The following is a 112,160-nucleotide window of genomic DNA, read 5'->3' on the forward strand; positions in this document are numbered from 1 at the left end:
TCACTGATAAAATCTTTTGACTGTATCATTGTCGAGTGCCCACACAGATTGCATGGTCAAATTGTTAAAGAACTTTGTTTCTCGCTGAGTCTTGTGACTCAACTCTCGAAACGGGCGGCCATTCTATCGAATCAAAAGTCAGTGTCAAACACTTTTTTCAATTTAATTTCTTGCCGCTTACCTTTCCGTACCGAACCGCTTTGCTGCCGTTCCTCCGTGTCGGTGAGGCGGCATTATAGAGAGTTCGAGCGTCCTGACAAGCAGAAAAACACAAAAAAATATCGAGCGCGTGAAAAACAAACAAATATTAGATAAGTAGAATAAAGATAAAGCGCCGCTCCCTTTCTCTCAGAGAAGATCAAAGGAATTTCATTCTGTTTACACTTCCCGAAATTGTTCTTGAAGCGTCAATACAGCACCAGAACTGTCTAAAGGCAACACAATCTATAACTTCAATTAAAAAAACATGTGTCGACGAAGCCCATGCGCTTTTTCATTGAGAGAGCAAACTCAACAGATATATAAGGAGAGAAGAGAAGTACTGAAACCTTGTTTTTATCCCAAGTAAAGCAATTCTTAAATTTCAGATATAAAAAAGCCGGGTCATTCAACCCGGCTCTTTCTATAACGCGCTATTGCTTATTCAGCAGCAGCTTCTTCCTGTGCTTCAGGACGGTCTACCAGCTCAATGTAAGCCATAGGGGCTTTATCACCAGCACGGAAACCGCATTTCATGATGCGAGTGTAACCGCCTGGACGCTGAGCGAAACGTGGACCTAATTCGTTAAACAGTTTCGCAACGACTTCGTTATCACGAGTACGTGCGAATGCCAGACGACGGTTAGCTACACTGTCAGTCTTAGCTAGGGTAATCAAAGGCTCAATTACGCGACGCAGCTCTTTTGCCTTAGGCAGGGTAGTCTTGATAAGCTCGTGACGTACCAGAGAGCTAGCCATGTTGCTGAACATCGCTTTGCGATGACTGCTGTTGCGGTTGAGTTGACGACCACTCTTACGATGGCGCATGACCTAATCCTTCTAACTAGATATCAGTAACTATTAATCTTCAGCGATAGAGGCTGGCGGCCAGTTTTCCAGGCGCATGCCCAGAGACAGACCACGTGAAGCCAGCACGTCTTTGATTTCTGTCAAAGACTTCTTACCCAGGTTTGGCGTTTTCAGTAGCTCAACCTCGGTACGCTGAACAAGATCACCGATGTAGTGGATCGCTTCTGCTTTCAAACAGTTAGCAGAGCGAACAGTTAGTTCAAGATCGTCTACAGGACGCAGTAGGATCGGATCGAACTCCGGCTTCTCTTCTTTCTCTTCAGGAACTCGTACATCACGCAGATCTACGAATGCATCCAGTTGTTCAGCCAGAATAGTGGCTGCACGACGAATGGCTTCCTCAGGGTCAAGAGTACCATTGGTTTCCATATCGATAACCAGTTTATCAAGGTCAGTGCGCTGTTCAACACGCGCTGCTTCAACTGAGTAAGCGATACGGTCAACTGGGCTGAAAGTTGCATCAACTAACAGACGGCCAATTGGACGCTCATCTTCATCACTGTGAATACGAGCAGAAGCTGGTACATAGCCGCGACCACGTTCTACCTTGATGCGCATGCTGATGTCAGCATTGTCATCAGTCAAATGGCAGATCACGTGCTCTGGGTTCGCAATCTCAACATCACCATCATGGGTGATGTCACCTGCAACAACAGGGCCTGCACCAGATTTGCTGAGAGTCAGGATAACTTCGTCTTTTCCTTCAACCTTAACGGCCAGGCCTTTCAGGTTTAATAGGATTTCAAGAACGTCCTCCTGGACTCCCTCTTTGGTGCTGTACTCGTGTAACACACCGTCGATTTCTACTTCTGTCACTGCGCAACCAGGCATAGATGACAGAAGAATACGACGTAGAGCATTGCCCAGAGTGTGGCCAAAACCACGCTCCAGAGGCTCAAGAGTTACTTTTGCGTGCGTCGTGTTAACTTGTTCAATATCAACAAGACGCGGCTTAAGAAATTCTGTTACAGAACCCTGCATTGTGTCCTCTCTTAACTATAGCCTTACTTAGAGTAAAGCTCGACGATCAGGTGTTCGTTGATGTCGGCAGACAAATCAGAACGTTCTGGAAGACGCTTGAAGGTACCTTCCATTTTGTTGCTGTCTACTTCGACCCAAGTCGGCAGTTCACGCTGAGTAGCAACTTCAAGAGCTGCTTTGATGCGTGCTTGGTTCTTAGCTTTCTCACGAATGCTAACAACGTCGTTTGCAGCCACCTGGAAAGATGGGATGTTTACGACTTTGCCGTTAACCAGGATCGCTTTGTGGCTTACCAGCTGACGTGCTTCAGCGCGAGTTGCACCAAAACCCATACGGTAAACAACATTGTCCAGACGACCTTCCAGAAGTTGCAGCAGGTTTTCACCTGTGTTGCCTTTCAGGCGAGCAGCTTCTTTGTAGTAGTTACGGAATTGCTTTTCCAGTACGCCATAAGTACGACGAACTTTCTGCTTCTCACGAAGCTGAACGCCATAGTCAGACAGGCGGCCACGACGAGCACCATGTTGGCCCGGCGCGTTATCAATTTTACACTTGGTATCAATCGCGCGAACACCAGACTTGAGGAACAAGTCAGTGCCTTCACGACGGCTAAGCTTCAGCTTAGGACCCAAATATCTTGCCATGTTCTTTCTCCAATATTCCTAGAAACGAAACGTTATACGCGACGTTTCTTAGGTGGACGACAACCGTTATGAGGGATCGGAGTCGCATCAACAATGTTAGTGATACGGAAACCCGCTGCATTCAGAGCACGGATTGTTGACTCACGACCAGGACCTGGGCCCTTAACCATAACTTCCAGGTTCTTAACGCCATATTCTTTGGCCATTTCACCACAACGCTCAGCAGCAACCTGTGCAGCGAACGGAGTAGATTTACGAGAACCACGGAAACCAGAACCACCGGCAGTTGCCCAAGCCAGAGCATTACCTTGACGGTCAGTAATGGTAACGATTGTGTTGTTGAAAGAAGCGTGGATGTGCGCTACGCCATCAGCAACTTGCTTGCGTACGCGCTTACGAGCGCGAGTTGGTTGTTTTGCCATTGTACTCTACCTTATCCGATTATTTTTTGATCGGCTTGCGCGGACCCTTACGGGTACGAGCGTTGGTTTTAGTACGCTGTCCACGTAGTGGTAGACTGCGACGATGACGAAGACCACGGTAACAACCAAGATCCATTAGGCGCTTGATGTTCATGGAAACTTCACGACGTAGATCACCTTCTACAGTGTACTTAGCTACACCATCACGCAGTTGATCGATCTGCTCTTCAGTCAGTTCACTGATCTTAACATCTTCAGCAATACCCACATCAGCCAGAATGGCTTTTGAGCGAGTTTTGCCGATGCCGTAGATCGCAGTCAGTGCGATTACAGCATGCTTTTGATCAGGAATGTTAATGCCTGCAATACGGGCCACTATTCACTCCTAGTACTTATCAAGAATAACCGCTGTAAAGCCCGTTTAGGATACACAGCGGTGTTACAATTCTTTTGCACACACAAAAGATGGTTGGCTAATGTAGCCAACCTACCTTCAATTTGCAAGAAATATTTCTGCTGATTAGCCTTGGCGCTGCTTGTGCTTTGGCTCGCTGCAAATTACGCGCACAACACCGTTGCGCTTGATAACTTTACAGTTACGGCAGATTTTCTTAACGGAAGCACGAACTTTCATTGCTAAACTCCGTAAATGGATAACCAAACTTATCGGCCGTAGCCTTTAAGATTAGCCTTTTTCAAAACCGACTCATACTGTTGAGACATCAGGTGTGTCTGAACTTGAGCCATGAAGTCCATAATAACCACAACTACGATTAGTAGTGACGTACCGCCAAAGTAGAAGCGAACGTTCCAAGCAATCATCATGAACTCGGGGATCAGACAGATAAAGGTGATGTACAGTGCACCTGCCAATGTCAGGCGTGTCATTACTTTATCAATGTATTTCGCAGTCTGCTCGCCCGGACGAATACCAGGTATGAACGCACCGGATTTCTTCAAGTTATCTGCTGTTTCACGTGGGTTAAACACCAACGCCGTATAGAAGAAACAGAAGAAGATAATCGCAGTCGCATAAAGCATCACGTACAGTGGCTGACCTGGGCTCAGTGCCAGAGACACATCCGTCAGGAAACCAAAAGTACCTTCTCCGTTACCACCGAACCACTGAGCCAGTGTGCCAGGGAACAAAATGATACTAGATGCAAAAATTGCTGGAATCACGCCTGCCATGTTGATTTTCAACGGCAGATGAGTGCTCTGGCCTGCATAGACACGACGGCCTTGCTGGCGTTTAGCGTAGTTAACAACGATACGACGCTGACCACGCTCCATGAACACTACAAAGTAAATTACAGCAAAAGAAATAACTGCAATTGCCAGTAGAAGAAGTACGTGCAATTCACCTTGACGCGCTTGCTCTACGGTCTGTCCAATAGCCGGTGGCAATCCTGCAACGATACCTGTGAAAATAATCAGAGATATACCGTTACCAATGCCACGTTCTGTAATTTGCTCACCTAACCACATCAGGAACATGGTACCGGTGACCAAACTTACGACCGCAACAAAGTAGAAACCCAGACCCGGATTATGTACCAGACCAGGAATCATACTCGGTAACCCCGTCGCAATACCAATTGCTTGGAAGGTTGCCAACACAAGCGTGCCATAGCGAGTATACTGGCTGATCTTACGGCGACCAGACTCACCTTCTTTCTTCAACTCGGCTAAAGCCGGATGAACAACCGTTAGCAACTGGACAATAATTGAAGCCGAAATATACGGCATAATGCCCAGTGCCAAAATGGAAGCACGCTCAAGTGCACCACCAGAGAACATGTTAAATAGTTCAATGATGGTGCCCTTTTGCTGTTCGAACAGATCGGCTAGTACAGCAGCGTCAATACCAGGAATCGGCACAAAAGAGCCAGCTCGGAAAATTAAGATAGCTCCTATTACGAATAACAGGCGAGTCTTAAGCTCTGCTAGGCCACCTTTTGCGCTACTAAAATCTTGTCCTGGTTGTTTAGCCATCTGTACCTCATCCTCGAGTTAATTATTCCTCGATTTTACCGCCTGCAGCTTCGATTGCAGCTTTAGCGCCTTTAGTCACGCGTACGCCTTTCACTGTAACAGCGCGGCTGATCTCACCAGACAGAACAACTTTTACAGTTTCGATGTTCTTAGTGATCACGTTTGCAGCTTTCAGTGTTTCCAGGCTTACTACGTCACCTTCAACTTTCGCCAGTTCAGACAGACGAACTTCAGCTGTTACCAGGCTCTTGCGAGAAGTAAAACCGAATTTTGGTAGACGCTGTTTCAGAGGCATTTGACCGCCTTCGAAACCTGGGCGAACAGAACCACCTGAACGTGATTTCTGACCTTTGTGACCACGGCCACAAGTTTTACCCAGACCTGAACCGATACCACGGCCTACGCGCTTCGCAGAAGGCTTAGAACCCGCAGCCGGAGACAGAGTATTCAAACGCATTCTGATTACTCCTCTACTTTAACCATGTACTGAACTTGGTTGATCATACCACGTACACATGGTGTATCTTCCAGTTCAACAGTGTGGTTGATGCGACGTAGGCCCAAGCCACGCAGGGTAGCTTTATGTTTCGGCAGACGGCCGATTGAGCTACGAGTCTGAGTTACTTTGATTGTTTTAGCCATGTCGATTACTCCAGAATTTCTTTAACAGAAAGACCACGCTTAGCAGCGATCATTTCTGGAGAGTTCATACCACTCAAACCGTCAATAGTCGCGCGAACGATATTGATTGGGTTTGTAGAACCATATGCTTTTGCCAGAACGTTGTGAACGCCAGCAACTTCCAGCACTGCACGCATTGCACCACCGGCGATGATACCTGTACCTTCTGATGCAGGCTGCATGTACACTTTAGAACCAGTGTGGCGACCTTTAACAGCGTGGTGCAGAGTACCCTCGTTCAGGGCAACAGTAACCATGTTACGACGTGCTTTTTCCATTGCTTTCTGGATTGCAGCAGGCACTTCACGTGCTTTGCCGTAACCGAAACCAACGCGACCATTACCGTCGCCAACAACAGTCAGGGCAGTAAAGCTGAAAATACGACCACCTTTAACCGTCTTAGATACACGGTTAACAGCGATCAGCTTTTCTTGCAGATCTGATTGAGTTTTTTCGTTAGCCATCTTCCGCCTACCTTAGAATTTCAGACCAGCTTCACGGGCAGCTTCTGCCAGTGCAGCCACTCGGCCGTGGTATTGGAAACCGGAACGATCGAATGCAACGTTAGAGATGCCTTTTTCAATCGCGCGCTCAGCAATGATTTTACCCACTACTGCAGCAGCGTCTTTATTACCGGTGCTCTTCACTTGCTCACGGATCGCTTTTTCTACGGTAGAAGCGGCAGCGATAACCTCGGAGCCATTTGGTGCGATTACCTGAGCGTACACATGGCGTGGAGTACGGTGTACTACCAGGCGAGTTGCACCCAGTTCAGCAATCTTACGACGTGCTCTGGTCGCACGACGGATACGAGATGCTTTCTTATCCATAGTGTTACCTTACTTCTTCTTAGCTTCTTTAATACGCACGACTTCGTCGGCGTAACGAACACCTTTACCTTTGTAAGGCTCAGGGCTACGGTAAGCGCGAATGTCTGCAGCAACTTGGCCAACCAACTGCTTATCGGTACCAGTCAGTACGATTTCAGTTTGAGAAGGACACTCAGCTTTAATACCTGCAGGCAGTTCATGCTCAACTGGGTGTGAGAAGCCCAGAGTCAGGCTAACTGCGTTGCCTTTGATAGCAGCACGGTAACCTACACCCTTCAGGGTCAGCTTCTTAGTGAAGCCTTCAGTAACACCAACAACCATGTTGTTAACCAGCGCACGAGCTGTACCAGCTTGTGCCCAGGCATCGTTGAAGCCGTCGCGAGGACCGAACTTAATGGTGTTCTCTTCCTGGGTTAGTTCAACTGCTTCGTTGATTACACGAACCAGTTCACCCTTACCACCTTTAACAGTGATTTCCTGACCGTTGAGTTTAACTTCTACGCCGGCAGGAACAACTACAGGTGCTTTTGCAACACGTGACATTTTCCTACTCCTATTAAGCTACGTAGCAGATAATCTCACCACCAAGACCTGCTTTACGAGCAGCACGGTCAGTCATCAGACCCTTGGAAGTGGACACAACGGCAATACCCAGACCACCCATCACAGTTGGCAGCGCATCTTTCTTCTTATAGATACGCAGGCCAGGACGAGATACGCGCTGGATTTGCTCGATAACAGGTTTAGCTTCGAAGTACTTCAGAGTAACTTCGAGTTCAGGCTTAACTTCGCCAGAAACGGCGTAGTCAGCAACATAACCTTCTTCTTTCAGCAGAGCTGCGATTGCAACTTTCAGCTTAGAAGATGGCATTTTAACAGCAACTTTCTTCGCTGCCTGACCGTTACGAATGCGGGTCAGCATATCCGAAATCGGATCTTGCATGCTCATAAGTCAATACTCCGTGATTCTTAATTGGTAATGAATTACCAGCTAGCCTTACGCAGACCCGGAATCTCGCCTTTCATGCAAGCTTCACGAACCTTGATACGGCACAGACCAAACTTACGTAGGTAGCCGTGTGGGCGTCCAGTCTGGTTACAGCGGTTACGCTGACGAGATGGACTTGAATCACGTGGCAGAGACTGAAGCTTGAGCACTGCATTCCAGCGGTCTTCTTCAGACGCATTCACGTCGCTAATTAGAGCTTTAAGCGCAGCACGCTTTTCAGCGAACTTAGCTACCAGCTTGGCACGTTTTGCTTCGCGTGCCTTCATAGATTCTTTAGCCATTAGTAACCCTTACTTTTACTTACGGAATGGGAAGTTAAAAGCAGACAGCAGAGCACGAGCTTCTTCGTCAGAGTTTGCAGTAGTTGTGATAGTGATATCCAGACCACGTACACGATCTACTTTATCGAAATCGATTTCTGGGAAGATAATCTGCTCACGAACGCCCATGCTGTAGTTACCACGACCGTCGAATGATTTCGGGTTCAGACCACGAAAATCACGGATACGAGGAACAGCAATTGAGATCAGACGCTCGAAAAAGTCCCACATACGTTCGCCACGCAGGGTTACTTTACAGCCGATCGGGTAGCCCTCACGGATCTTAAAGCCAGCAACAGACTTACGAGCTTTGGTAATCAGCGGCTTTTGACCTGTAATTGCGGCCATATCAGCAGCTGCGTTTTCCAACAGCTTCTTGTCGTTCAAGGCTTCACCGACACCCATGTTCAGGGTGATCTTTTCGATCCTTGGGACTTGCATGATGCTCTTGTACTGGAACTTGTCAGCAAGTTCTTTTACAACAGTCTCTTTGTAGTAATCATGCAGTTTCGCCATAGTACTACTCCAAAATTACTTGATAGTTTCGCTATTAGATTTGAAGAAACGAACTTTTTTGCCGTCTTCAAATCGGAAGCCTACACGGTCTGCTTTACCAGTTGCCGCGTTGAAGATTGCAACGTTAGAAGCGTCAATTGCTGCTTCTTTTTCAACGATGCCACCCTGGATGCCCATAGCCGGAACAGGCTTCTGGTGCTTTTTAACCAGGTTGATGCCTTCAACAACGATTTTACCAGTTGTCAGGACCTTAGTTACTTTACCTTTCTTACCTTTATCTTTACCGGCAAGAACGATAACTTCGTCGTTACGACGGATTTTAGCTGCCATTTTCGTCACTCCTTACAGTACTTCTGGCGCTAGTGATACAATCTTCATGAATTTCGCAGAGCGAAGTTCACGAGTCACCGGGCCAAAGATACGAGTACCGATTGGTTGCTCACTGGTGTTGTTCAACAGCACGCAAGCATTACGGTCGAAGCGAATGACAGAGCCGTCTGGACGACGAACGCCTTTACGGGTGCGCACAACCACCGCTTTCAGTACATCACCTTTTTTCACTTTACCGCGAGGAATTGCTTCCTTAACAGTAACTTTGATGATGTCACCGATATGTGCATAGCGACGGTGAGAACCACCCAGAACCTTAATACACATTACGCTACGAGCGCCGGAGTTATCGGCTGCATCTAGCATACTTTGCATTTGGATCATGTTAGTGCTCCGCTTATCAAAAACATCTAGACCCATCTCGGGTCGAATTCGCCTTTTTTACAAGGGCGGCGAATAATAACACCATTTTTTGAGAATGGGTAGATAAAAAATAAACGGCCCCATTTTTAAGGGGGGCCGCTCAGTTATGTCATTGCAAAAGTTCGCTTAGATGCGCGCTTTCTCAACAACGCGTACCAGAGTCCAAGATTTGTTCTTAGACAGTGGACGGCACTCACGAATTTCAACTGTGTCGCCGATGCCACACTCGTTGTTTTCGTCGTGAACGTGCAGTTTAGTCGTACGCTTGATGAACTTACCATAGATTGGGTGCTTCACGAAACGCTCGATAGCAACCACAATAGACTTGTCCATCTTGTCGCTAACTACACGACCCTGCTGAGTACGAATTTTCTCGCTCATTATGCGCCAGCCTTCTCATTCAGAACGGTTTTAACACGTGCGATATCGCGACGTACTGCTTTCAGAGTGTGCGTCTGTTGCAGTTGACCAGTCGCAGCCTGCATACGCAGGTTGAACTGCTCACGCAGCAGGTTCACAAGCTCAGCATTCAGTTCTTCAACGCTTTTAGCGCGCAGATCTTGTGCATTCATCACATCACCGCCTTAGTTACGAAAGTGGTTTTAACAGGAAGCTTACGTGCGGCCAGTTTAAAGGCTTCGCGTGCAAGATCTTCTGAAACACCATCCATTTCATAAAGAACTTTACCTGGTTGGATTTGGGCTACCCAGTACTCAACGTTACCTTTACCCTTACCCTGACGAACTTCCAACGGCTTGCTTGTAATAGGCTTGTCCGGGAAGATACGAATCCAGATTTGGCCCTGACGTTTGATATGACGAGTCATAGCACGACGAGCAGCCTCGATCTGACGAGCAGTGATACGGCCACGGCCAACTGCTTTCAGACCGAAAGTACCGAAGCTTACGTCAGTACCGTTCGCCAGACCGCGGTTACGACCCTTATGAGTCTTGCGGAATTTAGTGCGTTTAGGTTGCAGCATCGATAAACTCCTTATTTACGGCCTTTGCGTTGCTTCTTAGGCTTGTTATCAGCCTTAGGCTCAGCAACTGGCATGCCACCCAGAACTTCGCCTTTGAAGATCCAAGTTTTGATACCAATTACACCGTATTGGGTGTGAGCCGAAGAAGTCGCGTAATCAATGTCAGCACGCAGAGTGTGCAGAGGCACACGGCCTTCACGGTACCACTCAGTACGTGCAATTTCAGCGCCGCCCAGACGGCCACTTACTTCAACTTTGATACCCTTGGCACCCAGACGCATTGCGTTCTGTACCGCACGCTTCATCGCGCGACGGAACATAACACGACGCTCCAGCTGAGAAGCGATGCTGTCACCAACAAGCTGTGCATCCAGCTCTGGCTTACGTACTTCAGCGATGTTGATCTGCGCTGGAACACCAGCGATCTTAGCAACGCGAGCGCGCAGTTTTTCTACGTCTTCGCCTTTCTTACCGATAACAACGCCTGGACGAGCAGTGTGAATAGTCACACGGATGCTCTTCGCCGGACGCTCGATAACGATGCGAGACAGAGACGCTTTTGCTAATTCCTTAGTCAGGAATTGACGTACCTTGAAGTCGCCGTCTAGGTTGTCAGCGAATTCGTTGCTGTTAGCATACCAAGTGGTATTCCAAGGCTTCACGATGCCAAGACGAATACCATTAGGATGTACTTTTTGACCCATTGCTTTGTCTCCTACTCTCTTAGCGATCCGCTACAACAACAGTGATGTGGCTAGAACGCTTCAAGATGCGATCGGCACGGCCTTTAGCACGAGGCATAATACGCTTCATGGTTGGGCCTTCATCAACGAAGATTTTCGCAACATTCAGATCATCGATGTCTGCGCCTTCGTTGTGCTCAGCATTAGCGATAGCAGATTCCAGAACCTTCTTAACCAGGTCAGCAGCTTTCTTGTTGCTGAAAGTCAGAATTTCCAGTGCTTGTGCTACGGTTTTACCGCGCACTTGATCTGCAACCAAACGAGCTTTCTGCGGTGAGATGCGAGCAAAGCGATGTTTAGCGATAGCTTCCATTACCTATACTCCTCTTAGCGCTTCTTAGCTTTCTTATCTGCAGCGTGGCCGCGATAAGTACGTGTTGGTGCAAACTCGCCCAGCTTGTGACCGATCATTTCTTCAGAAACGAAAACTGGTACGTGCTGACGACCATTATGGACAGCGATGGTCAAACCGATCATCTGAGGGATGATCATTGAGCGACGGGACCAAGTCTTAACAGGCTTCTTGTCACCGCTTTCCACCGCTTTCTCTACCTTCTTCAGCAAGTGCAGGTCAATAAAAGGACCTTTCTTGAGAGAACGTGGCATGGCTTATCCTCTGATATAAATTACTTATTACGACGACGTACGATGTACTTGTCGGTACGTTTGTTCTTACGAGTTTTGTAACCCTTAGTCGGTACACCCCATGGCGTCACTGGGTGACGACCACCAGAAGTACGACCTTCACCACCACCGTGTGGGTGGTCGATTGGGTTCATTACAACACCACGTACGGTTGGACGAACACCGCGCCAACGTGAAGCACCGGCTTTACCCAGTTCACGCAGCATGTGCTCACCGTTACCAACCTCACCCAGAGTCGCACGACCTTCGGCAAGAACTTTACGCATTTCGCCAGAACGCAGACGAATAGTTACGTATGCGCCAGCACGAGCTACGATTTGTGCGTAAGTACCAGCTGAACGAGCCAGCTGAGCACCTTTACCAGGCTTCAGTTCAACACAGTGTACAGTTGAACCTACTGGGATGTTGCGCATTGGCAGGGTGTTACCTACCTTGATCGCAGCATCTGCGCCAGACTGGATAGTATCACCAGCTTGGATGCCTTTTGGTGCAATGATGTAACGACGCTCACCGTCTGCGTACAGAACCAGCGCGATGTTTGCGCTACGGTTTGGATCGTATTCCAGACGCTCAACTTTCGCTGGGATACCATCTTTATTACGCTTAAAGTCGATCAGACGGTAATGTTGTTTGTTACCACCACCGATGTGACGAACAGTGATACGACCGTTATTGTTACGACCACCAGTCTTAGAGTTTTTCTCCAGCAGTGGTGCGTACGGCTTACCCTTATGCAGGTCAGAGTTAACCACTTTAACTACGTGGCGACGACCTGGGGAAGTCGGCTTACATTTTACAATAGCCATTCTTCTTTGCTCCTAGCCTTACTCTGCACTACCAGCGAAGTCGATGTCTTGACCTTCTTTCAGGGTCACGTACGCTTTTTTCCAGTCGCTACGACGGCCTTGGCGCATACCTTGACGCTTAGTTTTACCTTTAGCAATCAGAGTATTTACAGACTTAACTTCAACTTCAAACAGTTTCTCAACTGCCGCTTTGATCTCACGCTTAGTTGCGGTCATCGCTACTTTGAAAACGATAGTGTTACCGTTCTCAGCAGCCATGGTCGCTTTTTCAGAGATGTGCGGAGCACGTAGAACTTTCAGGATACGCTCTTCGGTGATCATGCCAGCATCTCCTCAACTTGCTTAACTGCCGCAGCAGTCATCACTACTTTGTCGAATGCGATCAAGCTTACTGGGTCGATTGCAGCTGCATCACGTACGTCAACCTTGTACAGGTTACGTGCTGCCAGGAACAGATTCTCGTCCAGCTCGCCAGTGACGATCAGAACATCATTCAGTTCCAGCTCTTTCAGCTTGGCAACCAGCTCTTTAGTTTTTGGCGCTTCTACAGAGAAGTTATCAACAACGATCAGACGCTCTTGACGAACCAGCTCAGACAGAATGCACTTCATCGCACCGCGGTACATTTTCTTGTTAACTTTCTGGCTGTGGTCCTGAGGACGCGCAGCGAAAGTTACACCACCTGTACGCCACAGTGGGCTACGGATAGTACCGGCACGGGCACGACCAGTACCCTTTTGACGCCATGGCTTAGCACCGCCACCAGATACGTCAGAACGGGTCTTTTGTGCACGAGTACCTTGACGGGCACCTGCTGCGTAAGCAACAACTACTTGGTGTACCAGCGCTTCGTTGAACTCACGCCCAAAAGTAGCTTCGGAGACAGTTAGCGCATCAGCGCCTTTGACTACCAATTCCATTACTAACTCCTCGACGTTACGCTTTAACAGCTGGTTTTACGATCACGTTGCCGCCAGTTGCGCCTGGTACTGCACCTTTGATCAGAAGCAGGTTGCGCTCAGCGTCAACACGTACGATCTCAAGGTTTTGAGTCGTTACACGCTCAGCACCCATGTGACCAGCCATTTTCTTGCCTTTAAATACGCGACCTGGAGTCTGACATTGACCGATAGAACCAGGGGCACGGTGAGACAAGGAGTTACCGTGGCTCATATCTTGAGTACGGAAGTTCCAACGCTTAACAGCGCCTTGGAAACCTTTACCCTTAGAAGTGCCAGTAACGTCTACTTTCTTAATTTCGTTGAACAGTTCAACTTTCAGCTCAGCGCCTACTGCGAACTCTTCACCATTGTCCAGGCGGAATTCCCACAGACCGCGGCCAGCTTCAACACCTGCTTTCGCATAGTGACCAGCTTCAGCTTTGTTTACGCGGCTTGCTTTCTTAGAACCAGCAGTTACCTGGATAGCGTTATAACCATCAGTGTCTACAGTTTTAACCTGAGTAACACGGTTATTTTCAACTTCAACCACAGTAACTGGGATAGAAGCGCCATCTTCGGTAAAGATGCGGGTCATACCCACTTTACGACCGATTAGACCAATCATTCTCTTATCTCCCCTTAACCTAGGCTGATCTGAACGTCAACGCCAGCAGCTAGATCCAGACGCATCAGAGCATCAACAGTTTTATCTGTTGGCTCAACGATGTCGATAAGGCGCTTGTGAGTACGGATTTCGTACTGGTCACGGGCGTCCTTATTTACGTGTGGAGAAATAAGAACAGTGAAACGCTCTTTACGAGTAGGCAGTGGGATTGGACCACGAACCTGCGCGCCAGTACGCTTAGCTGTTTCAACGATTTCCGCGGTAGACTGATCGATCAGACGGTGATCGAACGCCTTCAGGCGGATACGAATACGTTGGTTCTGCATGAGACAGAGCTCCAATTATAAAAAATTTACACAAACAATATCGCCACTCAGACTCGCGAAGGCGAGAGAATGCCGATTGATTCATGTGAACGTAGCACCCCTTTTGGGCGCATTGTCAGCCAATTTAATGACTGCGAACATAAGTCAGAGTATACATTACCGAATCAGTTAAAGACCGATTCCTTCCTCAACGCTTATTGGTTCACAACCGTCTTCTCGAGACAGTGCGGGGGATTATACCGATCACAAAATGAAACGCAAGGGGGTGATGGGAAATTAAGCAATGAAATGAAAAAAGCCTTCAACCGAGTCTGTTGGCTGAAGGCCCGTACGTGTTTGTGTGGACTAGTCTTCGTGGATTAGTCTTCGTCTACAATCTGCGCCTGATTGTAATTGTTAATTCCCATTCGCTCGATCAAGCCAAGCTGGGTTTCAAGCCAGTCAACATGCTCCTCTTCATCTTCCAGGATGTCCTGGAATAAATCTCTGGAGACGTAATCTCTCACTTCTTCAGCATATTGAATGGCATCGCGTAAATCCGGAATCGCATCCATCTCCAGGGAAAGGTCACACTCAAGCATTTCCTTGGTATCTTCACCAATACGCAGCTTACCCAAATCCTGCAGATTGGGCACACCTTCTAAAAACAGAATCCGCTCGATCAGGTGATCTGCATGATTCATTTCATCGATTGATTCGTGGTATTCCTTGTCAGCAAGGTGCTTCAGGCCCCAATCTTTGTACATACGGGCATGGAGAAAATATTGATTGATGGCGACCAGTTCATTCCCCAATACCTTATTGAGGTGCTGAATGATTTTGGGATCGGCTTTCATTAGCGAACACTCCTCTCTCGGTTCCTATAAGCTTAGAACCGATCCGAAGTGTGTCAAAAGAGAGTGGAATCAGATTTTCCTAACTCGCTTTTTTGAGGGCAATCTCAGTGATATCAATGACTGATATATCCTGGGAGGTATCCCGCTCTAAGACGACATGCTGGATGATACTTTTTGCCTGGCGGATACATTTACCACATTGAGAACCAAGCGGGGTGATCGCTTTAATCCCACGGATATCCGAAACACCCTCTTCTTCAACGAGCTTGACAATTTTTTTGTCGGAAATTCCGTGGCACAGGCAAACGTACATAACAACTCTCTACATCTCAGTCTGCCTCAAATATAAACGAGAACTGTTAGCATTACCACTTCTAGCCCGTTGCTCCGCTAGATGAATTTGTTATCAAAGATGCACAAAAATGCTTGGAAAGAATAAGTATAAAAGTGAAGAAGTTAGGATATTACGATAAGACGGACTCTGTAAGACATGCCCGCAAGATACAAAAAAGGGAGCCGAAGCTCCCTTTTTATTGTTGATTCAATCTTTGCTAATTAAGCAACGATCTTAGCAACAACACCAGCACCAACGGTACGGCCACCTTCACGGATTGCGAAGCGCAGACCTTCGTCCATTGCGATAGGTGCGATCAGAGTAACAACCATCTTGATGTTGTCACCTGGCATAACCATCTCAACGCCTTCTGGCAGTTCGATAGTACCGGTCACGTCAGTTGTACGGAAGTAGAACTGTGGACGGTAACCTTTGAAGAACGGAGTATGACGGCCGCCTTCGTCTTTAGACAGAACGTATACTTCTGACTCGAAAGTTGTGTGTGGAGTGATTGAACCAGGCTTAGCCAGAACTTGACCACGCTCAACTTCGTCACGCTTAGTACCACGCAGCAGAACACCAACGTTCTCACCAGCACGGCCTTCGTCCAGAAGCTTACGGAACATCTCAACACCAGTACAAGTCGTAGTGACGGTGTCTTTGATACCTACGATAGCAACTTCGTCACCTACGCGAACGATACCTTGCTCAACACGACCAGTTACAACAGTACCACGGCCCTGGATTGAGAATACGTCTTCGATTGGCAGGATGAACGGCTTGTCGATAGCACGCTCTGGCTCTGGGATGTAAGAATCCAGTGCTTCAGCCAGCTCAACGATTTTCTCTTCCCACTGAGCTTCGCCATTCAGCGCGCCCAGAGCAGAACCCATGATTACTGGGCAGTCGTCACCTGGGAAGTCGTACTCAGACAGAAGTTCACGAACTTCCATCTCAACCAGCTCCAGCAGCTCTTCGTCATCAACCATGTCACACTTGTTCATGAAAACAAGAATGTAAGGGATACCAACCTGACGACCCAGCAGGATGTGCTCACGAGTCTGTGGCATTGGGCCATCAGTCGCAGCAACAACCAGGATACCACCGTCCATCTGAGCAGCACCGGTGATCATGTTTTTCACGTAGTCGGCGTGTCCTGGGCAGTCAACGTGCGCGTAGTGGCGAGTCGGAGTATCGTACTCTACGTGAGAAGTAGAGATTGTGATACCACGCTCACGCTCTTCTGGCGCGTTATCGATAGATGCGAAGTCACGCGCTGAACCGCCGTATTTTTTAGACAGTACAGTACAGATTGCAGCAGTCAGAGTAGTTTTACCGTGGTCAACGTGGCCGATAGTACCAACGTTAACGTGCGGTTTCGTACGTTCAAATTTTTCTTTAGACACGATCGTGTTCCTTCCTAGTTGTGATTCGCCCCGCTGACTGGCGGGACGCGTCAGAAGTTGTATTTTATGCGCCAACCGAAGCGGACGCAATATTTCTGCTGATGTTTAACCGCGCTCAGCGACGATACCGTCGGCGATATTCTTCGGAACTTCAGCATATTCGCTGAACTCCATCGAATAGGATGCGCGGCCTTGCGTAGCAGAACGAAGATCCGTTGCGTAACCAAACATTTCTGAAAGCGGAACTTGCGCACGGATAATCTTCAGTCCGGCCGGACCTTCATCCATACCACCGATGATGCCGCGACGACGGTTCAGGTCACCAACAACATCACCCATCCAGTCTTCCGGAGTGGTTACTTCAACTTTCATCATAGGTTCAAGAATGACAGGTTGAGCATCAAGTGCACCCTTCCTGAACGCCAAAGAACCGGCGATCTTAAACGCCATTTCGCTCGAGTCAACATCGTGGTATGAACCATCGAACAGCGTCGCTTTGACGTCCAGTACCGGATAACCGGCAAGCACACCATTTTTCATCTGCTCTTCGATACCTTTCGCCACGGCTCCGATATATTCTCTCGGAATCACACCGCCAACGACTTCGTCAACGAAGACAAAACCGGCATTCGGCTCAGAAGGTTCAATCTTCAGCCATACGTGACCGTACTGGCCGCGACCACCAGATTGACGTACGAACTTACCTTCAACTTCCGTCTTACCACGGATAGTTTCACGGTAAGCAACCTGAGGTTTACCAACGTTACATTCAACGCTGAACTCACGCTTCATACGGTCAACGATGATATCCAGATGAAGCTCGCCCATCCCTGAGATCAGGGTCTGGCCAGATTCTTCATCCGTTTCCACCCGGAAAGATGGGTCTTCTGCAGCCAGCTTACCCAGCGCAATACCCATTTTTTCCTGGTCAGCTTTCGACCTTGGTTCAACAGCAATCTGAATAACCGGCTCTGGGAAATCCATACGTTCCAGGACTACTTTATGATCCTGATCGCACAGGGTGTCACCCGTCGTCACATTTTTCAGACCGATTGCTGCCGCGATGTCGCCAGCTCGAACTTCTTTGATTTCTTCACGTTTATTCGAGTGCATCTGTACGATACGCCCGAAACGTTCACGCTTATCTTTTACCGTGTTGTAGACGGTATCGCCTGAATTCACAACACCAGAATAGACACGCATAAATGTCAGGGTGCCCACAAACGGGTCCGTTGCGATCTTGAATGCCAGCGCAGCAAACGGTTCTTCGTCGCTGGAATGGCGGATCACTTCGTTACCATCCATGTCTTCACCACGGATTGCTTTGACTTCCGTCGGTGATGGCAGGAATTCAACGACGGCATCCAGGACAGCCTGCACACCTTTGTTCTTGAATGCAGAACCACAGGTCGCCAGAACAATTTCATTATTCAGCGTACGCTGGCGCAAGCCGGCTTTGATGTCATCTTCTGACAGGTTCCCTTCTTCCAGGTACTTATCCATCAGCTCTTCAGACGCTTCAGCTGCCGCTTCAACCAGGTTTGTGTGCCATTCTTCGGCCAGTTCCTGCATATCGGCTGGAATGTCTTCATAAGAGAAGCTCATGCCCTGATCGGCTTCATTCCAGTTGATCGCTTTCATTTTAATCAGGTCGATCACACCTTTGAATTCTTCTTCCGCACCAATGTTCAATTGAATTGGTACCGGATTTGCGCCAAGACGGTGTTTGATTTGATCAATCACGCGCAGGAAGTCTGCACCTGCACGGTCCATCTTGTTCACGAAGACCATACGGGGTACTTCGTATTTATCAGCCTGACGCCATACGGTTTCAGACTGTGGTTCGACACCTGATGAACCACAGAAAACAACCACTGCACCATCAAGTACGCGCAGAGAACGCTCTACTTCGATAGTGAAATCAACGTGTCCTGGGGTGTCGATAATATTGATGCGGTGCTCTGGGAACTGAGCATCCATACCACGCCAGAAGGTTGTAGTGGCAGCAGAGGTGATGGTGATCCCACGCTCCTGCTCCTGCTCCATCCAGTCCATGGTAGCGGCACCGTCGTGTACTTCACCAATTTTGTGGGAAAGACCTGTATAGAACAGGATACGCTCGGTCGTGGTTGTTTTCCCGGCGTCTACGTGAGCACAGATACCGATGTTACGGTAACGCTCGATAGGAGTTTTGCGAGCCACGATTGAATCCTCTTACTAAGGTTATCCTTAGAAAATGGTATGGGCGCAGCAGGCCAAGCCTGCTGCGCCCAGTCGCTAATAACGAAATTACCAGCGGTAGTGTGCGAACGCTTTGTTCGCTTCTGCCATACGGTGAACGTCTTCACGTTTCTTAACAGCAGAACCTTTGTTGTCGGATGCGTCCAGCATTTCAGCAGCCAGACGAGCAGCCATAGATTTTTCACCACGCTTACGCGCAGCTTCAACCAACCAACGCATAGCCAGAGCATTACGACGTACTGGACGTACTTCTACTGGTACCTGGTAAGTTGAACCACCTACACGGCGAGATTTAACCTCTACCGCTGGGCGAACGTTTTCAAGAGCTTTTTCAAAAATAGCCAGGTGCTCTTCACCAGAGCGCTCAGCCATAGTATCCAGTGCAGTGTAAACAATTTTCTCTGCAGTAGATTTCTTACCGTCAACCATCAGGATGTTGACGAATTTTGCCAGCAATTCAGATTTGAATTTAGGATCTGGAAGGATCTTACGCTGACCAATTACGCGACGACGTGGCATGGAAATTCTCCGTTGTCTTCTTCAGGTTTTATCCAAAACTTTTCAGTTTTTTCAAAATTACAGTTAATTTAGTGTTTGGCCTTACTTAACGGATTCCATTAAGACTTAGGACGCTTCACACCGTACTTAGAACGACCTTGTTTACGGTCGTTAACGCCTGCACAGTCAAGTGCACCACGAACAGTGTGGTAACGCACACCCGGAAGGTCTTTAACACGACCACCACGGATCAGAACAACACTGTGCTCTTGCAGGTTGTGGCCTTCACCACCGATGTATGAAGTAACTTCAAAACCGTTGGTCAGACGTACACGACATACTTTACGCAGTGCGGAGTTTGGTTTTTTTGGAGTAGTAGTGTATACACGAGTACATACACCACGCTTTTGTGGACACGCTTCTAGCGCAGGCACGTTGCTTTTAACAACTTGCTTTGCACGTGGTTTGCGTACCAGCTGGTTAATAGTTGCCATTAAATAGCTCCTGATTATTTACTTTCGTAAAGGTGAAAAATCCGCCTCCCAACAACAGGAGGACGCGAAATTTTAGGCGTCGGACTATAAGGTGTCAAGATATATACAGCGATCACAGCAATGATCATTTCTTAATCACTGCTTTTCACCGGTCTGTTCTCTTTTTCATCACCCGTCACTATGCCCATTTCATGCTGTTCGGATGGCTGATCGTCAGCTCGACAAATTGATTGTGATCGATCACTTCAACTTCAGAGGACGTGCGCCCTGCCAGCCCCCGGGCCAGCAGATCCGCTTCCAGCACATACACTGACGCACCCTGACCCAGCACCTGATCCAGCTGACCCGGTGACACGGCAGCCACTGCCGCATCCTGCAACAACAAAACATCATCGCCCGGCAGGAGCTGTTCAGCACATTGCTGTAAAGCGCGATTTTGAAAAGGAGAGGAAAAGACCATGTGTAGCATAAATCGCCCCGTTGGCAGGTTGCGGGTTAATAACTCAGTATTTTCTGACAGCGATGCAATCTGTGACTGAATTCATCGCGGCCCAGAACTTCAGCGGCAATCAGCAAATCATCCGCCGACAGTCCGCGCTTTGACAGCGATTCGCCGCAAACCCAGATGTCTTCAATGTCATAGAGGGACAGCATCTTGAACGCGACACTGTATTCACGGCTCAGAACCTGGTCGCCCTGCTGCCCTTTTAATAATTGCCAGACCCCATCCCCGATAAAGAAGAGCTGGATTTCTTCACTGTAAGCAGAGGTTGCCAGCACAGCATCCAGCCCTTCCCGGCCGCTGTTACTGCCATGGGGGACGGAACGAAAAACGAACCCAATCGACATAAGGATTTCCGAATTGATTAAAACTGAATGACGCGATCAGCACTCAGCAGCACTTCTGCCAGGCCACCCAACCCCGCCTGTTCGAAGCCGTCGGCCAGATTATTGCCGGGCAGCGTGTTTTGACTGGCTTCCTGCTCACTGACAACGCCCCGCCGAAGTGCCGCAGCCACACAGGTTTGCAGTTCAACCCCATGTTCACGGCCCAGTTGCTGCCAGGCTGCCAGCAAATCAAACTCATCCGAAGCCGGTGAGACCAGAACAGAGCCGTTGTGAATCCCGTCCTGATAGAAAAACACCCGCTGTAACTGATGGCCGGCTGCAATCACTGCCTGTGCAAACTGCAATGCGCTTCTGGCGTTCTGTGTCCCGTAGGCCGGGCCATCCACCACCAGCGCAAAAGTCAGGCTCATTTTTCGCCATCCTCGGTTTTACGCTGCCGAATGTAGAGATACACGGTATGTTTGGAAATATTCAGACGATCGGCCACACGGTTAATCGCATCTTTAATATCAAAGATACCTTTATCGTACAGCTCCATCACGATCTGACGGTTTTTCGCATTGTTCGACACGTTCTTGTCTGCATTGATTTCTTCAATCGTGCGTTCAACCGTCTGATCCACCAGCTCATCCACATCACTGGCAAAATTCACACTGGATGCCGCCTGTTTAGCTTCATCGGTCGGCATGAAAGATTGCAGGATCTGAGAGAAAGGCGCATCCAGATTCACGTTAATACACAGCAGACCAATGATATTGTCATCGGCATTACGGATAGCGATGGTGATGGACTTCATCAGAGCCCCACCCTTGGCACGCGTAAAATAGGCACGGGAAAAATTACGTTCCGACCCTTCGATATCTCGCAACATTCGCAGGGCAAGATCCGTGATGGGCGATCCCACCTTACGGCCGGTGTTTTCACCATTGGCAATTTTGATCGCCGAAGTATTCAGGTCTGCCAGCGAGTGCAGCACAATTTCACAGAACGGGCCGATCAGTGCGGCCAGGCCATCAACGACGGCTTCATATGAACGTAAAATGGTAAAGTCATGTTCGGTAAACGTTCGGGTTTCAATTAAGTCACTTTCCACCATGACTTCAGTGCCAAAGTTATCTGCTGATACCACTTTCCTGTCTTCCTTGCTCATTCCCGTGACCCGGTTTTACAGGCAATCCTGCATTTCAACGAAACGGGGAAAAATTCAATTCTTGCTTGCAAGTTTATCAGAATATGAATACAGGTCTTCACAAAATGAAATTTGCAACGCACAAAACAGGACAGAAACCAGACTGAAGTAATAAAAAAGCCCGGCTTATAGCCGGGCTTTTGGAAATTGCAGACAATGAACGATTACTCGTCGTCAGCGTCTTTCTTGGCCTTCACGATATCCAGCAGTTCAACTTCAAATACCAACGTTGAGTTTGCAGGAATGCTTGGGTTAGCCTGAGAGCCGTATGCCAGCTCAGGCGGAATCACAAACTTGAACTTAGAACCGACAGGCATCAGCTGAACGCCTTCAGTCCAGCCCGGAATCACCTGATTCAGCGGGAAAGTTGCAGGCTGGTTACGCTTGTAAGAACTATCGAACTCAGTCCCGTCAACCAGCGTACCTTTATAGTGAACCTTCACAGTGTCGGTGGCTTTCGGCTTATCGCCCTGACCTTCAGTTTCGACTGCATACAGCAGACCTGACTCAGTTTTCTTCACGCCTTCCTGCTTCTCGAACTCAGCGCGGAAGTCATCGCCTGTTTTGGCATTTTCTTCAGCTTCTGCTTTGGCTTTCGTCGCCATCATATCAGAAACGCGCTTGTCCAGTTCCTGCAACGTCTGCTGAGTTTCTTCCTGGCTCAGACGGCTGTTGCCGGCGAATACATCACTGACACCAGCCAGGACATCTTCTTTTTTCAGTTCCAGGCCCAGCTCTTTTTGCTGTTCCAGGTTTGCAGACAAGTACTGTGCCAGCGAAGCACCAATTGCGTAAGCGGCTTTCTGATCTTCAGATTCAAACGCTTTTGTCGCTTCGGCTGCAGTCTGCTCAACCTGAGCAGCTGACTCTGCTTTTTCTGCAGGTGCCGAGGTTTTCTCATCCTGACAACCTACTGCCAGCAGAATGGTTGCTGCCAGTAAAGACACTTTCAGAACTGGTTTCATCTCTCTCTCCATTTTTCCAGAGGCTAAGCTCTTAACTTTATGCATAATTTTTCACAGTTGTGTTAAAACCATGCCATATCAATATACTAATACCAACTTTTTTCTTGCCGTTGGTGATAACACCCGGGTTTCAATGGGATCAACACCGGGCAAAAGCGGCCGAAACACGGAAAGTCAGCAAATGCGTCACATTTTTATAGCAGCCATTTTCATTCTGACCCTGATCTCTGTCTCAGGTTGCGATATTTCAGGTCCCGAACGTCAGCGCTGGGATCTGGCACCGCAAGGCGCAACCGCTTTCAGTCTGAGCAGGGATGGCCGCTTTGCCTTATTTTATTCAGCCCAACAAGGTATCGTGCTCTGGGATCTACAGCAAAACAAAAAGTTAGCGAGTTTAGGTTCTCAAGATCCACATCACACAACCGTGACAAATAGTGATATTTCTGACAATCACCGCTACGCAATCACCGCAACAGCACAGAACTTTGCAATCTGGGATCTGGCCTGGGGACAGGCTCAGGGACTCTGGTCGATATCCGACGGCATCATCCGGGATGCAACAATCGCCAATGACGGCAAGCAGGTGCTGCTGGCCCTGTCAAACGGCAAAGCACTGTACGTCGACTTGGGCAACGGAAGGCGGCTGGAGTTCCTCGCCCACCGGGAAAAAGTGAATTCTGTAGCCATTTCACCGAATGGCCACTACGCCCTCTCCGGCGGTGATGACAAACGTGCTTTTCTCTGGGATACCCAAACCGGTCAGATTTTATATCAGTTTGAACACACGATGCGGGTCAATCAGGTGAGCCTGCAGCGAGATGGCAAGCTGGCAATGACAGCCGACAGCGGCAACGAGGCGTTTATCTGGAATTTAACGAACGGGCAGAAACAATCTTCTCTGAACATTCGTCTGAGGCAGCAAAACTTCTCCAGTGCCCGCTTTTCTGATGATGGCTTGCAACTGGCTACCGGCACGCCCTCCCGCCGGGTTGAACTGTGGAACACCGTGACTGGCAACAGACAGGGCTACTGGCAAGCGGCCACACAAGAAAACGAGCGCCCGGGGTCAGCGGTGGTGTATGATGTGGCCATTACGCCACTCGGCGATGTCCGCTCAGGCAGCTCAGCCGGCATTGCTCAGGATTGGCACCGTCCCGAATGACCGATGATCATCAACCATGACAGACATTGAAAAAAAGCTACAGGCTCAGATAGATGAGCTGGAAATGAAACAGGCTTTTCAGGAGCAGACGATTGAAGAGCTCAATGACGCGCTGACGCAACAGCAGTTTCTGATCGATAAGATGCAGGTCCAGATGCGCTATCTGGTGGGCAAAGTGAAGTCAGGCCAGGTTTCCAATATCGCCAGTGAGAGCGAAGAAACACCACCCCCTCACTACTGAGGGAAAAACATTGATACAAAAACGGGAAGCCTGCGCTTCCCGTTTTGCCGTCATGACTTAGTGGTCATGTCCGCAACAACCACCTTCATGGTCGTGATCATGGTCGTGGTCGTGTCCACAACCGCCCGCCTGATGAATATGGCCGTGAGAAATTTCTTCTTCCGTTGCAGCACGAGTCGCAACAATTTCCACATCAAACGTCAGTGTCTGGCCCGCCAGCATGTGGTTGCCGTCAACAACAACTTCGTCGCCGTCAACTTCAGTCACTTCTACCGGGATTGGACCCTGATCGGTGTCTGCCAGGAAACGCATGCCAACAGTAATTTCGTCCACACCCTGGAACACTTCAGCCGGAACGCGCTGAACCATTTCTGCATGGTGCTCGCCGTATGCTTCTTCCGGTGCCACAGTCACTTCGAACTTATCGCCAACTGCACGGCCTTCCAGAGCTTTTTCCAGACCGATGATCAGGTTGTTGTGGCCGTGCAGGTAATCCAGCGGCGCATCTGTTGTTGACTGATCAACGACAATACCTTCTTCGGTTTTCACTTGGTAAGCCAGGCTTACTACGGTGTCTTTAGCGACTTTCATGTTTACTCCGAATTTGAGCAGGGGATTTAACCTGTAATCATACCGGATCTGCCCTGCCAGACGCCAATACTGATCGAAACATTCGGCCGGGATTCATTCCGGCTTAAAAATCCCGATCACTTGTTCCTGAGCCGTTCCGGCCACATGTTTACTGTCTTCAACAGATTTCGGCAGGCGGGTATCCGTGTGGTGACAAGCGACACATTCGACTTTCTCCACCTCATTTTCCAGCCACCAGCGTAACGTGTCCTGCTGCTGACAGGCCGGGCACACCGCACCGGCGATAAATCGTTTCTTGGTCATAGCTCCCTTCCTGTACTGCCTGGGATGGTCTCAATTTACGGCGGGTCAGTCCCAGCCGTTATGCCGCTCACGCTCACCGCGCATCTCGCGGTCAAAAATCTCTTCCAGCTCTTTGCGGGCTTCTTTTGCCCGGGTTGCCAGGTGCACATCTTCCGAATGCTGCGGCAACAAATCCCGTAAAGCGGTGGTATCCAGTTTCCGGAAATGTGCCTCAGCCCGCTTGGCCTTATATGGGTGCATTCCCAGTGCCACCAGTGCCTGACGACCTAAATCCAGCGCACCAGCAAAGGTTTCCCGGGAGAACATATCAACACCGTGGCTAAGCAGTTGGTGCGCTTCCACCCGACTGCGGGCCCGGGCCAGAATCTTCAGACGTGGAAAGTGCTGCTGGCAAATTGCCACCACCTGCATCACCTCCTCCGGACTGTCGGTGCAGATAATAATGGCTTCCGCTTTCTCGGCTCCGGCGGCACGCAGCAGGTCAAGCTGGCTGGCGTCGCCATAATACACCTTATAGCCGAACTTGCGCAGAAACTGGATCTGACCGGGATCCCGTTCCAGAATCGTCACCCGGATTTTATTGGCGAACAACAGCCGTCCTACCACCTGCCCGAAACGGCCAAACCCGGTAATGATCACCCTGGGTTCCCGATCAATCACATCCGATTCAGGTTCATCCCCCGCCTCAGCCTGAAAGGTCCGGACGAACCATTTGTCCTGTAAACGCAGCACCAGCGGCGTGGTCATCATCGACAGGCTGACCACCACCAGCAAAAAACCGGTCAGCTCTGCATTGAGCAATCCCTCACTTTGGGCCGCCGTGAACAGCACGAATGCAAACTCGCCTCCCTGACTGAGAATAGCCGCCATCTGGCTGCGGGATTTGGCCTGAATGCCAAACAAACGCGCAAGCAGATACAGCAGCAGTCCTTTTACCACTACCAGTGCGACAACCGCCGCCAGGATCTGCAGGGGGTAATCCAGCAACAGTCCCAGATTCACCGCCATGCCGACTGAGATAAAAAACAGGCCGAGCAGCAGTCCCTTAAACGGCTCTATGGCGATCTCCAGCTCATGGCGGTACTCGCTCTCAGCCAGCAGCACGCCCGCCAGAAAAGTTCCCAGTGCCATCGACAGACCCAGCGTTTCCATGCCCAGCGCGATCCCAATAACCAGCAGCAGCGCTGTCACGGTGAACAGTTCCCGAACCCCGGACATCACGACCCAGCGAAACAGCGGTCGTAACAGGAAATGGCCGCCCACCAGCAGCACAGCGATTCCCGCCACCATGGCGACCAGATCCAGCCAGTTGCCGCCCTCGCTTCCTGCCAGTAAGGGCAGAAAAGCCAGCATCGGGATCACGGCAATATCCTGAAAAAGCAGCACGGCAAAGCCGGACTGACCAGTATCCGAACGTCCGATCCCCTGCTCTTCTATCACCCGAAGGGCAATCGCCGTTGAAGACAGGGCCAAGCCCATCCCAATCACCAGCGCCACCCGCCAGTCCAGATTCCCGATGAACTGCTCACACAACAGCACAACCGTGGCAATGACCAGGCTGGTCAGTACGACCTGACTGCCGCCCAGACCAAGGATCGGCTGGCGCATCTGCCACAGTTTGCCGGGGTTCAGTTCCAGACCGATCAGAAACAGCAGCAAAACCACACCGAATTCTGAAAAATGCAGAACCGCCTCGACATCATTGATCAGTCCCAGCCCCCAGGGGCCGATGCCAATCCCGGCCAGCAGATACCCGAGCACCGACCCCAGCCCGAGTCGCTGGGCCACCGGAACTGCAACCACAGCCGCCGCCAAGAACACAACACTGCTGGTTAATACATCAGACGCCATGTTTCCCCTCCTGACTTGCTTCTGCCAGAGGTAACATCAGCCACTCCCGGTAGTATTGTGCATGCGCCCGACGCTCTGCATCCGGGATGCGCCGTGCCCAGTGGAGCACCAGAGGCGGGAGCCAGTGCATCTGGCACAGCTCAGCCGTCAGCTCAAAAGGCTTCAAAATCTCAGCCACGCTGCAGCGGTTATACCCATCCGGTGTGTAAGCTTCCGCAGCTCCGCCGGTGGTGATCACCGAGCGCCAGTACTTGCCTTTGGTCCCCGTCCCTTCTCCGTGGGCAAAGCCTTTACTCAGCACCACATCTATCCACTCTTTGAGCAAAGCCGGGCAGGAATACATATAAAGCGGGTGCTGAAAAACCAGCATGTCATGCTGACTGACTAATTCCCGTTCACAGGCCGCATCAATAAAAAAATCAGGGTACTTGCCGTAGAGGTCGTGAAAGGTCACGTGAGGCAGATTTGCCACGGCAGACAGCATGGCTTTGTTCGCCACGGAAGCATCCGGATCCGGATGCGCATAAATAAGAAGAATACGTGGTGGGGCTTGTTCCATAGGCCTTTTCCTCATTTCCCTGAGTCACCGCATGAGCCGGACTGACAGGACTCATCAAAGCATCATACCGAATTCTGCCGCCGTGTGGATCGCTTTGTTCCTGAGATTTCAACGGCAAAAATATGAATCCTTTCCCGGCGCCCCCTGCACCTGTTCGCAGTTCAACGCAGATTGTTATAGACTCCCGCACCAGTCACCTATTTGTTGTGGAGCGGCAACAGCCGGTAGTAACAGGCAATGATCACTTTTTCTGATATTCAATTGCTCCGGGGCGGCAACGTCCTGCTGGATCAAGCAACGGCCACCATTCATCCGGGCGATAAAGTCGGCCTGGTTGGCAAGAATGGCTGCGGTAAATCCACCCTGTTTGCCCTGATCAAAGGCGAACTGAGTGTAGATGCCGGTCAGCATTCCGTCCCGTCGCACTGGGAACTGGCCTGGGTGGCGCAGGAAACCCCGGCTCTGGAGCGGACCGCCCTGGACTATGTCATCGACGGCGATCGTGAATACCGTCAGCTGGAGCAAGCCTTACTGGCTGCCGAACAGGCCGATGACGGCAACAAAGTTGCCCTGCTGCACGACCAGCTGGATGCCATTGGCGGCTACAGTATTAAAGCCCGGGCCTCCGAACTGCTGGATGGCCTCGGATTCTCACAGGATCAGATGGGCTGGAATCTGACGCAGTTCTCCGGTGGCTGGCGGATGCGTCTCAACCTGGCTCAGGCCCTGCTGTGCCGCTCTGATCTGCTGCTGCTCGACGAACCGACCAACCACCTGGATCTGGATGCAGTTCTCTGGCTGGAAAAATGGCTCCAGAACTACCGGGGGACGCTGGTTTTGATTTCCCACGACCGCGATTTCCTCGATCCTGTGGTCGGACGGATCATCCATGTCGAAAACCAGCACCTGAACGAATACACGGGCAACTACTCGTCGTTTGAAAACCAGCGCGCCGAAAAGCTGATCCTGCAACAGTCGATGTTCCAGAAACAGCAGAAACAAATGGCGCACATGCAATCCTATATCGACCGCTTCCGGTATAAAGCCAGCAAAGCCCGCCAGGCTCAGAGCCGGATTAAGGCACTGGAGCGCATGGAAAAGGTACTGCCGGCTCAGTTTGATAACCCGTTCAACTTCGAATTCCGCGAGCCGGACAGCCTGCCCAATCCAATCATCATGATGGATCAGGTGGCCGCCGGTTACGGAGAAGTCCAAATCCTCGACAAAATTCGTCTCAATCTGGTGCCGGGCAGCCGGATTGGTCTGCTGGGCCGGAACGGTGCCGGTAAATCAACCCTGATCAAACTGCTGTCTGCCGAGCTGGCGCCTCAGGCCGGAGATCTGACCTACTCACAGGGCGTGAAAATTGGCTATTTTGCCCAGCATCAGCTGGAAACCCTGCGACTGGACGAAACGCCGCTGCAGCATATGAGTCGTCTGGCCCCGGAATCCACTGAGCAGCAACTGCGTGATTACCTCGGCAGCTTCGGTTTTAAAGGCGACAAAGCATTGGACCTGGTCGGCCCGTTTTCCGGCGGAGAGAAAGCCCGTCTGGTGCTGGCACTGATTGTCTGGCAGCGTCCGAACCTGCTGCTGCTTGACGAACCGACCAACCATCTGGATCTCGACATGCGTCAGGCACTGACACTGGCATTGCAGTCCTTCGAAGGTGCGATGGTAATCGTCAGTCACGATCGTTACCTGCTGCGGGCGACGACCGATGATTTGTATCTGGTCCATGACCGCCAGGTTGAGCCATTCGACGGCGACCTCAACGATTACCACAAATGGCTGACCGAACAGCAACGTAACGAGCGCCGGGAACAACAGGCCACCAAGCCGGAATCAGCCAGCAAGGACAACAGTGCTGCCTCCCGCAAAGAACAAAAACGTCTGGAAGCTGAATTCCGCAAACAGACCGCACCGCTGCGAAAACAGATTGAGAAACTGGATACTCAGATGGAGAAACTGAGCCAGACTCTGGCTCAGGCTGAAGCGGCACTCTCCGATGGCAGTATTTACGAAGCCGAAAACAAGGTGCGGCTGAATCAGGCACTGCAGACGCAGAGCCAGGCCAAAAGTGAGCTGGAAGACGTCGAAATGGCGTGGATGGAATTGCAGGAGCAACTTGAAAGCATGGAGCAGGAATTCAATGTCAGCAACTGATCACCCGAGGGGTCAAGGCTTTCAGGCCGATTTATTCTGGCGCTTCTGCCTCCAGCACTACAGCTTAGAAGGCGTCAGCCAGGCATGCCTGCAACTGCAGGACGAATTTCAGGGAAACGTCAATCTGGCGCTGCTGCTGCACTGGCTTGATACCCAGCAGTACGCCCTGTCGGCAACTGAAATCCGCCAGCTGGAACAGGCTCTGGCTGCAACCGAAACACAACTGACGGCTTATCGTCAGTTACGCCGCAATCTGAAACCCCAGCTGGACTCTGCGGGCTATCAGCAGATGATCGACTTTGAACTCATGCTGGAGCAGAACCAGCAGCAGGATCTGATTAGCTGCCTGAATCATCAGGCTCAGCAACCCAGAGCGGCTCTGCCGCCACCCGCCGATAACCTGGGTCAGTATTGTCAGCGGCTGGAAGCGGACAACCTGGCATTACAGATTCGGGGCTGACCGTGCTTCAATCAGGGTAAGGCAGGCATCTGCCTTACCAAATCATTGCCACACACCCCGCTGTCAGTGTCCCCATCGTCAGATTAAAACGCTGCCTTGCCTGAGGTTGATTCAGCCAGCGACCAATCAGCGTCCCGAATCCGGCCCAGAGCGACACACAGGGAAACCCAATCACATAAAAAACCGTCGCCACAGTCAGAGCTGAGGACCAGTAAGCCTCACCTGCAGAGGTGAAAGTGCTGATCGCAGTCACTGACATCATCCACGCCTTCGGATTCACATACTGAAACAACGCTGCGGCGACAAAAGACATCGGCCGGGCATCGTGGTCATCCACCTGAACTTGTCCGCCTGCCGTGGCGATTTTCCAGGCCAGATACAACAAATATGCGCTCCCCAACCAGCGCAGTGCCTCATGCAGAACCGGATAACGGACAAAAATCACCCCGAGCCCTGCGGCCACCAACAGAATCATACTGACCAGACCAAAACCGATCCCGAGGATGTGCGGGATCGTCCGCCAGTAGCCAAAATTCGCCCCTGAAGCGGTGACCATCATATTGTTCGGCCCCGGAGTCCCCGTCATCGTCGCAGCGAATGCCATCAGTGAAATCAAAAACTGCCATTCAATGTTCATGTTTTACTCCATGAAGATAATTCTTATTGTATCGATACAATTTAATATTGAGCTTGCATGTCAACCAAAATTAAGGTCAAAATGCAGCCTAACAAGGGGATAAATTGGAATCAAAGGATTTATTGTCACCATGACAATTGAGACAATTCAGCAAGCCTTTCTCCGGCAGAGCGAAGACGGGCGTCCGATTTACCGCCGGCTGGCCGAGGCTATCGCGCAGCAAATCGAATCCGGACAACTGGCTGCAGGCAGCAAACTGCCGACTCACCGCGCACTGGCCGATCGTCTCGGCGTGACGGTTGGCACCATCACCCGAGCGTACGCGGAAACCGAACGACGGGGGCTGGTTGAAGCCAGAGTCGGCGCCGGGACATATGTCTGCCCGCGCAACCGCCCGGACTGGGTGTTCAGCTATCCGAACCAGGCACCGGACGAATGTAATTTCGGTTATAATATTCCGCCTGCAATCGACAGATCTGCGATGATGGCCAGCGCCATGCAGACGCTGAGTCAGCATCCGGATCTGCTCAATCATCTGATGCTGTATCAGGACCCGCAAGGTCTGACGGCGCATCGTGAGGTCATCAGCCACTGGCTGAGTACACACGGCGTCCAGCTCGATCCCGCCCGGATGCATTTCACGTCCGGGGCGCAACATGCAATTCAGCTCGTTCTGTCTGTTTTTTGCCGCAGCGGCGATACCCTGCTGACCGAACAGGTGAGTTATCCCGGATTTCTCGGACTGGCCCGACAGATGCAGATGAATGTCAAAGCCGTGGAGATGGATGCAGAAGGCCTGCTCCCGGACAGTCTGGAGATAGCCTGCCGTCAGTACCAGCCGCGGATGCTGTACTGTACGCCCACCCTGCAAAACCCGACAGCGGCCACCATGAGCCGGGAACGGCGTGAAGCCATACTGGCAGTCTGCCGCCGTCATCAGGTGCTGATCATTGAAGACGATGTCAACGGCCTGTTACCGTCAGAGACACCGCCGCCTCTGGTCAATCTCGACAGCGAGCAGGTGATCCACTTCGGCAGCCTGTCCAAATGTCTGGCACCCGGCCTGCGGCTTGGCTACATCCAGGTGCCGTTAAAACATCAGACCCGACTGAACACGGCGCTACACCATCACTGCCTGATGATCAGTCCGCTGCTCAGTGCACTGGCCTGCGAATTGATCCGTCAGGGAGATGCCGACCGGACATTACAGCAGATCCGGCAAGACATGCAGCAGCGAGCCCGACTGCTCGAACGCTATCTGGAGCCGTTTCAGGTTCAGTATCAGTTACCGGGCTTCCACGCCTGGCTGACCTTGCCCGATCACTGGCGCCTGAGCGACTTCGTTGCTGCCGCTGAAGCCCGGGATGTGGTGGTCAAATCTGCTGAACTGTTCACGCCGCCGGGCAGCACAATTCAGCAGGCAGTGCGTCTGGCCATCAGTGCGCCGCACAGTCATGATAAACTTGAACAGGGTCTGGCGATTCTGGCTGAGCTGCTGACTCAGTCGCCTTACCCGGATTTCCCGCTCTGACGGTCAGAACAGCTGGAGAACACCATGAAGCACTTTCAGCCCGCAACCGGCCTGCGCAACGCACACCTGCAAACCATTCTGCCACGACTGTTCCGTCGTCAGGCCCTGTTCGAACCTCTGACGGAGCGGATTCAGACCCCGGACGATGATTTTCTCGACCTGGTCTGGACGGCCGCGCCCGAGCAGCACCCGGCACACATGCCAATCATGATCCTCTTTCACGGGCTGGAAGGCAGTTTCCACTGCCCTTATGCGCACAGTCTGCTTTTTGCGGCCAGACAGCAGGGCTGGCTGGGTGTGATGATGCATTTTCGCGGATGCAGCGGAGAAATTAACCGTCAGGCCCGGAGCTATCACTCCGGTGAAACCAGTGATGCACGTTACTTCATCGACCAGTTACGCGAACGTTTTCCGCATCATCCATTGCTGGCGGTGGGAGTTTCTCTGGGGGGTAATATGCTGGTGAACTATCTGGCTGAAACCGGCGAAGCATCCGGACTGACCGCAGCTCAGGTCATTTCTCCACCCTTGGATCTGTCAGCCTGCTCGTCCCGGATTGAACAGGGGTTTTCCCGGGTCTACCAGCGCTACCTGCTCGGTTCCATGAAGAAAAATATGCTGAAAAAAATGGCTGCGTTACCGGACCTGCTGCCCTTTCAGACCGAACAGATTGCTGGAATCGCATCGCTGCGACAGTTTGACGATACCGTCACAGCGCCACTGCATGGCTTTGCTGATGCGGCCGACTACTATCAACGTTGCAGCGGACTGGGAAAACTGGCGCAGGTACAGACCCCGTTGCGGGTGATTCATGCCGCTGACGATCCTTTCATGACGGCAGCAGTCATCCCGACACAGCCGCTGCCTGCCCATATCGAGTATCACCTGACCCAATACGGGGGCCATGTCGGTTTTATCAGCGGCAGCTGGCGCGAGCCGACTTTCTGGCTGGACCAGACCGTACCGGCCTGGTTTCAAAAAAAACTCAGGGATTAACCTGAAACAAAAAACGCCTGGCAAACCTGCACAGGCGTTTTTTCAATGAGGCCCGGTTATCCAATTTTCCCGGTATCGATCAGCTGCTGGATCAGCGGCCGCATGATCAGCTCCATCGCAAAGCTCATCTTCCCGCCCGGCACCACCAGCGTATTATGGCGCGACATAAATGAGCCCTGGATCATCGCCAGCAGATACGGGAAATCAACATTCTTGATGCCACGGAAACGGATCACCACAAAACTCTCATCCAGACTGGGGATGGCTTTCGCACTGACCGGGTTGGAGGTATCAACCGTCGGCACCCGCTGGAAGTTAATATGGGTCCGGGAAAACTGCGGAGTAATGTAATTGAGATAATCATCCATTGAACGGACGATGGACTCCATCACCGCTTCTCTGGAGTGGCCGCGATCGCGGGTATCCCGCACAATTTTCTGAATCCATTCCAGGTTCACAATCGGGACCATGCCAATCAGCAGGTCGACGTGCTGTGCAACATTAACATCGCCATCCACGACGCCGCCGTGCAGGCCTTCATAAAACAGCAGATCGGTATTTTCCGGCAGATCCTGCCAGGGTGTAAAAGTGCCCGGCATCTGGTTATAGGGCACGGCTTCATCAAACGTGTGCAGATAACGGCGGTATTTTCCGCTGCCGTCTTCACCGTACTGACGGAAAAAGTTTTCCAGCAGCGCAAAGTCATTGGCCTGCGGGCCAAAATAGCTGATGTGGCGCCCCTGCTCCTTGGCTTTGCGGATCTCCACATCCATTTCCGGACGGGTAAAACGGTGAAAACTGTCCCCTTCCAGCCATGCCGCATGGATATTCAGCATATTAAACATCTTGCGGAAAGCTTCCGAAGTGGTGGACGTTCCTGCTCCGGAGGAACCTGTTACTGCAATGATTGGGTGTTTTGCAGACATGACATACCTTGTCGTTTATCCAAACGGAATCAGTTATTAACAGGGCAAATGGATGCAGTCAAGCATCCGACCGCATCCGTCGGCGCCAGCTTCCGTTTTCTGCTGTCACCTCTGAGTATGGCAGCTTTATTCTGTGCGAAGCGAGCGACGTAGTTTGATATCCACCGTTTCGTGCAATTCGGAATACATAATCACGGCCTCTCCCGCCGCCAATTGCTGGCGCACCTTGTCCACTTTCTGCGCCAGGCTCAGCTCTTGCTCACCGTAGTCGGTGCCCTCGCGCAGGACAAAGTGTTCAATCAGGTTGGTCAGCGTTTCAGCATCGATATCTTGCCAGGGAATGATCATACAACTTACCTGATTAACCCAGATGACAACGGCTTATGCCGCGACAATCTGGTAAGAATGAGTCAGGGTCACGCCTTTGCCCAGCATCAGGCACACGGAGCAGTACTTTTCCAGTGAATCGCTGACAGCTTTGGCAACCTGAGCGTCATCGAGATGATGACCTGTGACGACAAAATGCAGATTGGCCGAGGTGAAATAACGCGGTGCCTGTTCGCGGCGCACGGAATCAATCTGTGCCTCACAGGCGGTGATCGCCTGACCGGCACTTTTCAGCGCATCGACCACGTCCACCGAGCTGCAGCCTCCGGCAGCCATCAGGACCAGTTCCATCGGGCTGGGCGCTTTACTGCCGCCGTTCCCGTCCATGACCACACTGTGGCCCGAGTTAGACTGGCCGATAAAAGTCAAATCTTCGACCCATTTCACACGTGATTGCATGCGTTACTCCTTACTACAAAAACCCGGATTTTATCACTAAGTCACAACGGTGTGATCATGTGCACAGTAAAGTGTCCAAAATGTTCATTTATCCCCGCGCAATATCAAGCAATGCATGACGAAAAAAGTTAAACTCTTGGTCTGAATGTTCACATGCGCTTGCAGCCCAGCCGTTGACTGAATATGCTAGTTGGCAAACAATAGTATTGTTCTACCCAACCCCAATGCAAGGAATGACGTTGTTGGGCAACACACTGCAGAGGAAGTTAGTAATATGGTTCCAGGTAAACCGCAAACAGATCCAACTTTGGAGTGGTTCCTTTCTCACTGCCACATTCATAAGTACCCGTCGAAGAGTACACTGATCCATGCTGGCGAGAAAGCAGAGACCCTCTACTACATTGTCAAAGGTTCCGTCGCCGTTCTGATCAAGGATGAAGAAGGTAAGGAAATGATCCTGTCTTACCTCAACCAGGGCGACTTCATTGGTGAACTGGGCCTGTTTGAAGAAGGCCAGGAGCGTACTGCCTGGGTTCGTGCGAAAACACCATGTGAAGTGGCTGAAATTTCCTTTAAGAAATTCCGTCAGCTGATCCAGGTTAATCCGGATATCCTGATGCGTCTGTCTGCACAGATGGCACGCCGTCTGCAAGTCACCAGCCAGAAAGTCGGTGACCTAGCATTCCTGGACGTGACTGGCCGTATTGCCCAGACCCTGCTGAATCTGGCAAAACAGCCGGATGCCATGACTCACCCGGACGGCATGCAGATCAAAATTACCCGTCAGGAAATCGGCCAGATTGTTGGCTGTTCCCGTGAAACCGTTGGCCGCATTCTGAAGATGCTGGAAGAGCAGAACCTGATTTCTGCCCACGGTAAAACCATCGTTGTGTACGGAACACGCTGATCACTCTCCGGTGATGCAGCCAATGTGAGTACAATAAAAAGCCGCAAGCGCGGCTTTTTTTATTTCTGCCGGGCATACCCTGTGATTACAGCTGTTTTCTCAGGACACTTCACATTTTTTCAGTTGCCTTCCATCCCTCTGTTGCTACATTTGGCGTATCAGTACTATGTGGATGTGCAGATATGGATATCGAACGTTTTGCCCCAAATGCCCAGCACAATCAGCTTCCCCCGCGCCCTGTCGTAACCAGAGGACGTTTCCTCTCTGCCTCGGTTGAAATGACAGGTTTTCAGTCTCCCCGGCAGCTCCTGGAGCAGGAAGCCTACCTGTGTCTGACCAGCCCCCCAAGTGAATCGGATGACTGGATGCAACCGCTGGATCAACAGCACTGACAAGCCCTCTCACAGCACGAGATATGGCATTCAGACACCCCAGATAAAAAAACAGCGGCCCAGAGGCCGCTGTTTAATGACAGAGCAAAGATACCTGTCTTACATATTCGTACTTTCGAAGATCTTGTCAGCCGACGCAGCCACAAAGCCCGGGTAGAGTTCCCCATTCTCCTGCAGATACCGCTTGGCAAACTCATAGAAACCGCCTGGAATTGAACGGATACCATCGGTAAAGCGGACTTCCACCCGATCAGCCATCGTTGATGACTGCTCCAGCAGCACTTCCGGACTACCTTTCACTTCACCACCCGATTCATTGATGGTGAAGCCGTTGTGGCGCAGCAGGCTGTTCACCTCTGCAACTTCCGCAAACTGCTCCAGCTGATTTACGCTGACAGTAAAATGGTTCGCACCATAACCGTGGGCAGCAACCCAACCCGCGTACTCACTTTCCTCGGCCAGCTTCTCATAGGTCGCGTAATCGAGATCCCATAAACGGCCACCGTACAGGAAAGCACCATCCTTCATTGCGCCTTCAGGAATCTGCTTCACCAGCTCACGCACGGTATTTTGCAGATCCGCCGAGCACTGTCCGACCAGCAGTTCACTGATAAAGACTTTCGGTGCAGCCGGGTTCGGATGCTCAAAGTGCTCCGCATACAGTTTCTTCTGCTCGAAATGATACGTTCCGCACGGCTTATAACCAATCGCAATGAATGGTGCAGCCAGCACATCCAGGCTCACACCCGGCAGATTGAACGTACGCAGGGCAATGTGATCGTTCAGCAAAGGCTCTTCCTCTGTCAGCAGATCGTGCACCTGAGCGGCCGAAGGGCAAAGACGGGTTGTGTAGTCCTGCCAAAGGGCATCAAACAGTTTTTCCACTCTTTCCATGTTGCGGTTCCCTCGTCAATACGGGTTAAGCAATAGTTACAGTTGGATCCCCGGAGACAGCTGAGCAGGCAGTTCGGTTGCCTCTCCTTCCATGGATGCCATTGGATACGCACAGTAGTCCGCGGCGTAGTAAGCGCTTGGGCGCAGGTTACCGGACGCACCCGGACCACCGAACGGTGCATCACCGCTGGCACCCGTCAGCTGACGGTTGCGGTTCACAACACCGGCGCGAATATGATCGATAAAGTACTGCCACTCGCTGTCGTCAGTCGAAACCAGACCGGCAGACAGGCCGTAGCGGGTGTCATTTGCCATTTCAACAGCCTGAGGCAGCTCCTGATAACGAGCCACCTGCAGCAACGGACCAAAATATTCTTCGTCCGGCAGCTCGGCAATCTTGCTCACTTCAACAATACCCGGAGTCACGATGGCGCCCTGACCACGCTCAGCTTTCAGCAGCGCTTCACCACCCATGCTCAGCAGACGTTCCTGCGCGGCAATAATGTTATCAGCCGCGACCACAGAGATTTGCGGCCCCATAAACGGCTGTGGCTCAGCAAACGGACCGTCAACTTTGATGGCCTTGGTTGCCGCAATCAGTTCAGCAATCAGCGCATCCCCTTCAGCACCTTCAGGTACATACAGGCGACGGGCACAGGTACAACGCTGACCGGCACTGATAAACGCCGACTGGATGATGGTGTAAACCGTCGATTTCAGATCGCCGTAAGCTTTGGAGATCACCATCGGGTTGTTCCCGCCCATTTCCAGTGCCAGCATCTTGCCAGGCTGACCGGCAAACTGGCGATGCAGAATGTGTCCGGTGTTCGCACTGCCGGTGAACAGCAGACCATCGATACCGGCAGATTGTGCCAGCGCTTCACCAGTGGCACGTGCGCCCTGAACCAGGTTGATCACACCAGCAGGCAGACCCGCCTGTTCCCACAGCTTGATCGTTTCTTCCGCAACTTTCGGCGTCAGATCAGACGGCTTGAAGACGACGGTGTTCCCGGCCAGCAGTGCAGGAACGATGTGACCGTTCGGCAGGTGTCCCGGGAAGTTGTATGGACCGAAAACAGCCATCACGCCCAGCGGACGGTGACGCAGCACGGCTTTGGTACCAGCCACGTCTTTTTCACGCTCGCCGGTCCGCTCGTTATATGCACGGACAGAAATCGCAATCTTGCCAACCATGGCACCGGCTTCAGTGCGGGTTTCCCACAGAGGTTTACCGGTCTCTTCCGAGATCGTGCGGGCAATGAGCTCGCTGTTGTCCTTGACCAGGGCAGCAAAGCGCTCAACAATGGCCTGACGCTCAGCCAGGCTGGTTTTGCGCCAGCTGGTCAGAGCCTCACGGGCGCTGGCAACAGCCTGCTCAACCTGCTCTGCGGTTGCGCTCTTGCCTTCCCAGATCACTTCACCACTGAATGGGTTCAGCGACTGCATCGCGTCACCCTGACCGGCTTGCCAGTTACCTGCAATCCATTGTGTCATCTTGTATTCCACCCTAGTTATTGGGCGATCAGGCGAACCTGATCCCCGTTTTTCACTTCTAACACCTTGGCCATTTCCGGAGAAATAATGGCCAGATTACGTTCACCATCCAGTGCAACTTTACCGACCGTGGCACGGAATCCGGCAAAACTGGTATTACTGATGATGTAGTTATGAGAGCTGTGGTGCTCACCAATTTCGACCGTACAACGCTGAGATGCACGGACAGATTCGATATGGCGCAGATCGCACTCAACCGTTGGGCCGGCATCAAAGAGATCCACATAGCCACGGTTGACGAAGCCTTCCGCTTCCAGCAGCTTCAGTGCCGGACGGGTGTTGTCGTGCACCTGACCGATCACCGCCTGCGCTTCTTTGCTCAGCAGGTTGACGTAAATCGGCAGTTTCGGCATCAGATCTGCAATGAACTCCTTCCGGCCAATCCCGGTCAGGTAGTCTGCTTCCGTAAACTCAATGGAGAAAAAGTGCTCTTTGAGCCACTCCCAGAACGGAGAGTTGCCATTTTCATCGGACACGCCACGCATTTCTGCAATCACAGTGTCTGCAAAGCGCTGGCGGTGCTCAGCCAGCATGAGGAAACGGCACTTGGACAGCAGTCTGCCATTCAGCCCCTGACGCCACTGCGGACGCAGGAACAGGGTGCACAGCTCACTCACACCGGTGTAATCATTACCAAATGTCAGAACCTTCAGCACTTTGTGCACGTCCAGATGTGGTGAGTTATGGACCAGTGTGCTGAGGTGATAAGTATAGAACGGGTTGTCCAGACCGACGGCCGCTTCCAGGGCTGTGGTACCGGCGATTTCACCTGTCTCAGTGTCTTCCGCCACCATGAGGTAGCCTTCCGGGCCAGGTTCAGTCACGTCTTTATGAAAGCTTTCGACTGAATGAGCGATCCGCTTACTGAGGATCTCCTCATTGACCGGCAGTGATGTGAAACCGTGGCCTGATTCTTCGGCGCACGTCATCAGTGCAGGTAAATCAGCTTTTGTAATGGGACGTATAACCAGCATCGAACTCCCTCCTGATGCAGGTAGCAACACAGGTTGCTAACTGTAAATCTGTCTTTCTCTTCTAAAAACAGCCCCGGTATTTCCGGGGCAGTTAAGCAGGGCCGGCAATCCAACCGGCCCTGATACATCTTATTTGTTGTAAAGCTTCGCGATTGCACGTTCCAGACGCGCCATCCCTTCTTCAACATCGGCTTTCTCAATCACCAGTGATGGTGTGAAACGCACAACGTTGGTGCCTGCAACCAGAACCATCAGGCCTTCTTCACCGGCAGCCAGCAGCACGTCACGTGCACGGCCCTGCCAGTCTTCGTTCAGCGCTGCACCCAGCAGCAGACCTTTACCACGCACTTCAGAGAAGATTGGGTATTGCGCATTGATTTTCTCAATGCCGTCACGGAACCACTGCTCACGCTCTTTCACGCCAGCCAGGACTTCTGGTTTGGTCACTTCTTCAACCACAGCTTCTGCTACTGCACATGCCAGCGGGTTACCGCCGTAAGTTGAACCGTGTGTACCAATTTTCAGGTGCTGTGCCAGTTCAGTGGTCGTCAGCATGGCACCAATCGGGAAACCACCGCCCAGAGACTTCGCCGTACTCAGGATATCTGGCGTAACGCCCAGACCCTGATACGCGTAGAACTCACCGGTACGACCGTTACCCGTCTGAACTTCATCAAAGATCAGCAGCGCGTTGTGCTTATCACACAGCTCGCGAACGCCCTGAATGAATTCATTCGTTGGAGAAACGATACCGCCTTCGCCCTGCAGCGGCTCCATCATGACAGCACAAGTGCGGTCAGAGATGTGCGCAGCCAGCGATTCCAGATCGTTGTAAGGCAGGTGAGTGACAGACTGAGGCTTAGGACCAAAGCCGTCAGAGTATGCCGCCTGACCACCGACAGTCACGGTGAAGAACGTACGGCCGTGGAAGCCTTGTTTGAAGGCAATGATTTCGTCTTTTTCAGGACCGAATTTGTCTGCCGCGTAACGACGCGCCAGTTTCAGTGCAGCTTCGTTCGCTTCTGCACCGGAGTTCGCAAAGAATACTTTTTCAGCAAAGCTGACTTCAGTCAGTTTTTTCGCCAGACGCAGTGCCGGCTCATTGGTCATGACGTTACTCAGGTGCCAAATCTTCTCAGACTGCTCTTTCAGCGCTGATACCATAGCCGGATGGCAATGGCCCAAGCAGCTCACCGCGATACCACCGGCGAAATCGATGTACTCACGATCATCCTGGTCCCACACACGGGCACCTTTCCCTTTCACCGGGATGATTTGCATTGGGGCATAACAAGGTACCATGACCTCATCAAAGGTTTGACGTCCTACTTTTTGTTCCGTCGCCATCATACTTTCCTTCTGTGTATATCGCTTTGCGCATAGTATTTACATAATTTTAACCGATTCCAATAGCAGAAAATGTTTTTTCCTGAGGCACAATGGCCAAAGATCCCCGCTACGGATACATATTTATGCGTGAAGTCGGAAAACTTATTAAGCCGATTTTGAGGAAAGGTGTTTTTCCCCGCAGGAATCAATGCCCCTGTACAGGATTTGGCCAACTGCATAAGATTGCGGCCTGGCAATGATGAAAAAATTTAGGTCAATGTTAAGAAAAGTGATACAGATCGCGCTTGTGAGACCGCGAAAAACGGCCAAAAACAGGCATAAGAAAGGCTAATGGGTCATTAGCCAGGCCCCGTTTGACAAGGCCTGAGCCCTTAATTGACCCGAAAATCAGAGATGAATTTCAGCGACGCAGGAAGTTAGCCAGCAACTGGTGACCCTGCTCTGTGAGAATACTTTCCGGGTGGAACTGCACCCCTTCCAGCGGCAGGGTTTTGTGAGCAATTCCCATGATCTCATCCGGCTCGCCGTCGCGTTCGGTCCAGGCCGTCACTTCAAAGCAGTCCGGCAGGGTCTCGGCCTTCACCACCAGCGAGTGATAACGGGTAACCGTCAGCGGGTTGTTCAGCCCGGCAAAGACACTGTGATTGTTGTGCGCTACGGGTGAGGTTTTTCCGTGCATGACCTGACGGGCGCGCACGACTTTGGCACCAAAAACCTGCGCCATTGCCTGATGGCCCAGACAAACGCCCAGAATCGGCAGTTTTCCGGCAAAGTATTCAATGGCAGCCAGAGAGATACCGGCATCATCCGGTGTACACGGGCCGGGAGAAATCACCAGATGGGTTGGAGACAGGGCTTCAATACCGGCCAGATCAATTTCATCATGACGGACCACCTGAACCTCGGCCCCCAGTTCGCAGAAGTACTGGTAAAGGTTGTAGGTAAAAGAGTCGTAATTATCAATGATCAACAGCATAAGTATCCCTGCCCTGAGAAAATCGGCGCCCTATTTTGCAACAGGGAGAGAGAAAGGCAAGCAGGATTCCCTCCTGCCTGCCTTATTTACTTCAGAGACGGATGGGATTAATGTTTCATCCGGCAAGATTCGCCGTTATAAACCGCCTTCAGACGACCGGTCAGACGCAGCGGCGCATAAGTACAAGGGATTTCAAAGACCCCGTAAGCAAGCACGCTCAGATTCACGGCATCACCGGCACGAATGCCCACGTGATTCAGGAACAGGTTATCTTCACGATAACGGCGCTGCTGACCCGGCATCAGCCAGAACTGCGTGCTGTCCCAGTACCAGTGGTTGAACACCGGATACACCGGGTGGAAACTCTTGTTCTTGAATGTCAGCTGGAAACCACGGTTCCCCGGCTGCGGATAACGCAGGCTCACCACCACAGGATCATGGTCAGACGCGGAGTACGGTCCTTCTGATTTGGCCAGATTGCCGGAGTACTTGCCTGAGTACTCAAACAGGGTGCTTTCAACGGAGTTGATGTGCCACTCTTCAATATCCACGACTTTGTCAGCCAGAGATGCACTCGCCAGCGCATGGTCCAGGCTGCCCAGCTCGCCGTCGTAGCTGTAGGAATAAGCCAGTTGGTCATGACCTTTGGTGGCCAGATTCACCAGACCGGCACCTTTTCCGGCTTCAACACCTTGCTCATGCAGGACTTTCCCGGCAACAGAGGTGCCGGACGCCGACATGATCTTACGCTCCGCCGCAGCCGGATCGTAGTCCGTCAGCACACGGATTGGATCTTCTTTGGCGTAGGCGTTCATGTCACCCAGAACCAGCAGGTCGCCCTCAACATCTTTCAGCGCGTCAGACAGCACCATCGCCGCAGACACACGGAAGGCATTACAGTGGCCCTGCATATCTGCCGGATCGCTGTCAAACTCACCGCTCACCCAGTCTTCATAGCAGCCCGAGCCTTTGGATTTCAGGTGGTTCACAACCACCGTCAGCGGTTTGGCGCCCGGAATCCCTTTCAGCACGAACGCCTGCATCAGGCTGTCACGCTGGTACTTGTCCAGTTGCTTTTCCTCACCCTTCGGACTGGTACCGGCCAGATGCTGTTCCGGCATGCGGATCACCTCAGCGGCTTTAGCAGGTTCTACCTTCGCCGGACGGTAAATCATCGCCACCATAATGGCATCTGAGCCAAAGAACTGGCCTTTGTTCAGATCGGCTTCCTGAATGGTGATGTAGCTGTAGTGATCCGCCGGATCCGTGAACTGCTCGTTCAGAGTCGACACCAGATTCGCCAGAGCGCTGTCGCTGCCGAAACCGTTGTTTTCCATTTCCATGATGCCGACGATATCCGCATTCATGGCCGTCAGCGCATTCACGATCTTGGTGCGCTGCAGCTGGAAATCATCCAGGGTTTTCGCACCACGGTTACAGCCTTTCTCTGAGTCTGCATCGGCCTGGTCTTTACACATCGCATTCAGCGCGCCGCCGATATCGCTGTCACTGGTAAAGAAGTTCAGTACGTTGAAACTGGCAACTTTCAGCTGAGACTCAGGAACGTCCTGAGGTGCCGTGGTGCGGTCATCCGCATGAATAAAATCTGCCGCTGAAACCGTGTTGGTTGGCAACAGGCGGTATTCACCATAGCTGTAACCAATCACACCTTCCAGATTCACAACCGTATCTCCGACGCGGATGTAGCCCTGCTCGGCATCCAGACCCGGAAAGTAAGGAATCACACCGTTAGGTGCCTTGGCGTCGGTATCAATGAACAGCTGGTTCCGGCTGTTCTGCGCGGCCAGTGCCCTGGCAGCCTCACTGCCGGCAGGATGGAGCTGGGTCGGTTTCACCAGCGGTGCGCCGTGCGACAGCACCATGTTGTTGCGGTAGGAGTCGTAGTCAAAGCCAAAGTTACGGGTGACTTTCAGGGCGCTGTCTGCATTCAGGCGAACCTGCATGCCTTCGTAGCGCTCCATCGCATCCGCCAGGTCTTCATCGGCTTTCAGGCTGATCGCAACCGGTGCAGGCTGTGCCGCCTGCCCTTCCACGACGATATTTCCCTGCTCCGCCAGAAGTTGGGTCAGGTCATAATGTTCTTTAACCTTAGCTTTCAGACAAACCGTCATACCCGGCTCAACGTCGGCTGCGACCTTGTTGCCGGTGTAAACAAAGATACCGTCAGAGGTGTCCGGGTTGCCATCACCCTCGGCATCCTGCAGGAAAAAGCCCTTATAGAGGCTCTTGGTCGTGGCAGTGACCACACCCCGGACATAGTACGCTTCATTACTGGTGTACTGGCCGTCCGGAACCATCGGACTTTTCAGGCCGTCGCCCTGAATGTCATAGATCGGGGTCAGGGTTTGCGTATCACAGCTAAAAGTGTCTGCCATGGCGTGCGCCGGGATCAGGCCCATCGCAGCGACCAGAGGCAAAAGTTGGGTTCGCAACATGTCTGCAATCCTTTACATTTATTGAGAGATATATCTAAAAAGGAATGCATTATTTAACAGAGATACATCTCATGAATGTGACAATGATTACAAATAAGCCTGATATGCACTCAGAATCTCTGTTTTAGTGATCGCTCTCTCACAAGAAATGCATGAAGTTGACGGGGAATGGACATAAAAAAAGCAGAAGGCACTGCCTTCTGCTTACATCTGTTCGCTGAAATAAAATGGACGATTAAGGACGGCCGACAAAGCCGACGGCTTCGAACACCTTCTTCAGAACCTGAGCGGCATGAGCCGATGCTTTCTCTGCACCGGTCTTCATCACCTGATCCAGGAAAGCGCGGTCTTCGCGGTATGCTTTGTAACGCGCCTGCAGAGGTTCCAGCATCGCAACAACGGCTTCCGCCGTATCTTTCTTCAGGTGACCGTACATCTTACCGGTGTATTCGGCTTCAATGTCAGCAAAGCTCTTCCCGGTTACACCAGACAGGATCCCCATCAGGTTCGAAACACCCGGCTTATTGTCCACATCAAACAGCACACGCGGCGGCTCTTCCGAGTCAGTCACCGCACGTTTGATCTTCTTGGTGATGATTTTCGGATCTTCCAGCAAACCAATCACGTTATTGCGGTTATCGTCCGACTTGGACATTTTCTTCAGCGGATCCTGCAGGCTCATCACCCGGGCACCCACCGGCGGGATATAAGGTTCAGGCACCACAAACGTATCGCCGTACAGGTTGTTGAAACGGATCGCGATGTCGCGGGCCAGTTCCAGGTGCTGCTTCTGATCGTTGCCGACCGGCACCTGATGCGCACCGTACAGCAAAATATCCGCCGCCATCAGGACCGGATAAGAAAACAGACCGGCGTTGATGTTTTCAGAATGACGCTGAGACTTGTCCTTAAACTGAGTCATCCGGTTCAGTTCACCCATCTGGGTATAGCAGTTCAGAACCCAGGCCAGCTGAGCATGCTCCGGTGCATGAGACTGAACGAAGAGCGTGCTCTTTTCAGGGCTGACGCCAACAGCCAGACACAGTGCCAGCGCATCCAGGGTTGCTTCGCGCAGCTCTGTCGGATCCTGTCGAACGGTAATTGCATGCAGGTCTACCACACAGTAGTGGCAGTTATAATCATCCTGCATTTGCTCCCACTGACGCAGCGCACCCATGTAGTTACCAATACTTAACTCACCGGAAGGCTGTACGCCACTAAATACAATGGGTTTACTCATGATGGGATATTCCTGTTTTTCCTAAACATATCCGGCAGCGACGCCATGCCGCTACCTGAAAACACTAAGAGACCAAAATTATATGCGGAACGGCTGTCAGGCGATGCTCACAACATCCAGCAGCTGACTGAACTGATTCAGTACCCGGTCCGGGTTGCTGTCGCTGATTGGCAGACCATAGTTGTAGCCGTAAGTCAGGCCGACAACATAGCACGAGGCCGCCTGGGCTGCCAGAATATCGTTGCGGGAGTCGCCGACCATCAACATCTCACTGCAACTCAGGCAATGTTTTTCCATCAGCCAGTGCAGTGCGTACGGATCCGGCTTTTTCTTCGGGAAAGTATCGCCGCCGATTACATCGACAAAATATTGGGCAATGCCATATTCTTCAAGGATATGCGGGACAAACTGAGACGGTTTGTTGGTGACAATGGCCATCGGGATCCCGGCCTGATGCAGCGTCTCCAGCGTGTGCTTCACGCCATCATACAGCACCGTCATTTTATGGCCGCCTTCGGCATAAAAACGATTAAACAGGACCAGCGCCTGCTGATGCAGCGCCGGGTCCAGCGTCGGATCGAGATCGATGCTCTGGCTCAGCGCACGGCCAATCAGAATTTCTGCACCGTTACCAATCCAGGTCTGGGTTTGTGCTTCCGTCACACCCGGCAGGCCCAAGGCCTGCATGGTTTTATCCGCAGCATCAGCCAGATCCGGCACACTGTCGAGCAACGTGCCGTCCAGATCGAACGCAATAAACTGAATACCGTCAATCTTCATCCGCGCTGCACCTTCGCCAGTTCAGCACGCATCTCATCAATCACGGCTTTGTAGTCAGGCTGACCAAAAATCGCAGAACCGGCCACGAACATGTCTGCCCCGGCTTCGGCAATTTCACGGATATTGTCGACTTTCACGCCGCCATCAATTTCCAGCCGGATCTCACGCCCCGACGCCTGAATACGCTCGCGCACCTGACGCAGTTTTTCCAGGGTATGCGGAATAAATGACTGTCCGCCAAAACCCGGGTTCACCGACATCAGCAGAATCATGTCCAGTTTGTCCATCACATGATCCAGGTAATGCAGCGGCGTTGCCGGGTTAAAGACCACACCCGCCTGACAGCCATGTTCTTTAATCAGCTGCAGGCTGCGATCCAGATGCTCTGTCGCCTCGGCATGAATTGTAATCATGGTCGCGCCGGCTTTGGCAAAGTCAGGAATGATGCGATCCACCGGCTTCACCATCAGATGCACATCAATGGGTGCGGTAATGCCATAGTCACGCAGCGCTTTACAAATGGGCGCACCAAAGGTGAGATTCGGTACGTAATGGTTATCCATCACATCAAAGTGGATAACGTCTGCACCTGCAGCCAGCACCTTTTCAACGTCTTCACCCAAACGGGCAAAATCGGCAGACAAAATGGAGGGAGCGATCAGAAAATCCGTCATGTTCAGCCTCTGTACTCAAATTGATTCCCCGGATATCACCGGGGCGGATACTGGGCAAAATTCTACCCGATCTGAACCGTGATGTCTTACCGATTTCAGCCAAGTCAGCTCGTGGAATTGGCCAGCCCGGCTATGCTATTAGGAGAGTACTTGAGGCGCAGGTTTCACTGACAGGGACAGAATCATGACTCAGACACCTCCGGCAAAAAAAAACAATGTCTTTCGCAGTGTGGCTGCCGCCATGCTCGGTGTGCAATCCGATCACAACCGGCGTCAGGATTTCAACCAGCCCAGTGCCCTGCCTTTTATCCTGGCAGGCCTGGTGGTCATCGTGATTTTTGTGGCCGTTCTGGTTGGGATTAGTCAGTTTGTGGCGGGGTAAATAGCGCCAGCAGCTCGTCGACTTTATTCCGGCCGCTGCCGTTGCGGCTGATCGTCCGTTTCACTTTCACCACAGACAAATCCGCGCCGTGGTACAGGCGGCGGGTCAGTGTGGTGTCGTGATTGGAAATCAGCACCGGAATACCGCGCTGGGTTGCCGTACTTTCAGCCACATCTGCCAAGGCTGCCTGATCATCCAGACTGAATCCGTTCCCGGCATAAGAGGTAAAATTAGCCGTTGTCGACAAAGGCGCATAAGGAGGATCGCAATAAATCACGCTGCCTTTACGAGCCCGGGAAAAAGTATGGTGGTACCCTTCGCAGATGAAGGTCGCTTTTTTGGCTTTTTCCGCAAAAAAGTACATCTCTGCTTCAGGGAAATATGGCTTCTTGTAAGAGCCGAACGGCACATTGAACCCGCCTTTTTTGTTATAGCGGCAAAGACCGTTGAAGCCATGACGGTTCAGGTAGAGAAAATACAGTGAGCGCTGGTAAGGATCCTGAGTCTTGTTAAAAGCTTCCCGGATTGCCAGATAAGCGCCTTTCTGATTGTATTCCGGGGTGAAAAAACCTTGCGCATCCTTGATATAACGCTCGGGTTCAGTTTTCACCACATTGTACAGATTGATCAGATCCGGGTTGATATCTGCCAGCAGATAATCGTCGTAATCCGTGTTAAGAAACACAGAACCCGCCCCGACAAAAGGCTCAACCAGTTTACGCGCAGGTGGCAGATGTCGTCTGATATCCTCGACCAGAGAAAACTTCCCTCCGGCCCATTTCAGAAAGGCACGCTGCTTTTTCATTCGGTTAACCTACCACCCATAGCGACTGTGTTTACAAAGGTGGCGGATTGTAACCTATTTCTCAGTTTACCCCTAGGGGCAATTCTCCCCCGGCGCGCGGAATCACCAACATTGCCAGCAATATCAACTACTGTGCCCGTTCTATCTCACGATGGATTTGAGTATAGGATTTCACCCACGGCTGAACCGACTGAACTTTATCCGACAATTGAGCCTGTGCTCGGCGGGCTGCAGCAACGCTGGCGTAATTCCCCGTCACCACAATATACCAGCGCACGCCCTGACGTTGGGTCTGGTAGACCCGGGCCATTTCTTTCACGCCGTACTCATCGAGGAAACTGCGCGTCGCCTCCAGCGAATGCATCGCCGCCAGCTGCAAGGCATAGTGGCGGCTGTTGACGGCTTTCAGCTTGTCCATATCTTCAGCCATCACTGCCTGCAAACCAGCCAATGAGGCCGGGCTGGCTGACGGCTCTGAAGACTGTCCTTCAGGTGCCGCTGAAACGTCTGAGGCCGCTGCCCCGGTGTTTCCTTCTGAATTCTCTGCCGTGCGACTGTGCTGATCCGTCGCCAGTACTTCATTGATGGCAGCTTTCAAATCGCTCTGAGATGCAATCGCCAGTTCACCGGAGCCCCCTGTTTCCTGCTCCGTGATCATGGCATCCACGACATCTGACGGCACGACGACCCGCTTGGTCGTCTCATTCGAACGACCGACGGTCAGCCCTTCCAGTTGAACTGGTGCCGGTAGGGCATCCGTATTTTCCGTTGCTGGTGCACGCACCTCAGCCACCGCCGGGTCAGTTGTCGTTTCCGGCTCCGTCGTCATCTTCGGCTCCTCAAGGGTCACCGTAGTTTCCGGCACAGTTTCAGGCAATGTCTCGGCAACAAGCTGTTCATTATCAGACTGTGCCAGCGTTTCATCCAGCGCGGGGGAAACCTCACTGCGTTCAGCCTCTGATCGCGGAGGTGCCTTCGCATCGTCAGAAGGCAGGAACCAGAACACTATCCCAGCCCCGATCAGCACGACCAGGAGCAGCAACAACGACATGGGGGAAAAAGTGCGTGACGATGATGATGCCATTTTTGCGACCTCCGAGTGATCCAGTGTCATCAGTGCTCCAGGCGTTGGCGCAACCTCGGCCGCCTGTGCTTTCAGCGCACGCCGCTGGTTCGCATCCAGGGAATGGCTGGCCAGCACCAGTTCCATAAACGTCTGGACTTCAGGTTCAGACAACGACGGGATTTCAAGCTCCAGCGGCGACTGCCCCTGACCATGGGAAACCTGACGTAATGCTTTGGTTAACTGACCCGTCTGACTAAAGAGTAGTACATTGACCTGCCAGCCTGAAGCCTGCTGGGCTTTCATCACCAATGCCCACAGTTCGCCGATCAGGGCCGGGCTGAGCAAATGGGCATCATCAATGACCAGCAATAACTCAGCCGGCTTGCCCTCAAGCAGGCGTTCCAGTGATTGATGCAAAGGATCGCTGTCGTTGAACACCGCCTTCGGGATCAACTGGTTCAGCAGAATACTTCTGTGCTGGCTATCATGCTGTGCCGGGTGACACATCAGCAATGCCTGCCGGGCCTGACTGCCGTCAGCGTCGGCCCACTGCTCCAGATAACGCTGAGCCAGCCAGGTTTTACCGGCTCCCGCGTCGCCGCTGATTTGAATTAAATGAGAACCGAATCGGGTCAGGAACTGCACCCGGGAAAGAAGATGGATCTGGCTGTCCAGATCCAGGGATGTCAGAGAAGCGGCTATCGTCATGCAATCATTACAACATCAGGGTTCAATCACCTGACGCAGGATGTCATGAGGCACATCAGAGACAACTTCTGCCTGACCTATACCGGTGGGCAGTACCAGTCTGAGCTTGCCTGACAACACTTTCTTATCCCGCATCATGTGTTTGATATAGTGGTCAAAGTTCATGGTTTCCGGTGCCAGTACAGGCAAGTCGGCCTGTTCCAGCAGCGCACGGATTTTTTCCGCTTGTGCTGAAGTCAGCAAGCCTAACAGACATGCTGTCCGGGCTGCCTGAACTGTACCGGCAGCCACAGCTTCACCGTGAAGCCAATTACCATACCCCATCTCAGCTTCAATCGCATGACCAAAAGTGTGACCCAGATTCAGCAGCGCGCGTACACCTGACTCTTTCTCGTCCGCGGCAACCACATCGGCCTTAATTTGACAGCATCGGGCAATCGCCTGACCCAGCGCCACAGAGTCCAGCGCACGCAGCTGAGCAATATTCTGCTCCAGCCAGATGAAGAAATCCTGATCAGCGATAATCCCGTATTTAATCACCTCAGCCATGCCTGCAGCGAACTCACGTGCCGGCAGACTTTTCAGACAATCAGTATCAATCACGACCGCCTGCGGCTGGTAAAAGGCACCAATCATATTCTTGCCCAGCGGGTGATTCACGGCTGTTTTGCCGCCGACGGAAGAGTCAACCTGTGCCAGCAGCGTGGTCGGCACCTGAATAAAGTCCACACCACGCTGGAAGCTGGCCGCAGCAAAACCGACCACATCGCCAATGACACCGCCACCCAGTGCCACCAGCACCACGTCACGGCCATAACTGCCTTCCAGCAGGAAGGTCATAATCTGGTTGAAAGTATCGAGGGTTTTGTACTGCTCGCCATCCGGCAGGTTGAGCAGGGCCACATCTTTCGCTAACGGGCGAAGCGTGGCCTGCAATGTACTGGCATAAAGCGGGGCAACCGTATCGTTGCTGATGATCACAACCCGGCGACCGGCCACAGAGGAAAAGTAATCCGGACTGGACAGTAATCCGGTGCCAATTGAAATCTCGTAACTTCTCTCACCCAGATTAACTGTAATCCGCTCCATGGCTCTCTGTGTCCCCGTAGTTAACGCTCTTCCAGCATTTTGATAATTTGATTGGCAACGACCTTTGCACTCTGGTCGTCGGTACGCACGACGTAGTCTGCCACCTCTTCATACAATGGATTACGCTCTTCTGCAAGCGCTTCCAGTACTTCGCGGGGGTTGTCCGTCTGCAGCAGCGGGCGCTTCTTGTCGCGCTGAGTACGTGCCAGCTGTTTCTCAATGGTGGTTTCCAGATATACCACGATACCGCGAGCAGAAAGACGGTTACGGCTCTCTTTGCTTTTCACCGAGCCACCCCCGGTCGCCAGCACAATACCCTGCTCCTGGGTGAGATCATCGATGACCGCTTCTTCACGGGCACGGAATCCCGCCTCGCCTTCTACATCGAAGACCCAGCTGATATCAGCACCAGTCCGTTCTTCGATCACAGAATCTGAGTCCAGAAACTCCATATGTAACTGCTGTGCAAGGTGTCTGCCAATGGTGCTTTTACCGGCTCCCATTGGGCCTACCAAGAAAATATTTCGTTTTTCAGCCATGTTTAGCAAATATACGCGCGGTTAAAAAATAGACAAAACCGCCCACAGGCTTTTGATTTACAAGCCCGAGGCGCCAACTTCCTCACATTTCAATCGTGATAAGACCGAAAATTATCTCAGGACTGACAGCTGTTTGGCAATAGCCAGTCGTCCCCAAGGCCGTTATCTCTGTTCCGGGATCGCCCCGGCAACGGCATCCTGCCTGACTAACGCAGGATTTTCGGCGTCACAAAAATGAGTAACTCGCGCCTGCCCTCCCGCTCCAGAGTCTGCCGGAACAGACGGCCCAGCAACGGCATATCCCCCAGCAAAGGGACTTTGCGGACCGACTGACTGGACTGATGCTGAAAAATGCCACCCAGAACAATAGTTTCACCGTGGTCCACCAGCACCTGCGTCCCAATCCGCTGTGTATCAATGGCCACCACCTGACCCGTCCCCGTGTTCACGGTTTCTCCCGGTTTGTTCTGGGTGACTTCCAAATCCAGAATCAGCTTATCGTCCGGTGTAATCTGCGGGGTCACCATCAGGCTCAGCACTGCTTTCTTGAATGAGACCGAGACGGCACCGCTGGAAGCTGCCTCCAGGTAGGGGATCTCAGTCCCCTGCTCAATATAGGCCATTTTCTTATTGGTAGTGACCAAACGCGGGCTGGAAATAATTTCAGCTTTCTCTTCGGCCTGCAGTGCAGACAGCTCTAAATCCAGCAATTGATCCCCCAGCCGGGCAACCTGAAACGCAATTCGGGCGGCGCCGTGCTGCGCACCAAGATTAACGTTCAGAAAGTCGTTCAGATCTGGTGTCCCGTCGCTGTTCAGTGCTGCCAGATTACTGTCAATTGAGCCGCCGACAGTCACGCTGCCGTTATTTTCAAGCATCCCCCAGCGTACGCCGAGATCGGCCGTATCTTTCTCGTTCATACTGACAATCCGGGCTTCAATCTGCACCTGCCGGACCGGCTGATCCAATCGGTCAATAATCAGCAGCAGACTTTCCAGGCTCTCCGCGACATCTTTCACAATCAGCGCATTGGTTCTGTCGTCCACATGCAAAGCACCTTGCGCGGAGAGCAAACTGGGCTGACCTTCTGAACCGGACAGCAACGCTGCCAGCTCCGTCGCCTTGGCATAGCGAATCGGGATCACCCGGGTCTTCAGTGATGTCTGAGACTCTGCCTGACCAGCAGTTCCGCCAGCCAGCTCAGCTCTGGGCGCGACCATCATCACGTTCCCCTGCCGCCTGTAGGCCAACCCTTTCAGGGTCAGAATACTGTCCATCGCCTGTGACCAGGGAACATCGGTCAGGTGCAGGGTGATATTGCCCTGCACCGCATCGGAAATGACCAGATTATCCTGCCGGTGATCTGCCATCATCTGCAGCAGCTGGCGCACAGGCACATCCTGGAAGTTGAGTGAGATCGTATTTTCTTGGTCGTCTAAATCCGCCGATTGAAGCGGAGTCGCCAGCGCCCCGGCCGACAGACACCAAAACAGAGCCAATAGAATGCAGAGGTGATGCATAATGTGTAAATCTTCCTGATTGATAGAGCTGATAGGAGAAAGGATGAAGCTACCGTTAAGACTCTCCGTCCGTTAACTGAAGGATGATGTTTCCGGCACAATGTGCATCGCCCGGCCATTCGATCACGGTGTGAGCCAGTGTCACCTCCGCGATCCTGCCCGTGCGGCCAAAAACCTGCCCCTCCGCCACCCGGTACAGACGGCCGGAGGGATCGCTGAGCACCGCCCACAGCCCCATACGGTCTCGTAAACTGCCGATCATCCGAAACCCCTTCATCTCCGCAGTGCCGGAAAATTGCTCCGAGCAAGCAACAGCTTCAGTTGTCAGGCTTTCCGGACTGGGCGTCACAAACAGCTGTCGCACAGGACGGGCCGAAAACACCGGAGCTTCCTGAAAATGAATCGCAGACGACGGGGCACTGAGGGTCAGCAAAATCACAGCCGTGAACGCCACGATAAACAAGATGCATTTTCGTGCGGTCATCGCCTATCTCCTGCTGCACCTTCACTGTCCGGAACGCTATTTTCCGGCTGAACCTCTTCCGCCGCCCGGTACAACTGAGCGGTGCCCTGTACCCTGAGCTCGCCCGGCACTTGTTCATCCGGCTGTATCTCTAACTCGTCCATGATCAGCAGCCAGGATTTGGCTGCCATCTGCGCGAAAAACTGTCCGACAGCGGCATAACTGCCGCTCAGCTCGAACTGCACCGGCTGCATGGCATACCAGTCATACTGCTGATTTTGTTGCCAGTTCAGCCCGTGCAACCGGACGCCAGACCGTCTGCTTTCAAGCTCAATATCCCCCAGCACTGTCGTCCATGCTGCCGGTCCGGGCAGGCGCATCGCCTGGTGCCGGTAATCGGTCTGCAGCTGCTGTGTCTGAACCTGCAACTGTGGCAGGCTCCCGGCGATGGTTTGCTGATGGCGTATCTGGCTCCTGAGCGCGCTTTCCTGAGCACTCAACTGCAACTGTTGAGCCTGTAACGGAGACAGCAACCACCATTTCCCCGCGATCACAACTGCCACCATGACCAGCAGGCAGACAACCAGCTGATACCGCAAGGGCCAGTCCGGCAGAGTTTCCAGCGTCAGATCACGCCAGTCAGTCATAGGCCGCCTCCGAATGTACCGGGGCCAGTGTCAGGGTGAATGTGAATCGCTGACTTCCTGACGGCACATGTCGTGGTAAAGGCTGCGCAACCCTGTCGACGGAATGCAGCTGACCGTGACGAAGCCAGTCCGCGCTGCCTGTCCGTGCCAGCAACAGTGACAAAGCGGATGCATCCTGTGTCAGCCCGCGCAGACTGACTTGCGCCTGACGAAGACTCAGCGCTTCCAACTGAACCGCTTCGGGAAAGACATCCGGCAGCGCATTCAACAGATGGATCAACGGAAACCGGGCATGATGCCAGTCAGAAAACTGACGCAGCCTTTTGTGGTACAACTCCGACAACGCTTGCTGCTCTGCCACAGCTGCCAGACTGGGTGCCAGCACCTCTGTCTGCTGCCGGAGCTGCGCATAACGGCTTTGCAGTTCGCGGAGGTGCTGGTTTTCGTAAACGTACATCCCTCCCATCACCAGCACGGCCAGGGTAACGAAACTGCCCGACAACCGGACAAAACGGCGCCGGTGTGCCGCCTGTCGCTCCGCCCGCCACGGCAGCAGATTCACAGCCCTCAGCATGACATTGCCCCCCGGATGGCCAATGCAACCGGCTTCACCCAGTCGCGGCTTTGCGACGCAGTGATCAGTGCTGTGTCTGACTGATACGGGAATACCTGCTGTGGTGTCAGCAATTGTACCGGCAGCCCGCAAAGTTGCTGCCAGCACCCCCGTTCATCCTCAGTTAATGCAATGCCTGTCAGCCACAGGCTTTCAACATCTTCAAAGACGCCGGACAGGCGCAGCTGACGGGTTACATCCCGGCTCAACTCAGCCTGTGACCCTGCCACAGGAAAGGTTCTATGATAAGGCTGGGGATGCCGAGAGCCGGCCGCCAGATCCCAGCCCGAGTCATGCTGACAAACAATCGCCGATGCAGCGCCGGACGCACCGCCGGAGTTTTGCTCAAGATACCGTAACAGCCATAACAGGGTGCGCGCCTGCAGCTCCATCACTGCCGGACGAAATCCGGCCTCTCTCGCCAGCCGGACTTTCTGCTCCACCGCCGCCGATTTTGCGGCGAAGACCCGGTACATATCCGTCTCATGACCGGGTGTTTCTGCATCCGGTAAGCGATGAAAGTCGAGGCTGAGCGACTGCGGATCCACAGCCAGCAGATGAGCCAATTGCTGCGCAAGCGCGGATGCCACATCCTGCCCCCAACGCCGTTCCAGCCCGATATCCCGCTGAACGACCTCACTGTCGGGCAGTGACAACACACATGCCCCGGTCCGCTTTGGAAGCAAGGTCCGTAATTGACGCAAGGCTGACAACTGATCTGCCGGGAAAACGCTATCCTGAAGAGGCCCTGTGCCGGACAGCTGTCCGGCTTCGTTTTCCGGGGTCAGAGCAACCTCCGCATAAGCAGACAAAGTGAATCGCCCTTTATTTTGCTTGAGCACGACCGCCTTTACACTTTGACGACCGATATCGATTCCGGTCCAAACTGGCTTGTGCAACATAGCGTGGTATGCTCCCCCTGGTAACGACAAGACAAAATTATTCGAATAAACACCTTTGACGGCGTTAAATTTATTTGAGTTATCTTTATACTACTGACTGAAGTAGCGCGGATGGCCGGACGAAGGTGTAACGGGAATTCTCAAGTGAAGTTCATAAAGCGATTATTTATCTTTGCAATTATTTGCATCATTCTTGGAGTCAGTACGATTTTTGGTTTCTATCTTTACGTGAAACCGGATCTCCCTGATGTCGCAACGCTTAAAAACGTTGAATTACAAACACCTATGCAGGTGTACAGCGCAGACGGTGAACTGATTTCCCAGTTTGGTGAAAAACGCCGTATCCCGCTGACAATGGACCAGATCCCGCCGCAGATGATCCATGCGGTGATCGCCACCGAGGACAGCCGCTTTTATGAGCATCCCGGTATTGACCCGATCGGTATCATCCGTGCTGCCGTTGTCGTCGCCGTTTCAGGCTCCGCCAAGCAAGGGGCCAGTACGATCACTCAGCAGCTTGCCCGGAACTTTTTCCTCAGCAATGAGAAAAAGATCATGCGGAAGGTCAAAGAGATTTTCATTGCCGTTCATATCGAGCAATTGCTGACCAAGGATGAGATCCTTGAGCTTTATCTGAATAAAATCTACCTGGGCTACCGTGCTTACGGTGTCGGTGCTGCCGCACAAGTCTATTTCGGCAAAGACATCAGCCAGCTGACGCTGGGCGAAATCGCTGTCATTGGCGGCCTGCCGAAAGCTCCGTCAACGATGAACCCGCTCTACTCACTGGATCGCGCAACCACCCGTCGTAACGTGGTTCTGAGCCGGATGCTGGACGAAGGCTACATTACCCGTACCGAATTCGAACAAGCCAAAGCCGAACCGATTATTTCCCGTTACCACGGTGCGGAAATCCAGCTCAACGCCCCTTATTTCGCTGAGCGGGCCCGTGCATGGATGATTGACCGCTACGGCGAGGATGCCTACACCTCGGGCATGAAAGTCTACACCACGGTCAATCCGAAACTTCAGCGTGCCGCACAGCAGGCTTCTGTTCAGAACCTGCTGGATTATGACCAGCGACACGGTTTCCGTGGTGCGGTTGCGACCTTGTGGATGCCGGAGCAGGCCGTCTGGGAAGAAAAGAAAATTCTGGATCATCTGGCGAAACAACCAAGTTACGGAGAGCTGGAACCGGCCGTTGTGGTTGGTGTCGGTCAGAAAGATGCGGAAGTAATCCTGCGGGACGGCCAGCACCAGACACTGAGCTGGGATGGCATGAAGTGGGCCCGCCGCTTTATCACCGATTCCAGTCAGGGTCCGTCGCCAAACGTGGCCGCTGATATTCTGACTGCGGGTCAGCAAATCTGGGTTCAGCAGAAAGGTGAACAATGGGTGCTGAGCCAGGTACCTGATGCCAACACCGCTTTTGTTGCTATTTCCCCGTATAACGGCGCCGTACAGGCCATGGTGGGCGGCTTCAACTTCGTCCACAGCAAGTTTAACCGTGCGACACAGTCCATCCGTCAGGTCGGCTCCAGCATCAAGCCATTTATCTATTCCGCCGGTCTGGATTCGGGCATGACGCTGGCAACTCTGGTCAACGACGCCCCGATCGACAGCCGGGATCACAGCATGGGAACAGCCTGGCGTCCGAAAAACTCACCACCGGTTTATGACGGCTGGACCCGTCTGCGTCGTGGCCTGGCTCAATCGAAAAACGTGATGGCAGTTCGGGTACTGCAGGATGTCGGCCTGGATGACACCATCAGTTACCTGACCCGCTTTGGCTTTAAGCGTAAAGATCTGCCGCGTGCCGAAGCCATCGCACTGGGTGCAGGCAGCCTGACGCCGCTGGAAATGGTGCAGGGCTTCTCCGTGTTCGCCAACGGCGGCTACTTTGTGGAACCGTATTTCATTGAACGCGTGGAAGATGCCTACGGCAATCTGGTCTATCAGGCCCATCCGAATGTGGTCTGCGATGAAGACTGTCAGCGTAAAGAACAACTGGCCGGCAACCAGATTGCTGCCAGCCGCGCGGTCATGCACGATATCGCCATCAGTGAGGAAGAGCTGGGGCCAACGGGCAGCGCGACCGAAACTGACCAGCAGACCATTCGCCTCGCACCTCAGGTGATCTCTGAGCAGAACGCTTTCCTGGTTCGTGAGATGCTGGAAAGTAACATCTGGGGCGGCGGTGACTGGGCACACAAAACCGGCTGGAACGGTACCGGCTGGCGTGGTCAGGCTCTGAAACGCCGCGATGTCGGCGGAAAAACTGGTACCACCAATGACTCCAAAGATGCCTGGTATACCGGATTCGGTCCCGGTGTTGTTGCAACAGCCTGGGTCGGATTTGATGATCACAGCCGTGAACTGGGCCGCACCAGCTACAACCCGAATCTGGATAAAGACCAGACTGCCGGGGCAGAAGCTGGCGCGAAAACCGCTCAGCCGGCCTGGATTGGCTTTATGGAAAAAGCGCTTGAAGATGTGCCGGAACAACGCAAGCAGCTGCCGCCGCGCATTGTACAGGTCCGTATTGACCGCGATACCGGCAAGCTGACCCGGAAGACCGACTACACCTCCATGTTCGAGTACTTCATTCAGGGCACAGAACCGAAAGACTATGCCGGCGAAGGCGGTACAGACAGCGGCATCTTCGAAGCCGACAGTTCAGATGAGCTGTTCTGATTTCAGCACTACCGACTTCAGTCACTGAAGTTCAATTAAAAAGCGCGCCTCAGGCGCGCTTTTTTTCTCTCGATTATCCGTGTTCCAGATGCGGCGTAATACTTTGCCGGATCTGCTCGGCCAGCTGCTCGTAACGCCCTTTCAGGGGTGAGCCCGGGCGGTATGCCAGCGTAATCAGACGGCTGGGTTCCGGATCGCAGGCCTTGAGGTAACACACCCCGTCCCGCCGGGACGTATTGGGAGTGGCCAGTTTCGGCAGCAGGGTAATTCCGCTCCCGGCCGCCACCATATTCCGCAGTGTTTCCAGACTAGTCGCTTTAAAACTGCCGTCTTCCTTCGCGCCCGCAGCAAAACAAAAGCCCATCGCCTGATCTCGCAGACAATGCCCGTCTCCCAGCATCAGCAGGGTCTGCCCTTTCAGCTCAGACATAGGCAGCTCATGCCGATCCGACCAGGGGTGTGCTTCCGGTACAGCCACCATCATTGGTTCGTGGTACAACGCCAGTTCCTTGAAATGCTCGCTTTCCTTCACCGCCGCCAGAATGATGCAGTCCAGCTTACCTTCTTCCAGCTGTTGTGCCAGCACATGCGTCTGTGCTTCATGCAAGTACAGTTCAAGCTGAGGAAACGCCCGCTTGAGCGCCGGAATAATTAAAGGCAGCAGATAAGGCCCGACCGTCGGAATAAAACCGACATGCAGCGGCCCGGCCATGCTCTCCCCCTGCTGACTGGCCATCTCCGACAGCACCTTGACCTCGTGCAGCACTTTTTTCGCCTGGCTGACCAGATTCAGTCCGACATCGGTAAACAGAACTTTGCGGCTGGTGCGTTCCAGCAACGATACCCCCAGCTCAGTCTCCAGTTTACGGATCTGCCCGCTCAGCGTCGGCTGACTGACATAGCAGGCTTCGGCGGCTTTCCTGAAATGCCGGTGCTCAGACAGCGCCACCAGATATTCAAGATCCCGGATGTTCATGCATGCACTCCCCAAATGTTTAATAGAAATGAACGATTAATAAGATAACAGCAAACGATTGGAGCTATCAAACAGTATTTCGGATACTACATCCATCGACAGGGACAACACAAAAAAGTCCCACAGTTTTATGAAATGAAAAACTTCCAACAGGAGCGCAATATGTTTACATCAAAAGAAGGCCAGGCCATCCCGCAAGTCACTTTCCCGACCCGTCAGGGCGATCAGTGGGTCAACGTCACTACAGATGAACTGTTTCAGGACAAAACCGTCGTGGTCTTCAGCCTGCCGGGTGCATTTACCCCGACCTGCTCTTCAAGCCACCTGCCACGATACAACGAACTGGCGTCTGTTTTTGCAGAGCACGGTGTAGACGACATTCTGTGTGTGTCCGTCAATGACACCTTCGTGATGAACGCGTGGAAAGCCGATCAGGAAGCTGAAAATATCACGTTCATCCCGGACGGTAACGGTGAGTTCACCAAGGGCATGGGCATGCTGGTTGAGAAACACGATCTGGGCTTCGGTGAACGTTCATGGCGCTACAGCATGCTGGTGAAAAACGGCATCGTGACCAAAATGTTTATTGAAAACGACGAACCGGGCGACCCGTTCAAGGTTTCCGACGCCGATACGATGCTGAGCTACATCGCCCCTGACTATCAGTTGCAGGAATCGATCACTGTGTTCACCAAACCAGGCTGTCCATTCTGTGCCAAAGCGAAACAGAATCTGATCGACAAAGGTCTGCAGTTTGAGGAAGTGGTTCTGGGCAAAGATGCCACCAGCGTCAGTCTGCGTGCCATCACTGGCCAGAGCACCGTGCCACAGGTCTTTATCGGCGGTCGTCATATCGGCGGCAGTGAAGCACTGGAAACCTACCTGGGCTAATTCCCGACTCAAGGCAGGGCGACAGCCCTGCCCTCCACCACGCCCTGAACTGAATGTCATTGGAGAAGTAGAATGAAAACCTTGACCGTTGAAGTTGCTGTCATCGGCGGCGGTACGGCTGGCCTGGGAGCTTACCGGGCAGCCAAAGCACATACCGACAGTGTTGTCATGATTGAAGGCGGCCCTTATGGCACCACCTGCGCCCGTGTCGGCTGCATGCCTTCCAAGCTGTTAATTGCCGCTGCCGAAAGTGTGCACAACATTGAAAAAGCACCAGCCTTCGGCATTCATCCTCAGGGTGAGATTCGCATCAACGGCCGAGAAGTGATGGATCGCGTGAAGCGCGAGCGTGACCGCTTTGTCGGCTTCGTGCTGGAAAGCGTGGATGAAATCCCAGCTGAAGATAAAATCAGCGGTTTTGCAAAATTTATCAATGACATCACACTCGAAGTCGACGGCCACACCCGCATCGAAGCCAAGCGGATTGTGATCGCCACCGGCTCCCGTCCTGCCTATCCGGCAGCCTGGCATGAGCTGGGTGATCGTCTGGTGATCAATGATGATGTCTTTGACTGGGACGACTTACCGGCATCTGTCGCCGTCTTTGGTCCGGGCGTGATCGGACTGGAACTGGGTCAGGCACTGCACCGCCTCGGCGTTGACGTGAAAATCTTCGGTCTGGGGGGCCAGGTGGGTCCGCTGACTGACGATGAAGTCATGGCGTATGCCAACAAGACTTTCAATGACGAGCTGTACCTGGATGCCGATGTCAAAGTCGAGAGCATGAAGCGGGTTGGCGATGAAGTCGAAATTCAGTTCATCAACCAAACCGGCAAACTGGAGACGCAATACTTCAGCTATGTTCTGGCCGCAACCGGACGTCGCCCGAACGTCGACAAACTGGCGATTGAAAACACCAGTCTGACGCTGGATGAACGCGGGGTGCCTGTGGCCGACCACTTTACGCTGCAGACCTCGGTTGACACGATTTTTATCGCCGGAGATGCCAGCAACCAGCTGCCGCTGCTGCACGAAGCGGCCGATCAGGGCCGGATTGCCGGAGACAATGCAGGTCGTTTCCCGGATATCCGTGCCGGACTGCGCCGCTCGAAAATTTCCGTGGTCTTCACCGAGCCGCAGATCGCCATGGTCGGCGAAAGCCGCCGGGAAATTACCACACGTCTGGGTAACTGCGGCTGTTACGAAGTGGGCACCGTATCCTTTGAAAACCAGGGCCGTTCCCGAGTGATGCTGCGCAATCAGGGCATTCTGAATGTCTATGGTGAACACGGCACCGGTCGTTTTCTGGGCGCCGAGATGATTGGCCCGAATGCAGAGCATCTGGCCCACCTGCTGAGCTGGGCGCATCAGAATCAGATGACCATCGCGCAGATGCTGGATATGCCGTTCTATCATCCGGTGATTGAAGAAGGTGTCCGGACAGCACTGCGGGATCTGAACGCCAAACTGCATCTGGGGCCGGAAATGATCAAACACTGTCTGGACTGCGGTCCGGGTTGTTAATCAGCCTTCGATGATAAACGGGAAAGCAAAAGCGCCGGGGAACCGGCGCTTTTTTATTGGGATAAACCAGAAAATCAGGCAACGTTCACACTGGGAATCACATGCTGTTGATCCAGCCGCACTTCCAGTGCCACTTCGTCACAGGCATGCTGACGCGGACACATATCGCAGTCTTTCATGACTTTCTCCGGCAGCAGGGTTTTCGAGGTCGGAATAAAGTCCTGCTTCATGAAGAACTCCGGCACACGAGTCAGCACAAACACGCGCTTAATCGCCATCTGACCGGCTTTTTCCAGCAGATGCTGCACCAGTGCCTTACCCTGCCCCTGATGCTGCCAGCCCGCTTCAATGCCCAGAGAGCGAATTTCCGCCAGACCCGAATCATAGACATAAAGCGATGCACAACCGGTCACGATCCCCTGAGTCTCGGCAACAGCAAATGAGCCGATATCTCGCACCAGTTCGTTCCGCGGACGCGGCAGGTTCTCGCCCAGTCCGGCCCAGTAAGCTACCATCCCTTCAATCGCATCCAGATCGGTCAGACGGGCACCCCGCACTTTCACACCCGGCGCATGACGTTTTGACAGTCGTTTTTCAGCCTGAGCGATCGCATGATCCACCTGATTCGGCGCAACCCCGCCAAGGGCACAGCGTTTCTCCAGACAGGATTCAATGGTCAGAATTGGATAGACATCTGCGTCGATCACCGGTGAGAAAGCCTGCATTTCGGCCAGTGACAACTCCTCCAGCGCACAGCCCTTCTCAATGGCAGCCACCACGGCCACCCCGACGATATGGTGCGCTTCACGGAACGGAATCCCTTTCGCCACCAGATAATCGGCCAGCTCGGTCGCATTGGAGTAGCCCTGCATTGCCGCTTCCAGCGTCCGGTCTTTATTGACCTTGATACCATCAAAGCACAGCGCCGCCATTTCCATACATTCATGCCAGGTGTCGAGCGCGTCAAACAACCCTTCTTTGTCTTCCTGCATGTCTTTGTTGTACGCCAGCGGCAGGGCCTTGACCGTCATCATCATCCCGGCCAGCGAACCGTAGACACGGCCGCACTTACCCCGGATCAGCTCCAGCGCATCCGGGTTCTTTTTCTGCGGCATCAGGGAAGAGCCCGACGTCACGGTATCGGCCAGTTCAATGAAATTCGACTCACCGGAGTTATAAAAAATCATATCTTCCGCGAGACGAGACAGATGAAGCATGGAAATCGACGCCGTCGACAGCAGTTCCATCACATGGTCCCGGTCCGAAACTGAATCCAGGCTGTTGCGAGTCGCCCGGTGAAAACCCAGGCTGTGCGCCAGCGCTTCCCGGTCAATCGGATAAGCCGTACCGGCCAGCGCACCCGAGCCGAGCGGACAGGTATCCAGCCGGTGCAGTGCGTCACTCAGACGCGAGTGGTCCCGCTCGAACATCTCGACATACGCCAGACACCAGTGGGCAAAAGTCACCGGCTGCGCACGCTGCAGGTGGGTATAGCCCGGCAGCACCGTGGTCTGATGCTCACGGGCAACCGTTGTCAGCTGACTCTGCAGATGATCCAGCATCATCAGCAGCTGATGTCCCTGCTGACGGCACCACAGCTTGAGGTCGGTCGCCACCTGATCGTTCCGGGAACGGCCGGTATGCAGTTTCTTGCCCAGATCACCCACCCGGTGGATCAGCTGTTGCTCCACCCAGCTGTGAATGTCTTCAGCGTCGGACTGGAGAATCTGTTGCGGATCCTCCATCACCGCCAGCTTCAGCTCATTCAGAGCCAGTTCCAGCTTCTGCTGTTCCGCCTCGGTCAGTACCCCGACCTGACGCAGCGCTTTCGACCAGGCCACCGAGCCAACGATGTCCTGCTCCGCCAGGCGGTAATCAAATCGCAGGGAATCATTGAACTGCTTGAACCGAGTATCTGCTGCCTGACTAAAACGTCCGCCCCATAGTGCCATGGTACTTCTCCTTTCCGGTACAACCGACTTTGCTCACATGTCTTGATTGGTAATGCGCTTTACGCTGATAGAATTATTTTTTTTGCTCGTTCAGTGCACGGATACGGCTGGCCAGCGAGTACAGGCGGATAAAGCCACCGGCATGGCTGTGATCGTACACTTCGTCTTCGCCGAAGGTGGCAAACTCTTCTGAATACAGACTGTTTGGTGAGCGCTTCTGAACTGCGGTGACCTGGCCTTTGTACAGTTTCAGGACAACTTCGCCATTGACGTCCTGCGCCAGCTCATCAGCCGCAGCCAGCAATGAACGGCACAGCGGCGTAAACCAACGGCCATCGTAAATCAGATGTGAAGCTTTCAGCGCGAGGCTTTCACGGAACTCAAAGGAATCTTTATCCAGTACCAGCTGTTCCACCGCACGCAGGGCTTCCATCATGATGGTGCCTCCCGGGGTTTCATAACAGCCGCGGGATTTAATCCCAACCAGACGGTTTTCTACGATATCGATCCGACCGACACCGTGCTCAGCACCTTTCGCGTTCAGATACACCAGCGCTTCATAAGGTGACATGGCTTTGCCATCAACCGCGACAATCTCGCCTTTTTCAATTTTGACTGATACCTGCTCCGGCGTATTCGGGGCATCTTCCGGATCCTTGGTCCAGACCCAGCACAGCTCATTTGGCTGATTCCAGGTATTTTCCAGTACACCGCCTTCGGTTGAGATGTGCCAGGCATTGGCGTCACGGGAGTAGATTTTTTCTAAGGTCGCTGTGGTCGGAATTTTACGCTCTGCCAGATAATCCAGCAGGGCTTCACGACTGCGCAGGTCCCACTCACGCCAAGGCGCAATCACAGTCAGCTGAGGTGCCAGCGCTGCATAAGCACTTTCGAAACGGACCTGGTCGTTCCCCTTACCGGTACAACCGTGACACAGGGCATCGGCACCCACTTCCAGCGCACACTCTACCTGAGCTTTCGCGATAATCGGACGCGCCATCGATGTGCCCAGCAGGTATTTGCCTTCGTATACCGCACCGGTTTTCAGACTTGGGTAGATGTAATCTTTGACCATCTCTTCTTTCAGGTCTGCGATGTAGCAGGCAGATGCACCCGAGGCCAGTGCTTTTTCTTCAATGCCTTCCAGCTCAGCTTCACCCTGACCCACATCGGCCACAAAGGCGACGACTTCACAGTCATAGTTTTCTTTCAGCCATGGGATGATGGCCGAAGTATCCAGACCGCCGGAATAAGCTAATACGACTTTGTTTACCTTGCTCATTGTTACTCTCCTTCGTTGCCTGCGCGACGGTCATCCCGTTCAGGCGGTATCAATCTTGATATTTGAAACGACAAATTCAATTGGGTTAATTTTTATATCCGAACCCGGATTTTGCGCCAGCGTCCGGATGTAAATCTGCTGACTCAGAGCACAAATCGGGTTCCGATTTGTTCCCCTTCAAACAGCGCCAGAAGTTTGTCCGGATAACGCCAGCCCGCAATTTCGACCGGACGTCCTAAACCTTTGGCGGCCTCAAACGCTGCTTTCACTTTTACAATCATGCCGTCGGTAATCACCGCCTGCTGGATCAGCGCATCCGCTTTAACTTCAGTCAGCGATTCAATCAGATGGCCTTTACCATCCAGCACGCCACTGACATCTGACAGCAGGACCAGCTCAGCATCCAGTGCCGCGGCGACGGCCACAGCGGCCTGATCGGCATTGACATTCATCAGTTCACCGTCAGCCGTCAGGCCAATTGAACTGATAATCGGCAGGTAACCCGATGCCATCAGACCGGCCACCAGATTGCTGTCACCCGGTGCGGCTTGACCGACAGCACCCAGTTCCGGGTCAAGCTCAGTCACCTGGCACAGACCACCATCAGCCAGCCCCAGACCGACCGCTTTCACACCGCACTTTATCGCATGGCCCTGCAGCATCTTATTGGCAGTCCCTGCCAGTGCGCCCGCAATCACGCCAATCTGATCCACCGGGGTCACCCGCAGCCCCTGCTTCTTCACCGTTGGCAGATTGAGCTTTTTCATCAGGTCATCCACCAGATAACCGCCGCCATGTACCAGGAGCAAAGGACGATTCGCCTTCGCCTGATATGCACTGATGGCTCCAAAGACTTTCTCGAGCGTGTCGCTGCACGACAATACGGCTCCACCCAATTTGATCACTAACGGCGACTGTTCCATCCCGCTTCTCCTTTCAACAGCCAGACTTAGCCAACCAGCGCAGTCAACGGCGCAAAACCATTACGAATATTGATACATTGCATCGCCTGAGACGATGCACCTTTCAGTAAATTGTCGATGGCTGAGGTCAGGATGACGTGCTGCCCCTCCACCAGCCAACCGATGTCACAGAAGCAAGTATTTACCACATCCTGCAAACGTGCTGCCTGATTGCCCAGCAGACGGACCGCCTGTTCGCCAGGCTGGTGATAGGCTGCTGCCATCGCCGCCGAGACGGCTTCGGGGGTCACCCCCGGAGCCAGTCTGGCCGTGATTGTAGCCAGGATGCCGCGCTTAAAATTGCCGAGATGCGGGGTAAAGATGACGTCAGTACCCAGATGCGCCGAAATTTCTGGCTGATGACGGTGGGTAAACACACCGTAGGCCTGCAGGCTGACTTCGCAGAAACTGTTGGCCATGCTGGCTTTGCGTCCGGCGCCGGAGACACCACTCACGGCATTGATTACCGGCCATTGCTGAGTGTCCAGCAGCCCGGCTGCCAGCAATGGTTTCAGGGCCAGCTGAGACGCTGTCGGATAACACCCGGGAACAGCAACGAGCTGCGCCTGGCGAATAGCATCACCGTTCCACTCAGCCAGACCGTAGACCGCTTCGTCCAGCCATTGGGCATGCTGATGTGAAAATCCATAGTAGCGGGTATAAAAATCATCGCCTTTCACCCGGAAAGCCCCGGACAGATCAAAGACCTGACAGCCAGCTTCCAGGAAAATCGGAGCCAGGTCATGGCTCACCTCATGCGCCGTGGCCAGCAGCACGATATCGGAAGAGTTAGCGACCGCAGCTGCATCAGTCAGCGGCTGAAGTGGTAAATCGACCAGTCCGCGTAATTGCCCGTGCAGTTCGCTGATGGCTTTACCGGCATCCAGACTGTTTTCAGACACATAGAGACCGGCCAGCTGCAAATGCGGATGTTTCAGTACCATGGCTGCCAGTTCCGCACCGGTATAGCCGCTGGCACCAATGATAGAGGTATTCAACATATAAGATCCTGTTGTCATCGTTGTGAAATTCACTATCAAGAAAATATAACTGCTGTATGTTTCAGCGCGTGGCGCCAGGCAGGCGCGTCATGGAAGGTGCCAGAGACACCGGGCGATAGAGACTTAGCGTCGTCGGAAGGAATGCTGCTTGTGGTTCATCGCCTGGTTCATACTGCTGCTGATGGCCTCTGGTTGATCATAAAAGACGTCTTGCGACATACCGTTTATCTGTTTGCTGCATGACATCAAACTTGTTTTGTTATTCACACACAAACCAAATAAACAGATTTTTATTCATTAATTATGAATTTTTATATTTACCCTTTTCGGTTTTTTATGTCAAGCCAGACGGCAGAAAAAAATATGCTTCGTGACGGCTGCACGGTGATACGTCATGCTCTGGCTGTAAAAATAAAGAAAGTAAATTACAGAACAGAGACAGTCCGCAGGATTCATGCACGTCGTTTGATAGGATTTTTGTCTAAAAAGGGCCTACTTATTGACCTTTCGCCCCAATGAAGGCTAGATTGTTGGCAACGCCTTGGCGATTGGATGTAACAAAATTACGATATGGATGCGATATGAACGAAAAGTACAGTGCGTTAAAAAGCAATGTCAGTATGCTTGGCCACTTGCTGGGTAACACCATCAAGGATGTCCACGGCAGCGAACTGCTGGATAAAGTTGAAACCATTCGAAAACTGTCAAAATCGGCCTGCGCCGGGAACAGTAACGATCGGGAAAAACTGATTACCGAGCTGCAGAACCTGCCAGATGATCAACTGCTGCCTGTTACCCATGCGTTCAGTCAGTTCCTGAACCTGACCAACATCGCCGAGCAATACCACACGATTTCCCGCCATTGCGAAGATCTGGTATGCAGTCCGGATGAAATGGACAGTCTTTTTGCCAAGCTCAAAGATGAAAGCATCACTGAGCTGGACTCGCTGCAGGCTGTTCGTGAACTCAACATCGAACTGGTGCTCACCGCACACCCGACGGAAATCGCCCGTCGCACCATGATTCACAAGCTGGTGCAAATCAATAAATGTCTGTCCCAGCTTGAATTGAACGAGCTGTCTCACCGGGAGCGCCAGAGAGCAGAACGCCGTCTGGAGCAACTGATTGCTCAGGCCTGGCACTCCGATGTGATCCGTAAGCAACGCCCCAGCCCGCTGGATGAAGCCAAGTGGGGTTTTGCCGTCGTTGAGAACTCATTGTGGGAAGCCGTCCCGGAGTTCCTGCGCCAGTTTGATGAAAAGCTGCATCAGCACCTGGGTGAAAGCCTGCCGCTGGACGCCGCGCCTGTGAAATTCTCTTCCTGGATGGGGGGGGACCGTGACGGGAACCCGTTCGTCACTGCCGAGATCACCCGTGAGGTATTGCTGCTTTCACGCTGGAAAGCAGCAGATCTGTACCTGAACGATATCCAGGAACTGGTCAGTGAGCTGTCAATGGTTGCCTGTAACGACGAAGTCCGCGAGCTGGCTCATGGCGCCCATGAACCGTATCGTGAAATCGTCAAAGGACTTCGCACGTTGCTGACCCAGACCCGTGACGTGCTGGATGCAAAAATCAAAGGCCATGATGTGCCGAAAGTTGCGATTCTGGAAGATGTCGAGCAGCTTTGGGCACCACTACATGCCTGTTACCAGTCTTTGCACGAATGCGGCATGGGCATCATTGCTGATGGCCTGCTACTGGATACGCTGCGTCGCGTCCAGTGTTTTGGCGTCCATCTGGTACGTCTGGATATCCGTCAGGAAAGTACCCGCCACTCCAATGTAATTTCAGAACTGACCCGCTATCTGGGACTGGGAGATTACGACCAGTGGAGTGAACAGGACAAAGTGGCTTTCCTGGTCCGCGAGCTGGCTTCAAAACGCCCACTGCTGCCTCGTGACTGGCAACCCTCAGAGCCAGTTCAGGAAGTTCTGGACACCTGTCGCGTCATTGCTGAGCAATCCCGACAGGCGCTGGGTGCTTATGTCATTTCCATGGCCCGGACAGCTTCCGATGTTCTGGCGGTTCACCTGCTGCTCAAAGAAGCCGGATGTCCTTTCCGCCTGGATGTCTGTCCGCTGTTTGAAACCCTGGACGATCTGAACAACGCTGAATCTGTCATCACCCAGCTGATGAATATCGACTGGTACCGCGGTTTTATTCAGAACCACCAGATGGTCATGATTGGCTATTCCGACTCCGCCAAAGATGCCGGTGTAACCGCGGCTGGCTGGGCGCAGTACCGCGCCATGGAAGCCCTGGTGAATGTCTGCGATGACGCCGGTGTTGAACTGACGCTGTTCCACGGTCGTGGCGGCAGTATCGGCCGTGGTGGTGCGCCGGCTCACGCTGCCCTGCTGTCTCAGCCGCCACGCAGCCTGAAAGGCGGCCTGCGTGTCACGGAGCAGGGCGAAATGATTCGCTTCAAACTGGGTCTGCCGGATGTGGCAGTCAACAGCCTGAACCTCTATGCCAGCGCGATCCTGGAAGCCAACCTGCTGCCGCCTCCGGCACCAAAGCAGGAGTGGCGGGATGTCATGGACAATCTGTCTGATATCTCATGCGACGCTTACCGCGCTGTGGTTCGTGGTCATGAATCTTTTGTCCCTTACTTCCGTGCTGCCACGCCGGAAATGGAGCTGGGTAAACTGCCGCTGGGCTCCCGTCCGTCGAAGCGGAATCCGAAAGGCGGTGTTGAAAGTTTACGTGCAATTCCATGGATCTTCGCCTGGAGTCAGAACCGCCTGCTGCTGCCAGCATGGCTGGGTGCAGGAAAAGCAATTCAGCATGTGATTGATCAGGGGAAAGCATCACTTCTGGAAGATATGTGCCGTGAATGGCCATTCTTCTCTACCCGACTGGGTATGCTGGAAATGGTTTACAGCAAGACCAATATTCAGATTGCAGAGTATTACGATCAGCGCCTGACCGACGAAAGTCTGTGGCCGCTGGGGCAAGAACTCCGCGACCAGTTACAGCGCGATATCAAGGTCGTCCTGAACGTCGAGAACAGCGATCACCTGATGGAACAGGACCCTTGGGGGGCTGAATCTATCCGCCTGCGTAATGTTTATGTTGAGCCGCTGAACATGCTTCAGGCTGAGCTGTTGCACCGTACCCGTCAGCAGGAAACAGTCTCGCCAATGCTGGAAGAAGCCCTGATGGTCACGATTGCCGGCATCGCTGCCGGTATGCGCAACACCGGCTAAATCCCGCATTTCCAAATCAAAACAGGCCACCTTCGGGGTGGCCTGTTTTTTGTTCGCAATTAAGACAATACGAAATTCCGAATTTCAGCTATGGTCTATATACGTGCAGTGAATCAACATGAAGGAAACTTTGTGCACTGCATGCAGTCCGCATAATTGGACAAACGTCACAAGATAACTAATTGCTCACTGTTCACCACAGAATATTTATGCTTCTGCTGGTTGCAGTGATTCAATTGATGATATCCTATGTGATCTCGGCCGGGCACTGCAACAATACGATTATAAAAACGCCTAAGAGCGGATGGGTAACGTAACACCCGGTCGATTTATTTTTTTTGTAGTATTTTAACGGATAGAAGAGATGTCACTACCACACGTCATTTTGACCGTGCTGAGTTCGCGTGATGCGACCGGCTACGACATTACGAAAGAGTTCTCTCACAGTATCGGCTATTTCTGGAAAGCCAGTCATCAGCAGGTATACCGCGAGTTGAACAAAATGGCCACCAACAATCAGGTTACCTGTAAACTTGAACCTCAGGAGGGTAAACCGGATCGTAAGGTATATTCCATTACCGATCTGGGCCGGCAAGCGCTGTTTGAGTGGTTCCAAGAACCCGCTCGTAATCCAACCATCCGTGATGAGTTTTCTGCCAAACTGCTGGTCTGCGGCGTACACAACTCGCAGCCAATGCAGCAACAGCTGGAAGCACTGATCGAAGAATCTCACACACTGATGAACCATTACCATGAGCTGGAGAAAGTCCATTTCGCCAACTACAAAGACATGGATCGCCAGTCTCGTCTGGATCGCCTGACCCTGCGTCGTGGCATCCACAACCGCCAGGCCTGGATTGACTGGGCAGAAGAAGTACTGGCAGAACTGAAAGATATGGACAGCTCTGAAAGCAGCGTTGCTCTGAGCGCTGAGTAAAGACCACGTCTCCCGGACCGGGAGTCCGTGATGTACCGCCATAAACAGGTACACTATCGTCTTTTCATCAAAAAAGCCGCTTTCGCGGCTTTTTCTTTTTGGTCTCTGTCAGGTTCCCCGAGGCTTGCTCAGACGGTCGCTTCCGCTTCAGCGCGGACACCCAGTGTATGGCAGATTGCATAGGTCAGCTCTGCGCGGTTCAGGGTGTAGAAATGGAAATCCTTCACGCCTTCACGGCTCAGTACACGAACCATATCAATCGCATTACTGGCGCCGACCATCTGGCGACTCAGCAGATCATCGTCCAGTCCCTGATACTGCTTCTCCAGCCAGTTCGGAATTTTCACGTTATTGGTCTGGGCAAATCGCTTTGCCTGCTTCATGTTCACCACAGGCAGGATCCCCGGCACAATCTCAACATCAATGCCGGCAGCCACACAACGGTCGCGGAAGCGCAGGTAGCTCTCCACATCAAAGAAGAACTGAGTAATCGCACGGTTTGCACCAGCGTCCACTTTACGCTTCAGGTTGATCAGATCAGCCTGCGCACTTTTCGCTTCCGGATGCACTTCAGGGTAAGCCGCCACCGAAATGTCGAAATCGGCTTCAGCTCGCAGCAGTTCCACCAGATCAACGGCATACATGTCCGGCTTCCCGCCGTTCGGTGGCAGGTCGCCACGCAGGGCCACAATGTTTCGAATCCCGTTTTTCCAATAATCACGGGCAATGGAACGTAACTCATCACGGGAAGCATCAATACAGGTCAGATGAGGGGCTGCAATCAGACCGGTCTGATCTTTGATATCTTTGATGATCGAGTGAGTCCGATCCCGCTCACCGGAGTTGGCACCATAAGTGACCGAGACAAACTTGGGTTTCAGCGTTTTCAGACGATGAATCGAGGACCACAGGGTTTCCTCCATCGCAGGCGTACTTGGCGGGAAGAATTCAAATGACACATTGATCGCACCGTTCAGATCGGCGATGTTCTGATTTAAAGCATCCAGATGATTGGCGTAAGAGTAACCCATAATTGAAACCTTCCTGCTGATGGCCTGCGGCCTTCCCTGTAAACTCTGACGCCGAATAACCATTTAGACGTCTATATGTCCACAGGATGTCTTGTAACCAATTTAATGTCAACCGCATAAACATGAATTTTTCTCAACATCAAATCCCACTTTCTTCAAGTTCGGAATTTTGAACCTTAGGATCCCGTTCAGCCCGCGTACTCACTGTATTGTGAAGATAGCAAATACAACAAAGGGCAGCGGAAAACTGCCCTTTCGATCTATCTCATCACCCGAAAATCTTACAACAGGTTCGCCAGACGGTTGAGATCGGACAGCAAGGCACCGGCCGTCACATCGCGCCCTGCGCCCGGGCCACGGATTACCAGAGGATTTTCGCGGTACCAGCGGCTTTCAATGGCAAAGATATTGTCACAAGGCAGCAGGTTGGCCAGAGCATGTTCCGGCTCCAATGCATCCAGTCCCACAACGGCCTGACCATTTTTATCCAGCCGGGCCACATAACGCAGCACCTTCCCTTCCCGTTGAGCTTTGGTCAGGCGAGCCTGCAGCCGTTCATCCAGAACAGGCCCCTGCTCAAAGAAGGCATCCAGACTCAGACCGGCCAATTCCTCCGGCACCAGTGATTCCACTTTCACCTGTTCAGGCTCCAGTGCCAGACCGGACTCTCGCGCCAGAATCACCAGCTTCCGCATGACATCACTGCCATCCAGATCATGCCGGGGATCCGGCTCCGTCAGCCCCTGCTGCCAGGCCTGCTCCAGTAACTGACTGAACGGCAGACTGCCGTCAAATTGCTGGAACAGCCAGGACAGGGTCCCGGAGAAAATCCCCGACACGGCAATAATAGTATCGCCGCTGTCACGCAGGTCTTTCACCGTATGGTTCACCGGTAACCCGGCCCCGACCGTCGCGTTATACAGCCAGTGACGGCTGCTTTTCTCAAAGGCATCGACCACGGCACAATAGACGTCTCCCGGTGCGGAGCCGGCCACTTTATTGGCTGAGATCAAATGCAGGCCACTGCTGGCAAAGTCAGAATACCGTTCAGACAGCGCCTTGCTGGCCGTCACATCCAGGACCACCAGCTCGTCGTAATCATGCTGACCCAACGCAGGCAACCAGTCGCTGCCATCGGTAGCTTCGTTGTCAAACTGGGTCAGCGCACGCTCTGTCGGAATACCTTGCAAGTCAATCCAGAAACGCCGGCTGTCGGCGACCCCGATCAGGGTAAAACTCATGCCATGACGCTTTTCCAGCGCCGCCTTCTCTTCCCCGAACAGTTCCAGCCACCGGCTGCCGATATTGCCCTTACCGCAAAGGATCAGACCAATACGCTTCTGAGCCTGAAACAGACTCTGGTGGATCTGCTGAACCAGTGCCTGAGTGTCGGCCTGACGCAGCACAGCAATCAGACTGAGACCGGATTCAGCCTCAGTAACGAATTCAACCGACTGCCCTTTCAGCTGTTGCTGGAAGCCATGGCAGTGGACCGGATTATTCACCACACCAGCTCCCACGGCGGCAACCATGGTAAAGCCATCCCGGAGGCGGATCTCGGCATGAATACCACTGTCCTGTAACAGCAGCAGCACGCCATTGGCAACCTCGGCGGTATAAGCCAGCTGGATCCGCCCGGTATCCGTTTCAACATGCTGTGCCAGCGGCAGTGCCTGCTCCTGAGGTAACAGCCTTGCCAGCGTTTGCGTCAGCTGAGTCAGCGACCGGGCACCGCTCACCGACAACTCGAGCAGACAGACGTCATCCAGAGAGGTAATAATTTTGGCCCCGCGGCCGGAAGCCAGCACCCGCTCAACCCGGGTCGAACCGGATTCAGGTTGCTGGCTGCAGCGTAACGTCAGGTCAATCGCACTCTGAGCCACAGGCTGCAGCGTACGGCTGTGCAGAACCGGCGCAGCCAGCCGGGCCAGTTCATCCGCTTCATCCAGACGCAGTAATGGCAGCAGACAGGCATCGTTGACCACGCGCGGATCGGCACTGTATACCCCGGCGACGTCACTCCAGATTGTCACCCGGCTGACACCCGCCAGCGCACCGATGACAGTCGCAGAATAGTCAGAGCCGTTTCGGCCCAGCAGTACGGTCTCCCCGCCCTGATTCGCGGCCATAAATCCTGTAATCACCAGACGGTGACCGCTGTGCTGCGCCAGCTCATTCTGAAGCAGCGGCAGGGAACGGCCGCGATCAACCTCCGGCTGAGCTGCCCGTTCGGCCCGAAGGAAGAGTCGTGAGTCCAGTGCCCGTGCCGCCATTGCTTTCTGAGACAACAACGCAGCCAGCAACCGGGATGACCACAGCTCGCCGTGACCCAGTACCCAGGCCTGTCTGGCCGGGGTCATATCACTGCCGGAAAGCTGGCCCAGTGCACTGAATTCCAGATGCAGGGCTGTCAGGAGCTCATCAGCTTCCCCGCCATCCAGCAGCTCCTCAACCAGATGCTGCTGAAAATTCCGCAAGTCCTGCAGGCTCTCATGCGCCAGACGACCATCCTGATTCAGCAGCGACAGCCACTGAATGAGCCGGTTCGTCGTTTTCCCGGCCGCCGAGACCACAATCAGATCTTCTGCATCAGAATACTGCAGCAAAATGTCAGCAACATTCCGGAAGCAACCGGCATCCGCCAGACTGCTGCCGCCGAATTTGTGTAACTGCCGTCCCTGGGTCATGCGCTGATCTCCGCAGCTTTAGCAAAGGCCTGCGCCAGATCGGCAATCAGATCTTCCGCATCTTCCAGTCCCACTGACAAACGCAGCAGGGACGGCAGCAGGCCAGCCTCCAGCTGAGCTTCATCAGACATCGCCCGGTGGGTCATGCTGGCCGGGTGGGCAATCAGACTTTCCGTTCCCCCCAGCGATTCCGCCAGCGAGAAACATTCCAGCGCAGCCACAAAGACTTTCAGCTGCTCCATACTGCCCGTCAGTTCGAAACTCAGCATAGAGCCAAAACCCGCCTGTTGCTTCGCCGCAATGTCATGCCCCGGATGATCAGCGAGACTCGGATGATAAATCTTACCCACCAGCGGCTGGGTCTGCAGATAGGCCAGCAAACGGGCTGAGTTTTCCTCATGCATGCGCATCCGAGGAACCAGAGTCCGGACCCCGCGCAGGGTCAGATACGCATCAAACGGCGCGCCGGTGGCACCGATACAGTTCGCCCACCAGGACAGTTTTTCAGCATGCTCGCTGTCTTTGGCAATCAGCACCCCGCCCACAACATCGGAGTGACCATTGATGTACTTGGTTGTCGAATGCACGACGAAGTCCGCGCCCAGCGCAATCGGCTGTTGCAGGGCCGGAGACAGGAAAGTGTTATCGACGGCGACCAGCGCGCCAACCGCATGGGCCAGCTCACATAACTGAGCCACATCCACCACACGCAGCAAAGGGTTAGAAGGTGTTTCAACCCAGACCAGCTTCGGTTTTTTTGCCAGTGCCGCAGCCAGCGCCTGGGCGTCGCCCTGATCGACAAACTGCACCTGGAAATCCCCTTTACCGGCCCGGGTATTAAACAAGCGGTAAGTCCCGCCGTAGCAGTCATGCGGTGCCACAACCAGATCTTCCGGTCCCAGCTGGGCGGTCGCCAGCAGGTTGATGGCCGCAGTCCCACAACTGGTCACCACGGCCCCGGCACCGCCTTCCAGGTCTGCCAGCGTATCCGCCAGCAGGTTTCGGGTCGGATTGCCCGAGCGGGAATAATCGTACTGGGGCAACGTCCCGAGTTCAGGAAAGCCATAGGTTGAGGTCAAGTAAATCGGTGGGACCACTGCGCGGAAAGGATGATCCGTTTCAATGCCGCTGCGTACAGCGATTGTTGCTGTTTTCTTGTCGCTCATCTTCTAGCTTCCTTGTTCTTTGGGGTGGCCGGGGCCGACGGTCATCAAATTCCCACAACCTTAGCTATATTTAAAAAAGACGTCAACACCTCTAGACGTCCATATGTCTTTGCTTGTGGCAGTAAATCCCGCTAAAATTCCCCCATACAATATTTCAAAACCCTATATCGCTGAGAAGGTAAACAATGGCAAAGTGGAACGGTGAGTACATCAGCCCTTATGCGGAACATGGCAAGAAAAATGAGCAGGTCAAAAAAATCACTGTCTCTATCCCATTAAAGGTTCTGAAGATCCTCACGGATGAACGCACCCGTCGTCAGGTGAACAACCTGCGGCATGCCACCAACAGCGAACTGCTGTGTGAAGCATTTCTCCATGCTTATACCGGTCAGCCATTACCAACCGATGACGACATCCGGAAGGACCGTCCAGACGATCTGCCTGCAGAAGCAAAGGCCATCATGGAAAGCCTGGGCATCGAATACGAAGACATTAACGAATAAAAAAGATAGTCGGCCGAAGTAAAAAAAAACCAGCCTGACGGCTGGTTTTCAATGCAAAACGCAAAATGATGTCTCTTTACACTTCCATGTAACCCACAGGCATTTCGATGCGGGCAACGCCTGACTCTACCGCAGCAACAGCGACCGCTTTCGCAACGCGAGGCAGCAAACGCGGATCCATTGGCTTAGGAATAATATAGTCAGGACCGAACTCCAATTTCTCAACACCAGCCGCCTTGGCCACTTCCGCCGGAACCTTTTCTTTCGCCAGTTCACGGATGGCATGAACCGCAGCCAGTTTCATCTCGTCATTAATCTCGCTGGCACGCACATCCAACGCACCGCGGAAAATGAACGGGAAACAAATCACGTTGTTCACCTGGTTCGGATAATCCGAACGGCCGGTCCCCATGATGAGATCATCACGCACGGCATGAGCCAGCTCCGGCTTAATTTCCGGATCCGGGTTAGAACAGGCAAACACAACAGGCTTTTCAGCCATCAGCTTCAGTGCTTCAGCAGACAGCAGATCCGGACCAGACACGCCCACAAAAATGTCAGCACCCTCAATCACGTCTTCCAGAGTACGCTTGTCGGTATTGTTAGCAAACAGCTGCTTGTATTCGTTAATGTCGTCACGACGGGTGTGGATCACACCTTTACGGTCCAGCATGTAGATCTTTTCACGCTGGGCACCACACTTAATCAGCAGTTCCATACAGGCAACTGCCGCCGCGCCCGCACCCAGACAGACGATCACCGCTTCATTGATATCTTTGCCCTGCAGTTCCAGTGCATTGAGCATCCCGGCTGCAGTTACAATTGCGGTACCGTGCTGGTCATCATGGAAGACCGGCACCTGGCAACGTTCAATCAGACGCTTTTCAATCTCAAAACAGTCAGGTGCTTTGATATCTTCCAGGTTGATCCCGCCGAAGGTGTCGGCAATGTTTGCGACCGTATCGACAAACTCGTCGATGGTGCGGTGTTTAACTTCGATATCAATCGAATCCAGGCCCGCGAAACGCTTGAACAGCAGCGCCTTGCCTTCCATCACTGGCTTGGATGCCAGCGGGCCGAGATTACCCAGGCCAAGAATGGCCGTACCATTGGTGATCACGGCAACCATGTTGCCTTTACCAGTGTACTTATAAACATTTTCTGCGTTCTGGGCGATCTCCCGCACAGGTTCGGCCACACCCGGGCTGTACGCCAGGGCGAGATCTTCTACTGTGTTGGCAGGCTTGCTCAGTTCAACCGAAATTTTCCCGGGGACAGGGTAAGCATGGTAATGAAGTGCTTGTTGACGAAAATCTTCAGACATAGTTATTAGAATCCTGAATGGATGGATGTTCGGTTCGGTATTGAACAATGGATCATATTCGATAGCAGCACAAAATCCTAGTTCGCGCAAGCTGGTAATACCAAGGGAATCACGGATGCGGGCCGGAAAAATGCCGGGCAGTGACGGAGGCGGGAGCTGAGGGGGAAATGATTAAGAAACGGGGCGCATAAATGCAAAAAGGGACGCCGCAGCGTCCCTTTTCTCGACAGTGTCTTCGAGCAATTACTTGCTAGACAGCGCGCCGAAACGCTTGTTGAATTTGTCGATACGGCCACCGGTGCTCACTTGACGCTGCTTACCAGTGTAGAATGGGTGACATTTGTCGCACACATCCAGGTTGATGTCGTCTTTACTCAGAGTTGAGTTGAAGACGAAAGTGTTGCCGCAAGAACAACGAGCGTTTACAGCAGTGTATTCTGGGTGGATACCTTGTTTCATGGGGAAACCTCATAGCTAAGGCCGTGTCGCTCTCCCGATCCAAAGCCGGGCACCACACGTGGTTAATAAATAATGCCGGGCCAACAGCTCCGGACAAACAGGCGGCGTATGATAATCAATCAGCTCACTCAGATCAACAGCAATCACCGAGCCTTCCCGCTTTGCCTTGTTCATTGTGCAGGGTACACTGCCATGTATCTGTAAGTATAAGTGAAGCCTATGACTGCCACCATCGCCCGGGTTGCCCTGCCTGTTCCGCTGGACAAAACTTTTGACTATCTGATCCCGGCCGGTACACAGCCTGTCATAGGTGGTCGGGTCCGTGTCCCGTTTGGCCGTCAGCAGCTCACCGGTATCGTCATCGCCCTCACAGACACTTCGGATTTTCCTCTTGAGCAACTCAAGCCCCTCAGAGCCGTGCTGGACAGTGAACCCCTGTGGCAGCCGCCGCTGTTTCAGTTGCTGGAATGGACCAGTCGCTACTACCAGTACCCGCTCGGCGATACCCTGGCCAATGCATTACCGTCAGCCCTGCGTAAAGGCAGACCGGCCAATGCCGAGATTCGTTTCTGGCAACTGACAGAAAAAGGAAAAGAGCAGCCTTTATCCGCCCTGAAGCGAGCCCCCAAACAAGCCAGCATCCTGACTCTGCTGCGCAACGGTGAACTCAGCCACGAAGCTTTATTAGAAGAAGACGTCAGCAGCACAACCCTGAAAACCCTGACGGAGAAAGGCTGGATCCACAGCTATCAAGCCGTCCCTCAGAGCCTGCGCTGGCAGAATGAATTTGCGATTACCGAAGACAAGCCCCGGCTGAATGAGGAACAGGCCCTGGCGATTGCCAGTGTCAACGCCAATCCCGGCTACGGCTGCTATTTACTACAGGGCGTGACCGGTTCAGGTAAAACCGAAGTTTACCTCAACCTGCTGGAACCTGTGCTGGCCGCAGGTAAGCAGGCGCTGGTGCTGGTGCCGGAAATCGGCCTGACGCCGCAGACCATTAACCGCTTCCAGCGCCGTTTCAATGTGCCGCTGTACACCATCCACTCCGGTCTGAATGATACCGAGCGCCTGAGCGCCTGGCTGGCCGGGCGCGACAATCAGGCCGGGATCATCATCGGAACCCGTTCTGCCCTGTTCACGCCGTTTGCCAGTCTGGGCATCATTATCGTCGACGAAGAGCATGACGCATCCTACAAACAACAGGACAGTCTGCGCTACCACGCCCGGGATATGGCCGTGCTCAGGGCAAATAAGGAAAATATTCCGATCGTGCTCGGCTCAGCCACACCGGCTCTGGAAACCCTGCACAATGCCCGCACCGGCAAATACCATCACCTGCACCTGACCCGCCGCGCCGGCAATGCTCAGGCTGCTCGCCACGGTGTGCTGGACGTAAAAGGCCTGTATCTGGATGCGGGGCTTTCCGCACCGCTGATCGCCCGGATGCGCCAGCATCTGAGTGCGGGAAATCAGGTGATGCTGTTTCTGAACCGGCGCGGTTTCGCCCCGGCCCTGATGTGTCACGAGTGCGGCTGGCTCGCCGAGTGTAAACGCTGCGATGCCTACTATACCTATCATCAGCAGTCCGGAGAGCTGCGCTGTCACCACTGCCAGACCCAGCGACCGGTGATGCCGCAGTGCCTGCAATGTGGTTCAACCCAACTTCAGACCGTCGGAGTCGGCACCGAACAGCTGGAACATCAGCTGGCCGAGTTGTTCCCCGAATTCAAAACCGTGCGCATCGACCGTGACAGCACCCGGCGTAAGGGCAGCCTGGACACTTATCTGGAAGCCATCCGCAACAAGGAATATCAGATCCTGATCGGAACCCAGATGCTGGCCAAAGGACATCATTTTCCGGATGTCACCCTGGTCGCACTGGTCGACGTTGACAGTGCCTTGTTCAGCAACGATTTCCGGGCGCCCGAACGGCTGGCACAACTTTTCATTCAGGTTGCCGGACGGGCCGGACGGGCCAGCAAACCGGGCGAAGTGCTGTTGCAAACGCACCATCCGGAGCACAGCCTGCTTCAGGCCCTGCTGTATCAGGGGTATGACCATTTTGCCGGTCAGGCACTGACGGAGCGCCGGCAGGCGATGCTGCCGCCCTACACCTATTTGGCTTTATTCCGGGCTGAAGCCCAGCAAAGCGATGTTACCGAGCAGTTTCTGCTCCAGGTCCGGGGCATTCTCGAAGCCAGCCCGCTGTTCAGCGACCAGACAATGGTCATGGGCCCAAACCCGGCTCCCCTCTCACGCCGGGCCGGCCGCTATCGCTGGCAACTGCTGCTCCAGGCTTCGGACCGCAAGACTCTGCAACAACTGCTGACGGTTGCCCGTCCGGCAATTCAGCTGTTGCCGCTGGCCCGAAAAGTTCGCTGGTCACTGGATGTTGAGCCTCAGGATTTGGGATGAAGATAAAATAAATAATGCGAATTGGATCACAAGCCCAATGTAATTTATGCTATTGCGCACATGTTTAAACCTGCTCAAAGTGCCTACAATAACAGGCTTGCTGGATCAGGTTTCTGTCCCGATTTGACACGATCCTCCAGCATTATTGAGAGAAATATCTAGAGAGGAACAACTTATGGCGACAATGAAGGATGTTGCCCAGCTGGCCGGAGTTTCAACCGCGACGGTATCGCGCGCGCTGATGAACCCGGAAAAAGTGTCAGCCTCGACTCGTAAAAAAGTCGAACAGGCTGTCATGGACGCTGGCTATTCCCCCAACTCCCTGGCGCGAAACCTGCGACGCAATGAATCGAAAACCATTGTCGCAATTGTGCCGGACATCTGCGATCCCTATTTCACCGAAATTATCCGCGGTATTGAAGAAGCAGCAATGGAGCACGGCTATCTGGTATTGCTGGGCGACAGCGGCCAGCAGAAAAGCCGGGAAAACTCTTTCGTCAACCTGGTCTTCACCAAACAGGCTGACGGCATGCTGCTGCTGGGCACGGATTTACCGTTTGACATCAGTAAGCCTGAACAGAAAAACCTGCCGCCGATGGTCATGGCCTGTGAATTTGCGCCTGAACTGGAGCTGCCGACCGTTCACATTGACAACCTGACCGCCGCATTCGAAGCCGTGAACTATCTGACCCAGATGGGGCACAAGCACATTGCGCAGGTCACCGGACCGGACAGCGCCATGCTCTGCCAGTTCCGGGCTCAGGGTTACCAACAGGCCCTGCGCCGCGCCGGAATCGAGCTGAACCCGGCTTATACGGTTAAAAGCGACTTCACTTTTGCCGGCGGCGCCCGTGCCGTCACCACACTGCTGTCGCTGCCCGAGCCGCCCACCGCCCTGCTGTGCCACAACGATGTCATGGCTATCGGTGCCATGCAGCAGGCCAAACGTCTGGGTATCAAGGTGCCGCAGGATCTGTCGATTGTCGGTTTCGATGACATTCAGTTTGCGGAATACTGCGATCCTCCGCTGACAACGGTGTCTCAGCCGCGTTACGAGATTGGCCGTCAGTCGATGCTGATGCTGCTGGAAATTCTGCAGGGCAAAGACATTACCGCCGGCTCACGACTGCTAGATGCCAAACTGGTGATCCGCGAAAGTGCCGCGCCGCCAGCCAACAAGTATTGACGCGGCAACGCGGTGAAATATTGAGCAAAAGGTCACAGAATCATCGGGAAGCACACTCACCGACACTGGCTGAGGCTTCCCGACACTAGCCAGTCCGAACACTTCTTTGTACCATATCCGTCCAATCGTTCAGCAATAATCAAAAATTGTGGCAACCAAAGATTACGTCAAGCGAGGCCGGGCGACGAAGAAACCGGCCAGAAAAACCCGTTCCCGCAGCAGCCAGCCTCAAGGACAGTTCCCGGTAAAATGGGCACTGATTGCTTTGTGCCTGGTTGTCGGCATGGGATACGGTCTCTATTTCCTGTCCAGCACTCCCAAACCTGCGACGCCAGTTCCTGAGCAGCCGGTTAAGCCGGTTCAGAAAGAGAGCCCGAAACCGGCCGTCAAACCCAAAACCGAACCGGTACCCAAGACTGAGCCGAAACCGGTCACGACGACGAAACCGCAGGAAAAACTGCCGCCGAAGCCTGCCGAGAAGTGGCGCTATATTGAAGAGCTGGAAAACAAAGAAGTTCAAGTTGAAGCCAAGAAAGTACCGGACACGCCCAACCGGCCGTATCTGATGCAGTGCGGCGCTTACCGGACACCGGCACAGGCCGAGGAACGCAAGGCAATGATCGCCTTCCAGGGGCTGAGCAGTCAGATCAAAGTTTCGCAGGGCGACAAAGGCAGCTGGTACCGCGTGGTGCTGGGCCCTTACCCGCAAAAACGAAAAGCCGAGAGCGACCGCAACATGCTGCGCCGAGCAGGCATCGAACCCTGTGCGATCTGGTACTGGGAATCCTGACCGTTTGGCAGCCGGTAACAGGCTGCTACACTGACAAAAGCCGTCTCAATTGACCCAAGGATGCCATCGGCATCCTTTTTTATTCCCTGTACGCACGCAGATGTTCCCTTTGCCTTGAAATCTGGTACCACCATCCCCAGATCTGCGTAATACCCATACCGGCTGACAAGCCGGATTGATGCTAAGAGGTAATACCGTGACAACTATAGTCTCTGTACGTCGCAACGGAAAAGTCGTCATCGCAGGTGATGGCCAGGTCTCACTGGGCAACACCGTGATGAAGGGCAATGCCCGTAAAGTCCGCCGTCTGTATAACAATCAGGTGCTGGCTGGTTTTGCCGGCGGTACGGCAGATGCCTTTACTCTATTCGAGCGTTTCGAGCGCAAGCTGGAAATGCACCAGGGTCACCTGATGAAAGCCGCCGTTGAGCTGGCAAAAGACTGGCGAACTGACCGCAGCCTGCGCCGGCTGGAAGCCTTACTGGCCGTTGCGGATGAAACAGCGTCCCTGATCATCACAGGCAACGGGGATGTGGTACAGCCGGAAAACGACCTGATTGCCATCGGCTCCGGTGGTAACTTTGCCCTGTCAGCAGCCCGTGCGCTGCTGGAAAATACCGAGCTGGATGCTCGCACCATTGCTGAGAAGTCGCTTAAAATTGCTGGTGATATCTGTGTTTACACCAACGACTTCCAGACTGTTGAAGAACTCGATACCCAGTAAGGATTCCCCATGTCTGAAATGACTCCTCGCGAAATCGTTCATGAACTGAACCGCCATATTATTGGCCAGGACAAGGCTAAACGCGCTGTTGCGATCGCCCTGCGTAACCGCTGGCGCCGGATGCAACTGCCGGAAGAGCTGCGTGTCGAAGTCACGCCGAAGAACATTCTGATGATCGGTCCGACCGGGGTCGGTAAAACGGAAATTGCCCGCCGTCTGGCCAAACTGGCAAATGCCCCGTTCATCAAGGTCGAAGCGACCAAGTTCACCGAAGTGGGTTACGTGGGTAAAGAAGTGGAAACTATTATCCGCGATCTGACCGATGTTGCCGTGAAAATGACGCATCAGCAGGCGATGGAAAAAGTCCGTTTCCGTGCTGAAGAACTGGCTGAAGACCGCATCTTGGACGTCCTGCTGCCACCAGCACGCGATGCCTGGGGCCAGAACGAAGAAAGCGATAACAACTCAACGACCCGCCAGTCCTTCCGTAAGAAGCTGCGCGAAGGCCAGCTGGACGACAAAGACATCGAAATTGATGTTGCGGCACCGCAAATGGGCGTGGAAATCATGGCTCCTCCTGGCATGGAAGAAATGACCAACCAGCTGCAGGGCATGTTCCAAAACCTGGCCGGCAACACCACCAAAAAGCGCAAGATGAAAATCAAAGATGCGCTGAAAGCAGTGACTGAAGAAGAAGCGGCCAAGCTGGTCAACCAGGAAGAGTTGAAAGAACAGGCAATTCACGCGGTTGAAAACAACGGTATCGTATTCATCGACGAAATCGACAAAATTTGTAAGCGCGGTGAAACGTCCGGCCCGGATGTCTCCCGTGAAGGTGTTCAGCGTGACCTGCTGCCGCTGGTCGAAGGCTCTACGGTCTCGACGAAACACGGCATGGTCAGAACCGACCACATCCTGTTCATTGCATCCGGCGCCTTCCAGGTGTCACGTCCGTCCGATCTGATCCCTGAACTGCAGGGCCGTCTGCCAATCCGGGTTGAGCTGGAAGCCCTGACCAGTGAGGACTTCAAGCGTATTCTGACGGAGCCGAATGCTTCACTGACGGAACAGTACTGCGCACTGATGGCGACAGAAAACGTGAACATCAGCTTTACCGAAGACGGGATCGCCCAGATTGCTGACGCGGCCTGGCAGGTCAATGAGCGGACCGAAAATATCGGTGCACGCCGCCTGCACACCGTCATGGAACGCCTGATGGAAGAACTGTCTTATGACGCTTCCGAGCAAGGTGGCAAAGCGCAGGTGATCGACAAAGCCTACGTTCAGGCCCATCTGGACGAACTGGTCGAAGACGAAGATCTCAGCCGCTTCATTCTGTAATCTCTTCCCGGGGTACCTGTTTATGACAGGTATCCCGTTTTTCCCTTCCTTTTGCGCCAAAACAAAGTTCTTCTCCGCCCCGCTGCCATAATGTATTCATTCTTATTCACATTGCGGGCAACCATGCTGTTATCTCATCGCTCTGTCTGGCTTGATGCCACTCGACCCAAAACCCTGCTTCTGGCCATTGCAGCTTTGCTGTGTGGTAACGCACTTGCTGCCGAACAAGGCCATTTTTCACCGGCAGTCGCTCTGCTGGCACTGGTGACCGCCCTGCTTCTGCAAATTCTCTCGAATCTTGCAAACGACTATGGCGATGTCAAAAAAGGCACAGATAACCCCCAACGACTGGGACCGGTCAGAGGCTTGCAGAGCGGCGCCATCACGCTGACCGCCATGCGCTCGGCCATTACGCTGACCCTGCTGCTCACCACCATCAGCGGAATCGCTCTGCTTCTGATTGCTCAGCCTTCCCTGACCGTTTTGCTGACCTTCATCGGTCTGGGGATCGCTTCAATCATCGCTGCTCTGGCCTATACGCTGGGTACCCGGCCTTACGGCTATCGCGGTCTGGGTGATCCGGCGGTCCTGATATTCTTCGGCTGGGTTGCGGTCGGTGGCAGCTACTATTTGCAGAGCCACCAGTTCTCGCTCACGATCTTACTGCCGGCCACCGCCAGCGGGCTTCTGGCTGTCGCGGTGCTCAACCTCAACAATCTGCGGGATATCGACAACGACCGGGCCTGCGGCAAAATCACTCTCGCTGCCCGGCTCGGCCCGACAGGAGGACGCTGGTATCATCTGGGTCTCCTGATTGCCAGCGTGCTTGGCTTTGCGTGTTACAGCTTACTCACTCCTGAGTCGGTATGGCGCTGGCTTTTCCTGCTGGCGGCACCGTTTCTGCTGACCCATGGGGCTCAGGTGCTGGCGGCAGCGGACGGAAGAGCCCTGCGTCCCATGTTTGCCTCGCTGATCCGGGCCGCAATGCTGACAAATCTGCTGTTTGCCATCGGACTGATTGCAGACCGCTAAAGCATTGCATCGGGATTGCAATGCCGCCTGAGCTGGTTATACTTTCAGCAAGTTATCAGCACAGATGACAGATTTATCCGGCCAGGCACTGCGCCGTGGGAACCCATCATCGGTTGCCGCACTTCTGGCATACGGGTCGGCATCTGGTTCAGGCTGGACACTTTTACTTGCCAACAAAGAAGCGAACTTATGGAATACAATACCTCTGAACTCTGTGATATTTATCTCGACCAGGTCGATGTGGTTGAGCCAATGTTCAGCTCATACGGGGGACGCAGCTCTTTCGGGGGGCAGATCACCACAGTGAAATGCTTTGAAGATAACGGTTTGCTTCACACTGTACTGGCAGAATCCGGCGTTGGCCGGGTATTGTTGATTGATGGCGGCGGCTCGCTGCGCCGGGCGCTGATCGATGCTGAGCTGGCTCAGCTCGCGGTACAGAACGAATGGGAAGGCATTATTGTCTACGGCTGTGTCCGCCATGTCGATGATCTGGATGAACTGGATATCGGGATTCAGGCCATGGCCTCAATTCCCGTCGGGGCCGACAGACAAGGCAGCGGCGAAGTGGATGTTGCGGTGAATTTTGGTGGCGTCACTTTCCTGCCGGAAGATCACCTGTATGCTGACAATACGGGAGTTATTCTGTCACCAGAACCGCTGGATATCGAATAACCCTTTCGCGTGTTCTCATTCGCCAGATACAAAAACAGAGCCTGTAGGCTCTGTTTTCGTTTCCGGTGCACGCAGCAGATTTATTCCACCGTGTCCATCTTGCCCAGCAGTGCGCGAACGCGCTCCTGCCATGCCTGATGATCATGACGCAGCTTTTCGTTGTCCTGAACCAGTGATTCACGATCCGCACGCAGTTCCTGAGCCAGATTCGCCAGGTTCTCGTTTTTCTCTTTCAGTTCTTCCACTTCCATCTGCAGCAGGGAAATGGTGTCGACGGCCATCTGCACTTTGGCTTCCAGCTGTTCCAGCATCTCTAAAGACATAGTTTTCACCCTATCAGCACCTGCGCAAGACCACAGCATCCCTTCCTTCTTGAGTTACAACAGTTGACGGCGAACGCTCGTTCAATCACATCGTACCGATAAGCCACGCTGTTCCTGATTTCCACATACCGCTTCGTTGCAACACCAATTCGTTCGGGGATATCACCGCGACTACCAGGCAAATTACAAATCCAATGTGGCCCTATTCTAACTAGGCCTTATACGTCTGGCATCTACAAATACCACGCTTTATCACAAACGGGTAAAAATTATGCAAACTTCCACAAAATTTTACGAAAGCACGTGCCGTTTCAGTGCAGTCCGGGCCTGAACTGTTAGCAACCGCTCAGATTTCCGCTCCGGATTTTGCGGTGGAAAAAAGTGCATGCTAGTGTTCGCGCCAGCGCCGGGAAAAGTAGAGTTTTTGCTCAGCACACCCTTGTCGTTTGACCTTCGATATTGACCATAAACACAAATAACATGCTCGAACGCACATTTTTTATTCGATTAACTTTCCAGAAAATCATCATTCGAGTATTTTTTGATTACATCACGATAACATCTTACTTACCTACGACTCGACAAAAGGACTGGCAAATGACCAAACGACAACCCCCAACGCTGCTCGGTGAATGCCTGGCAGAATTTATTGGCACCGGACTGCTGATTTTCTTTGGTGTAGGCTGTGTAGCTGCTTTAGTGTTAGCAGGTGCTAACTTTGGACAATGGGAAATCAGCCTGACCTGGGGTCTGGGTGTCACCATTGCGATCTACTGTACGGCAGGCGTTTCCGGCGCTCACATTAACCCGGCAGTCACCATTGCGCTGGCCCTGTTCCATGGTTTCGATAAGGCCAAGGTTGTGCCTTACATTCTTTCCCAGCTGGCGGGCGCTTTCTGCTCCGCGGCGCTGGTTTACAGTCTTTACAGCAACCTGTTCGTCGATTTCGAAAACGCGCATGGCATTCTGCGCGGCAGCGTAGAGAGTCTGGCCACTGCAGGGATCTTCTCAACCTACCCAAACCCAAGCCTTTCATTTTCTGGTGCTTTTGCAGTGGAGTTTGTGATTACTGCGGTCCTGATGTTTGCCATTCTGGCGATTGGAGATGAGCAAAATGGCGCACCACGTGGTCCGCTGGGCCCGGTTCTGATTGGTGTGCTGATTGCAGTGATCGGCGCATCCTTAGGTCCGCTGACCGGCTTTGCCATGAACCCGGCCCGCGACTTCGGCCCGAAATTCTTTGCTTATCTGGCAGGCTGGGGTGACATGGCCCTGACTGGCGGTAAGGATATTCCGTATTTCATCATCCCGATTCTTGCACCGATTGCCGGCGCTTGCTTCGGTGCCTGGCTGTACCCGAAAGCCATTGCCGTTTATCTGCCGGGTAACCGCTGTACCCTGCCGAACCAATGTGAAAGTGATGAAGAAAAAGAAACCGCGCAAGCCTGATTGCGGCGCGACTCCCCGATATACCTATAATTATCAGAGATAAGAGGACACTCAGATGACCACAGAACAAAAGTACATCGTCGCACTCGATCAGGGAACCACCAGCTCACGCGCCGTAATCATGGATCACGACGCCAACATCGTCTGCACCGCGCAGCGCGAATTCACCCAAATCTATCCGAAAGCCGGCTGGGTTGAACATGACCCAATGGAAATCTGGGCCACCCAGAGCTCGACGATGGTGGAAGCGCTCGCGAAAGTCGGCATCCGCACCGACCAGCTCGCCGGCATTGGGATCACCAACCAGCGTGAAACTACCATTGTCTGGGACAAAAATACCGGCAAGCCGGTTTACAACGCCATTGTCTGGCAATGCCGCCGTACCGCCGATATCTGTCAGCAGCTGAAAGAGCAAGGACTGGAAGACTATATTCGCGAGAACACCGGTCTGGTGGTGGACCCGTATTTCTCCGGGACCAAAATCAAGTGGATTCTGGACAACGTTGAAGGCGCCCGCGAACAGGCTGAGGCCGGTAACCTGCTGTTCGGTACTGTCGATACCTGGCTGATCTGGAAACTGACCCAGGGCCGTGTGCACGTCACCGACTACACCAACGCTTCCCGGACCATGCTGTTTAACATCAACTCTCTGGAGTGGGATGAAAAACTGCTGAAAGCCATGGATATCCCGCTGTCAATGATGCCGGAAGTCAAAGCTTCTTCTGAAGTCTACGGTCAGACTAACATCGGCGGTAAAGGCGGCACCCGTGTGCCAATCGCCGGGATTGCCGGTGACCAGCAGGCTGCACTGTTCGGTCAGATGTGTGTAGAAGCCGGTCAGGCGAAAAACACCTACGGCACTGGCTGCTTCCTGCTGATGAATACCGGCAAAGAAAAAGTCACCTCGCAAAACGGCCTGCTGACGACCCTCGCCTGCGGCCCGAAAGGCGAACCGGCCTACGCGCTGGAAGGTGCGGTGTTCATGGCGGGTGCATCCATTCAATGGCTGCGTGACGAACTGAAACTGCTGGGCGATGCCAAAGATTCTGAATACTTTGCCGAGAAAGTCGGCAGTGCCAACGGCGTTTACGTTGTACCGGCCTTCACCGGTCTGGGTGCCCCTTACTGGGATCCGTATGCCCGCGGCGCGATTGTCGGCCTGACCCGTGGTGTGAACAGCAACCACCTGATCCGTGCCACGCTGGAAAGTATCGCCTACCAGACCCGCGATGTGCTGGATGCAATGCAGGCAGATTCCGGTATCCACCTGGCTGCCCTGAAAGTCGACGGCGGTGCCGTTGCCAACAACTTCCTGATGCAGTTCCAGTCCGACCTGCTGAACACTGAAGTGCACCGTCCGGTGATCACTGAAGTAACCGCACTGGGTGCTGGTTATCTGGCGGGCCTGGCCGTGGGCTTCTGGGACAGCATTGATGAGCTGAAAGACAAAGCCGTACTGGATCGCAGCTTCACGCCATGCACGGATGACAGCAAGCGCACCCGCCGCTACAACGGCTGGAAACGTGCTGTTGAGTGTGCGAAAGGCTGGGCTATCGACGAAGAAGAGTAATCTCAACGTCCGATCGCCCGACTGACAAACAAGCCTGCCCTTCCGGCAGGCTTGTTTCTTTCAATGCTTATTCTCTGATGTTCACAACAGGAAAACGATTTCCTGCTGTTTGTGTTACAATTGCGCAGATTTTCATCATCTGTAGTTGTCTGATTCTGGAGTTCCCATGAAACGCGATTTGGCGATGGCTTTTTCCCGTGTCACCGAAGGTGCCGCACTGGCTGGTTATCAATGGCTGGGCCGGGGCGATAAAAACGCCGCAGACGGCGCTGCGGTAGCGGTAATGCGTACCCTGCTCAATCAAACTGAAATTGACGGTGAGATTGTGATCGGCGAAGGCGAAATCGACGAAGCGCCGATGCTTTATATTGGTGAAAAGGTCGGTGCCGGCGGTGACGCCGTTGATATCGCCGTCGATCCGATTGAAGGCACCCGGATGACCGCGATGGGTCAGAACAATGCCCTGGCTGTTCTCGCTGCGGGAGAGAAAGGTGCTTTTCTCAAAGCGCCGGATATGTACATGGAAAAACTGGTGGTCGGCCCGGCAGCCAAAGGGCATATCGATCTCAGCCTGCCGCTGGAAGAAAACCTGAACAATATCGCAGCCGCACTGGGCAAAACGCTGGAGACACTGGTCGTCATCACGCTGGCCAAACCCCGTCACGACGAAGTAATTGCCCGCATGCAGGGGCTGGGAATCCGGGTGTATGCCGTGCCGGATGGTGATGTGGCCGCCTCGATTCTGACCTGTATGCCGGACAGCGAAGTCGACGTGATGTACTGCATCGGTGGTGCGCCGGAAGGCGTGGTCTCTGCGGCCGCCATCCGTGCGCTGGGCGGTGACATGCAGGGCCGGTTGCTGCCGCGTTTTCTGGTCAAAGGCGGCAGTGACGATAACTATCGTATGGGTCAGTTAGAAATGGATCGCTGCCGTGAAATGGGCATCGAGCCCAATCAGGTACTGCCACTGGAACAGATGGCAAAAAGCGATAACGTCATCTTTGCCGGCACAGGCATCACTAAAGGCGATTTGCTCGATGGCATCAGCCGCAAAGGCAATATTGCCACCACGGAAACCCTGTTAATCCGGGGAAAATGCCGGACCATCCGTCGCATTAAATCGATTCACTATCTCGACCGCAAAGATCCGGCAATTTTGCCTCACATCTTATAAACCCTGCCTGTTTCCCGGCCTGTGTTCTCCGGAGGCCGGGAGATAACACCCTGATCATCATCAGACTTTCACGGTATTCTCTCGCAAACTGGACTATGCTATTTAGTAAAGCCGTTGCTTTATATACTGAGTCGGCGACATAATAGACCGAATGAACACAAGCAATACAACCATGAAAACCATAGATAAAATTCTCCACCGCATGAAGCAGGACGGACCGGTCACCGCCAAAGTACTGTCCGAAGAGCTGAAACTGACCACCATGGGCGTCCGCCAGCACCTGCAAGGGCTGGAAGATGATGGCCTGGTGGGCTTTGAAGATATCAAAGCCAAAGTCGGCCGGCCGACCCGTCACTGGCACCTGACGGCCAAAGGGCATGAACAGTTTGCCGACCGCCATGGTGATCTCATCATCCAGATGCTGGATTCGGTGGAAAATCTGTTCGGTCAGGAAGGACTGCAAAAAATACTGAATCAGCGTGAAGAAAACACGCTCAGTCAGTACCGACAGGCCATCGCAAAGGCAGAAGATTTAAAAGAAAAACTTCAGATCCTGACTACACTGAGGGAAAAGGAAGGTTACATGGCACAGCTGGAGTCTGATGACAACGGCTTCATTCTCATCGAGAACCATTGCCCCATCTGCCATGCCGCCAAACGCTGCCCCTCTTTATGTCGATCTGAACTGGCCGTTTTCCAGCGTCTGCTGGGCGACGGGGTAGCGATTGAGCGCAGCGAACACATCATTGCGGGTCAGCGTCGCTGCAGCTACCGGATATATCCGACCTGAGAATCTGATTATGTAAAAGGAGAGCACAATGGCCGACTGGATCCCTGCCAAGGTTATCAAAAACCGTCACTGGAACAGCGAACTGTTCAGTCTGACGCTGACGGCAAATATTGAACCCTTCAAAGCCGGGCAATTTACCAAGCTGGCGCTGGAATGCGACGGCAAAATGGTCCAGCGTGCATACTCCTTCGTCAACCCGCCCACCAGCGATCAGATTGAAATCTACGCCACCCGGGTCGCCGACGGCCTGCTCTCACCTCGGCTGCATGCACTGGAAGAAGGGGATGAAGTGTTTATCACGGCCCGGGCCAATGGCTTCTTTACGTTAGATGAAGTGCCTGAAGGCGAAGTCCTCTGGCTGCTGTCAACCGGCACGGCGCTGGGACCTTATCTGTCGATTCTGCGTGAGGAGCTCGCCTGGAAACGATTTCGTAAAATTGTCCTGGTTCATGCGGTCCGCTTCGCCGCCGACCTCAGTTATCAGGCCGAAATTAATGAACTCAAGGCCAAATATCCCGAGCAGCTGATTGTCCAGCCCTTTGTCAGCCGTGAACCCGCACCGCTGGCACTTACCGGACGGATTCCGCAAGCCATTGCCGATGGCATGCTGGAGCGCCACGTCGGGATCCCGCTCCATCCTGAAACCTGCCAGCTGATGCTGTGCGGTAACCCGGCCATGGTCAAAGATACCAAAGCCGTACTTGAAGCACGCGGCTTTATTAAAAACCTGCGCCGGAAACCCGGTCAGATCACCGTCGAGCATTACTGGTAATTCGCCTGACTTTCCGGACAGCCGGGTTTACCCAATTGTTGAGCGTCTCATCAATGAGACGCTTTTTTATTTCCCCGCCATCTAGTGTTAAGGATGTCACAGTTTTGGCCTTTTTGGCTGTAAGGGGAATGGGTTATGCAAACTTTACCACCGTTTGATGAGCTCAAAAAACTGGCAGAAACCGCTCCGGAAGAGCTGGAAGCCTTACGACTGAGAATGAGCGAAGAAGTCATCCGGAATGCGAGTCCGGCCATGCAGCCCAGGCTGCGGGCACAGCTGAGCCATATCAACCAGATCATCGCCCGTGGCAAAAATCCGATCCACACCAACATGTTGCTCAGGGCCGAATTACAACAACAGCTTCAGCGCTTCGCCCAGTCACTGACTGCACCGGAAACGCTGACCGAACAGCAGGCAGAGATTATGCCTTTCCAGCGTCAGGCATAATCTTGCCCTCAGACACAAACGGCGTGATTACACCGTCAGCGTTTTGCCTTGAGATAAGTCTCACTTGCCATATCCCGAATTTCAATGGTCAGACTGTCAATGGTCGCGGCGTGCTGCTCCAGCAGCGGCATCAGACGCTCTGCCAGTCCGCGCTTACAATCATTGTCACGACCGGACAACAATGCCAGCTCCACATGGATAAAATTCCGGGCGTCGCCCCCTTCCCCAACCTGCCATTGGTGACATGGGTAAGCTCGGGATTTCACCGATGCAGGCTCAAAAACCCCGCACGTCAGTAACGACTGATGCAAATCCTCCAGCAGTGCAGCGACATTCACCCGCTCTGCGACAGGATCGGCAAATTCCAGTTTCAGGTGTGGCATACAACTCTCCTTGCTCAACAGGCCCGGCCTGTCATTTCCTTGAATACCAGCCTAAATTAGCTGATTTTACTGCCCCAGGCGACCGGACTGTTCTGAAATCCTCTGCGGATCACTTTTCCCATTGGAATCAACTCACGCATCTATTCCGGGAATGAAAAAAAGTTACAGCTCAGAGTTCACTTTTGGCCCTGAAATCGGTACAAACAGCCATAGCCTTGCTCAAGATTAAGGAAGTTTACGTCTATCCGACGTATACTGAGGACGTTTTTGCCATCGGCATCAGGACGTCCCTGACAGGCAGACTACACTGAACACACTGCTGAGCACGGTAGTGGTGTGCTCAGTTTAGTCTGACTTTAGAAATCACATAGATATGGAGAAAATCGTATGCGTCATCCTGTAGTTATGGGTAACTGGAAACTAAACGGCAGCAAAGAGATGGTCACCAACCTGCTGACAGGTCTGGATGCCGCGCTGGCTGGCGTTGAGGGAGTTGACGTGGCCGTGGCGCCACCTGTGATGTATCTGGATCTGGCAGAGCGTCTGATCAGCCAGGGCAAGAGCAAAATCATTCTGGGTGCTCAAAATGTTGATGTGAACGCCAGCGGCGCTTTCACCGGCGATATCTCTCCGGAAATGCTGAAAGATTTCGGTGCCAGCCACATCATCATCGGCCACTCTGAGCGTCGTGAATACCACAACGAATCTGATGAGTTTGTTGCGAAGAAATTCGCTTTCCTGAAAGAGCACGGCCTGACACCTGTCCTGTGTATCGGTGAGTCCGAAGCGCAAAACGAAGCCGGTGAAACCGTTGCCGTTTGTGCCCGCCAGCTGGATGCAGTGATCAAAACTCAGGGCGTTGAAGCGCTGAACGGTGCCATCATCGCTTACGAACCAATCTGGGCGATCGGTACAGGTAAAGCTGCAACAGCACAACAAGCACAGGAAATCCACGCAGCGATCCGTGCGCACATCGCTTCTTTCAGCGAAGACGTCGCGAAGCACGTTGTGATCCAGTACGGTGGTTCAGTGAAAGCTGGCAATGCTGCTGAGCTGTTCGCGATGCCAGACATCGACGGTGCTCTGGTTGGCGGCGCAGCGCTGGATGCAGAAGGTTTTGCTGCAATTGCAAAAGCAGCTGCTGAAGCGAAGAAATAAGACATCTGCCATCAGGTGCGGCCGTTGCTGCATCTGATGTCACAGCCTTTCGTAAGGCTGCGAATACAAAAAAGCCGACTTCAAGTCGGCTTTTTTTAGTTCAGCTTCAGTTCTGTGGTATCAGAACAACTTGTCTGCAACCGCATACAGATCTTTGCGGACCGGACGCTTCATGTTCTCGATCGCATCGATAATATCGTGGTGCACCAGCTTCTCGTTCTGAACACCCACGCAACGACCACCCTCGCCCTGAATCAGCAGATCCACCGCGTAAGCACCCATGCGCGAAGCCAAAATCCGGTCAAATGCCGTTGGCTGACCACCACGCTGGATGTGACCCAGAACCGTCGCGCGGGTTTCGCGGCCGGTTTCAGATTCAATGTACTTCGCCAGTTGATTCACATCGGTCATCAGCTCGGTAATCGCAACAATCGCGTGCTTCTTCCCTTTGTAGATGCCTTCTTTAATCTTGGCCAGCAGTTCTTCTTTGTGCAGACCGGTTTCCGGTGTAATGATGTATTCACAGCCACCGGCAATCGACGCCATCAGTGTCAGGTCGCCACAGTGGCGGCCCATCACTTCCACAATAGAAATACGCTGATGAGAAGACGATGTGTCACGCAGACGGTCAATCGCATCAATCACAGTATTCAGCGCGGTCATGAAGCCAATGGTGTAATCCGTACCCGCGACATCATTGTCAATGGTGCCTGGCAGACCAATACATGGGTAACCCATTTCGGTCAGTTTCTTCGCCCCCATGTAAGAACCGTCACCGCCGATCACCACCAGCGCATCAATGCCATGAACTTTCAGGTTCTCGATCGCCTGAGCCCGGACCTTCTCGTCACGGAACTCAGGGAAGCGTGCAGACCCAAGGAAGGTACCACCCCTGTTGATCACGTCAGATACACTGGAACGGCTCAGCTTTTCGATACGGTTCTGGTGCAAGCCCTGATAACCGTCGTATACACCGTAGACTTCCAGACCTTCCGATAAACCGGCACGCACTACACCGCGAATCGCTGCGTTCATACCTGGGGCGTCACCGCCACTGGTCAAAACACCAATCTTTTTAATCATGGTTACCCTCTGACTTTGGGAAATGAAAAATCCTTTCCTGCACGAGCTGGCCTTAGTCACCGACTCCGCCACGCACCCTCTGGGCTACGGCTCGCGTAAACTGTAACTTTCCTACTAATGTAGGAGTATTACAATTTAGAAAAATGATGTATTGATTCATATCACGTTAACTTGCCATGCGCCGAGAGACTTTTCCGCAGACTGGAATCCATCGTTCATTTTGTACGGGAAGACGCAGCCAAGCTTTATGCCACTAAGTATATCCTCAGTTTGCAATCTCAGCCGCTCCGTCACCGGATTCCCTGAAAATGGCTGTTTTCAGCCACATGGCCAGATAAATCTTATCCGCAGTATAGCGGTTTTATGATGAAATTTAATAACAAAATTGACAAGTTCAGCATGGAATGACAACAAAAAAAGCCACAACATAAAGTTGTGGCTGCTGCTTCATTCAATAAAAACAGAATTATTCACCGCTTTTTTCTTTCCATTTCGCCATGCATTCTACTTGTCTCTCAGCCTGTAATTTCTTGTACTGAGTTTTTTGTTCCGGCGTCAGAATATTCAGCATGTCATGACGTTTCTTCATCATGGCCACCCGGCGATCAATCTGCTGATCCGACATTTGTTTCGCCAGTTCCCGTACGGCATTTTCATCAAAATTATCTGCCAGCATCAGTGCCTGCATTTTGTCGTGGTTTGCCTGCATTGCCTCACGGCCCTGCATCATCTGCTCACGCATGGTATCTCTGTTACTCTCACGTAAGCTGCGCATCTTTTCTTTCTGGGCATCAGTCAGATCAAGCGAACGGAAAATACCGTGATCTGCGCGCGGACCTCCGCAATCATCACGGTCTCCGTGATGACCTTTGTGATTATCAGCCATCGCATACACAGACCCCAGCATCAAAGGCATTGCAAGGACAATCGCGACACTACGTTTCATTGTTTTGCTCATCTTGTTCATCATTTGTCTCACTCTGTTGGTCTCTGTTACCGCTGAGTCTACGCCTCATCAGGTAAAGGGTTGTCGTGAAAACGTAAAGCTGGGTAAAGCATTGTTATCCTGCTTGGCCTGCATACGGCCATAAGAGATACTTAAATTTATAGTGAACTGACACGAAGATTGGTATGGCAAATATACTTTTAGTCGATGACGACAACGAATTGACAGCACTGCTCAGCGACATTCTTCAGCTGGAGGGATTCTCTGTCCGGATCGCTCATAATGGCGAGCAGGGCCTGCAGATGGCTGACGACGATACCGATCTGATCCTGCTTGATGTCATGATGCCGGCAATGAACGGCATTGAAATGCTGCGAAAACTCCGTGAAACCCGCAGCACCCCGGTGCTCATGCTGACAGCGAAAGGCGAAGAGATTGACCGGGTGTTAGGATTAGAGCTGGGTGCAGACGACTATCTGCCCAAACCATTCAGTGACCGCGAGCTGCTGGCAAGGATGCGTGCAATCCTACGCCGCGCCCGTCTGGTACAGGACACCCCACCGGAATCCGACTGTATCACTTATCTCGACCTGACCATTTTTCCCGGCCGCCAGGAAGTAACCTGTAACGGTGAACTGGTAGAAATGACGGCGACCGAGCTTGCCCTGCTAAGCCACCTGATCCGCCACCCGGGCACGGTTGTGACCAAACATACACTCAGTCTGGAAGTTCTGGGCAAACGCCTGGCCCCCTTTGACCGTGCTATTGATATGCATGTATCGAATCTGCGCAAAAAGCTGCCGCCAAGAGAAGACGGTAAACCACGGATCAAAACTCTGCGCGGCAAGGGTTACCTCTTCGTGGAGGCCGGATGAAGCTGCCGGTACTCAACCGGCTGTCCAGCCGGATCTTCGCGATTTTCTGGCTGACCTTGATGTTGGTAGTCCTGGTGCTGTTGTTATTGCCCCACCTGGATCCCAGGGCGCAGCACACCATTCCCCGACCGGAACTGGATCGCTATCAGGCAGCGGCTGAACGAATATCCGAACGCCTGAGCCGTCGGTCGGGTCGTCTGGAAGAAAAGCTGCTGCCGCTGGCCGATCCGAAACGCCACAAAGGCATGCAACTCTATTTCACCAGTCTCGAAGGCGAACTGCTGACTCCGCATGAGCGGACCAAAGCCCTGCGCAACTTCATCACCAGTGCCGACAGTCCGGATAACCCAAGACAGAAACTCTATGGTCGCTGGATGGTTGCCGGGCCATTTCTGGTCGGCGATCAGAGACAGAACGCACTGATGTATGTCGGTCGGGTGACTCACCGCCCACCGCCGTTTTTCCTGCGCATTCTCGACCAGCCGTTTCATCTGTTACTGCTGACAATGCTGGTCAGCACTCCGTTATTGCTGTGGTTAGCCTGGGCGCTGAGCCGCCCGGCCCGAAAGCTCCAGCATGCCGCGCAACGTGTTGCCAGCGGACAGTTCACGCAGGACCCGACACTGGAAACCTCCGGGCCGCAGGAATTTCGTCAGGCCGGGGCCAGCTTTAACCAGATGGTGAGTTCAGTGAACCAGATGATCAATGGTCAGCAGCGGCTGCTGTCAGACATCTCCCACGAACTGCGCTCGCCGCTGACCCGGCTTCGGATGGCCACGGCGCTGGCCCAGCGCAAACAAGGCAGCAGTCCGGAGCTCGACCGGATTGACACCGAAGCCGAACGACTCGAAGCCATGATCGCCAAGCTGCTGGAACTGTCACGCATGCAGATCCATGGTCAGGAAGCCCGGGAACAGAGTGATGCAATCAGCCTGTGGCAAGACATGCTGGATGATGCTGAGTTCGAAGCCAGTCAGCACCAGAAATCGCTGACCTGTGGTCCTCTGCTGCCCTGGCCGCTGACCGGAAATGCCGAACTGCTGATCAGTGCGCTGGAGAATGTGGTCCGAAATGCCATCTACTATGGCAAAGACCGGGTCGACGTCCAGTTCAGTGCCAATGACCACAACCTGACCATCACCGTTGATGACAACGGCAGCGGGGTGCCGGATGAAGAGTTAAAAGATATCTTTCGGCCTTTTTACCGGGTATCTACAGCCAGAGATCGTCACAGCGGCGGTACCGGGCTCGGACTGGCTATCACGGAAAATGCCATCCGCCAGCACAATGGCAGCATCACGGCCAGTCGCAGCCCGCTGGGCGGCCTGAAGGTCACACTGATCCTGCCGCTAGCTCCCCATGGGCAACCACAGGTTTCCCCTGAACCCGCATAATCACAGACGGCCTCCCCCTGAAACAATCCGGGGGCGGCCTTTCCAATCGTCACGCCACTGATTACCAGACTGGTTTGCCCGCCTCCAGACAGGCTACAATAACGCTTTTGCCGTTGTGAAGTCTGAGCATGTTTGATATCGCCCTGTACGAACCTGAAATTGCGCCCAATACGGGCAACATTATCCGCCTGTGTGCCAATTGCGGCGCAAACCTGCATCTGATTGAGCCGCTGGGATTTGATCTGGAAGAGAAAAAACTGCGCCGTGCCGGACTGGATTACCGCGATCTGACCCATGTCCATCGCCACGCAAATTTCGGAGCCTTTCTGACGGCGACTGCCGGACGACGCCTGTTTGCCTGTACAACCAAGGCAACCCAGTACCACACACAAGCCCGTTTTCAGGAAGGGGATATTCTGTTGTTTGGCCCGGAAACCCGGGGCCTGCCCATGACAGTCATTGAAAGCTTACCCATGGAACAACGCCTGCGCATTCCCATGCATCCGGAAAGCCGCAGTCTGAACCTGTCCAATGCCGCGGCCATTATTGCGTATGAAGCCTGGCGCCAGTTTGATTTTGCCGGAGCCAGATAACCCCGGCTGAGAACACGAAAGGGGCCTTCTGGCCCCTTTCCGCTCTGGTGATGACATTATCTCAGATGCCATCACCGGCAATGAAAGTCTGATACACACCGTTGAACTGCTGATCCATATCCATGGATGGCTTATCCGAGCTCGGGCGACCGACAATTTTCGCGGGAACCCCGGCAACCGTCGTATGTGCCGGCACCGGCGACAGCACAACTGAACCGGAGCCAATCTTGGCACCTTCACCGACCTCGATATTGCCCAAGACTTTCGCACCGGCCCCGATCATGACCCCTTCACGGATTTTCGGGTGACGATCGCCACATTCCTTACCCGTACCACCCAGAGTCACATCCTGCAGAATCGAAACATCATTTTCGATCACGGCCGTTTCACCAATCACAATACCTGTGGCATGGTCAAACATGATCCCCTGTCCAATCCGGGCCGCCGGATGAACATCCACCTGACAGCTGACGGAAATCTGATTCTGGAGATAAACCGCCAGCGCTTCCCGGTTCTGCTTCCACAGCCAGTTGGCCACCCGATAGCCCTGCAAGGCGTGGTAGCCCTTCAGATACAGTAAGGGGACAGAGAACTTATTGATCGCCGGGTCCCGTTCCACGACGGCCCGGATATCACAGGCGGCGGACTCTGTAATCATCCGGTCTGCTGCATACGCTTCTTCAATCACCTCACGCACAGCCATCGCAGGCATCGACGGCGTCGCCAGCTTATTGGCCAGAATATAACTGAGCGCGGCCCCCAGATTATCGTGTTTGATAATCGTGGCATGGTAAAAGCTAGCCAGCATCGGTTCCTGTTCCGTCAGCACGATGGCTTCCTGCTTGATAGTTTTCCAGACGGCTTTCTGTTGACACTCCCTCACGTCGTCCCCTGTATATCCTTCATGTGTATGCACCATTTTACTGCCTCCGTCCAATGTCCGGCTGATTGACAGTGAGTATGGGTATAACTTTAAACTTCTCAGCAAAAAAAACAACGCGGGCTTTCTTGCCCGCGCTGTTTCATTTTCATTCAATTACCTGGAGGACGTTATTCGTCTTTCTTCGCCCTGGCCAACAGATCCCTGGCGGCTTCCCGGGCATCTTTGCCCTGATAAAGCACCTGATAAATCTGTTCGGTAATCGGCATGTCCACACCATAGCGCTGCGCAAGTACCCAGACTTCCTTGGTGTTGCGGTATCCTTCCACCACCTGGCCGATATTCTGCTGTGCTTCATCCACAGCCTTGCCCTGACCCAGCGCCAGACCAAAACGACGGTTCCGGGACTGGTTATCGGTGCAGGTCAGCACTAAATCGCCCAGTCCGGCCATTCCCATAAAGGTTTCCGGCTGTGCACCCAGCGCTGCCCCAAGGCGACACATTTCTGCCAGTCCCCGGGTGATCAGTGCAGTTCGGGCGTTCGCTCCGTAGCCGATGCCATCAGACATCCCTGCGCCAATCGCAATCACGTTCTTCACTGCGCCGCCAAGCTGCATACCGATAAAATCGCTGTTGCTGTAAACCCGAAAGCTTTTATCACAGTGGATTTTATCCTGCAGATCCTTCACGAAACCGGAATCCGGAGAGGAAACAGAAATTGCAGTCGGCAGGCCAGCAGCCAGTTCTTTCGCAAACGTCGGTCCGGACAAAACAGCCAGCGGGATGTTGTCACCCAGAATTTCATGGGCGACGTCCTGCAGCAAACGGCCAGTCTCCGGCTCCAGACCTTTGGTGGCCCAGCAGATCCGGGAGTCATCGCGCAGGAATGGCTTCATCTGTTTCAGCACATCCGCAAAAGCATGGCTCGGCACCACCAGCAGTAAATCCCGGCTGGCTTTCACCGCAGCTTCCAGGTCGGCAGTCAGAATCAACGACTCTGGAAAAGCCACACCCGGCAAAAAAGCCTCGTTGGCCCGGTCGGTTTCCAGCTGTGCGATATGGACCGGATTGTGGCCCCACAAAATCACATTGGCACCATTCCGGGCCAGTGAAATCGCCAGTGAGGTGCCGTAAGAACCGGCACCCAGGACTGACATCGAAATTGCGTTTTCAGTGGTTGAAGTCATGCGTTCCCGCCAATCAGGCTTCAGAGCTTTCCTGGTTACCTTCAGCCTGACTTTGCAGGTAATTCATAAACAGCGCGTCAAAGTTGACCGGTGCCAGGTTCAGTTGCGGGAAAGTCCCTTTCACGACCAGGCTGGAGATCGTTTCACGCGCGTACGGGAACAGGATGTTCGGACAGAAGGCGCCCAGGCAATGTGCCAGCTGAGGAGCTTCCATACCTGAAACAGAGAAAATACCACCCTGCTGCACTTCACACAGGAAAGCAGAGTCCGCGTCATTGTTCACAGTCACGGTCAGACGCAGAACGACTTCATAAACGCCTTCTGCCAGCTCACGGCTTTGCGTATCCAGATCCAGCTTCACTTCCGGGTTCCATTCTTTCTGGAACATTTCCGGAGAGTTCGGAGCTTCGAAAGAGACATCTTTCAGGAAAATGCGTTGGATTTGGAAGTTCTGTTGCGCTTCGTGGTTCGCTGCTTCAGCCATGATATTGTCCTTTTTCTGAGGATTTCGCGCTTGGAAATCTGTCATTGTGCCGGGAGCCGCCCGGCCTGAATAAAAATGGCAGCCGGATCATCCGGCTCCCCGAGAGTTCAAAACTTTACTTCTTTCCTGTCACCAGAGGCATGTTGGCCTCGTTCCAGGAAATCAAACCGTCTTTCAGCAGTTTCACATTGCTGAAACCCGCTTTATGTAACAGGTTGGCACTTTCCTGCGCCGTCTGACCTGTTTTGCACACCACAATGATGGGGGCTGACTTATACTTTTCAAGCGGTCCCAGGTTCTGGGCTTTGATTTCGCTTGGCAAAATGTGAAGTGCACCAGCAATATGGCCACGCTGAAACTCATCTTTGTTTCGAATGTCGACAAAAATGCCGTCTTCACGATTGACCATCACTGTCGCCTGGTTCGGGGTGACCACGGTATAACCCGCTGTTTTCTGCTTCACCATTGAAGAGATCAGGGCCACAACCAGACCAACCCAGACCAGAGACAACATCGGATTACTCGTAACAAACTCTATGAATTGCTGCATGATTTTCGCTCTATCCACCTTCACCGACTGTCCGGAAAACGGCCAGCGGCAAGATTCAACCAAAATTAAGGAAACTGAGTATACCTCCGGCCGAAATGAAGTACACCCGCCCGCCGCATTTACGCGTCACGACTCACTGCTTTCTGTATCGTCATCCCGGTGTCGCAAGGCCATACCTATCGCTGGAATAGTAAAAAACGCAGGCTGTGCTCTTACACCAGAGGACCAAATTGAATATATTTTATGTCGTAAAGATAACAAACCATTTACAGCGATGTTTGATCTGAACTACAAAATGTCGGTTCTTTTGTAGTAAAATTACCGACCTGACTCCTTACCTGAGCGCCCTGGTAGACGGACAACACCGGTTGTTGAGGTAATTGGTCTACATTTTTCAGATTGTTCATATTAATGGAGAGGACAGCATATGTCTGCTAAGAAGCCACTGGCTCTGGTAATTCTCGACGGTTGGGGTTATCGCGAAGATACAGCCAACAACGCGATCGCCAACGCCAATACCCCGGTTCTGGATAACCTGATGGCAAACGAAGCCAACACGTTAATTTCTGCCTCAGGTCTGGACGTCGGCCTGCCGGATGGTCAGATGGGGAACTCAGAAGTCGGCCACACCAATATCGGCGCCGGCCGTGTGGTGTATCAGGATCTGACCCGGATTGCCAAAGCGATCTCCGACGGTGAATTCCAGGACAACCCAAACCTGGTCAAAGCGATGGACAGCGCAATTTCTGCCGGAAAAGCTGTTCACATCATGGGTCTGATGTCACCGGGCGGTGTTCACAGCCATGAAGATCACATTGAAGCCGCTGTGAAAATGGCCGCTGAGCGTGGTGCCGAGCACATCTATCTGCATTGCTTCCTGGATGGCCGTGATACGCCGCCACGCAGTGCACAGGCTTCGCTGGAGCGCTTTGATGCCCTGTTTGCTCAACTGGGCAAAGGCCGCACCGCCTCTCTGGTTGGCCGTTATTACGCGATGGACCGGGACAACAACTGGGAACGCGTTGAATCCGCTTACAATCTGCTGACTGCAGCCAAAGGTGACTTTACCGCAGTTTCTGCAGTGGAAGGCCTGCAGGCAGCTTATGCCCGCGAAGAAAACGATGAATTCGTGAAAGCGACCGTACTTCGTGCGGAAGGCCAGCCGGATGCTGCGATGCAAGATGGCGATGCCTTGATTTTCATGAACTTCCGTGCCGACCGTGCCCGTCAGATCACCCGTGCTTTCCTGCCGGAGTTCACTGGCTTTGCCCGTCAGCAGTTCCCTGCATTGCACTTCGTCATGCTGACCCAATATGCGGCAGACATTAACCTGCCTTCAGCTTTCCCGCCGGAAAGCCTGGAAAACACGCTGGGTGAGTGGCTGGCGAAGCAGGGCAAGACACAACTGCGTATTTCTGAAACTGAGAAATATGCGCACGTCACCTTCTTCTTCAATGGCGGTGTAGAAAACGAGTTTGACGGTGAATCTCGCGCGCTGGTCGCCTCACCAAAAGTTGCAACTTACGACCTGCAACCTGAAATGAGCGCACCTGAGCTGACCGACAAACTGGTTGCTGCGATCAAAGGCGGCGAGTTCGACATGATCATCTGTAACTACCCGAATGGTGACATGGTTGGTCACACCGGCGTCTACGATGCCGCAGTGAAAGCCTGTGAGGCCATTGATGAAAGCATCGGCCGCGTCGTTGAAGCAATTCGCGAAGCCGGCGGTCAGTTGCTGATCACTGCCGACCACGGGAATGCAGAAATGATGATCAACCCGGAAACCGGCGGCGTGCACACAGCACACACCAACCTGCCTGTGCCGTTGATTTACGTCGGTGACAAAGCAATTACCCTGAAAGAAGGCGGCAAGTTGTCAGATCTGGCACCAACTATGCTGTCCTTGACCGGGCTTCAAATCCCGTCAGAGATGACTGGTCAGGTGCTGTACGATCTGAAATAATCCCAGACATGCGGGCATTATTTTATCGTACCTACTGTACTCTGCGCGCCAGTGCCTTCGGCACTGGCGCTTTGTTATGTCTGGCGTTTAACACTTCTGTGCTGGCTGATAATCAAAATCAGCTGCAAGGCATGAAACAGGAAATCGCCCGTCAGCAACAGCAGCTGAGCCAAAAAAAACAGCAGCTGAATGAAGTACAGAAAAATCTGAAACAGCAGGAACTGGCGATTGCCAGAGCTGCCGGAAACATTCATCAGGCGGAGCAGAAAGTCGACACGCTGACCCGCTCCATCGACCAGCTGGAAAAAGAACAACAAGCCCTGCTTCAGCGCCAGATCGGCCAGCGGGAACAACTGAAAGCCCTTATTACCAGCCACTATAAACTGGGGAAGTCCTCGCCGCTGGCCAACTTGCTGGGCGAAAATGACGCATCACAGATGGAGCGTATGGCTGAATATGCTGCCCGTCTGAGTCAGGCACGCAGCCGGGCTCTGGATGAACTGGCCGCAACGGATACCGAGCTCCAGCTCAAGAAACATCAGCTCACGGAACAACGCAATACCCAGCAAACCCTGCTCAGTCAGCTGAAAAAAGACCGCGCATCGCTGCTCAGCAGTCAGCAGGCCCGTAAGGGGACCGTGAGGCAACTGCAAGGACAGCTCAGTGCTGATAAACGTTATCTGACCGAGCTGAAAGACAATGAAACACGTCTGGTCAGTGAAATCGTCAAAGCCAGAAAAGCTGCAGAAGAAGCTGCGCGTCGCGCCCGGGTCAGTATGAATGGCCTGAACACATTTAAAGGCAAACTGCCCTGGCCGGTGAAAGGTAATGTGGTTCACAGCTACGGCAGTCCGCTCAAAGGCGAGCTGCGATGGAAAGGCATGGTGATCAGCAAATCCATCGGCAGTGAGGTAAAAGCGGTACACGACGGAAAAATCGTCTTTGCCGACTGGTTGCGCGGCTACGGTCTGATGGTGGCCATTGACCATGGACACGGCGATATGACGTTTTACGGCTATAACCAGACAGTGCTGAAAAAGGTCGGCGATACCGTCCGGGCCAATGAAGCCATTGCACTGGTCGGTGACAGTGGCGGACAGGAAGCGCCGGGACTCTATTTTGAAATCCGGCGAAAAGGAACGCCCACCAACCCGCGTCCCTGGCTGATCCGGTAATTTCAGAGAGGCCACTGACGTCGTTTATTCCACGAAGAGGACAAGGATGGTTCACATGAAGTGGTTTGTTCGTTTCAGTCTGATCTGGCTGCTGATACTGCCCGGCGGAGTTCAGGCAGCCAGACTGGCCATTGTGATTGATGACCTCGGTTATCAGCTCATGCCCTCTCCTCTGTCTGCCCTGCCGCCGCAAATCAGCGTGTCTGTGTTGCCGGACACGCCCTTTGACCAGCAAACGGCCCGTCAGGCGCAACAGGAACAAAGGGATGTCTTGCTCCACATGCCAATGCAGCCCAGCCGCACGGCACCGCTCGAACTGACAACACTGACCGCCGCGATGAAAAAGGATGAGCTGCAGACCAGACTGCGTCATGCGCTGACCCGGGTGCCCGGTGCGATTGGAATGAACAATCATATGGGCAGTTTGCTGACTGAAAATCCGACAGCCATGCGCTGGGTGATGGAAGTGCTCAGACAGCAACACCTGGGATTTCTCGACAGCCGGACCACGCCCAAATCGGTGGCTGAACACCAGGCGCAGGCCGCTCATATCCCGGCGCTTCGCCGTCATGTTTTCATTGATCATATCCCGACAGAAGACTTCATCCGCCGTCAGCTCAGACGCGCCATCCAGCAAGCCCAGAAACAGGGCGCCGTCATTGCCATCGGACATCCTCACCCGGTGACCTTAGCAACCATTACAGCCATGCTGCCGGAAATGCAGCAAGAGGTCACTCTGGTCCGTTTATCGGAACTCTTTACGCCAGCCGGATAACAGGCACAAAAAAAGCGGCGTGCCTGCGCACACCGCTTCTTCAGCATTCCGAACTCAGGGTTAGTCCCAGCTCAGAATCACTTTACCTGACTGGCCGGAACGCATCACATCGAAGCCTTTCTGGAAATCATCCACACTGTAGTGGTGAGTAATGATTGGCGTCAGATCCAAACCAGACTGGATCAGGCTGGCCATCTTATACCAGGTCTCAAACATTTCACGGCCGTAGATGCCTTTGATCACCAAGCCTTTGAAGATGACCTGAGTCCAGTCAATCCCCATGTTTGATGGCGGAATACCCAGCATCGCAATCTTACCGCCGTGGTTCATGCTCGACAGCATGCTGTTAAAGGCGGCAGGTACGCCAGACATTTCCAGACCGACATCGAAACCTTCTGTCATGCCCAGTTCGGCTATCACATCTTCCAGCTTCTGCTCAGCCACATTCACCGCACGGGTCACGCCCATTTTGCGTGCCAGCTCCAGACGGTATTCGTTAACATCGGTAATCACTACGTGACGGGCACCGACGTGCTTCGCCACTGCAGCAGCCATGATCCCAATCGGGCCGGCGCCGGTGATCAGCACATCTTCACCTACCAGGTCGAAAGACAGCGCCGTGTGCACTGCATTACCAAACGGGTCGAAGATGGATGCCAGATCGTCGGAAATATTATCCGGGATCTTAAACGCGTTAAACGCCGGGATTACCAGATACTCGGCAAAAGCACCTTCACGGTTCACGCCCACACCGATGGTGTTACGGCACAGGTGTGTCCGGCCGCCACGACAGTTACGGCAGTGACCGCAGGTAATGTGGCCTTCGCCGGAAACGCGATCACCAATTTCAAAACCGCGGACTTCCTGGCCAATGGCCACAACTTCGCCCACATATTCATGGCCGACCACCATCGGAACAGGAATCGTATTCTGGGACCACTCATCCCAGTTGTAGATATGAACGTCAGTACCACAGATTGCAGTTTTTCTGATTTTGATCAGCAGGTCATTATGGCCAATTTCAGGCTTTTCGACCTCGGTCATCCAGATGCCTTCTTCGGGCTTCAGTTTGGAAAGTGCTTTAATTTTCATCTTGCTATCCACTCGATGCTCAGAGGCGTACCCTCACGCCTCTGCCGCAAAATCATTGTTGTTCAGATAATTTCCATATCTTGGCCGATACGGATAAAGACATCAATTGCGCGATCCAGCTGCTCTGTGCTGTGAGCCGCTGACATTTGCGTCCGGATGCGCGCCTGGCCTTTCGGTACCACAGGGTAAGAGAAGCCCACCACGTAAATGCCTTCTTTCAGTGCGCGCTCAGCAAACTCTGCCGCCAGCTTGGCATCGCCCAGCATAATCGGGATGATTGCATGATCAGCGCCTGCCAGCGTAAAACCAGCTTCTGACATACGGCGACGGAAATGCTCAGCATTTTTCCATAGCTGGGCACGTAAATCACTGCTTTCAGCCAGCAGATCCAGCACCCGAATCGAAGCCGATACAATCGCTGGTGCCAGGGAGTTTGAGAACAGATATGGACGTGAGCGCTGACGCAGCCAGTCAATCACTTCTTTCTTACCTGCGGTATAACCACCGGACGCTCCGCCCAGCGCTTTACCCAGCGTTCCGGTGATAATATCAATGCGGTCAATCACATCATGATATTCGTGCGTACCACGACCGTTATCACCCATGAAACCCACGGCATGGGAATCATCAACCATCACCAAGGCATCATATTTATCGGCCAGATCGCAGATTGCAGGCAGGTTTGCCACCACACCGTCCATTGAGAAGACACCGTCGGTCACAATCAGTTTATGACGTACGCCGGCTTCATTTGCAGCAATCAGCTGTTGCTCCAGCTCTGCCATATCGTTATTGCCGTAGCGGAAACGCTTCGCTTTACACAGACGAACACCGTCAATAATCGACGCGTGGTTCAGCGCATCTGAAATAATGGCGTCTTCAGGGCCCAGAATGGTCTCAAACAGACCGGCATTTGCATCAAAACAAGAAGAGTAAAGAATGGTGTCTTCCGTGCCTAAGAAGGCTGACAACTTACTCTCCAGCTCTTTATGTGCGTCCTGCGTACCACAGATAAAACGCACTGAAGCCATACCAAAACCGTGCTCATCCATGCCTTGTTTGGCAGCCTCAATCAACGCCGGGTGGTTCGCCAGACCCAGATAGTTGTTGGCACAGAAGTTCAATACGTGATCACCTGAGGTGATCTCAATATCGGCTTGCTGTGCTGAAGTGATCACACGCTCGCTTTTGTATAATCCTTCCGCTTTCACTTCCTGAATTTGATCGGCGATCTGTTGATAAAAGGCAGCTGACATTTTGCTCTCCAAACTTGTAAAGGCGTTTTTGCCAATTTCGACGAACAACATACTAAAAATTTAGCCGTTAATCGCTACAATGTTACAAAGTTATCCAAATTTTAAGAGCTAAACTCTGTATCGTCGACAACTATGAAACATCCCGTCTTACTTGATCACAATAATGTGATTCAAGTTGGAGAACGACTTCCCGTCCCTGAGTACTGGTCAGAGGTCTTATAATACTGAGAATCTGCAGCACCCCCTGATAGATAACAGTCTTGGTGATTTTGGCCTGTGGCGCTTGAGCTGTCTGATAACAAATCCAGGTGCTTGCCACCAGTTTGAGGGTGTTGGCCAGACTTTGCAGTTCCTCATCATCCAGCGTAACCAGACCCAAGGTCCGGAAATGACGCATCACCACCATAATGTCCTGATGGAGATTCTCCTGCGCCTGCAGATACTTATGCTGCAATCCCGGGTCCCGGCTCAGGATATCCGGCAAATTGGCGTAGAAAAACCTGTACCGCCACATCAGCATAAAGACCGCATCCAGGTATTGCAGCAGACTGTCCGAGGACAGCGCAGCCTCTTCCCGGGGCTGAAAACGAACACGCAACTCCTGGGCGTATTCATCAAAAATACTGTGTATAATCTCTTCCTTATTTCGGAAGTGGTAATACAGATTGCCGGGGCTGATGCCCATATGTGCCGCAATGTGGTTGGTGGTGATATTCGGTTCACCATTTTCATTAAAAAGTTCCAATGCGGCATGGATAATTTTATCGCGGGTTTTCATAGGCCTCTCACTTGCATCACCCTTGGCAGTCATGGTTTGTTAACGTTGTGGGGTCAAAATCAAGATCAACAAACCCCGATGATGTTATCATATCTATTGACGAATTATTGACGCGGTGGTGCGGTTCCTCTGCTATGTTGCAGAGCTCTGACCACTGAGTTTATCTGACAGAAAACTGGAAGTGCCATGATTATAGTGACTGGTGGCGCCGGCATGATCGGCAGCAACATTGTAAAAGCGCTCAACGAGCAAGGCTATCGTGACATTCTTGTCGTCGACAACCTCAAAGACGGAACTAAATTTGCGAACCTGGTGGATTTAGATATTGCCGACTACATGGACAAAGAAGACTTCATCACGCAAATCATGGCCGGTGATGAGTTCGGTCCGATTGAAGCCGTTTTCCACGAAGGTGCCTGCTCAGCCACCACCGAGTGGGACGGCAAATACATGATGCTCAACAACTACGAGTATTCCAAAGAGTTGCTGCACTACTGTCTGGAGCGCGAGATTCCGTTCCTGTACGCGTCTTCTGCAGCCACCTATGGCGGCCGTGACCGTGATTTCATTGAAGAAAAAAATTACGAAGGTGCCCTGAACGTTTACGGTTATTCCAAGCAGCTGTTTGACAACTATGTCCGCCGTCTGTGGCAGGATGCCGAGGCCCATGGTGAAACTCTTTCGCAAATTACCGGCTTCCGTTATTTCAACGTCTATGGCCCGCGTGAGCAGCACAAAGGCAGCATGGCATCCGTTGCGTTCCACCTGAATGAGCAACTGTCAAAAGGCGAAAGTCCTAAACTGTTTGAAGGTTCTGAAACCTTCAAGCGTGACTTCGTTTATGTCGGCGACGTCTGCAAAATGAACCTGTGGTTCTGGCAAAACGGTGTGTCCGGTATTTACAACTGTGGTACCGGCCGTGCGGAAAGCTTCCAGGCCGTCGCGGATGCAGTCATCAAACACCACGGCAAGGGTAACGTTGAAACTGTGCCTTTCCCGGGACACCTGAAAGGCCGCTACCAGACATATACTCAGGCAGATCTTTCGAAAGTCCGGGCAGCCGGCTATCAGGAAGAATTCAAGACCGTCGCTGAAGGCGTAGCCGAGTATATGGCGATTCTGAATCGTTAGACAATTATGTATTAATGAATGGCACATAATTCCATATGAAGATGTGCCGCTATTTCGCAGAGAAAAATGATTGATGACTATGAAAACTTATGTTGTCAGCTTGAAACGTTCAACTGAACGCCGTGCGCATATGCAAGCCCTTTTAACTCATGCTGGAATTTCTTTTGAGTTCTTTGATGCTATTGATGGTACAGAGGCACTACATTTCCTTCACTGTGACAAAGCGGCTCCTGAGCTAACATTTAAGCGAAAAGGCTATCATCTTATTCCTGCAGAAATCGCCTGCTATGCCAGTCACTTCGCATTGTGGGAAAAGTGTGTCGAGTTGAATGAACCGATTGTTATTCTGGAAGATAACGTCAAATTACTCACTGAAGATCTCCATTCATTGCTCAAAGATCTTAGCCATCGTGTTGAGCAGTGTGGATATATCAAGATGTCGGCACATCAGCCCAATCAATATAAAGCTGCGTTCAAGATCGAGGGAATATATTCTCTGGGTTTTTACTGCAAGGGAACCTGTGGTACCAGCGCGTATATTATCTCTCCACAAGCCGCCAAACAGTTTATCCTGCACGCTCAATATTTTATTGAGCCAGTCGACGACTATATGGAAAAGCCTTGGCGGCATGGCGTAAAAGCATATCATGTGTTTCCTTCTGCCTTCGAACGTTCACAAACAAAAACTGTCATAGGCACAAGACGAAAACAGAAACAGCCTGTGGGACCGTCCCACAAATTATACATTGAAGGTTTCAGGGCTTATGAAACCCTGATGAGAAAGCTGACCAAAGTTATCTGAAAATCGGCCTGGCACCTGACATACAAAAACTAGAGCACCCCGAAATGCAACTTGACGCACGATTAAAAAGACTCCTGGATTCAAAAGGCTTTTGCCTGGCGATGTTGTGCTGTGTGATTGG

General features: G+C 52.9%; 123 protein-coding genes. 37 read left to right on the plus strand and 86 right to left on the minus strand.

Annotation, left to right across the window (positions count from 1 at the left end):
• Nucleotides 1-639: 639 nt before the first annotated feature.
• The 39 genes from rplQ to fkpA form a co-directional block, all read right to left on the minus strand.
• Entirely contained in the window at nt 640-1,026 is a 387-nt protein-coding gene (gene rplQ, locus ACYP03_RS14215; RefSeq protein WP_027251964.1) for a 50S ribosomal protein L17, read from the minus strand.
• 33 nt (nt 1,027-1,059) lie between these two features.
• A complete protein-coding gene (locus ACYP03_RS14220; RefSeq protein WP_036751098.1) occupies nt 1,060-2,049 on the minus strand; it encodes a DNA-directed RNA polymerase subunit alpha in 990 nt (329 codons plus the stop codon).
• 23 nt (nt 2,050-2,072) lie between these two features.
• On the minus strand, nt 2,073-2,693 hold the full coding sequence (rpsD, locus tag ACYP03_RS14225) for a 30S ribosomal protein S4 (protein ID WP_036751101.1): 621 nt from the start codon (nt 2,691-2,693) through the stop codon (nt 2,073-2,075).
• Nucleotides 2,694-2,725: 32 nt separating this feature from the next.
• Nucleotides 2,726-3,115, minus strand: a complete 390-nt coding sequence (rpsK, locus tag ACYP03_RS14230) for a 30S ribosomal protein S11 (RefSeq protein ID WP_027251961.1) — start codon at nt 3,113-3,115, stop codon at nt 2,726-2,728.
• A 19-nt stretch (nt 3,116-3,134) separates the two neighbouring features.
• Nucleotides 3,135-3,491: a 30S ribosomal protein S13 gene (rpsM, locus tag ACYP03_RS14235; RefSeq protein WP_011078812.1), complete on the minus strand. Its 357-nt coding sequence runs from the start codon at nt 3,489-3,491 to the stop codon at nt 3,135-3,137.
• Between the two features lie 144 nt (nt 3,492-3,635).
• Nucleotides 3,636-3,749 carry a 50S ribosomal protein L36 gene (rpmJ, locus tag ACYP03_RS14240; RefSeq protein WP_000868186.1) on the minus strand — a complete coding sequence of 38 codons (114 nt, stop codon included), beginning with the start codon at nt 3,747-3,749 and terminating at the stop codon, nt 3,636-3,638.
• 29 nt (nt 3,750-3,778) lie between these two features.
• Entirely contained in the window at nt 3,779-5,110 is a 1,332-nt protein-coding gene (secY, locus tag ACYP03_RS14245; protein WP_036751106.1) for a preprotein translocase subunit SecY, read from the minus strand.
• A 22-nt stretch (nt 5,111-5,132) separates the two neighbouring features.
• Nucleotides 5,133-5,567 (minus strand): 50S ribosomal protein L15, encoded by a 435-nt coding sequence (gene rplO / locus ACYP03_RS14250; protein WP_036751108.1) that lies wholly within the window; start codon nt 5,565-5,567, stop codon nt 5,133-5,135.
• A 5-nt stretch (nt 5,568-5,572) separates the two neighbouring features.
• Nucleotides 5,573-5,752: a 50S ribosomal protein L30 gene (gene rpmD / locus ACYP03_RS14255; RefSeq protein ID WP_248144372.1), complete on the minus strand. Its 180-nt coding sequence runs from the start codon at nt 5,750-5,752 to the stop codon at nt 5,573-5,575.
• Between the two features lie 5 nt (nt 5,753-5,757).
• Entirely contained in the window at nt 5,758-6,255 is a 498-nt protein-coding gene (rpsE, locus tag ACYP03_RS14260; protein ID WP_036751114.1) for a 30S ribosomal protein S5, read from the minus strand.
• A 12-nt stretch (nt 6,256-6,267) separates the two neighbouring features.
• Entirely contained in the window at nt 6,268-6,621 is a 354-nt protein-coding gene (rplR, locus tag ACYP03_RS14265; protein ID WP_027251955.1) for a 50S ribosomal protein L18, read from the minus strand.
• A 9-nt stretch (nt 6,622-6,630) separates the two neighbouring features.
• Entirely contained in the window at nt 6,631-7,164 is a 534-nt protein-coding gene (gene rplF / locus ACYP03_RS14270) for a 50S ribosomal protein L6 (protein WP_036751116.1), read from the minus strand.
• Between the two features lie 13 nt (nt 7,165-7,177).
• Nucleotides 7,178-7,570, minus strand: coding sequence for a 30S ribosomal protein S8 (gene rpsH, locus ACYP03_RS14275; RefSeq protein WP_248144373.1), 393 nt, complete (start codon nt 7,568-7,570; stop codon nt 7,178-7,180).
• 35 nt (nt 7,571-7,605) lie between these two features.
• Nucleotides 7,606-7,911: a 30S ribosomal protein S14 gene (gene rpsN / locus ACYP03_RS14280; RefSeq protein ID WP_036751122.1), complete on the minus strand. Its 306-nt coding sequence runs from the start codon at nt 7,909-7,911 to the stop codon at nt 7,606-7,608.
• A gap of 15 nt (nt 7,912-7,926) precedes the next feature.
• Complete coding sequence (gene rplE, locus ACYP03_RS14285; protein WP_248144374.1) at nt 7,927-8,466, minus strand: 50S ribosomal protein L5; 540 nt, start codon at nt 8,464-8,466, stop codon at nt 7,927-7,929.
• 15 nt (nt 8,467-8,481) lie between these two features.
• Nucleotides 8,482-8,796, minus strand: coding sequence for a 50S ribosomal protein L24 (rplX, locus tag ACYP03_RS14290; protein WP_459780587.1), 315 nt, complete (start codon nt 8,794-8,796; stop codon nt 8,482-8,484).
• Between the two features lie 12 nt (nt 8,797-8,808).
• Nucleotides 8,809-9,180, minus strand: a complete 372-nt coding sequence (rplN, locus tag ACYP03_RS14295; protein ID WP_036751130.1) for a 50S ribosomal protein L14 — start codon at nt 9,178-9,180, stop codon at nt 8,809-8,811.
• A gap of 165 nt (nt 9,181-9,345) precedes the next feature.
• Nucleotides 9,346-9,600 carry a 30S ribosomal protein S17 gene (gene rpsQ, locus ACYP03_RS14300; RefSeq protein WP_036751132.1) on the minus strand — a complete coding sequence of 85 codons (255 nt, stop codon included), beginning with the start codon at nt 9,598-9,600 and terminating at the stop codon, nt 9,346-9,348.
• On the minus strand, nt 9,600-9,791 hold the full coding sequence (gene rpmC, locus ACYP03_RS14305; RefSeq protein WP_027251947.1) for a 50S ribosomal protein L29: 192 nt from the start codon (nt 9,789-9,791) through the stop codon (nt 9,600-9,602). The genes rpsQ and rpmC overlap by 1 nt, the downstream gene beginning before the upstream one ends.
• Nucleotides 9,791-10,201 carry a 50S ribosomal protein L16 gene (gene rplP / locus ACYP03_RS14310; protein ID WP_027251946.1) on the minus strand — a complete coding sequence of 137 codons (411 nt, stop codon included), beginning with the start codon at nt 10,199-10,201 and terminating at the stop codon, nt 9,791-9,793. Before rplP ends, rpmC begins: the two co-directional genes overlap by 1 nt.
• Nucleotides 10,202-10,212: 11 nt before the next feature.
• Nucleotides 10,213-10,905 carry a 30S ribosomal protein S3 gene (gene rpsC / locus ACYP03_RS14315; RefSeq protein ID WP_036751135.1) on the minus strand — a complete coding sequence of 231 codons (693 nt, stop codon included), beginning with the start codon at nt 10,903-10,905 and terminating at the stop codon, nt 10,213-10,215.
• A 19-nt stretch (nt 10,906-10,924) separates the two neighbouring features.
• A complete protein-coding gene (rplV, locus tag ACYP03_RS14320) occupies nt 10,925-11,257 on the minus strand; it encodes a 50S ribosomal protein L22 (RefSeq protein WP_027251944.1) in 333 nt (110 codons plus the stop codon).
• Between the two features lie 14 nt (nt 11,258-11,271).
• A complete protein-coding gene (gene rpsS / locus ACYP03_RS14325; RefSeq protein ID WP_007469141.1) occupies nt 11,272-11,550 on the minus strand; it encodes a 30S ribosomal protein S19 in 279 nt (92 codons plus the stop codon).
• Between the two features lie 20 nt (nt 11,551-11,570).
• Nucleotides 11,571-12,395: a 50S ribosomal protein L2 gene (gene rplB, locus ACYP03_RS14330; RefSeq protein WP_211646415.1), complete on the minus strand. Its 825-nt coding sequence runs from the start codon at nt 12,393-12,395 to the stop codon at nt 11,571-11,573.
• 18 nt (nt 12,396-12,413) lie between these two features.
• Nucleotides 12,414-12,716 (minus strand): 50S ribosomal protein L23, encoded by a 303-nt coding sequence (rplW, locus tag ACYP03_RS14335; protein ID WP_036751141.1) that lies wholly within the window; start codon nt 12,714-12,716, stop codon nt 12,414-12,416.
• Nucleotides 12,713-13,315 (minus strand): 50S ribosomal protein L4, encoded by a 603-nt coding sequence (rplD, locus tag ACYP03_RS14340; RefSeq protein WP_036751143.1) that lies wholly within the window; start codon nt 13,313-13,315, stop codon nt 12,713-12,715. The genes rplW and rplD overlap by 4 nt, the downstream gene beginning before the upstream one ends.
• Before the next feature lie 16 nt (nt 13,316-13,331).
• Nucleotides 13,332-13,961, minus strand: a complete 630-nt coding sequence (gene rplC / locus ACYP03_RS14345) for a 50S ribosomal protein L3 (RefSeq protein WP_248144376.1) — start codon at nt 13,959-13,961, stop codon at nt 13,332-13,334.
• A gap of 14 nt (nt 13,962-13,975) precedes the next feature.
• Complete coding sequence (gene rpsJ, locus ACYP03_RS14350) at nt 13,976-14,287, minus strand: 30S ribosomal protein S10 (RefSeq protein WP_005501283.1); 312 nt, start codon at nt 14,285-14,287, stop codon at nt 13,976-13,978.
• A 359-nt stretch (nt 14,288-14,646) separates the two neighbouring features.
• Nucleotides 14,647-15,123 (minus strand): bacterioferritin, encoded by a 477-nt coding sequence (gene bfr, locus ACYP03_RS14355; RefSeq protein WP_036751150.1) that lies wholly within the window; start codon nt 15,121-15,123, stop codon nt 14,647-14,649.
• A gap of 79 nt (nt 15,124-15,202) precedes the next feature.
• The gene (locus ACYP03_RS14360) at nt 15,203-15,436 is read right to left on the minus strand and encodes a (2Fe-2S)-binding protein (protein ID WP_248144377.1); all 234 of its coding nucleotides are present in this window, start codon (nt 15,434-15,436) and stop codon (nt 15,203-15,205) included.
• A gap of 242 nt (nt 15,437-15,678) precedes the next feature.
• Entirely contained in the window at nt 15,679-16,863 is a 1,185-nt protein-coding gene (tuf, locus tag ACYP03_RS14365; protein ID WP_254589112.1) for an elongation factor Tu, read from the minus strand.
• Between the two features lie 105 nt (nt 16,864-16,968).
• Nucleotides 16,969-19,065, minus strand: coding sequence for an elongation factor G (gene fusA / locus ACYP03_RS14370; protein WP_459780593.1), 2,097 nt, complete (start codon nt 19,063-19,065; stop codon nt 16,969-16,971).
• A gap of 87 nt (nt 19,066-19,152) precedes the next feature.
• Nucleotides 19,153-19,623, minus strand: a complete 471-nt coding sequence (gene rpsG, locus ACYP03_RS14375; protein ID WP_036754546.1) for a 30S ribosomal protein S7 — start codon at nt 19,621-19,623, stop codon at nt 19,153-19,155.
• 98 nt (nt 19,624-19,721) lie between these two features.
• Nucleotides 19,722-20,096: a 30S ribosomal protein S12 gene (gene rpsL / locus ACYP03_RS14380; protein WP_004399892.1), complete on the minus strand. Its 375-nt coding sequence runs from the start codon at nt 20,094-20,096 to the stop codon at nt 19,722-19,724.
• 178 nt (nt 20,097-20,274) lie between these two features.
• Complete coding sequence (gene tusB / locus ACYP03_RS14385; RefSeq protein WP_459780596.1) at nt 20,275-20,565, minus strand: sulfurtransferase complex subunit TusB; 291 nt, start codon at nt 20,563-20,565, stop codon at nt 20,275-20,277.
• A gap of 26 nt (nt 20,566-20,591) precedes the next feature.
• Entirely contained in the window at nt 20,592-20,945 is a 354-nt protein-coding gene (gene tusC / locus ACYP03_RS14390) for a sulfurtransferase complex subunit TusC (protein WP_459780598.1), read from the minus strand.
• A gap of 17 nt (nt 20,946-20,962) precedes the next feature.
• Nucleotides 20,963-21,355 carry a sulfurtransferase complex subunit TusD gene (tusD, locus tag ACYP03_RS14395; RefSeq protein ID WP_459780600.1) on the minus strand — a complete coding sequence of 131 codons (393 nt, stop codon included), beginning with the start codon at nt 21,353-21,355 and terminating at the stop codon, nt 20,963-20,965.
• Complete coding sequence (locus ACYP03_RS14400) at nt 21,352-22,041, minus strand: helix-turn-helix transcriptional regulator (RefSeq protein ID WP_371929389.1); 690 nt, start codon at nt 22,039-22,041, stop codon at nt 21,352-21,354. Before ACYP03_RS14400 ends, tusD begins: the two co-directional genes overlap by 4 nt.
• 257 nt (nt 22,042-22,298) lie before the next feature.
• Nucleotides 22,299-23,099 (minus strand): FKBP-type peptidyl-prolyl cis-trans isomerase, encoded by an 801-nt coding sequence (fkpA, locus tag ACYP03_RS14405; protein WP_248144384.1) that lies wholly within the window; start codon nt 23,097-23,099, stop codon nt 22,299-22,301.
• A gap of 181 nt (nt 23,100-23,280) precedes the next feature.
• Here fkpA and ACYP03_RS14410 point away from each other — a divergent pair, with 181 nt between their 5' ends.
• Nucleotides 23,281-24,261 (plus strand): WD40 repeat domain-containing protein, encoded by a 981-nt coding sequence (locus ACYP03_RS14410; RefSeq protein ID WP_459780602.1) that lies wholly within the window; start codon nt 23,281-23,283, stop codon nt 24,259-24,261.
• A gap of 16 nt (nt 24,262-24,277) precedes the next feature.
• Nucleotides 24,278-24,502, plus strand: coding sequence for a SlyX family protein (locus ACYP03_RS14415; RefSeq protein WP_330961332.1), 225 nt, complete (start codon nt 24,278-24,280; stop codon nt 24,500-24,502).
• 57 nt (nt 24,503-24,559) lie between these two features.
• On the opposite strand, the gene slyD is transcribed toward ACYP03_RS14415, so the two are convergent.
• The 4 genes from slyD to kefG form a co-directional block, all read right to left on the minus strand.
• Entirely contained in the window at nt 24,560-25,093 is a 534-nt protein-coding gene (gene slyD, locus ACYP03_RS14420) for a peptidylprolyl isomerase (RefSeq protein WP_248144387.1), read from the minus strand.
• Between the two features lie 93 nt (nt 25,094-25,186).
• Nucleotides 25,187-25,396 (minus strand): YheV family putative zinc ribbon protein, encoded by a 210-nt coding sequence (locus tag ACYP03_RS14425; RefSeq protein ID WP_036754556.1) that lies wholly within the window; start codon nt 25,394-25,396, stop codon nt 25,187-25,189.
• A gap of 45 nt (nt 25,397-25,441) precedes the next feature.
• Nucleotides 25,442-27,247 (minus strand): glutathione-regulated potassium-efflux system protein KefB, encoded by a 1,806-nt coding sequence (gene kefB / locus ACYP03_RS14430; protein ID WP_248144389.1) that lies wholly within the window; start codon nt 27,245-27,247, stop codon nt 25,442-25,444.
• Nucleotides 27,237-27,806, minus strand: a complete 570-nt coding sequence (gene kefG, locus ACYP03_RS14435; RefSeq protein ID WP_330961333.1) for a glutathione-regulated potassium-efflux system ancillary protein KefG — start codon at nt 27,804-27,806, stop codon at nt 27,237-27,239. Before kefG ends, kefB begins: the two co-directional genes overlap by 11 nt.
• A gap of 237 nt (nt 27,807-28,043) precedes the next feature.
• Between kefG and ACYP03_RS14440 the strand changes: the two genes are divergently transcribed.
• Both ACYP03_RS14440 and ACYP03_RS14445 read left to right on the plus strand, forming a co-directional pair.
• Nucleotides 28,044-29,972, plus strand: coding sequence for an ABC transporter ATP-binding protein (locus tag ACYP03_RS14440; RefSeq protein ID WP_459780605.1), 1,929 nt, complete (start codon nt 28,044-28,046; stop codon nt 29,970-29,972).
• Nucleotides 29,959-30,432 (plus strand): TIGR02444 family protein, encoded by a 474-nt coding sequence (locus tag ACYP03_RS14445; RefSeq protein ID WP_459780607.1) that lies wholly within the window; start codon nt 29,959-29,961, stop codon nt 30,430-30,432. The genes ACYP03_RS14440 and ACYP03_RS14445 overlap by 14 nt, the downstream gene beginning before the upstream one ends.
• 34 nt (nt 30,433-30,466) lie before the next feature.
• Here the strand turns inward: ACYP03_RS14445 and ACYP03_RS14450 are convergent, their stop codons facing one another.
• Nucleotides 30,467-31,069 (minus strand): LysE family translocator, encoded by a 603-nt coding sequence (locus tag ACYP03_RS14450; protein WP_330961336.1) that lies wholly within the window; start codon nt 31,067-31,069, stop codon nt 30,467-30,469.
• 130 nt (nt 31,070-31,199) lie between these two features.
• Between ACYP03_RS14450 and ACYP03_RS14455 the strand changes: the two genes are divergently transcribed.
• Both ACYP03_RS14455 and ACYP03_RS14460 read left to right on the plus strand, forming a co-directional pair.
• Complete coding sequence (locus ACYP03_RS14455; RefSeq protein ID WP_459780609.1) at nt 31,200-32,600, plus strand: aminotransferase-like domain-containing protein; 1,401 nt, start codon at nt 31,200-31,202, stop codon at nt 32,598-32,600.
• Between the two features lie 24 nt (nt 32,601-32,624).
• Nucleotides 32,625-33,596: a hydrolase gene (locus ACYP03_RS14460; protein WP_459780611.1), complete on the plus strand. Its 972-nt coding sequence runs from the start codon at nt 32,625-32,627 to the stop codon at nt 33,594-33,596.
• A 56-nt stretch (nt 33,597-33,652) separates the two neighbouring features.
• Here the strand turns inward: ACYP03_RS14460 and ACYP03_RS14465 are convergent, their stop codons facing one another.
• The 3 genes from ACYP03_RS14465 to ACYP03_RS14475 form a co-directional block, all read right to left on the minus strand.
• Nucleotides 33,653-34,522, minus strand: coding sequence for a phosphoribulokinase (locus ACYP03_RS14465; protein ID WP_036754574.1), 870 nt, complete (start codon nt 34,520-34,522; stop codon nt 33,653-33,655).
• Nucleotides 34,523-34,648: 126 nt separating this feature from the next.
• Nucleotides 34,649-34,870, minus strand: a complete 222-nt coding sequence (locus tag ACYP03_RS14470) for a YheU family protein (RefSeq protein ID WP_248144396.1) — start codon at nt 34,868-34,870, stop codon at nt 34,649-34,651.
• Between the two features lie 33 nt (nt 34,871-34,903).
• A complete protein-coding gene (locus ACYP03_RS14475) occupies nt 34,904-35,308 on the minus strand; it encodes an OsmC family protein (RefSeq protein ID WP_248144397.1) in 405 nt (134 codons plus the stop codon).
• Between the two features lie 274 nt (nt 35,309-35,582).
• Between ACYP03_RS14475 and crp the strand changes: the two genes are divergently transcribed.
• On the plus strand, nt 35,583-36,215 hold the full coding sequence (gene crp, locus ACYP03_RS14480) for a cAMP-activated global transcriptional regulator CRP (protein ID WP_027250650.1): 633 nt from the start codon (nt 35,583-35,585) through the stop codon (nt 36,213-36,215).
• A gap of 182 nt (nt 36,216-36,397) precedes the next feature.
• Nucleotides 36,398-36,607 (plus strand): hypothetical protein, encoded by a 210-nt coding sequence (locus ACYP03_RS14485; protein WP_248144398.1) that lies wholly within the window; start codon nt 36,398-36,400, stop codon nt 36,605-36,607.
• A 99-nt stretch (nt 36,608-36,706) separates the two neighbouring features.
• Here ACYP03_RS14485 and ACYP03_RS14490 read toward each other — a convergent pair whose 3' ends face one another.
• From ACYP03_RS14490 to rpe, 9 genes are all read right to left on the minus strand, one after another.
• On the minus strand, nt 36,707-37,501 hold the full coding sequence (locus ACYP03_RS14490) for a 2-oxoadipate dioxygenase/decarboxylase family protein (RefSeq protein ID WP_459780614.1): 795 nt from the start codon (nt 37,499-37,501) through the stop codon (nt 36,707-36,709).
• A gap of 36 nt (nt 37,502-37,537) precedes the next feature.
• Nucleotides 37,538-38,995 (minus strand): succinylglutamate-semialdehyde dehydrogenase, encoded by a 1,458-nt coding sequence (astD, locus tag ACYP03_RS14495; protein WP_248144400.1) that lies wholly within the window; start codon nt 38,993-38,995, stop codon nt 37,538-37,540.
• A gap of 17 nt (nt 38,996-39,012) precedes the next feature.
• Nucleotides 39,013-40,029, minus strand: coding sequence for an arginine N-succinyltransferase (astA, locus tag ACYP03_RS14500; RefSeq protein ID WP_248144401.1), 1,017 nt, complete (start codon nt 40,027-40,029; stop codon nt 39,013-39,015).
• Between the two features lie 129 nt (nt 40,030-40,158).
• Nucleotides 40,159-41,376 (minus strand): aspartate aminotransferase family protein, encoded by a 1,218-nt coding sequence (locus tag ACYP03_RS14505; protein WP_248144402.1) that lies wholly within the window; start codon nt 41,374-41,376, stop codon nt 40,159-40,161.
• Nucleotides 41,377-41,779: 403 nt separating this feature from the next.
• On the minus strand, nt 41,780-42,355 hold the full coding sequence (locus tag ACYP03_RS14510) for an aminodeoxychorismate/anthranilate synthase component II (RefSeq protein ID WP_248144403.1): 576 nt from the start codon (nt 42,353-42,355) through the stop codon (nt 41,780-41,782).
• A 107-nt stretch (nt 42,356-42,462) separates the two neighbouring features.
• The gene (locus ACYP03_RS14515; protein WP_459780618.1) at nt 42,463-44,811 is read right to left on the minus strand and encodes an ExeM/NucH family extracellular endonuclease; all 2,349 of its coding nucleotides are present in this window, start codon (nt 44,809-44,811) and stop codon (nt 42,463-42,465) included.
• A 235-nt stretch (nt 44,812-45,046) separates the two neighbouring features.
• On the minus strand, nt 45,047-46,051 hold the full coding sequence (gene trpS / locus ACYP03_RS14520) for a tryptophan--tRNA ligase (RefSeq protein ID WP_248144405.1): 1,005 nt from the start codon (nt 46,049-46,051) through the stop codon (nt 45,047-45,049).
• 96 nt (nt 46,052-46,147) lie between these two features.
• Nucleotides 46,148-46,831: a phosphoglycolate phosphatase gene (locus tag ACYP03_RS14525; protein WP_459780620.1), complete on the minus strand. Its 684-nt coding sequence runs from the start codon at nt 46,829-46,831 to the stop codon at nt 46,148-46,150.
• A complete protein-coding gene (gene rpe / locus ACYP03_RS14530; protein WP_248144407.1) occupies nt 46,828-47,505 on the minus strand; it encodes a ribulose-phosphate 3-epimerase in 678 nt (225 codons plus the stop codon). Before rpe ends, ACYP03_RS14525 begins: the two co-directional genes overlap by 4 nt.
• Before the next feature lie 184 nt (nt 47,506-47,689).
• On the opposite strand from rpe, the gene ACYP03_RS14535 reads away from it, so the two are divergent.
• A complete protein-coding gene (locus ACYP03_RS14535) occupies nt 47,690-47,887 on the plus strand; it encodes a DUF2970 domain-containing protein (RefSeq protein ID WP_459780622.1) in 198 nt (65 codons plus the stop codon).
• Here ACYP03_RS14535 and dam read toward each other — a convergent pair.
• The 9 genes from dam to pilM form a co-directional block, all read right to left on the minus strand.
• Nucleotides 47,865-48,692, minus strand: a complete 828-nt coding sequence (gene dam, locus ACYP03_RS14540; protein WP_459780624.1) for an adenine-specific DNA-methyltransferase — start codon at nt 48,690-48,692, stop codon at nt 47,865-47,867. The genes ACYP03_RS14535 and dam overlap by 23 nt on opposite strands.
• 127 nt (nt 48,693-48,819) lie before the next feature.
• A complete protein-coding gene (locus tag ACYP03_RS14545; protein ID WP_459780626.1) occupies nt 48,820-50,466 on the minus strand; it encodes an AAA family ATPase in 1,647 nt (548 codons plus the stop codon).
• Between the two features lie 15 nt (nt 50,467-50,481).
• The gene (gene aroB / locus ACYP03_RS14550; RefSeq protein ID WP_330961346.1) at nt 50,482-51,555 is read right to left on the minus strand and encodes a 3-dehydroquinate synthase; all 1,074 of its coding nucleotides are present in this window, start codon (nt 51,553-51,555) and stop codon (nt 50,482-50,484) included.
• Between the two features lie 20 nt (nt 51,556-51,575).
• Nucleotides 51,576-52,094: a shikimate kinase AroK gene (gene aroK, locus ACYP03_RS14555; RefSeq protein WP_248144412.1), complete on the minus strand. Its 519-nt coding sequence runs from the start codon at nt 52,092-52,094 to the stop codon at nt 51,576-51,578.
• A 206-nt stretch (nt 52,095-52,300) separates the two neighbouring features.
• A complete protein-coding gene (locus ACYP03_RS14560) occupies nt 52,301-53,614 on the minus strand; it encodes a type IV pilus secretin PilQ (protein WP_459780629.1) in 1,314 nt (437 codons plus the stop codon).
• Between the two features lie 55 nt (nt 53,615-53,669).
• Nucleotides 53,670-54,098, minus strand: a complete 429-nt coding sequence (locus ACYP03_RS14565) for a pilus assembly protein PilP (RefSeq protein ID WP_459780630.1) — start codon at nt 54,096-54,098, stop codon at nt 53,670-53,672.
• Nucleotides 54,095-54,724 carry a type IV pilus inner membrane component PilO gene (locus ACYP03_RS14570; protein ID WP_459780632.1) on the minus strand — a complete coding sequence of 210 codons (630 nt, stop codon included), beginning with the start codon at nt 54,722-54,724 and terminating at the stop codon, nt 54,095-54,097. Before ACYP03_RS14570 ends, ACYP03_RS14565 begins: the two co-directional genes overlap by 4 nt.
• The gene (locus ACYP03_RS14575) at nt 54,717-55,298 is read right to left on the minus strand and encodes a PilN domain-containing protein (protein ID WP_459780634.1); all 582 of its coding nucleotides are present in this window, start codon (nt 55,296-55,298) and stop codon (nt 54,717-54,719) included. The genes ACYP03_RS14570 and ACYP03_RS14575 overlap by 8 nt, the downstream gene beginning before the upstream one ends.
• Nucleotides 55,292-56,239 carry a type IV pilus biogenesis protein PilM gene (gene pilM / locus ACYP03_RS14580; protein WP_459780635.1) on the minus strand — a complete coding sequence of 316 codons (948 nt, stop codon included), beginning with the start codon at nt 56,237-56,239 and terminating at the stop codon, nt 55,292-55,294. The genes ACYP03_RS14575 and pilM overlap by 7 nt, the downstream gene beginning before the upstream one ends.
• Before the next feature lie 144 nt (nt 56,240-56,383).
• Between pilM and ACYP03_RS14585 the strand changes: the two genes are divergently transcribed.
• The gene (locus ACYP03_RS14585) at nt 56,384-58,933 is read left to right on the plus strand and encodes a penicillin-binding protein 1A (protein WP_330961351.1); all 2,550 of its coding nucleotides are present in this window, start codon (nt 56,384-56,386) and stop codon (nt 58,931-58,933) included.
• A gap of 73 nt (nt 58,934-59,006) precedes the next feature.
• On the opposite strand, the gene oxyR is transcribed toward ACYP03_RS14585, so the two are convergent.
• Nucleotides 59,007-59,909 carry a DNA-binding transcriptional regulator OxyR gene (gene oxyR / locus ACYP03_RS14590; protein WP_248144419.1) on the minus strand — a complete coding sequence of 301 codons (903 nt, stop codon included), beginning with the start codon at nt 59,907-59,909 and terminating at the stop codon, nt 59,007-59,009.
• 162 nt (nt 59,910-60,071) lie between these two features.
• Here oxyR and ACYP03_RS14595 point away from each other — a divergent pair, with 162 nt between their 5' ends.
• Nucleotides 60,072-60,800: a glutathione peroxidase gene (locus ACYP03_RS14595; protein ID WP_330961353.1), complete on the plus strand. Its 729-nt coding sequence runs from the start codon at nt 60,072-60,074 to the stop codon at nt 60,798-60,800.
• 72 nt (nt 60,801-60,872) lie between these two features.
• Nucleotides 60,873-62,324, plus strand: coding sequence for a dihydrolipoyl dehydrogenase (locus ACYP03_RS14600; protein ID WP_459780637.1), 1,452 nt, complete (start codon nt 60,873-60,875; stop codon nt 62,322-62,324).
• 74 nt (nt 62,325-62,398) lie between these two features.
• On the opposite strand, the gene argH is transcribed toward ACYP03_RS14600, so the two are convergent.
• The 4 genes from argH to argC form a co-directional block, all read right to left on the minus strand.
• Nucleotides 62,399-64,276, minus strand: a complete 1,878-nt coding sequence (argH, locus tag ACYP03_RS14605; RefSeq protein ID WP_459780639.1) for an argininosuccinate lyase — start codon at nt 64,274-64,276, stop codon at nt 62,399-62,401.
• Between the two features lie 73 nt (nt 64,277-64,349).
• Nucleotides 64,350-65,558 (minus strand): argininosuccinate synthase, encoded by a 1,209-nt coding sequence (locus ACYP03_RS14610; RefSeq protein WP_248144423.1) that lies wholly within the window; start codon nt 65,556-65,558, stop codon nt 64,350-64,352.
• Between the two features lie 143 nt (nt 65,559-65,701).
• Nucleotides 65,702-66,481 (minus strand): acetylglutamate kinase, encoded by a 780-nt coding sequence (gene argB / locus ACYP03_RS14615; RefSeq protein WP_459780641.1) that lies wholly within the window; start codon nt 66,479-66,481, stop codon nt 65,702-65,704.
• Nucleotides 66,482-66,507: 26 nt separating this feature from the next.
• Complete coding sequence (gene argC, locus ACYP03_RS14620) at nt 66,508-67,521, minus strand: N-acetyl-gamma-glutamyl-phosphate reductase (RefSeq protein WP_459780643.1); 1,014 nt, start codon at nt 67,519-67,521, stop codon at nt 66,508-66,510.
• 581 nt (nt 67,522-68,102) lie between these two features.
• Between argC and ppc the strand changes: the two genes are divergently transcribed.
• Together ppc and ACYP03_RS14630 are read left to right on the plus strand one after the other, a co-directional pair.
• Entirely contained in the window at nt 68,103-70,733 is a 2,631-nt protein-coding gene (gene ppc / locus ACYP03_RS14625; RefSeq protein ID WP_459780645.1) for a phosphoenolpyruvate carboxylase, read from the plus strand.
• Nucleotides 70,734-71,097: 364 nt separating this feature from the next.
• Nucleotides 71,098-71,670, plus strand: a complete 573-nt coding sequence (locus ACYP03_RS14630) for a PadR family transcriptional regulator (RefSeq protein ID WP_248144427.1) — start codon at nt 71,098-71,100, stop codon at nt 71,668-71,670.
• A 128-nt stretch (nt 71,671-71,798) separates the two neighbouring features.
• On the opposite strand, the gene metF is transcribed toward ACYP03_RS14630, so the two are convergent.
• From metF to ACYP03_RS14645, 3 genes are all read right to left on the minus strand, one after another.
• Nucleotides 71,799-72,701 carry a methylenetetrahydrofolate reductase gene (metF, locus tag ACYP03_RS14635; protein WP_330961358.1) on the minus strand — a complete coding sequence of 301 codons (903 nt, stop codon included), beginning with the start codon at nt 72,699-72,701 and terminating at the stop codon, nt 71,799-71,801.
• A gap of 281 nt (nt 72,702-72,982) precedes the next feature.
• Nucleotides 72,983-75,388 (minus strand): bifunctional aspartate kinase/homoserine dehydrogenase II, encoded by a 2,406-nt coding sequence (locus tag ACYP03_RS14640; RefSeq protein WP_459780648.1) that lies wholly within the window; start codon nt 75,386-75,388, stop codon nt 72,983-72,985.
• Nucleotides 75,385-76,554, minus strand: coding sequence for an O-succinylhomoserine (thiol)-lyase (locus ACYP03_RS14645; protein ID WP_459780650.1), 1,170 nt, complete (start codon nt 76,552-76,554; stop codon nt 75,385-75,387). Before ACYP03_RS14645 ends, ACYP03_RS14640 begins: the two co-directional genes overlap by 4 nt.
• Nucleotides 76,555-76,739: 185 nt before the next feature.
• Between ACYP03_RS14645 and metJ the strand changes: the two genes are divergently transcribed.
• Nucleotides 76,740-77,057 (plus strand): met regulon transcriptional regulator MetJ, encoded by a 318-nt coding sequence (gene metJ, locus ACYP03_RS14650; protein WP_248144431.1) that lies wholly within the window; start codon nt 76,740-76,742, stop codon nt 77,055-77,057.
• A 76-nt stretch (nt 77,058-77,133) separates the two neighbouring features.
• Here metJ and ACYP03_RS14655 read toward each other — a convergent pair whose 3' ends face one another.
• Nucleotides 77,134-78,381, minus strand: a complete 1,248-nt coding sequence (locus tag ACYP03_RS14655; protein ID WP_248144432.1) for a malic enzyme-like NAD(P)-binding protein — start codon at nt 78,379-78,381, stop codon at nt 77,134-77,136.
• Between the two features lie 243 nt (nt 78,382-78,624).
• Entirely contained in the window at nt 78,625-78,840 is a 216-nt protein-coding gene (gene rpmE / locus ACYP03_RS14660) for a 50S ribosomal protein L31 (protein WP_211646471.1), read from the minus strand.
• A 219-nt stretch (nt 78,841-79,059) separates the two neighbouring features.
• Between rpmE and priA the strand changes: the two genes are divergently transcribed.
• The 7 genes from priA (at nt 79,060) to rraA (ending at nt 87,006) form a co-directional block, all read left to right on the plus strand.
• Nucleotides 79,060-81,258 (plus strand): primosomal protein N', encoded by a 2,199-nt coding sequence (gene priA, locus ACYP03_RS14665; protein WP_459780653.1) that lies wholly within the window; start codon nt 79,060-79,062, stop codon nt 81,256-81,258.
• Nucleotides 81,259-81,412: 154 nt separating this feature from the next.
• Complete coding sequence (gene cytR / locus ACYP03_RS14670) at nt 81,413-82,444, plus strand: DNA-binding transcriptional regulator CytR (RefSeq protein ID WP_256549380.1); 1,032 nt, start codon at nt 81,413-81,415, stop codon at nt 82,442-82,444.
• A gap of 148 nt (nt 82,445-82,592) precedes the next feature.
• Complete coding sequence (locus ACYP03_RS14675) at nt 82,593-83,234, plus strand: SPOR domain-containing protein (protein ID WP_459780655.1); 642 nt, start codon at nt 82,593-82,595, stop codon at nt 83,232-83,234.
• 196 nt (nt 83,235-83,430) lie between these two features.
• Nucleotides 83,431-83,958 carry an ATP-dependent protease subunit HslV gene (hslV, locus tag ACYP03_RS14680; RefSeq protein WP_254589111.1) on the plus strand — a complete coding sequence of 176 codons (528 nt, stop codon included), beginning with the start codon at nt 83,431-83,433 and terminating at the stop codon, nt 83,956-83,958.
• Nucleotides 83,959-83,967: 9 nt separating this feature from the next.
• Nucleotides 83,968-85,299 carry an HslU--HslV peptidase ATPase subunit gene (gene hslU, locus ACYP03_RS14685; RefSeq protein WP_248144437.1) on the plus strand — a complete coding sequence of 444 codons (1,332 nt, stop codon included), beginning with the start codon at nt 83,968-83,970 and terminating at the stop codon, nt 85,297-85,299.
• A gap of 123 nt (nt 85,300-85,422) precedes the next feature.
• Nucleotides 85,423-86,331, plus strand: coding sequence for a 1,4-dihydroxy-2-naphthoate polyprenyltransferase (locus ACYP03_RS14690; RefSeq protein ID WP_459780658.1), 909 nt, complete (start codon nt 85,423-85,425; stop codon nt 86,329-86,331).
• Nucleotides 86,332-86,520: 189 nt separating this feature from the next.
• The gene (gene rraA / locus ACYP03_RS14695) at nt 86,521-87,006 is read left to right on the plus strand and encodes a ribonuclease E activity regulator RraA (protein WP_248144439.1); all 486 of its coding nucleotides are present in this window, start codon (nt 86,521-86,523) and stop codon (nt 87,004-87,006) included.
• A gap of 80 nt (nt 87,007-87,086) precedes the next feature.
• Here rraA and zapB read toward each other — a convergent pair whose 3' ends face one another.
• Nucleotides 87,087-87,329 carry a cell division protein ZapB gene (gene zapB, locus ACYP03_RS14700; protein WP_036754671.1) on the minus strand — a complete coding sequence of 81 codons (243 nt, stop codon included), beginning with the start codon at nt 87,327-87,329 and terminating at the stop codon, nt 87,087-87,089.
• 597 nt (nt 87,330-87,926) lie between these two features.
• Between zapB and ACYP03_RS14705 the strand changes: the two genes are divergently transcribed.
• The 6 genes from ACYP03_RS14705 to ACYP03_RS14730 all read left to right on the plus strand — a co-directional run bounded on the left by ACYP03_RS14705 (nt 87,927) and on the right by ACYP03_RS14730 (nt 93,531).
• Nucleotides 87,927-88,778 (plus strand): MIP/aquaporin family protein, encoded by an 852-nt coding sequence (locus ACYP03_RS14705; protein WP_248144440.1) that lies wholly within the window; start codon nt 87,927-87,929, stop codon nt 88,776-88,778.
• A gap of 55 nt (nt 88,779-88,833) precedes the next feature.
• Nucleotides 88,834-90,348, plus strand: coding sequence for a glycerol kinase GlpK (glpK, locus tag ACYP03_RS14710; RefSeq protein WP_248144441.1), 1,515 nt, complete (start codon nt 88,834-88,836; stop codon nt 90,346-90,348).
• A 166-nt stretch (nt 90,349-90,514) separates the two neighbouring features.
• A complete protein-coding gene (gene glpX, locus ACYP03_RS14715; RefSeq protein WP_330961364.1) occupies nt 90,515-91,522 on the plus strand; it encodes a class II fructose-bisphosphatase in 1,008 nt (335 codons plus the stop codon).
• Nucleotides 91,523-91,694: 172 nt separating this feature from the next.
• Nucleotides 91,695-92,312, plus strand: coding sequence for a helix-turn-helix transcriptional regulator (locus ACYP03_RS14720; protein ID WP_248144443.1), 618 nt, complete (start codon nt 91,695-91,697; stop codon nt 92,310-92,312).
• Nucleotides 92,313-92,340: 28 nt separating this feature from the next.
• Nucleotides 92,341-93,084 carry a ferredoxin--NADP reductase gene (locus tag ACYP03_RS14725; protein WP_330961365.1) on the plus strand — a complete coding sequence of 248 codons (744 nt, stop codon included), beginning with the start codon at nt 92,341-92,343 and terminating at the stop codon, nt 93,082-93,084.
• A gap of 135 nt (nt 93,085-93,219) precedes the next feature.
• Nucleotides 93,220-93,531, plus strand: a complete 312-nt coding sequence (locus ACYP03_RS14730; protein WP_459780661.1) for a DUF3135 domain-containing protein — start codon at nt 93,220-93,222, stop codon at nt 93,529-93,531.
• A 35-nt stretch (nt 93,532-93,566) separates the two neighbouring features.
• Here the strand turns inward: ACYP03_RS14730 and ACYP03_RS14735 are convergent, their stop codons facing one another.
• The gene (locus ACYP03_RS14735) at nt 93,567-93,914 is read right to left on the minus strand and encodes a 5-carboxymethyl-2-hydroxymuconate Delta-isomerase (RefSeq protein ID WP_248144446.1); all 348 of its coding nucleotides are present in this window, start codon (nt 93,912-93,914) and stop codon (nt 93,567-93,569) included.
• 387 nt (nt 93,915-94,301) lie between these two features.
• On the opposite strand from ACYP03_RS14735, the gene tpiA reads away from it, so the two are divergent.
• On the plus strand, nt 94,302-95,072 hold the full coding sequence (gene tpiA / locus ACYP03_RS14740) for a triose-phosphate isomerase (protein WP_459780663.1): 771 nt from the start codon (nt 94,302-94,304) through the stop codon (nt 95,070-95,072).
• A 120-nt stretch (nt 95,073-95,192) separates the two neighbouring features.
• Here tpiA and pfkA read toward each other — a convergent pair whose 3' ends face one another.
• Both pfkA and ACYP03_RS14750 read right to left on the minus strand, forming a co-directional pair.
• Entirely contained in the window at nt 95,193-96,155 is a 963-nt protein-coding gene (gene pfkA, locus ACYP03_RS14745) for a 6-phosphofructokinase (protein WP_248144448.1), read from the minus strand.
• Nucleotides 96,156-96,621: 466 nt separating this feature from the next.
• Complete coding sequence (locus tag ACYP03_RS14750) at nt 96,622-97,101, minus strand: CpxP family protein (protein ID WP_459780665.1); 480 nt, start codon at nt 97,099-97,101, stop codon at nt 96,622-96,624.
• Nucleotides 97,102-97,286: 185 nt separating this feature from the next.
• Here ACYP03_RS14750 and ACYP03_RS14755 point away from each other — a divergent pair, with 185 nt between their 5' ends.
• The 3 genes from ACYP03_RS14755 (at nt 97,287) to trmL (ending at nt 99,963) form a co-directional block, all read left to right on the plus strand.
• On the plus strand, nt 97,287-97,976 hold the full coding sequence (locus tag ACYP03_RS14755; protein WP_330961368.1) for a response regulator: 690 nt from the start codon (nt 97,287-97,289) through the stop codon (nt 97,974-97,976).
• Nucleotides 97,973-99,370: an envelope stress sensor histidine kinase CpxA gene (gene cpxA / locus ACYP03_RS14760; protein WP_459780667.1), complete on the plus strand. Its 1,398-nt coding sequence runs from the start codon at nt 97,973-97,975 to the stop codon at nt 99,368-99,370. The genes ACYP03_RS14755 and cpxA overlap by 4 nt, the downstream gene beginning before the upstream one ends.
• 128 nt (nt 99,371-99,498) lie before the next feature.
• A complete protein-coding gene (gene trmL / locus ACYP03_RS14765; RefSeq protein WP_459780669.1) occupies nt 99,499-99,963 on the plus strand; it encodes a tRNA (uridine(34)/cytosine(34)/5-carboxymethylaminomethyluridine(34)-2'-O)-methyltransferase TrmL in 465 nt (154 codons plus the stop codon).
• 61 nt (nt 99,964-100,024) lie between these two features.
• On the opposite strand, the gene cysE is transcribed toward trmL, so the two are convergent.
• From cysE to ACYP03_RS14785, 4 genes are all read right to left on the minus strand, one after another.
• Nucleotides 100,025-100,882, minus strand: a complete 858-nt coding sequence (cysE, locus tag ACYP03_RS14770) for a serine O-acetyltransferase (protein WP_371929365.1) — start codon at nt 100,880-100,882, stop codon at nt 100,025-100,027.
• A 131-nt stretch (nt 100,883-101,013) separates the two neighbouring features.
• Nucleotides 101,014-102,030 carry an NAD(P)H-dependent glycerol-3-phosphate dehydrogenase gene (gene gpsA / locus ACYP03_RS14775; protein WP_248144453.1) on the minus strand — a complete coding sequence of 339 codons (1,017 nt, stop codon included), beginning with the start codon at nt 102,028-102,030 and terminating at the stop codon, nt 101,014-101,016.
• Between the two features lie 13 nt (nt 102,031-102,043).
• Nucleotides 102,044-102,514: a protein-export chaperone SecB gene (gene secB / locus ACYP03_RS14780; RefSeq protein WP_248144454.1), complete on the minus strand. Its 471-nt coding sequence runs from the start codon at nt 102,512-102,514 to the stop codon at nt 102,044-102,046.
• 115 nt (nt 102,515-102,629) lie between these two features.
• The gene (locus ACYP03_RS14785) at nt 102,630-103,064 is read right to left on the minus strand and encodes a rhodanese-like domain-containing protein (RefSeq protein WP_248144455.1); all 435 of its coding nucleotides are present in this window, start codon (nt 103,062-103,064) and stop codon (nt 102,630-102,632) included.
• 427 nt (nt 103,065-103,491) lie between these two features.
• On the opposite strand from ACYP03_RS14785, the gene gpmM reads away from it, so the two are divergent.
• Genes gpmM through ACYP03_RS14800 form a run of 3 tightly spaced genes read left to right on the plus strand, consistent with a single transcriptional unit; the run spans nt 103,492 to nt 106,980 of the window.
• Nucleotides 103,492-105,030, plus strand: a complete 1,539-nt coding sequence (gpmM, locus tag ACYP03_RS14790) for a 2,3-bisphosphoglycerate-independent phosphoglycerate mutase (protein ID WP_459780672.1) — start codon at nt 103,492-103,494, stop codon at nt 105,028-105,030.
• 8 nt (nt 105,031-105,038) lie between these two features.
• A complete protein-coding gene (locus ACYP03_RS14795) occupies nt 105,039-106,205 on the plus strand; it encodes a peptidoglycan DD-metalloendopeptidase family protein (RefSeq protein WP_459780674.1) in 1,167 nt (388 codons plus the stop codon).
• Nucleotides 106,206-106,260: 55 nt separating this feature from the next.
• Entirely contained in the window at nt 106,261-106,980 is a 720-nt protein-coding gene (locus tag ACYP03_RS14800) for a divergent polysaccharide deacetylase family protein (protein ID WP_459780675.1), read from the plus strand.
• 60 nt (nt 106,981-107,040) lie between these two features.
• Here ACYP03_RS14800 and tdh read toward each other — a convergent pair whose 3' ends face one another.
• The 3 genes from tdh to ACYP03_RS14815 form a co-directional block, all read right to left on the minus strand.
• Nucleotides 107,041-108,072, minus strand: coding sequence for an L-threonine 3-dehydrogenase (tdh, locus tag ACYP03_RS14805; protein WP_459780676.1), 1,032 nt, complete (start codon nt 108,070-108,072; stop codon nt 107,041-107,043).
• 62 nt (nt 108,073-108,134) lie between these two features.
• Nucleotides 108,135-109,328, minus strand: coding sequence for a glycine C-acetyltransferase (locus ACYP03_RS14810; protein ID WP_248144460.1), 1,194 nt, complete (start codon nt 109,326-109,328; stop codon nt 108,135-108,137).
• A 130-nt stretch (nt 109,329-109,458) separates the two neighbouring features.
• Complete coding sequence (locus tag ACYP03_RS14815; RefSeq protein ID WP_459780678.1) at nt 109,459-110,106, minus strand: TetR/AcrR family transcriptional regulator; 648 nt, start codon at nt 110,104-110,106, stop codon at nt 109,459-109,461.
• A 186-nt stretch (nt 110,107-110,292) separates the two neighbouring features.
• Here ACYP03_RS14815 and rfaD point away from each other — a divergent pair, with 186 nt between their 5' ends.
• Both rfaD and ACYP03_RS14825 read left to right on the plus strand, forming a co-directional pair.
• The gene (gene rfaD / locus ACYP03_RS14820) at nt 110,293-111,237 is read left to right on the plus strand and encodes an ADP-glyceromanno-heptose 6-epimerase (protein WP_330961374.1); all 945 of its coding nucleotides are present in this window, start codon (nt 110,293-110,295) and stop codon (nt 111,235-111,237) included.
• A gap of 79 nt (nt 111,238-111,316) precedes the next feature.
• A complete protein-coding gene (locus ACYP03_RS14825; protein WP_330961375.1) occupies nt 111,317-112,039 on the plus strand; it encodes a glycosyltransferase family 25 protein in 723 nt (240 codons plus the stop codon).
• Nucleotides 112,040-112,160: the final 121 nt, after the last annotated feature.

This window comes from Photobacterium sp. R1 (genome assembly GCF_054600795.1).

What these genes read in the sequence shown, in the direction of transcription:
- ACYP03_RS14600 (WP_459780637.1), top strand. Translation starts at nt 60,873, where the DNA reads ATGAAAACCTTGACCGTTGAAGTTGCTGTCATCGGCGGCGGTACGGCT.
- rplV (WP_027251944.1), bottom strand. Translation starts at nt 11,257, where the DNA reads ATGGAAGCTATCGCTAAACATCGCTTTGCTCGCATCTCACCGCAGAAA.
- dam (WP_459780624.1), bottom strand. Translation starts at nt 48,692, where the DNA reads ATGAAAAAGCAGCGTGCCTTTCTGAAATGGGCCGGAGGGAAGTTTTCT.
- ACYP03_RS14510 (WP_248144403.1), bottom strand. Translation starts at nt 42,355, where the DNA reads ATGCTGTTGATCATTGATAATTACGACTCTTTTACCTACAACCTTTAC.
- rraA (WP_248144439.1), top strand. Translation starts at nt 86,521, where the DNA reads ATGGAATACAATACCTCTGAACTCTGTGATATTTATCTCGACCAGGTC.
- rplQ (WP_027251964.1), bottom strand. Translation starts at nt 1,026, where the DNA reads ATGCGCCATCGTAAGAGTGGTCGTCAACTCAACCGCAACAGCAGTCAT.
- glpX (WP_330961364.1), top strand. Translation starts at nt 90,515, where the DNA reads ATGAAACGCGATTTGGCGATGGCTTTTTCCCGTGTCACCGAAGGTGCC.
- cpxA (WP_459780667.1), top strand. Translation starts at nt 97,973, where the DNA reads ATGAAGCTGCCGGTACTCAACCGGCTGTCCAGCCGGATCTTCGCGATT.
- rfaD (WP_330961374.1), top strand. Translation starts at nt 110,293, where the DNA reads ATGATTATAGTGACTGGTGGCGCCGGCATGATCGGCAGCAACATTGTA.
- cysE (WP_371929365.1), bottom strand. Translation starts at nt 100,882, where the DNA reads ATGGTGCATACACATGAAGGATATACAGGGGACGACGTGAGGGAGTGT.
- hslU (WP_248144437.1), top strand. Translation starts at nt 83,968, where the DNA reads ATGTCTGAAATGACTCCTCGCGAAATCGTTCATGAACTGAACCGCCAT.
- aroB (WP_330961346.1), bottom strand. Translation starts at nt 51,555, where the DNA reads ATGGAGCGGATTACAGTTAATCTGGGTGAGAGAAGTTACGAGATTTCA.
- tusC (WP_459780598.1), bottom strand. Translation starts at nt 20,945, where the DNA reads ATGTCGATTGGGTTCGTTTTTCGTTCCGTCCCCCATGGCAGTAACAGC.
- ACYP03_RS14515 (WP_459780618.1), bottom strand. Translation starts at nt 44,811, where the DNA reads ATGTTGCGAACCCAACTTTTGCCTCTGGTCGCTGCGATGGGCCTGATC.
- aroK (WP_248144412.1), bottom strand. Translation starts at nt 52,094, where the DNA reads ATGGCTGAAAAACGAAATATTTTCTTGGTAGGCCCAATGGGAGCCGGT.
- rplF (WP_036751116.1), bottom strand. Translation starts at nt 7,164, where the DNA reads ATGTCACGTGTTGCAAAAGCACCTGTAGTTGTTCCTGCCGGCGTAGAA.
- argB (WP_459780641.1), bottom strand. Translation starts at nt 66,481, where the DNA reads ATGGAACAGTCGCCGTTAGTGATCAAATTGGGTGGAGCCGTATTGTCG.
- ACYP03_RS14595 (WP_330961353.1), top strand. Translation starts at nt 60,072, where the DNA reads ATGTTTACATCAAAAGAAGGCCAGGCCATCCCGCAAGTCACTTTCCCG.
- crp (WP_027250650.1), top strand. Translation starts at nt 35,583, where the DNA reads ATGGTTCCAGGTAAACCGCAAACAGATCCAACTTTGGAGTGGTTCCTT.
- rpmD (WP_248144372.1), bottom strand. Translation starts at nt 5,752, where the DNA reads ATGGCTAAAACAATCAAAGTAACTCAGACTCGTAGCTCAATCGGCCGT.
- oxyR (WP_248144419.1), bottom strand. Translation starts at nt 59,909, where the DNA reads ATGAACATCCGGGATCTTGAATATCTGGTGGCGCTGTCTGAGCACCGG.
- rplW (WP_036751141.1), bottom strand. Translation starts at nt 12,716, where the DNA reads ATGATCACCGAAGAGCGTATCCTGAAAGTTCTACGTGCTCCGCACATC.
- rpmC (WP_027251947.1), bottom strand. Translation starts at nt 9,791, where the DNA reads ATGAATGCACAAGATCTGCGCGCTAAAAGCGTTGAAGAACTGAATGCT.
- slyD (WP_248144387.1), bottom strand. Translation starts at nt 25,093, where the DNA reads ATGAAAGTCGCTAAAGACACCGTAGTAAGCCTGGCTTACCAAGTGAAA.
- ACYP03_RS14755 (WP_330961368.1), top strand. Translation starts at nt 97,287, where the DNA reads ATGGCAAATATACTTTTAGTCGATGACGACAACGAATTGACAGCACTG.
- kefG (WP_330961333.1), bottom strand. Translation starts at nt 27,806, where the DNA reads ATGGAACAAGCCCCACCACGTATTCTTCTTATTTATGCGCATCCGGAT.
- rpsJ (WP_005501283.1), bottom strand. Translation starts at nt 14,287, where the DNA reads ATGCAGAACCAACGTATTCGTATCCGCCTGAAGGCGTTCGATCACCGT.
- ACYP03_RS14535 (WP_459780622.1), top strand. Translation starts at nt 47,690, where the DNA reads ATGACTCAGACACCTCCGGCAAAAAAAAACAATGTCTTTCGCAGTGTG.
- ACYP03_RS14720 (WP_248144443.1), top strand. Translation starts at nt 91,695, where the DNA reads ATGAAAACCATAGATAAAATTCTCCACCGCATGAAGCAGGACGGACCG.
- ACYP03_RS14750 (WP_459780665.1), bottom strand. Translation starts at nt 97,101, where the DNA reads ATGAAACGTAGTGTCGCGATTGTCCTTGCAATGCCTTTGATGCTGGGG.
- trpS (WP_248144405.1), bottom strand. Translation starts at nt 46,051, where the DNA reads ATGAGTAAACCCATTGTATTTAGTGGCGTACAGCCTTCCGGTGAGTTA.
- ACYP03_RS14445 (WP_459780607.1), top strand. Translation starts at nt 29,959, where the DNA reads ATGTCAGCAACTGATCACCCGAGGGGTCAAGGCTTTCAGGCCGATTTA.
- rpsQ (WP_036751132.1), bottom strand. Translation starts at nt 9,600, where the DNA reads ATGAGCGAGAAAATTCGTACTCAGCAGGGTCGTGTAGTTAGCGACAAG.
- ACYP03_RS14630 (WP_248144427.1), top strand. Translation starts at nt 71,098, where the DNA reads ATGTCACTACCACACGTCATTTTGACCGTGCTGAGTTCGCGTGATGCG.
- glpK (WP_248144441.1), top strand. Translation starts at nt 88,834, where the DNA reads ATGACCACAGAACAAAAGTACATCGTCGCACTCGATCAGGGAACCACC.
- ACYP03_RS14410 (WP_459780602.1), top strand. Translation starts at nt 23,281, where the DNA reads ATGCGTCACATTTTTATAGCAGCCATTTTCATTCTGACCCTGATCTCT.
- ACYP03_RS14415 (WP_330961332.1), top strand. Translation starts at nt 24,278, where the DNA reads ATGACAGACATTGAAAAAAAGCTACAGGCTCAGATAGATGAGCTGGAA.
- ACYP03_RS14470 (WP_248144396.1), bottom strand. Translation starts at nt 34,870, where the DNA reads ATGATCATTCCCTGGCAAGATATCGATGCTGAAACGCTGACCAACCTG.
- ACYP03_RS14570 (WP_459780632.1), bottom strand. Translation starts at nt 54,724, where the DNA reads ATGACTGACTGGCGTGATCTGACGCTGGAAACTCTGCCGGACTGGCCC.
- kefB (WP_248144389.1), bottom strand. Translation starts at nt 27,247, where the DNA reads ATGGCGTCTGATGTATTAACCAGCAGTGTTGTGTTCTTGGCGGCGGCT.
- bfr (WP_036751150.1), bottom strand. Translation starts at nt 15,123, where the DNA reads ATGAAAGCCGATCCCAAAATCATTCAGCACCTCAATAAGGTATTGGGG.
- rpsD (WP_036751101.1), bottom strand. Translation starts at nt 2,693, where the DNA reads ATGGCAAGATATTTGGGTCCTAAGCTGAAGCTTAGCCGTCGTGAAGGC.
- rpsG (WP_036754546.1), bottom strand. Translation starts at nt 19,623, where the DNA reads ATGCCACGTCGTCGCGTAATTGGTCAGCGTAAGATCCTTCCAGATCCT.
- secY (WP_036751106.1), bottom strand. Translation starts at nt 5,110, where the DNA reads ATGGCTAAACAACCAGGACAAGATTTTAGTAGCGCAAAAGGTGGCCTA.
- ACYP03_RS14645 (WP_459780650.1), bottom strand. Translation starts at nt 76,554, where the DNA reads ATGAGCGACAAGAAAACAGCAACAATCGCTGTACGCAGCGGCATTGAA.
- astD (WP_248144400.1), bottom strand. Translation starts at nt 38,995, where the DNA reads ATGACACAATGGATTGCAGGTAACTGGCAAGCCGGTCAGGGTGACGCG.
- astA (WP_248144401.1), bottom strand. Translation starts at nt 40,029, where the DNA reads ATGCTGGTTATACGTCCCATTACAAAAGCTGATTTACCTGCACTGATG.
- trmL (WP_459780669.1), top strand. Translation starts at nt 99,499, where the DNA reads ATGTTTGATATCGCCCTGTACGAACCTGAAATTGCGCCCAATACGGGC.
- fkpA (WP_248144384.1), bottom strand. Translation starts at nt 23,099, where the DNA reads ATGAAACCAGTTCTGAAAGTGTCTTTACTGGCAGCAACCATTCTGCTG.
- ACYP03_RS14400 (WP_371929389.1), bottom strand. Translation starts at nt 22,041, where the DNA reads ATGGTGGAAAGTGACTTAATTGAAACCCGAACGTTTACCGAACATGAC.
- ACYP03_RS14475 (WP_248144397.1), bottom strand. Translation starts at nt 35,308, where the DNA reads ATGCAATCACGTGTGAAATGGGTCGAAGATTTGACTTTTATCGGCCAG.
- ACYP03_RS14785 (WP_248144455.1), bottom strand. Translation starts at nt 103,064, where the DNA reads ATGCAGCAATTCATAGAGTTTGTTACGAGTAATCCGATGTTGTCTCTG.
- metF (WP_330961358.1), bottom strand. Translation starts at nt 72,701, where the DNA reads ATGGGTTACTCTTACGCCAATCATCTGGATGCTTTAAATCAGAACATC.
- tpiA (WP_459780663.1), top strand. Translation starts at nt 94,302, where the DNA reads ATGCGTCATCCTGTAGTTATGGGTAACTGGAAACTAAACGGCAGCAAA.
- gpsA (WP_248144453.1), bottom strand. Translation starts at nt 102,030, where the DNA reads ATGACTTCAACCACTGAAAACGCAATTTCGATGTCAGTCCTGGGTGCC.
- rpmE (WP_211646471.1), bottom strand. Translation starts at nt 78,840, where the DNA reads ATGAAACAAGGTATCCACCCAGAATACACTGCTGTAAACGCTCGTTGT.
- ACYP03_RS14465 (WP_036754574.1), bottom strand. Translation starts at nt 34,522, where the DNA reads ATGTCTGCAAAACACCCAATCATTGCAGTAACAGGTTCCTCCGGAGCA.
- ACYP03_RS14455 (WP_459780609.1), top strand. Translation starts at nt 31,200, where the DNA reads ATGACAATTGAGACAATTCAGCAAGCCTTTCTCCGGCAGAGCGAAGAC.
- rplC (WP_248144376.1), bottom strand. Translation starts at nt 13,961, where the DNA reads ATGATTGGTCTAATCGGTCGTAAAGTGGGTATGACCCGCATCTTTACC.
- ACYP03_RS14655 (WP_248144432.1), bottom strand. Translation starts at nt 78,381, where the DNA reads ATGTCTGAAGATTTTCGTCAACAAGCACTTCATTACCATGCTTACCCT.
- ACYP03_RS14525 (WP_459780620.1), bottom strand. Translation starts at nt 46,831, where the DNA reads ATGAAGATTGACGGTATTCAGTTTATTGCGTTCGATCTGGACGGCACG.
- ACYP03_RS14730 (WP_459780661.1), top strand. Translation starts at nt 93,220, where the DNA reads ATGCAAACTTTACCACCGTTTGATGAGCTCAAAAAACTGGCAGAAACC.
- ACYP03_RS14690 (WP_459780658.1), top strand. Translation starts at nt 85,423, where the DNA reads ATGCTGTTATCTCATCGCTCTGTCTGGCTTGATGCCACTCGACCCAAA.
- ACYP03_RS14460 (WP_459780611.1), top strand. Translation starts at nt 32,625, where the DNA reads ATGAAGCACTTTCAGCCCGCAACCGGCCTGCGCAACGCACACCTGCAA.
- rplB (WP_211646415.1), bottom strand. Translation starts at nt 12,395, where the DNA reads ATGGCTATTGTAAAATGTAAGCCGACTTCCCCAGGTCGTCGCCACGTA.
- ACYP03_RS14360 (WP_248144377.1), bottom strand. Translation starts at nt 15,436, where the DNA reads ATGTACGTTTGCCTGTGCCACGGAATTTCCGACAAAAAAATTGTCAAG.
- ACYP03_RS14485 (WP_248144398.1), top strand. Translation starts at nt 36,398, where the DNA reads ATGGATATCGAACGTTTTGCCCCAAATGCCCAGCACAATCAGCTTCCC.
- rpsK (WP_027251961.1), bottom strand. Translation starts at nt 3,115, where the DNA reads ATGGCAAAACAACCAACTCGCGCTCGTAAGCGCGTACGCAAGCAAGTT.
- rpe (WP_248144407.1), bottom strand. Translation starts at nt 47,505, where the DNA reads ATGACGGATTTTCTGATCGCTCCCTCCATTTTGTCTGCCGATTTTGCC.
- pilM (WP_459780635.1), bottom strand. Translation starts at nt 56,239, where the DNA reads ATGTTGCACAAGCCAGTTTGGACCGGAATCGATATCGGTCGTCAAAGT.
- rpsE (WP_036751114.1), bottom strand. Translation starts at nt 6,255, where the DNA reads ATGGCTAACGAAAAAACTCAATCAGATCTGCAAGAAAAGCTGATCGCT.
- ACYP03_RS14735 (WP_248144446.1), bottom strand. Translation starts at nt 93,914, where the DNA reads ATGCCACACCTGAAACTGGAATTTGCCGATCCTGTCGCAGAGCGGGTG.
- rplX (WP_459780587.1), bottom strand. Translation starts at nt 8,796, where the DNA reads ATGGCAGCTAAAATCCGTCGTAACGACGAAGTTATCGTTCTTGCCGGT.
- ppc (WP_459780645.1), top strand. Translation starts at nt 68,103, where the DNA reads ATGAACGAAAAGTACAGTGCGTTAAAAAGCAATGTCAGTATGCTTGGC.
- ACYP03_RS14505 (WP_248144402.1), bottom strand. Translation starts at nt 41,376, where the DNA reads ATGGCGACGGAACAAAAAGTAGGACGTCAAACCTTTGATGAGGTCATG.
- ACYP03_RS14450 (WP_330961336.1), bottom strand. Translation starts at nt 31,069, where the DNA reads ATGAACATTGAATGGCAGTTTTTGATTTCACTGATGGCATTCGCTGCG.
- pfkA (WP_248144448.1), bottom strand. Translation starts at nt 96,155, where the DNA reads ATGATTAAAAAGATTGGTGTTTTGACCAGTGGCGGTGACGCCCCAGGT.
- gpmM (WP_459780672.1), top strand. Translation starts at nt 103,492, where the DNA reads ATGTCTGCTAAGAAGCCACTGGCTCTGGTAATTCTCGACGGTTGGGGT.
- tusD (WP_459780600.1), bottom strand. Translation starts at nt 21,355, where the DNA reads ATGAGCCTGACTTTTGCGCTGGTGGTGGATGGCCCGGCCTACGGGACA.
- rplE (WP_248144374.1), bottom strand. Translation starts at nt 8,466, where the DNA reads ATGGCGAAACTGCATGATTACTACAAAGAGACTGTTGTAAAAGAACTT.
- rpsH (WP_248144373.1), bottom strand. Translation starts at nt 7,570, where the DNA reads ATGAGCATGCAAGATCCGATTTCGGATATGCTGACCCGCATTCGTAAC.
- ACYP03_RS14810 (WP_248144460.1), bottom strand. Translation starts at nt 109,328, where the DNA reads ATGTCAGCTGCCTTTTATCAACAGATCGCCGATCAAATTCAGGAAGTG.
- priA (WP_459780653.1), top strand. Translation starts at nt 79,060, where the DNA reads ATGACTGCCACCATCGCCCGGGTTGCCCTGCCTGTTCCGCTGGACAAA.
- rpmJ (WP_000868186.1), bottom strand. Translation starts at nt 3,749, where the DNA reads ATGAAAGTTCGTGCTTCCGTTAAGAAAATCTGCCGTAACTGTAAAGTT.
- ACYP03_RS14220 (WP_036751098.1), bottom strand. Translation starts at nt 2,049, where the DNA reads ATGCAGGGTTCTGTAACAGAATTTCTTAAGCCGCGTCTTGTTGATATT.
- ACYP03_RS14610 (WP_248144423.1), bottom strand. Translation starts at nt 65,558, where the DNA reads ATGAGCAAGGTAAACAAAGTCGTATTAGCTTATTCCGGCGGTCTGGAT.
- rpsS (WP_007469141.1), bottom strand. Translation starts at nt 11,550, where the DNA reads ATGCCACGTTCTCTCAAGAAAGGTCCTTTTATTGACCTGCACTTGCTG.
- ACYP03_RS14575 (WP_459780634.1), bottom strand. Translation starts at nt 55,298, where the DNA reads ATGCTGAGGGCTGTGAATCTGCTGCCGTGGCGGGCGGAGCGACAGGCG.
- rplP (WP_027251946.1), bottom strand. Translation starts at nt 10,201, where the DNA reads ATGCTGCAACCTAAACGCACTAAATTCCGCAAGACTCATAAGGGTCGT.
- ACYP03_RS14705 (WP_248144440.1), top strand. Translation starts at nt 87,927, where the DNA reads ATGACCAAACGACAACCCCCAACGCTGCTCGGTGAATGCCTGGCAGAA.
- rpsN (WP_036751122.1), bottom strand. Translation starts at nt 7,911, where the DNA reads ATGGCTAAAGAATCTATGAAGGCACGCGAAGCAAAACGTGCCAAGCTG.
- ACYP03_RS14425 (WP_036754556.1), bottom strand. Translation starts at nt 25,396, where the DNA reads ATGACCAAGAAACGATTTATCGCCGGTGCGGTGTGCCCGGCCTGTCAG.
- ACYP03_RS14640 (WP_459780648.1), bottom strand. Translation starts at nt 75,388, where the DNA reads ATGACCCAGGGACGGCAGTTACACAAATTCGGCGGCAGCAGTCTGGCG.
- rplO (WP_036751108.1), bottom strand. Translation starts at nt 5,567, where the DNA reads ATGCGTTTGAATACTCTGTCTCCGGCTGCGGGTTCTAAGCCTTCTGCG.
- ACYP03_RS14440 (WP_459780605.1), top strand. Translation starts at nt 28,044, where the DNA reads ATGATCACTTTTTCTGATATTCAATTGCTCCGGGGCGGCAACGTCCTG.
- ACYP03_RS14545 (WP_459780626.1), bottom strand. Translation starts at nt 50,466, where the DNA reads ATGACGATAGCCGCTTCTCTGACATCCCTGGATCTGGACAGCCAGATC.
- metJ (WP_248144431.1), top strand. Translation starts at nt 76,740, where the DNA reads ATGGCAAAGTGGAACGGTGAGTACATCAGCCCTTATGCGGAACATGGC.
- ACYP03_RS14565 (WP_459780630.1), bottom strand. Translation starts at nt 54,098, where the DNA reads ATGACCGCACGAAAATGCATCTTGTTTATCGTGGCGTTCACGGCTGTG.
- rpsL (WP_004399892.1), bottom strand. Translation starts at nt 20,096, where the DNA reads ATGGCAACTATTAACCAGCTGGTACGCAAACCACGTGCAAAGCAAGTT.
- tusB (WP_459780596.1), bottom strand. Translation starts at nt 20,565, where the DNA reads ATGCTACACATGGTCTTTTCCTCTCCTTTTCAAAATCGCGCTTTACAG.
- ACYP03_RS14560 (WP_459780629.1), bottom strand. Translation starts at nt 53,614, where the DNA reads ATGCATCACCTCTGCATTCTATTGGCTCTGTTTTGGTGTCTGTCGGCC.
- tdh (WP_459780676.1), bottom strand. Translation starts at nt 108,072, where the DNA reads ATGAAAATTAAAGCACTTTCCAAACTGAAGCCCGAAGAAGGCATCTGG.
- zapB (WP_036754671.1), bottom strand. Translation starts at nt 87,329, where the DNA reads ATGTCTTTAGAGATGCTGGAACAGCTGGAAGCCAAAGTGCAGATGGCC.
- argH (WP_459780639.1), bottom strand. Translation starts at nt 64,276, where the DNA reads ATGGCACTATGGGGCGGACGTTTTAGTCAGGCAGCAGATACTCGGTTC.
- rplR (WP_027251955.1), bottom strand. Translation starts at nt 6,621, where the DNA reads ATGGATAAGAAAGCATCTCGTATCCGTCGTGCGACCAGAGCACGTCGT.
- ACYP03_RS14815 (WP_459780678.1), bottom strand. Translation starts at nt 110,106, where the DNA reads ATGAAAACCCGCGATAAAATTATCCATGCCGCATTGGAACTTTTTAAT.
- ACYP03_RS14795 (WP_459780674.1), top strand. Translation starts at nt 105,039, where the DNA reads ATGCGGGCATTATTTTATCGTACCTACTGTACTCTGCGCGCCAGTGCC.
- rplN (WP_036751130.1), bottom strand. Translation starts at nt 9,180, where the DNA reads ATGATCCAAATGCAAAGTATGCTAGATGCAGCCGATAACTCCGGCGCT.
- rplD (WP_036751143.1), bottom strand. Translation starts at nt 13,315, where the DNA reads ATGGAATTGGTAGTCAAAGGCGCTGATGCGCTAACTGTCTCCGAAGCT.
- ACYP03_RS14725 (WP_330961365.1), top strand. Translation starts at nt 92,341, where the DNA reads ATGGCCGACTGGATCCCTGCCAAGGTTATCAAAAACCGTCACTGGAAC.
- ACYP03_RS14800 (WP_459780675.1), top strand. Translation starts at nt 106,261, where the DNA reads ATGAAGTGGTTTGTTCGTTTCAGTCTGATCTGGCTGCTGATACTGCCC.
- ACYP03_RS14825 (WP_330961375.1), top strand. Translation starts at nt 111,317, where the DNA reads ATGAAAACTTATGTTGTCAGCTTGAAACGTTCAACTGAACGCCGTGCG.
- rpsC (WP_036751135.1), bottom strand. Translation starts at nt 10,905, where the DNA reads ATGGGTCAAAAAGTACATCCTAATGGTATTCGTCTTGGCATCGTGAAG.
- secB (WP_248144454.1), bottom strand. Translation starts at nt 102,514, where the DNA reads ATGGCTGAAGCAGCGAACCACGAAGCGCAACAGAACTTCCAAATCCAA.
- argC (WP_459780643.1), bottom strand. Translation starts at nt 67,521, where the DNA reads ATGTTGAATACCTCTATCATTGGTGCCAGCGGCTATACCGGTGCGGAA.
- ACYP03_RS14490 (WP_459780614.1), bottom strand. Translation starts at nt 37,501, where the DNA reads ATGGAAAGAGTGGAAAAACTGTTTGATGCCCTTTGGCAGGACTACACA.